Source organism: Exilibacterium tricleocarpae, assembly GCF_007004655.1.
Lineage (GTDB): Bacteria > Pseudomonadota > Gammaproteobacteria > Pseudomonadales > Cellvibrionaceae > Exilibacterium > Exilibacterium tricleocarpae.
Map to the genome: position 1 here is coordinate 1 of NZ_ML660088.1, position 115,343 is coordinate 115,343.

88 protein-coding genes and 1 pseudogene are annotated in these 115,343 nt (G+C 56.3%); 34 read left to right on the forward strand and 55 right to left on the reverse strand.

Going from position 1 to position 115,343, the window contains the following annotated elements:
- Positions 1 to 376 precede the first annotated feature (376 nt).
- Positions 377 to 1,039: an energy-coupling factor ABC transporter permease gene (locus FKG94_RS02625; RefSeq protein WP_142902652.1), complete on the forward strand. Its 663-nt coding sequence runs from the start codon at positions 377 to 379 to the stop codon at positions 1,037 to 1,039.
- Between the two features lie 151 nt (positions 1,040 to 1,190).
- Here the strand turns inward: FKG94_RS02625 and FKG94_RS02630 are convergent, their stop codons facing one another.
- From FKG94_RS02630 to FKG94_RS02655, 6 genes are all read right to left on the reverse strand, one after another.
- On the reverse strand, positions 1,191 to 4,193 hold the full coding sequence (locus tag FKG94_RS02630; RefSeq protein ID WP_246124890.1) for a TonB-dependent receptor plug domain-containing protein: 3,003 nt from the start codon (positions 4,191 to 4,193) through the stop codon (positions 1,191 to 1,193).
- 257 nt (positions 4,194 to 4,450) lie between these two features.
- Complete coding sequence (gene fusA / locus FKG94_RS02635) at positions 4,451 to 6,502, reverse strand: elongation factor G (RefSeq protein WP_142902653.1); 2,052 nt, start codon at positions 6,500 to 6,502, stop codon at positions 4,451 to 4,453.
- A 256-nt stretch (positions 6,503 to 6,758) separates the two neighbouring features.
- Positions 6,759 to 7,955 carry an AGE family epimerase/isomerase gene (locus FKG94_RS02640; protein ID WP_142902654.1) on the reverse strand — a complete coding sequence of 399 codons (1,197 nt, stop codon included), beginning with the start codon at positions 7,953 to 7,955 and terminating at the stop codon, positions 6,759 to 6,761.
- Positions 7,937 to 8,905, reverse strand: a complete 969-nt coding sequence (locus FKG94_RS02645) for a carbohydrate kinase family protein (protein WP_142902655.1) — start codon at positions 8,903 to 8,905, stop codon at positions 7,937 to 7,939. The genes FKG94_RS02640 and FKG94_RS02645 overlap by 19 nt, the downstream gene beginning before the upstream one ends.
- A 160-nt stretch (positions 8,906 to 9,065) precedes the next feature.
- The gene (locus tag FKG94_RS02650; protein WP_218943415.1) at positions 9,066 to 10,595 is read right to left on the reverse strand and encodes a UxaA family hydrolase; all 1,530 of its coding nucleotides are present in this window, start codon (positions 10,593 to 10,595) and stop codon (positions 9,066 to 9,068) included.
- A complete protein-coding gene (locus tag FKG94_RS02655) occupies positions 10,583 to 11,572 on the reverse strand; it encodes a sugar kinase (RefSeq protein WP_142902656.1) in 990 nt (329 codons plus the stop codon). Before FKG94_RS02655 ends, FKG94_RS02650 begins: the two co-directional genes overlap by 13 nt.
- 414 nt (positions 11,573 to 11,986) lie before the next feature.
- On the opposite strand from FKG94_RS02655, the gene FKG94_RS02660 reads away from it, so the two are divergent.
- Complete coding sequence (locus FKG94_RS02660; RefSeq protein WP_142902657.1) at positions 11,987 to 12,688, forward strand: FadR/GntR family transcriptional regulator; 702 nt, start codon at positions 11,987 to 11,989, stop codon at positions 12,686 to 12,688.
- On the opposite strand, the gene FKG94_RS02665 is transcribed toward FKG94_RS02660, so the two are convergent.
- Both FKG94_RS02665 and uxaC read right to left on the reverse strand, forming a co-directional pair.
- Positions 12,658 to 14,256, reverse strand: coding sequence for a mannitol dehydrogenase family protein (locus tag FKG94_RS02665; RefSeq protein WP_142902658.1), 1,599 nt, complete (start codon positions 14,254 to 14,256; stop codon positions 12,658 to 12,660). The genes FKG94_RS02660 and FKG94_RS02665 overlap by 31 nt on opposite strands.
- Positions 14,257 to 14,335: 79 nt before the next feature.
- Positions 14,336 to 15,754: a glucuronate isomerase gene (uxaC, locus tag FKG94_RS02670; protein ID WP_142902659.1), complete on the reverse strand. Its 1,419-nt coding sequence runs from the start codon at positions 15,752 to 15,754 to the stop codon at positions 14,336 to 14,338.
- Between the two features lie 450 nt (positions 15,755 to 16,204).
- Here uxaC and FKG94_RS02675 point away from each other — a divergent pair, with 450 nt between their 5' ends.
- Complete coding sequence (locus tag FKG94_RS02675; RefSeq protein ID WP_142902660.1) at positions 16,205 to 17,224, forward strand: LacI family DNA-binding transcriptional regulator; 1,020 nt, start codon at positions 16,205 to 16,207, stop codon at positions 17,222 to 17,224.
- Between the two features lie 247 nt (positions 17,225 to 17,471).
- Here FKG94_RS02675 and FKG94_RS02680 read toward each other — a convergent pair whose 3' ends face one another.
- Together FKG94_RS02680 and FKG94_RS02685 are read right to left on the reverse strand one after the other, a co-directional pair.
- Positions 17,472 to 19,094, reverse strand: a complete 1,623-nt coding sequence (locus tag FKG94_RS02680) for an ATP-binding protein (protein WP_142902661.1) — start codon at positions 19,092 to 19,094, stop codon at positions 17,472 to 17,474.
- A complete protein-coding gene (locus FKG94_RS02685) occupies positions 19,085 to 19,804 on the reverse strand; it encodes a winged helix-turn-helix domain-containing protein (RefSeq protein ID WP_142902662.1) in 720 nt (239 codons plus the stop codon). Before FKG94_RS02685 ends, FKG94_RS02680 begins: the two co-directional genes overlap by 10 nt.
- A gap of 180 nt (positions 19,805 to 19,984) precedes the next feature.
- Here FKG94_RS02685 and FKG94_RS29135 point away from each other — a divergent pair.
- Positions 19,985 to 20,423 (forward strand): annotated as a pseudogene (locus tag FKG94_RS29135) (DUF819 family protein); the annotation flags it as partial.
- Between the two features lie 36 nt (positions 20,424 to 20,459).
- Complete coding sequence (locus tag FKG94_RS29140) at positions 20,460 to 20,663, forward strand: DUF819 family protein (protein ID WP_246124928.1); 204 nt, start codon at positions 20,460 to 20,462, stop codon at positions 20,661 to 20,663.
- A gap of 12 nt (positions 20,664 to 20,675) precedes the next feature.
- On the opposite strand, the gene FKG94_RS02695 is transcribed toward FKG94_RS29140, so the two are convergent.
- From FKG94_RS02695 to FKG94_RS02740, 10 genes are all read right to left on the reverse strand, one after another.
- The gene (locus FKG94_RS02695) at positions 20,676 to 21,611 is read right to left on the reverse strand and encodes a universal stress protein (RefSeq protein WP_142902663.1); all 936 of its coding nucleotides are present in this window, start codon (positions 21,609 to 21,611) and stop codon (positions 20,676 to 20,678) included.
- A 127-nt stretch (positions 21,612 to 21,738) separates the two neighbouring features.
- Complete coding sequence (locus FKG94_RS02700) at positions 21,739 to 24,969, reverse strand: complex I subunit 5 family protein (RefSeq protein ID WP_142902664.1); 3,231 nt, start codon at positions 24,967 to 24,969, stop codon at positions 21,739 to 21,741.
- Positions 24,966 to 26,483 (reverse strand): complex I subunit 5 family protein, encoded by a 1,518-nt coding sequence (locus FKG94_RS02705; protein ID WP_142902665.1) that lies wholly within the window; start codon positions 26,481 to 26,483, stop codon positions 24,966 to 24,968. Before FKG94_RS02705 ends, FKG94_RS02700 begins: the two co-directional genes overlap by 4 nt.
- Positions 26,480 to 26,779, reverse strand: coding sequence for a sodium:proton antiporter (locus FKG94_RS02710; RefSeq protein WP_142902666.1), 300 nt, complete (start codon positions 26,777 to 26,779; stop codon positions 26,480 to 26,482). Before FKG94_RS02710 ends, FKG94_RS02705 begins: the two co-directional genes overlap by 4 nt.
- Entirely contained in the window at positions 26,776 to 27,498 is a 723-nt protein-coding gene (locus tag FKG94_RS02715) for a Na(+)/H(+) antiporter subunit B (protein WP_142902667.1), read from the reverse strand. Before FKG94_RS02715 ends, FKG94_RS02710 begins: the two co-directional genes overlap by 4 nt.
- Positions 27,488 to 27,772: a Na(+)/H(+) antiporter subunit B gene (locus tag FKG94_RS02720; protein ID WP_218943416.1), complete on the reverse strand. Its 285-nt coding sequence runs from the start codon at positions 27,770 to 27,772 to the stop codon at positions 27,488 to 27,490. The genes FKG94_RS02715 and FKG94_RS02720 overlap by 11 nt, the downstream gene beginning before the upstream one ends.
- On the reverse strand, positions 27,762 to 28,079 hold the full coding sequence (gene mnhG, locus FKG94_RS02725; protein ID WP_142902668.1) for a monovalent cation/H(+) antiporter subunit G: 318 nt from the start codon (positions 28,077 to 28,079) through the stop codon (positions 27,762 to 27,764). Before mnhG ends, FKG94_RS02720 begins: the two co-directional genes overlap by 11 nt.
- A complete protein-coding gene (locus tag FKG94_RS02730) occupies positions 28,076 to 28,495 on the reverse strand; it encodes an MrpF/PhaF family protein (protein WP_218943417.1) in 420 nt (139 codons plus the stop codon). The genes mnhG and FKG94_RS02730 overlap by 4 nt, the downstream gene beginning before the upstream one ends.
- Positions 28,492 to 29,049 carry a Na+/H+ antiporter subunit E gene (locus FKG94_RS02735; protein ID WP_179957462.1) on the reverse strand — a complete coding sequence of 186 codons (558 nt, stop codon included), beginning with the start codon at positions 29,047 to 29,049 and terminating at the stop codon, positions 28,492 to 28,494. The genes FKG94_RS02730 and FKG94_RS02735 overlap by 4 nt, the downstream gene beginning before the upstream one ends.
- Positions 29,046 to 31,829, reverse strand: a complete 2,784-nt coding sequence (locus FKG94_RS02740) for an HAD-IC family P-type ATPase (RefSeq protein WP_142902670.1) — start codon at positions 31,827 to 31,829, stop codon at positions 29,046 to 29,048. Before FKG94_RS02740 ends, FKG94_RS02735 begins: the two co-directional genes overlap by 4 nt.
- A gap of 493 nt (positions 31,830 to 32,322) precedes the next feature.
- Between FKG94_RS02740 and FKG94_RS02745 the strand changes: the two genes are divergently transcribed.
- Complete coding sequence (locus FKG94_RS02745) at positions 32,323 to 32,658, forward strand: HPF/RaiA family ribosome-associated protein (RefSeq protein ID WP_142902671.1); 336 nt, start codon at positions 32,323 to 32,325, stop codon at positions 32,656 to 32,658.
- 342 nt (positions 32,659 to 33,000) lie between these two features.
- Here FKG94_RS02745 and FKG94_RS02750 read toward each other — a convergent pair whose 3' ends face one another.
- The gene (locus FKG94_RS02750) at positions 33,001 to 35,253 is read right to left on the reverse strand and encodes a TonB-dependent receptor family protein (protein WP_142902672.1); all 2,253 of its coding nucleotides are present in this window, start codon (positions 35,251 to 35,253) and stop codon (positions 33,001 to 33,003) included.
- 340 nt (positions 35,254 to 35,593) lie between these two features.
- On the opposite strand from FKG94_RS02750, the gene FKG94_RS02755 reads away from it, so the two are divergent.
- A complete protein-coding gene (locus FKG94_RS02755) occupies positions 35,594 to 36,058 on the forward strand; it encodes a hypothetical protein (RefSeq protein ID WP_142902673.1) in 465 nt (154 codons plus the stop codon).
- A gap of 48 nt (positions 36,059 to 36,106) precedes the next feature.
- Here the strand turns inward: FKG94_RS02755 and FKG94_RS02760 are convergent, their stop codons facing one another.
- Positions 36,107 to 39,454: a S8 family serine peptidase gene (locus tag FKG94_RS02760; protein WP_142902674.1), complete on the reverse strand. Its 3,348-nt coding sequence runs from the start codon at positions 39,452 to 39,454 to the stop codon at positions 36,107 to 36,109.
- Between the two features lie 775 nt (positions 39,455 to 40,229).
- Between FKG94_RS02760 and FKG94_RS28645 the strand changes: the two genes are divergently transcribed.
- On the forward strand, positions 40,230 to 40,391 hold the full coding sequence (locus tag FKG94_RS28645; RefSeq protein ID WP_179957463.1) for a hypothetical protein: 162 nt from the start codon (positions 40,230 to 40,232) through the stop codon (positions 40,389 to 40,391).
- 715 nt (positions 40,392 to 41,106) lie between these two features.
- On the forward strand, positions 41,107 to 41,292 hold the full coding sequence (locus FKG94_RS02765) for a hypothetical protein (RefSeq protein WP_142902675.1): 186 nt from the start codon (positions 41,107 to 41,109) through the stop codon (positions 41,290 to 41,292).
- 115 nt (positions 41,293 to 41,407) lie between these two features.
- Here the strand turns inward: FKG94_RS02765 and FKG94_RS02770 are convergent, their stop codons facing one another.
- The 3 genes from FKG94_RS02770 to FKG94_RS02780 all read right to left on the reverse strand — a co-directional run bounded on the left by FKG94_RS02770 (position 41,408) and on the right by FKG94_RS02780 (position 45,742).
- Positions 41,408 to 44,197, reverse strand: a complete 2,790-nt coding sequence (locus FKG94_RS02770) for a TcfC E-set like domain-containing protein (protein ID WP_142902676.1) — start codon at positions 44,195 to 44,197, stop codon at positions 41,408 to 41,410.
- Positions 44,198 to 44,331: 134 nt separating this feature from the next.
- Entirely contained in the window at positions 44,332 to 44,862 is a 531-nt protein-coding gene (locus FKG94_RS02775) for a hypothetical protein (RefSeq protein WP_142902677.1), read from the reverse strand.
- A 439-nt stretch (positions 44,863 to 45,301) separates the two neighbouring features.
- Entirely contained in the window at positions 45,302 to 45,742 is a 441-nt protein-coding gene (locus FKG94_RS02780) for a hypothetical protein (protein ID WP_142902678.1), read from the reverse strand.
- A gap of 267 nt (positions 45,743 to 46,009) precedes the next feature.
- On the opposite strand from FKG94_RS02780, the gene FKG94_RS02785 reads away from it, so the two are divergent.
- Together FKG94_RS02785 and FKG94_RS02790 are read left to right on the forward strand one after the other, a co-directional pair.
- The gene (locus tag FKG94_RS02785; RefSeq protein ID WP_142902679.1) at positions 46,010 to 46,519 is read left to right on the forward strand and encodes a hypothetical protein; all 510 of its coding nucleotides are present in this window, start codon (positions 46,010 to 46,012) and stop codon (positions 46,517 to 46,519) included.
- 101 nt (positions 46,520 to 46,620) lie between these two features.
- Complete coding sequence (locus FKG94_RS02790; protein WP_179957464.1) at positions 46,621 to 47,340, forward strand: fimbrial biogenesis chaperone; 720 nt, start codon at positions 46,621 to 46,623, stop codon at positions 47,338 to 47,340.
- 245 nt (positions 47,341 to 47,585) lie between these two features.
- On the opposite strand, the gene FKG94_RS02795 is transcribed toward FKG94_RS02790, so the two are convergent.
- The 10 genes from FKG94_RS02795 to FKG94_RS02840 all read right to left on the reverse strand — a co-directional run bounded on the left by FKG94_RS02795 (position 47,586) and on the right by FKG94_RS02840 (position 57,287).
- Entirely contained in the window at positions 47,586 to 48,590 is a 1,005-nt protein-coding gene (locus FKG94_RS02795) for a hypothetical protein (protein WP_142902681.1), read from the reverse strand.
- A 249-nt stretch (positions 48,591 to 48,839) separates the two neighbouring features.
- Positions 48,840 to 49,289, reverse strand: coding sequence for a SufE family protein (locus FKG94_RS02800; RefSeq protein ID WP_246124891.1), 450 nt, complete (start codon positions 49,287 to 49,289; stop codon positions 48,840 to 48,842).
- A 7-nt stretch (positions 49,290 to 49,296) separates the two neighbouring features.
- Positions 49,297 to 49,833 (reverse strand): putative Fe-S cluster assembly protein SufT, encoded by a 537-nt coding sequence (sufT, locus tag FKG94_RS02805; RefSeq protein WP_142902682.1) that lies wholly within the window; start codon positions 49,831 to 49,833, stop codon positions 49,297 to 49,299.
- 263 nt (positions 49,834 to 50,096) lie between these two features.
- On the reverse strand, positions 50,097 to 50,453 hold the full coding sequence (locus FKG94_RS02810; protein WP_142902683.1) for a HesB/IscA family protein: 357 nt from the start codon (positions 50,451 to 50,453) through the stop codon (positions 50,097 to 50,099).
- A gap of 63 nt (positions 50,454 to 50,516) precedes the next feature.
- Entirely contained in the window at positions 50,517 to 51,764 is a 1,248-nt protein-coding gene (locus FKG94_RS02815) for an aminotransferase class V-fold PLP-dependent enzyme (RefSeq protein WP_142902684.1), read from the reverse strand.
- A complete protein-coding gene (gene sufD / locus FKG94_RS02820; protein WP_142902685.1) occupies positions 51,761 to 53,068 on the reverse strand; it encodes a Fe-S cluster assembly protein SufD in 1,308 nt (435 codons plus the stop codon). The genes FKG94_RS02815 and sufD overlap by 4 nt, the downstream gene beginning before the upstream one ends.
- Positions 53,068 to 53,817 carry a Fe-S cluster assembly ATPase SufC gene (sufC, locus tag FKG94_RS02825; protein ID WP_142903034.1) on the reverse strand — a complete coding sequence of 250 codons (750 nt, stop codon included), beginning with the start codon at positions 53,815 to 53,817 and terminating at the stop codon, positions 53,068 to 53,070. Before sufC ends, sufD begins: the two co-directional genes overlap by 1 nt.
- Before the next feature lie 27 nt (positions 53,818 to 53,844).
- Complete coding sequence (gene sufB / locus FKG94_RS02830) at positions 53,845 to 55,284, reverse strand: Fe-S cluster assembly protein SufB (RefSeq protein WP_142902686.1); 1,440 nt, start codon at positions 55,282 to 55,284, stop codon at positions 53,845 to 53,847.
- A 239-nt stretch (positions 55,285 to 55,523) separates the two neighbouring features.
- Entirely contained in the window at positions 55,524 to 56,708 is a 1,185-nt protein-coding gene (locus tag FKG94_RS02835) for a hypothetical protein (RefSeq protein ID WP_142902687.1), read from the reverse strand.
- A gap of 3 nt (positions 56,709 to 56,711) precedes the next feature.
- Positions 56,712 to 57,287 (reverse strand): hypothetical protein, encoded by a 576-nt coding sequence (locus FKG94_RS02840; protein WP_142902688.1) that lies wholly within the window; start codon positions 57,285 to 57,287, stop codon positions 56,712 to 56,714.
- An 889-nt stretch (positions 57,288 to 58,176) separates the two neighbouring features.
- On the opposite strand from FKG94_RS02840, the gene FKG94_RS02845 reads away from it, so the two are divergent.
- Positions 58,177 to 58,632, forward strand: a complete 456-nt coding sequence (locus tag FKG94_RS02845) for a YHS domain-containing (seleno)protein (protein WP_142902689.1) — start codon at positions 58,177 to 58,179, stop codon at positions 58,630 to 58,632.
- A 15-nt stretch (positions 58,633 to 58,647) separates the two neighbouring features.
- Entirely contained in the window at positions 58,648 to 59,223 is a 576-nt protein-coding gene (locus FKG94_RS02850) for a hypothetical protein (RefSeq protein WP_142902690.1), read from the forward strand.
- A gap of 283 nt (positions 59,224 to 59,506) precedes the next feature.
- On the opposite strand, the gene FKG94_RS02855 is transcribed toward FKG94_RS02850, so the two are convergent.
- The gene (locus FKG94_RS02855; protein WP_142902691.1) at positions 59,507 to 60,979 is read right to left on the reverse strand and encodes an amidohydrolase family protein; all 1,473 of its coding nucleotides are present in this window, start codon (positions 60,977 to 60,979) and stop codon (positions 59,507 to 59,509) included.
- Positions 60,980 to 62,535: 1,556 nt separating this feature from the next.
- Here FKG94_RS02855 and FKG94_RS02860 point away from each other — a divergent pair.
- On the forward strand, positions 62,536 to 70,875 hold the full coding sequence (locus tag FKG94_RS02860) for an FG-GAP-like repeat-containing protein (protein ID WP_179957465.1): 8,340 nt from the start codon (positions 62,536 to 62,538) through the stop codon (positions 70,873 to 70,875).
- A gap of 50 nt (positions 70,876 to 70,925) precedes the next feature.
- Here FKG94_RS02860 and FKG94_RS02865 read toward each other — a convergent pair whose 3' ends face one another.
- A complete protein-coding gene (locus tag FKG94_RS02865) occupies positions 70,926 to 72,266 on the reverse strand; it encodes a sigma-54 interaction domain-containing protein (RefSeq protein ID WP_142902693.1) in 1,341 nt (446 codons plus the stop codon).
- 280 nt (positions 72,267 to 72,546) lie between these two features.
- Here FKG94_RS02865 and FKG94_RS02870 point away from each other — a divergent pair, with 280 nt between their 5' ends.
- Genes FKG94_RS02870 through FKG94_RS02880 form a run of 3 tightly spaced genes read left to right on the forward strand, consistent with a single transcriptional unit; the run spans position 72,547 to position 76,906 of the window.
- Positions 72,547 to 73,446: an MBL fold metallo-hydrolase gene (locus FKG94_RS02870; RefSeq protein ID WP_142902694.1), complete on the forward strand. Its 900-nt coding sequence runs from the start codon at positions 72,547 to 72,549 to the stop codon at positions 73,444 to 73,446.
- Between the two features lie 59 nt (positions 73,447 to 73,505).
- The gene (locus tag FKG94_RS02875; RefSeq protein WP_142902695.1) at positions 73,506 to 75,173 is read left to right on the forward strand and encodes a bifunctional protein tyrosine phosphatase family protein/NAD(P)/FAD-dependent oxidoreductase; all 1,668 of its coding nucleotides are present in this window, start codon (positions 73,506 to 73,508) and stop codon (positions 75,171 to 75,173) included.
- Positions 75,173 to 76,906 carry a SulP family inorganic anion transporter gene (locus FKG94_RS02880; RefSeq protein ID WP_142902696.1) on the forward strand — a complete coding sequence of 578 codons (1,734 nt, stop codon included), beginning with the start codon at positions 75,173 to 75,175 and terminating at the stop codon, positions 76,904 to 76,906. The genes FKG94_RS02875 and FKG94_RS02880 overlap by 1 nt, the downstream gene beginning before the upstream one ends.
- Before the next feature lie 154 nt (positions 76,907 to 77,060).
- Here FKG94_RS02880 and FKG94_RS02885 read toward each other — a convergent pair whose 3' ends face one another.
- Complete coding sequence (locus tag FKG94_RS02885) at positions 77,061 to 77,999, reverse strand: LysR family transcriptional regulator (protein ID WP_218943418.1); 939 nt, start codon at positions 77,997 to 77,999, stop codon at positions 77,061 to 77,063.
- A gap of 102 nt (positions 78,000 to 78,101) precedes the next feature.
- Here FKG94_RS02885 and FKG94_RS02890 point away from each other — a divergent pair, with 102 nt between their 5' ends.
- Positions 78,102 to 78,746 (forward strand): class I SAM-dependent methyltransferase, encoded by a 645-nt coding sequence (locus FKG94_RS02890; RefSeq protein ID WP_142902697.1) that lies wholly within the window; start codon positions 78,102 to 78,104, stop codon positions 78,744 to 78,746.
- A gap of 157 nt (positions 78,747 to 78,903) precedes the next feature.
- Here the strand turns inward: FKG94_RS02890 and FKG94_RS02895 are convergent, their stop codons facing one another.
- A complete protein-coding gene (locus FKG94_RS02895; RefSeq protein ID WP_142902698.1) occupies positions 78,904 to 80,940 on the reverse strand; it encodes a methyl-accepting chemotaxis protein in 2,037 nt (678 codons plus the stop codon).
- A 309-nt stretch (positions 80,941 to 81,249) separates the two neighbouring features.
- Positions 81,250 to 83,526, reverse strand: coding sequence for a patatin-like phospholipase family protein (locus FKG94_RS02900; protein WP_179957466.1), 2,277 nt, complete (start codon positions 83,524 to 83,526; stop codon positions 81,250 to 81,252).
- Positions 83,527 to 83,893: 367 nt separating this feature from the next.
- On the opposite strand from FKG94_RS02900, the gene FKG94_RS02905 reads away from it, so the two are divergent.
- Both FKG94_RS02905 and FKG94_RS02910 read left to right on the forward strand, forming a co-directional pair.
- Positions 83,894 to 85,522 (forward strand): Na/Pi cotransporter family protein, encoded by a 1,629-nt coding sequence (locus FKG94_RS02905; RefSeq protein WP_142902700.1) that lies wholly within the window; start codon positions 83,894 to 83,896, stop codon positions 85,520 to 85,522.
- A gap of 14 nt (positions 85,523 to 85,536) precedes the next feature.
- Positions 85,537 to 86,757, forward strand: coding sequence for a sodium:calcium antiporter (locus FKG94_RS02910; RefSeq protein ID WP_142902701.1), 1,221 nt, complete (start codon positions 85,537 to 85,539; stop codon positions 86,755 to 86,757).
- Between the two features lie 278 nt (positions 86,758 to 87,035).
- Here FKG94_RS02910 and FKG94_RS02915 read toward each other — a convergent pair whose 3' ends face one another.
- From FKG94_RS02915 to FKG94_RS02935, 5 genes are all read right to left on the reverse strand, one after another.
- Entirely contained in the window at positions 87,036 to 87,491 is a 456-nt protein-coding gene (locus tag FKG94_RS02915) for an ATP-dependent zinc protease family protein (protein ID WP_142902702.1), read from the reverse strand.
- Between the two features lie 51 nt (positions 87,492 to 87,542).
- Entirely contained in the window at positions 87,543 to 87,860 is a 318-nt protein-coding gene (locus tag FKG94_RS02920; protein ID WP_142902703.1) for a chaperone modulator CbpM, read from the reverse strand.
- Positions 87,861 to 87,863: 3 nt separating this feature from the next.
- The gene (locus FKG94_RS02925; protein ID WP_142902704.1) at positions 87,864 to 88,814 is read right to left on the reverse strand and encodes a DnaJ C-terminal domain-containing protein; all 951 of its coding nucleotides are present in this window, start codon (positions 88,812 to 88,814) and stop codon (positions 87,864 to 87,866) included.
- A 110-nt stretch (positions 88,815 to 88,924) separates the two neighbouring features.
- A complete protein-coding gene (locus FKG94_RS02930; protein WP_142902705.1) occupies positions 88,925 to 89,941 on the reverse strand; it encodes a DUF21 domain-containing protein in 1,017 nt (338 codons plus the stop codon).
- Positions 89,942 to 90,206: 265 nt separating this feature from the next.
- The gene (locus FKG94_RS02935; RefSeq protein WP_142902706.1) at positions 90,207 to 90,455 is read right to left on the reverse strand and encodes a hypothetical protein; all 249 of its coding nucleotides are present in this window, start codon (positions 90,453 to 90,455) and stop codon (positions 90,207 to 90,209) included.
- A 423-nt stretch (positions 90,456 to 90,878) separates the two neighbouring features.
- On the opposite strand from FKG94_RS02935, the gene FKG94_RS02940 reads away from it, so the two are divergent.
- On the forward strand, positions 90,879 to 92,339 hold the full coding sequence (locus FKG94_RS02940) for an OmpA family protein (RefSeq protein ID WP_142902707.1): 1,461 nt from the start codon (positions 90,879 to 90,881) through the stop codon (positions 92,337 to 92,339).
- 89 nt (positions 92,340 to 92,428) lie between these two features.
- Here the strand turns inward: FKG94_RS02940 and FKG94_RS02945 are convergent, their stop codons facing one another.
- Positions 92,429 to 92,638 carry a lipopolysaccharide assembly protein LapA domain-containing protein gene (locus FKG94_RS02945; RefSeq protein ID WP_142902708.1) on the reverse strand — a complete coding sequence of 70 codons (210 nt, stop codon included), beginning with the start codon at positions 92,636 to 92,638 and terminating at the stop codon, positions 92,429 to 92,431.
- A gap of 156 nt (positions 92,639 to 92,794) precedes the next feature.
- Between FKG94_RS02945 and FKG94_RS02950 the strand changes: the two genes are divergently transcribed.
- Both FKG94_RS02950 and FKG94_RS02955 read left to right on the forward strand, forming a co-directional pair.
- On the forward strand, positions 92,795 to 93,610 hold the full coding sequence (locus FKG94_RS02950; protein ID WP_142902709.1) for a proteasome-type protease: 816 nt from the start codon (positions 92,795 to 92,797) through the stop codon (positions 93,608 to 93,610).
- Positions 93,611 to 93,622: 12 nt separating this feature from the next.
- On the forward strand, positions 93,623 to 94,492 hold the full coding sequence (locus FKG94_RS02955; protein WP_142902710.1) for a transglutaminase family protein: 870 nt from the start codon (positions 93,623 to 93,625) through the stop codon (positions 94,490 to 94,492).
- Positions 94,493 to 94,498: 6 nt separating this feature from the next.
- Here the strand turns inward: FKG94_RS02955 and FKG94_RS02960 are convergent, their stop codons facing one another.
- The 7 genes from FKG94_RS02960 to FKG94_RS02990 form a co-directional block, all read right to left on the reverse strand.
- Positions 94,499 to 95,434 (reverse strand): alpha-E domain-containing protein, encoded by a 936-nt coding sequence (locus FKG94_RS02960; protein WP_142902711.1) that lies wholly within the window; start codon positions 95,432 to 95,434, stop codon positions 94,499 to 94,501.
- Complete coding sequence (locus FKG94_RS02965; protein WP_142902712.1) at positions 95,434 to 96,924, reverse strand: circularly permuted type 2 ATP-grasp protein; 1,491 nt, start codon at positions 96,922 to 96,924, stop codon at positions 95,434 to 95,436. The genes FKG94_RS02960 and FKG94_RS02965 overlap by 1 nt, the downstream gene beginning before the upstream one ends.
- A gap of 59 nt (positions 96,925 to 96,983) precedes the next feature.
- Positions 96,984 to 97,586, reverse strand: a complete 603-nt coding sequence (locus tag FKG94_RS02970) for a DUF2062 domain-containing protein (protein ID WP_142902713.1) — start codon at positions 97,584 to 97,586, stop codon at positions 96,984 to 96,986.
- Between the two features lie 298 nt (positions 97,587 to 97,884).
- Entirely contained in the window at positions 97,885 to 99,312 is a 1,428-nt protein-coding gene (locus tag FKG94_RS02975; protein WP_142902714.1) for an ATP-binding response regulator, read from the reverse strand.
- A 60-nt stretch (positions 99,313 to 99,372) separates the two neighbouring features.
- Entirely contained in the window at positions 99,373 to 100,404 is a 1,032-nt protein-coding gene (locus FKG94_RS02980; protein ID WP_142902715.1) for a sensor histidine kinase, read from the reverse strand.
- Positions 100,397 to 101,059: a response regulator gene (locus tag FKG94_RS02985; RefSeq protein WP_142902716.1), complete on the reverse strand. Its 663-nt coding sequence runs from the start codon at positions 101,057 to 101,059 to the stop codon at positions 100,397 to 100,399. Before FKG94_RS02985 ends, FKG94_RS02980 begins: the two co-directional genes overlap by 8 nt.
- Before the next feature lie 53 nt (positions 101,060 to 101,112).
- Positions 101,113 to 101,979 (reverse strand): hypothetical protein, encoded by an 867-nt coding sequence (locus FKG94_RS02990; protein ID WP_142902717.1) that lies wholly within the window; start codon positions 101,977 to 101,979, stop codon positions 101,113 to 101,115.
- A gap of 199 nt (positions 101,980 to 102,178) precedes the next feature.
- On the opposite strand from FKG94_RS02990, the gene FKG94_RS02995 reads away from it, so the two are divergent.
- From FKG94_RS02995 to FKG94_RS03025, 8 genes are all read left to right on the forward strand, one after another.
- Positions 102,179 to 103,021 (forward strand): RNA polymerase factor sigma-32, encoded by an 843-nt coding sequence (locus FKG94_RS02995; RefSeq protein ID WP_179957467.1) that lies wholly within the window; start codon positions 102,179 to 102,181, stop codon positions 103,019 to 103,021.
- Between the two features lie 150 nt (positions 103,022 to 103,171).
- Positions 103,172 to 103,498, forward strand: coding sequence for a histidine kinase dimerization/phospho-acceptor domain-containing protein (locus tag FKG94_RS03000; protein WP_179957468.1), 327 nt, complete (start codon positions 103,172 to 103,174; stop codon positions 103,496 to 103,498).
- A gap of 7 nt (positions 103,499 to 103,505) precedes the next feature.
- Positions 103,506 to 104,870 carry a dicarboxylate/amino acid:cation symporter gene (locus FKG94_RS03005; RefSeq protein ID WP_142902720.1) on the forward strand — a complete coding sequence of 455 codons (1,365 nt, stop codon included), beginning with the start codon at positions 103,506 to 103,508 and terminating at the stop codon, positions 104,868 to 104,870.
- 507 nt (positions 104,871 to 105,377) lie between these two features.
- Positions 105,378 to 106,154: an IS110 family transposase gene (locus FKG94_RS03010; protein ID WP_218943419.1), complete on the forward strand. Its 777-nt coding sequence runs from the start codon at positions 105,378 to 105,380 to the stop codon at positions 106,152 to 106,154.
- A 7-nt stretch (positions 106,155 to 106,161) separates the two neighbouring features.
- Complete coding sequence (locus FKG94_RS29325; protein ID WP_218943420.1) at positions 106,162 to 106,425, forward strand: transposase; 264 nt, start codon at positions 106,162 to 106,164, stop codon at positions 106,423 to 106,425.
- 659 nt (positions 106,426 to 107,084) lie between these two features.
- Positions 107,085 to 108,509: a TolB family protein gene (locus FKG94_RS03015; RefSeq protein WP_142902721.1), complete on the forward strand. Its 1,425-nt coding sequence runs from the start codon at positions 107,085 to 107,087 to the stop codon at positions 108,507 to 108,509.
- Between the two features lie 892 nt (positions 108,510 to 109,401).
- Positions 109,402 to 109,647, forward strand: coding sequence for a hypothetical protein (locus tag FKG94_RS03020; protein WP_142902722.1), 246 nt, complete (start codon positions 109,402 to 109,404; stop codon positions 109,645 to 109,647).
- A gap of 497 nt (positions 109,648 to 110,144) precedes the next feature.
- Positions 110,145 to 110,852, forward strand: coding sequence for a hypothetical protein (locus tag FKG94_RS03025; protein WP_142902723.1), 708 nt, complete (start codon positions 110,145 to 110,147; stop codon positions 110,850 to 110,852).
- An 83-nt stretch (positions 110,853 to 110,935) separates the two neighbouring features.
- On the opposite strand, the gene FKG94_RS03030 is transcribed toward FKG94_RS03025, so the two are convergent.
- Entirely contained in the window at positions 110,936 to 111,547 is a 612-nt protein-coding gene (locus FKG94_RS03030; RefSeq protein WP_142902724.1) for a hypothetical protein, read from the reverse strand.
- Positions 111,548 to 111,908: 361 nt separating this feature from the next.
- Positions 111,909 to 112,343 (reverse strand): hypothetical protein, encoded by a 435-nt coding sequence (locus tag FKG94_RS03035; protein ID WP_142902725.1) that lies wholly within the window; start codon positions 112,341 to 112,343, stop codon positions 111,909 to 111,911.
- A gap of 299 nt (positions 112,344 to 112,642) precedes the next feature.
- Between FKG94_RS03035 and FKG94_RS03040 the strand changes: the two genes are divergently transcribed.
- The 3 genes from FKG94_RS03040 to FKG94_RS03050 are packed head-to-tail and all read left to right on the forward strand — an operon-like array spanning position 112,643 to position 114,776.
- Entirely contained in the window at positions 112,643 to 113,500 is an 858-nt protein-coding gene (locus tag FKG94_RS03040) for an endonuclease/exonuclease/phosphatase family protein (protein ID WP_142902726.1), read from the forward strand.
- A 27-nt stretch (positions 113,501 to 113,527) separates the two neighbouring features.
- On the forward strand, positions 113,528 to 114,121 hold the full coding sequence (locus FKG94_RS03045) for a hypothetical protein (RefSeq protein ID WP_142902727.1): 594 nt from the start codon (positions 113,528 to 113,530) through the stop codon (positions 114,119 to 114,121).
- A gap of 25 nt (positions 114,122 to 114,146) precedes the next feature.
- Positions 114,147 to 114,776: a hypothetical protein gene (locus tag FKG94_RS03050; protein ID WP_142902728.1), complete on the forward strand. Its 630-nt coding sequence runs from the start codon at positions 114,147 to 114,149 to the stop codon at positions 114,774 to 114,776.
- Positions 114,777 to 115,343 lie beyond the last annotated feature (567 nt).

The window sequence follows — 115,343 nt, forward strand, 5'->3', positions numbered from 1 at the left end:
CCCCGACCCCTTCGAGAGGAACCACGCCACCTCAAAAAGGCACCTCTCCCGGCGGCACGACAAAGCAAAGTACATCGTCACCCACTCAAAACCCCGCTGCATAGACAGTAAAGAAACCGCAGTACACCAAACAGGTGTTTTAAGGAAGGGGAGTGGCACCATTCTAGGGGGACGCAACTAAAGTTACGTCCCCGCACTGTGCCGCTCGAAGCGGCAGTTTTGATAAACCGTGTGGCACCATTCTAAGGGGACGCAACTGAAGTTACGTCCCCGCACCGTGCCGCTCGACGGGGCAGTTTTGATAAAATGTGTGGCACCATCCTAAGGGGACGCAACTGAAGTTACGTCCCCGCACCGTGCCGCCGCGAGAGTTACCATGAATATCCTTATCGCACCCGATACCACATTGTTCTGGACCGCGCTGGCCACCAACGGGCTGTTCCTGGCTGCGGCATTGCGTTATGCACCCTGGCATGCGGTATTGCGGGTCGCAGTCCGGCAACATGCGCTGCTCGGCGCCACCCTGGCCCTCGGCGTGTTCTGGCACCTGCAGGTGGCGGTCGGGGAAGTCATTGCCATCCACCCCCTGGCGATAACCACGCTGACCATCGTTTTCGGTTGGAGCCTGGCAGTCGTGGCCGGTACCCTGGCCTGCGGTATTTTCCAATTACTGGGGGACGGTCTCTGGTATGCCTGGCCGGTGGACAGCCTGCTATCGGTTATCCTGCCTGCCAGCGCCACCTGGCTGGTGCTGCTGATCATCGAGCGGATCACCTGGAAAAACCTGTTTACCTATATGCTCGGCGCCGGTTTCGCCGGGGCCATGCTGTCGGTGCTGGCCTGCGGTGCCGGTGCCCTGGCGCTGTTCTGGCTCACCGGTGCGCAGCCGCTGCTGGCGGTCACCCGCGAGCATTTTTATCTCTACGGGCTGTTGATGTTTCCGGAAGGCTTTATCAACGGCGCTATGGTCAGCGTGATTACGGTGTTCTGGCCGCAGATGGTCAAAACCTATGATGACGATACGTATCTGGGCCGGTAGTACTCAACCGAAAGGTTTTGCAGGGAATCACTGAGGCACCGGTATCGAACAGCGGTCAAGGCACTACACGCCCCAGCTATTATCCGATCCGGCCCAGATAAAAAAATCCCCGCCATAAGGCGGGGATTTATCAGTCGATAACAACAGTCGATTAGAAGCTCGCTTTAAACCCGAGATACCAGGCGCGACCGATAGCATCATACACACCTGCTGTAGTCTCGGTACCGGTATCACTGTCGGACAGACCGGCGGAAATGACAGGCGGGTCTTCATCAAACACGTTTTCGATACCGCCAAACAGCTCCAGGTTAGCACCTGCCAGCGAACCCGGCAGCCGGTAACGCAACTGGAAGTCCGAGTAGTAGATTTCATCGACGAAGCAGTTGCGTTGACGGCAGCCACTACTGGGAATGTCGCCATCCTCGATGCGGGATTCTCCGATAAAGCGGACTTGCCACTGCATGGAAAGATTATCCCAGTTATAGCGGATATTGCTGTTCCACTTGTGCGAGGCACTGCCGATTTCCCCGTCCTCGATATCCACCCGGGCACCGGGTGCGTTGACGATATTATAATCGTCCACATGCGTGTAAACCGTACCTATGGACAGTTCACCGGGAACGGGCAAGCCGAGCACGTCGAGATCAAAACTGAGCTGGAAATCGACATCGACACCCTTTGCCTCAATGGAGCTGAGATTCTCCTCGAAAGCGTTGACTTGATCCAGAGCACCCTCTTGAGTGTTGCCCAAAGGGAACCGAGTGATATTGTCACACTGGGGGTCAGGGTCGGTCTGGAAGTCAGGGTCATCGTAACACAGGCTCAACACGTTATTTCGGAGCACCAACTCAATGGCATCCTCGATCTCGATATCCCAGTAGTCGACAGCCAGCGTGGCACCCAGCCAATCCGGCAGGTTGGTCGGCGTATAGGCAAAGCCGAGGGTAAAGGTTTCCGCCGTTTCCTCAAACAGGAAGGGGTTGCCGCCCTGCAGACCGCCGGTGCCCTGCAATTCCGTTTGAGTCAGGGTAAACGCACCATCAGGATCGCTATCGATCCGCGACTGGATTGCCGGAATAGAGCGGCAGTTTGCAGCGCGAGTACCGGGAGTAGTGTTGGTAACACCTGCGCAGGGGTCCGTGACCTGCGCAAAAGTTTCGGTGCCCGGATCGAAAAGCTCCTCGATATTGGGCGCACGTATGGCGCGCGCCGCGGACGTGCGCAACAACCAATCGTCGTTGATTTTCAACTCGAAGCGCCCTTCAAACGTGGTGGTATCCCCTACCCCTGGGATGGAATAACTCGAATGCCTGGCCGCCGTGCCAAAACCAAAGTAGTCGACATACTGATTACTCAAAATCGGCACATTGAATTCAACATAGACTTCATCGACATCAAACTCGCCTTGGACGTTCGGGGTGATATTGCCCGAATTGAGGCCGCGCACAGTAAGGGTATCGTTGATCGCGCGGGACTCTTCCTCGCGGCGCTCCAGACCGAAGGCTATCTGCAGGGGGCCGGACGGCATTTCAAACAGGTCCCCGCTCATATTGAGCTGATAGACTTTCTGCTCAATGGTAGCGTTGCGGGATTTATCGGCGGTGATATAAGCGACGGCTTCTGGACTAATGCTGTTAAAGCCAAACACATTGACCGGTACACAACCACTCGCCCTGGCCTCCGCATCGACACAGCGAAACTGGCCGGGATTATCCGGATCGGCCTCCGACAGCAGCGCGTTGCGCATTGCCGTTGTATCGATATTCCCCTCGGAGATTTGCGACTGAGTGGTGCGACCGTAGGTAATACTCGCATCCCAGAGCCAGCCGCCGTCGGTGGAGCCTTCCAGACCGGTACTGAACCGAAACGTCTGGCGTTCATTGCTAGCGGTGCGCGGCCCGAATTCCGCAATACGGCGGCGGAACCTGACTCCTTCAATGCCATTGCCCTGTGCCACGGTCAGGATTTCGGCGGGCATAAACGGGTGTGAGATCATGTCGCCATTGCTGTTCTCGTAAGCCAGCGGGATACCGCCGTCGGCGTTCTCCTGGAAAACATCGTCCGAATCCAATGGAAACGGTTCCAGTACCGCGTTGGTATCGATACCGGAGTAGGTACTCTCAAAGAAGGCCCTGACATTATCATTGAGATCATAGTGAATATTGGTGGCCGCCAGAAAGCGTTCCGTGGGAATAGCAATGGTGCGGAAAGCACTGCGATTAAAGCCGTCGGCGGCACGATTATTACCGTTGGTATCAAAGCTATCAACCAAGGTCCCGTCGGACAGGAAAGTATAGTTGAAACCGGTGAGACGCCGACCTTGGTCATCCGCCACACCAGCATCAAAACGCCCCTGTAGCGGAAAGCTGGAAAAGAAAGGCTTGACCTGCCCAAAGAGCTCAAGTGTGGTGTCGCGTGGATTTAACGCTGCCGGCGACACTGCATCTATCCGGGAGATATCCCGGTCCCGGGAAAATATCGCACCTTGATCCGTAAAACCAATATAAGCCGTAGCATTACCGCGACCGCCATCAAAATTAGCGCCGATCAACAAGCTGATATCGTTTTCTTCCCCGTCGCTCTCATCGGTGATCTCATAGCGGCTGCTCAACTCAACCCCTTCGAAATCATCTTTAAGAATAAAGTTGATAACCCCGGCAATGGCATCGGAACCGTACACGGCCGACGCGCCCCCGGTGATCACCTCAACCCGTTCGACCATCGCGCTCGGGATGGCGTTCAAGTCAACGGCAGAACTGCCCGGTACGCCGGCCACAAAACGGCGTCCGTTGACAAGGGTCAGGGTGCGCTCGATACCCAGGTCGCGCAAATCGACATTGACCACCCCGGAGTTGTTGATATCGAAGTTGGAGTTGGTGCGGTTAAACAGCGGCTGACCCAGCGCCGGCAACTGATTCAGGTAGTCGCCGATATTGGTTTCCGCCCCCAGATTGATGTCCTCTGCGGTGAGTACTTGCAAAGGCGTGGCTGACTCCAGCGAGGCGCGGGCGATACGCGACCCCGTTACCACAACCTCTTCGATCGCCTCATCTGCTTCCTCTCCTTGTGCCAGCACTGCGGTGGGCAAAGCAAACGACGCCATACCCAGCACAGCCGTACTGATGGCACAGGCCAACGGCTTTTTCATCCTCATGATGTTTTCCTCTTCTAGCATGCATGTTTAATGATTATTTAATGGTTATTAGAGAGTGGGCGCAGGTCTGTAGCTTTATTGGCTTTTCTTAAGCGCACACTCGAGGCATGTCCTGAGACGAAATACTTTTTTCTTCCCTCAACAGAAACGAAATATTTGTTACGTAACAGGATTTAAGTCCAGGTCAGGACAGGAGGAAGGGCCATTTCATATAGCGATAAGTTGGCATTGATATGCCAACTTATCGCTATATGAAATTACTCATTTTCGGTGCCGGCGCGAAAGGCGAGTGTCAGCTCAGACTGTTGTTTGGCAGGCAAAGCATCATAGTGACTGAGCACCAGCGTGTAACTGCCCTCCCCCGCCGTCATCGACTTAAGCTTGGACTGGTAGTCGTTCAACTCAGCCAGCGGCACCTTGGCGGCGACCTCGACCCGCCCGCCAGGCAGTGCCGAGGTGCCGTTGATCAGGCCGCGCCTGGCGGCGAGATCGCCGGTGATATCGCCGACGGCAGCCGCCGGAACGGCGATGGTCAGCCCGACAATCGGCTCGAGCACAATGGGATCCGCTTTGCGCACGGCGTCGAGAAACGCTCGCTTCCCCGCCATCACAAAGGCAATTTCTTTGGAGTCCACCGCGTGATGCTTGCCGTCCTGTAAGATTACCCTGACATCCTGTAGAGGAAAGCCGGCGATAGCGCCAAGCTCCAACACCTGGCGCACACCTTTCTCCACCGCCGGGATAAAGGTGTGGGGAATGGCCCCGCCCACCACCTTGTCGACGAACTCGAACCCCCCGCCGCGCGCCAGTGGTTCTACCTTTAAAAACACTTCACCGAACTGTCCGGCGCCGCCGGTTTGTTTTTTGTGGCGGTGATGTCCGCTGGCGGCAGTGGTTACGGTCTCGCGATAGGCAATGCTCGGGGGCCGGGTCGCCACCGGTACCTGGTACTGGTCGCGCATTTTATCCAGCACGATGCGCAGATGCAGATCGCCGCAACCGTAGAGTACAGTTTCATTCTGTGCGGGGCGGTGCTCGATACGCAGGCTCGGGTCTTCCGCCGCCAGCTTGTGCAACGCATCGGCCAGCTTCTGTTCATCGCCGCGGCGGGTGGGCAGTATGGCGAGGCCGCACATGGGCGGCGGCAGCGTCAGCGAGCGCAGATGGTAGTGGTCTTCGTCGTGGGAGTCGTGCAGAACCGCGTCGAAATGAATATCGTCCACCCGGGCCACCGCGCAAATATCGCCCGGTACCGCCGCGTGGATTTCAGTGTGCTTTTTGCCCTGCAGTTTCAGCAGGTGCGCCACTTTGAACGGCTTGCGCCCGTCGCCGATAAACAACTGCGCATTGGTGGACACCTTACCCTGGTGAACCCGAAATACCCCCAGGCGGCCCAGGTAGGGATCGACCGCGACCTTAAAGACATGGGCCACCAGGTGCCGCTTTGGATCGGCAACCACATCCACCGGCACAGCAGCAGGCGCTTCGCCGCGCAAAAATACCGGCGGATTACCCTCCAGCGGATTGGGCATCAACTTGGCAAAAATATCCAATAATTGCGCAATCCCCGCACCGCTGCGGGCGGAAACAAAACAGATGGGTATCAAGTGACCTTCGCGCAGGGCCTGCTCGAAGGGCGCGTGTAGCTGCTCGGGATTCAGTTCCTCCCCCTGCTCCAGATAGAGTTGCATCAGCGTCTCGTCCAACTCCACGACCTGGTCGACGATAGCGGTGTGAGCCGCCGCCACCGACAGGCACGCCGTCGGCTGCTCGCCGTGCTCAAAAAAACAGTCCACTACGGTGTCGCCGCCAATACCGGGCAAATTAATCGGCAGGCACTCGGGCCCGAACGCCTGCTGCAAATCCGCGATCAATTGCGCAAAATCCACCTCGGCCGCATCGATCTTATTGATCACCAGCATACGGCAGAGATTGCGCTCGAGCGCGACCTCCATCATGCGCCGGGTGGCCTGCTCGATACCGCACTGGGCACTGACACACACCGCGACACTGTCCACCGCCGGCAGAATACTGATCGCGCGCCCGTAAAAATCCGGGTACCCGGGTGTATCCAACAGATTTACATGACCGCCGGCGTGATCAAAACTGCACAGGGTGGGATCGAGGGAGTGTTGCAGTTGTCGCTCCCGGGGATCGAAATCGCAGACCGTGGTACCCCGCTCGACGCTGCCGGTCGCCTGGATGGCACCGGCGGCCTGCAGCAGCGACTCAACCAGGGTGGTCTTACCGACACCGGCATGACCCAATACGGCGATATTGCGGATATTCTCGGTGGAAAATCTTGGCATGGCGCAGCCTCATCGCCAGTCCCAGCCAAAACGCACATCGAACGGGAAGTGAAAAAAACAGGGAGCCCGCCCCCTGACGTCCAAGAATAACCAACTTGACGGCAGGAAGCTATTTATCGGCGACACGCGGTTTTAAAGCGACAATACCGGGGGTCAACAATACCGGGGGTCAATATCCACTCGCCGGCCGGCCCGGAGACCACCCGGTAAAAAACGCCAGCCCACCGGCACGCTCAATAGCTTGTCGCCGTTACCGTCAGCATTTACCGAGGGTTCGCAGCACATCCCAACAGGCGCCGAGGGTATGGTAGTCACACTTGCCGCCCGCCGTGGATTTTGCATCGGACAGCTTTTCGTTGCGGCGATTCAAGACGCGATACCAGGCACCGTATCGATGATCGAGCAGATGTCGATAGGCGTAATCCCAGATGCGGTCATACCAGTCCCAGTAGCCATCCTCGCCGGTAACGGTCGCCAGCCGCGCGGCGGCGGCAAAGGTCTCGGCCTGCACCCAGAAATATTTATCATCGTCACAGATACTGCCGTCCGGCGCGAAGCCGTAGAGAATGCCTCCGTGGGACTGATCCCAGGCAATCGCCAGGGCCCGGTCAAACAACGCTTGCGCGCGCGTCAGGAGCCAGGGTTCCGGGCAATGCCCGTAGAGTATCAATAGCAGCTTGCACCACTCGGTCTGATGACCCGGTTGAAAGCCCCAGGGACGATACAGGTTTTTCGGATCGTCGCGATTGTATTCCCAATCCACCGACAGGTCGGCGGTGTAGTGTTCCCATATCAGACCGTCAGCTTTATCAGCCATTTCCAGGGCGAATTTTTTCGCCAGTTGATAGGCGCGCTCGAGGTAGACGTGGTCAGCCGTGGCTTCAAACGCCGCTAACATAGCTTCACAGCTATGCATATTGGCGTTTTGACCGCGATACGGTGAAAGTTGCGACCAATCACTGGTAGCCTCATCGGCATAGAGGCTATCGCCATCTAGCCAAAAGTGTTTTTCCATCAACACAAAGGCACGCTCGAGGTCTTCGGCGGCGTCTTCAAAACCTGCGTCAAGCGCCGCGGCGAAGGCCAGCACGACAAACGCCAAGCCGTAGCAGTGGTTGGTTTGATCGTCGGCCCGATGTTCGTTCAGCGTCCAGTGATAAGCGCCCCGCTCGCCGTCCCAGTGCCTTTCCCGCAGATAGGCCAAACCGTGGGCGGCACGGCGCCGATACGCCTCGTCGCCGAACAGGCGGTAGGCCTTGCAGTAATTGAAGATCATGCGGGTACTGCTGACCAGGTGCCGCTGGCCGGGGTTGAAAACAGTGCCGTCGTCGCGAAAGTTTTGAAAAAAACCGCCGGACTCATCGACGCTGGTGGGATGGTAAAAATCGAGAATGCTTTTAATATGATCGCGCAGGAAAGTCTCGTCGCGATAGTTTATGGCATATCGATCCAATGGCCCTCTACCTCATCGAAGGTGGGCAGCGCGGGAAAGGCACCCGGGCGGGTGACTGTCAGCGCGCTGCATTGTACGGCAAAATTCAACAGGCCATTCAGGTAGCGGGACTCGGCGGTAATCGCCGCCAGGCCGGTCGCGCAACTCAGACCGTACAGCAAAGCGCCGCTAAAGGCGTCCCCGGCCGCCGTAGTATCCACGGCGGTTACCGGCGGGGCATCGATATAGCCGTGGCTGTGGCCGGTGATATAACGCACCGGCTTGGGGCCGTCCGTCACCAGTATCAGTTGCGCGCCCCCGTGCAGGCAGGTTTTCAGATAGTCCTCGTCGTCACCAGCGGCCAGATAGGCGAGTTCTTCGCGCGCAAACTTAAGCAGATCGGCCTCGAATACACAGGCGTTAACCGTCTCGCGATCGACGCAATGGCCCGGCCATAAATTGTGTCGCAGGTTAACGTCAAAACTGACCGTGGCGCCGGCCGCCTTGGCCCTGGCCAGGGCCGCCCGCGTCACTCCGGCAATGGCATGCTCGGTCAGGGTATTACTGCAGATATGGAAAACCGGTTGGCCGTCAAACCAGCGCTCGTCGATCTGCTGTTCCTGAAACAACAGGTCGGCAGTTTCGTGACGGTGGAACGCAAAGCTGCGATCCCCGTGTGCATCCAGGATAACGAAAGCCAGGGGTGTTTTCGCCCACTCATGCCGGTGCAGATAATCCGTATTGACACCATACTCGCGCAGGGCAGTCGCTAAAAACTCACCAAACGGATCGCTGCCCACCTGACCGGCAAACCTCGCCTCGCCGCCAAGCTTGGCCACTGCCACCGCCGCATTAGCCGGCGCCCCTCCCGGGTATTGCCGGTATTCCGCCAGCGCCAGCGGACCCTCCCGGTGCTGCCCGACATTGAGAAAATCAATCAGTACCTCACCAAAACAAAGGACCGGTTTCATGGGGTTGTACTCCTTAATACCTTATTACCGCCAAGGCAACACCGGCCAACAGCAGGGACGGCGGTGGTACTGCCTGAAGGGAGTCGCACTATCGCCGACCACCCTCTCTAAACGGCACTTCTAAGCGAAGCCGTGCCAATTGACCGGTCTACCTGTGTGTTTACACCACCGCCCCCATGGCCCAGGGTACAAACTCATACTCGCCCAATCCAAGCTTTTCGCTGGCGGTCGGACGCCCGCCGGCGGTGGCGATAATGGCGTGAAAAATTTCCTCGCCGAGTTCATCGATACTGCGCGCACCGCCGGCGATGGGACCGCAGTTAATATCCATATCCTCCCGCATGCGGGCAAATAACTGCTGGTTACTGGCCAATTTCAACGTCGGCGCCCCGGCCGCGCCAAAAGTGGAGCCGCGACCGGTGGTAAAACAAACCAGATTGGCGCCGGCGGCTATCTCCCCGGTTACCGAGCAGGGATCGTAACCCGGCGAGTCCATAAACAACAGGCCGCTGTCCGGCGCGGCCCGACCGTAGTCAAGCACGCCATTGAGTGTGGACGATCCGCTTTTGGCCACCGCGCCCAGCGACTTCTCCAGGATGGTGGTAATACCGCCGGCGAGGTTTCCCGGTGAGGGATTATTGTTCATATCCTTGCCGTGCTGCGCAAGGTAATCCTGCCACCAGGCAATTTTTTCCCGCAGGCGGGCGGCTACTGCCGGGCTCGTCGCGCGGGCCAGTAACAGTTGTTCGGCCCCGTAGATTTCCGGCGTCTCGGCCAGTATGGCAGTGCCGCCGGCCGCCACCAGGCGATCGACGGCGGCGCCGAGTGCCGGATTTGCGGTAACACCGGACCAGCCATCGGAGCCGCCGCACTGCAAACCGACTTTCAGCTTTGTCAGGGGCAACACCTGGCGTCGGCTCTGCGCCGCCACCGACATCAACGCCTCCACCTGTTCGATACCCCGGGTCACCGCGGCGCTGGTTCCGCCCACCTCCTGAATGGTGACCTCGCGCACCGGTGCGGCCCTGCCCTGCCCGGCGGCACCGAGCAACTGCTCGGCCTGGTTGACCTCGCAGCCCAGACCGACCAGCACCCAGCCGCAAAAGTTGGGATTGTGCAGGTAACCGGACAAGACCCGCTGCAACAGCGACAACTCCACACCGCCGCTGGCCGGGATGCCGCAACCGGACTGGTGCACCACCGGTATTACCGCATCGACGCCCGCGTCCCGCAGGCGCGGGTGCTGGTAGAAATGCCGGGCAATGCGCGCCACCACCGTGGCCGAGCAATTGACCGTCGCCATGATGCCGATATAGTTGCGGGTCCCCGCCTGGCCATCGGCGCGCAGATAACCCTTGAACAGGTTTGCACCCGCATCGGGCTCTGCGCCGAAACCGCCCGCCACCGGTGGCGCGGCTGCACCCCTGTCCGGTTCGGCCACCGGTGCATAACCGAGGTTGTGTGTGTGCACGTGCTCGCCGGCGGCGATGGCCCGGGTGGCGACGCCGATCACCTGACCGTATTTGTATACCGGCGCCCCCGCTGCCGCAGGTCGCACCGCAACCTTATGGCCGGCGGCAACCGCCTCGCGGCACACCAGCGCTTCGCCCAGTTCCTGGCCCTCGACCAGCGGTTGCAGGGCAATCGCCACCGTATCGCACTCGTGCATCGATAAAATTAAGGCTGACATGACAACTCCCGCTCGCACAGCTCGGTGAATTCGCGCCAGGCTTTTTCCGGTAACAGCGCGCCCTGGACACCCACCACAGCGGCGGCTACCCGATGGGCAAACCGGATCGCCGCCGGCATCGCCGCGCCGCCGATCAAGCCCGCCATCAACGCGCCGCTGAACGCATCACCCGCCCCGGTAGTGTCGACAACGGCAGCAGACTGGGGCAACGCATAACGGGTTACCTGTTGCGGGGTTATCCAGAGCGCCTCACCCGGCAGTGTCATCACCGCCTCCGCTACCCCGGTGCGCTGCAGGGCCGCAGTTATCGCCACCTCGCTGTCGAGGCCGCGAATGGCGCATTCGTCGTCGAGGCTCGGCAGGTAGAGATCGGTGTGGGCAATGGCGCTGTCGTAGATGGCGGCCACCGAATCCTGACTGCGCCACAGCGCCGCGCGGTAGTTGCTGTCAAAGTAAACCCGTCCGCCGCCGGCCCGATAGGCCTCCAAAAAGCGGAACAGGCACTCGCGCACCGCCGGCGCCATCAATGCCAGGGTGATACCGCTCCAGTAAAAAAACGGCGCCGGACACATACACTCGAAAGTCTCCGCAAAGCGGTCGACATCGCCGAACCACTGCCGGGCGGCAGACTGATCGCGCCAATAGGTAAAACGGCGCTCCCCCGCGGCGTCGGTTTCGATGGCGTACAACCCGGGCACGGCGCCGGCGCTGGTGGCGATATGACTGTCGCCGATCCCCCGGGCTTCAATCGCTGTGCGAATCCGCCGGCTAAAGCCGTCGGTGCCGAGGGCGGTGACATACTCACTGGGCACCCCCAGTTGCGCCAGGGCCACGGCGGTGTTGAAAGTATCGCCGGCGACTCCGGGCCGAAAGCTGCCGTCCGCCTGCGGCGACAGCTCGATCATCACCTCCCCCAGCACCGTCACCGCCGGTCCCTGACCGGGTGCACCCGGGCGCGCGACTGTTTTCTGCGTCATAACGTGAGTAACCTGTTTTTACCGTTGCAGCAGCTACTTTGAAAGTAAATCTACTTTGAAAGCGACTCTAATCTGCAAGCGACCCTAACCTGAAAGCGACCCTAAACTGAAAGCGACTCTAAACTGAAAGCGACTCTAAACTGAAAGTAACTCTACTTTGAAAATAAACTGATTTTTAAGCCGAACCGACTTTTAACTCGCACCCACTGTAACTTGAACCCAGCGTCCAGCGCTGGAGCTATCGGGGAGTGGCAGCACCGACCTATAGCACCTGGGCCAGGAAAAAGCACTTGAACTCGAGGAACCCTTTCGTTTAAATTGGTCAAGCCAGTTATCGCAAAACCATAGCTGGTCATACCAATTAAATCAATAGTTAATTTGGTCAGACCGATAGTTTTACTGAATAGACGCCCTATGCTGATAGAAACCGACATATCCCGCCGGCGCTACCAACAAATTGCCGACCGCCTGGCGGACCATATCCGCACCGCCGACATGGCAGCCGGCGACCGGCTGCCCTCGGAGAGAGACCTGGCGAGCAGCTTCGATGTCAGCCGCCAGACTGTGCGCGAGGCGCTAATCGCCCTGGAGGTTGCGGGCGTTGTGGAAATCCGCCTGGGCTCCGGTATCTATGTCAAGGCGCCCGGAGCCACCGCTGCCACCATCGTCTATGAGGACGCCCCGGGACCACTGGAAATACTCGAGGCGCGCCGGACTATCGAGCGGGAGACGGCGGCGCTGGCGGCGCAGCGTATCAGCAACGAGGAATTACAACAGCTGCAAGTCCTGCTGCGGCTGATGGAGCAAAGTGCCGCACAACAACAAACCGAAGAGGCGGAAGCCCACGACGGCCGCTTTCATATCGCCGTCGCCAAAGCCAGCCGCAACAGCGCTCTGGCCAGCACCGTCAATTGGCTGTGGGCACTGCGGGTGAAGTCGGATATCAGCCGGTATTTCCACCAGAAGGTCCGGGCGCGGGGCTCGCAACCGGATATCGATGATCACCTGCGAGTCTTCGAGGCCCTGGCCCGGCACAATCGCGAGGCGGCCCGCGACGCCATGCACGACCATATCGAGCGGGTCTATCAGGAATTCTCAGAATTTTCCCTGGAGTGATCGCCGCCCGCTCCCGGGCGAGTCCGAAAAGTCTTCAAGGTGCCGGTCACCCCCTGCGCCAGCAACTCGCCGAGCCAGTGGGTCAGGCGGTTTTTAAAGCGGTCGTCGCCGCGCAGGTCCGTGCCAAACACTGCGCTGACCTCGAGATAAGCATCGACCAATCCTCCGGCATCCGGGCGGGCGCGTGCCTGTTGTTTAATCCCCTGTTGTTCAACCCCGGGAGCACCGATCTCCCGCAACAGTGCCGCCATAGGGTCCTGCACAGCGATGACCGCGCCGTGTTCGTCGACGCCCATCACATAGCGCAGCCACCCGGCGACGGCCAGCGCCAGGTGTTCGATATCCCCGCCCGCCGCCAATTGATCCCGCAGGGTGCCGAGCAGGCGCTGCGGCAACTTTTGCGAACCGTCCATGGCGATCTGGTAAGTCCGGTGCCTGAGGCTCGGATTGGCAAAGCGCTGTAACAGGCTGTCGGCATAGGTCGCCAGGTCAACGCCTTCGGGCGCCACCAGTCCCGGAATGACTTCAGTATTCATCAGGCCGCGCAAAAACGCCACAAAGTCCCCATCCTCCATCACCTGGTGGACAAACTCATAGCCGGCGAGAAAACCCAAATACGCCAGCGACGAGTGGGTGCCGTTCAGCAGCCGCAGTTTCGCCAATTCAAACGGCTCCACATCACTCACCAGTGTGGCACCCACCGCCTCCCAGGCAGGTCGGCCGGCGCTGAAGTTGTCCTCGATCACCCACTGGCTGAAACCCTCGGCTTTGACCATACCGAGATCCCGATAACCGCAAACCCGTTGCAGATCGGCAATGTCCTCCGCCTGGGTCGCCGGCACGATGCGATCGACCATGGTGTTGGGAAACGGGACCCGGCTGTCAATCCATGCCGCCAACTGCGCGTCACGTGCGCGGGCAAACTCCACCGCTATCCGTTTTAAGGTTGTGCCGTTACTGGGCAGATTGTCGCAACACAATATCGTCGGTATCGGCGCGTCCTGCCGGCGCCGCCGGTGCAGGGCTTCGACAATAAAGCCGATGGCTGTCTTCGGCGCCGCCGGGGTGTGCAGGTCGTGAAGGATATCGGGATGTTGTCGGTTCAGATGGCCGCTGGCGGGGTCGTGGCAATAGCCTTTTTCAGTGATCGTCAACGAAATAATTTTGCAGCTCGCCGCGGTCAGGGCCTGCAACACGGCCGCGGGGTCTTCCGGGGCCACCAAAACACCGCCGACCGCGCCGACAATACGATACCTCGCCGCCGGCGCCCCCATTTCCACCAGGGTATACAAACCGTCCTGGGGATTCAGTTGATCCCTGACGCCGGCGCTGCGCAGAGATACCCCGAGAATTTTCCAATCCCCCCCTTGTCGGGCCAGCACCTCATCGGTGTAAACCGCCTGGTGGGCACGTTGAAAGGCGCCGATACCGAGGTGCACGATGCCGGTACCGCAGGCTTGCCGGTCATAACCCGGCGCCGTTACCGGGGCTCCCTCGCGGGGCGTATAACCGGCGTGTAAACGGCTGCCGCTCTCCGTTGTCTCGTCATCAACAGTCTCGTTAGTCATGTTTCGTTATCCAGATTTACCGCTTTTTTACAGCGTTATTGACGCGGTGTCGTTGCAACTGAAGCCCTCGAGATCGGACCTAAAGTTTGTAGGCGGCCTTGGCGAAGCTGTAGCTCAGGTCGACGATAATCTCCGCGGCTTCATCCTCTTCGAGGCGATGGCTCGCCACCAGTTCCGCCAGGTGCACGCAGTCCATGCGCCGGGCCATATCGTGGCGGGCGGGTATGGACAGAAACGCGCGGGTGTCGTCATTGAACCCCACTACATTGGCAAAGCCGGCCACTTCGTGGGTGGCGCGGCGAAACCGCAACATGCCCTCGGGGCTGTCGTGGAACCACCAGGGCGGCCCCAGTTTCAGCATCGGGTAGTGCCCGGCCAGGGGTGCCAGCTCGCGGCTGTAGTTGGATTCATCAAGGGTAAAGAGAATGACGCTCAGCGCGGTCTCGTTGCCATAGCGGTCCAACAGCGGCTTCAAGTCGGCAACGTAATTGGTGCGCATGGGAATATCGGCACCCTTATCACGACCGTAACGGGCAAACACGCCGGCATTGTGATTGCGGCTGGCGCCGGGGTGAATCTGCAAAACCAGGCCGTCCTCCAGCGACATTGCCGCCATCTCGACCAGCATATGGGCGCGAAACAACTCTGCATCGGCCGCCGCACAGGGGCCGGGCGCCGTCACCCTGGCAAACAGTTTTTCAGCTTCGGCACGGGTCAGATCGGCGGTCTTGGCTGTCGGGTGGCCATGATCGGTGGAGGTGGCCCCCAGGGTTTTAAAAAAGGCACGCCGCTGGCGCAGCGCATCGAGGTATTGCGCGTAGTCGAAGCAATCGCTGCCGGTCATGTCGCCGAGTTGCGCCAGGTTGTCGCGGAAGCCTTCATAGTCGGGGTCCAGCACCGGATCGGGACGAAAGGCGGTAATCACCCGCCCGGACCAGCCGGAGGTGGCCAGGGCGCGATGGTGTTCCAGCGTGTCCAGCGGCGATTCCGTGGTCGCCAGCACCTCGATGTTATAGCGTTCAAACAGGGCCCGCGGCTTGCACGCCGGGGTCGCCAGGGCAGCGTCGATGGTGTCGTAATAAAGATCGGCGGTGGCGCTGTTCAAGCGCACCTCCAGACCAAACACCTGACTGAAAACATAGTTCAGCCAATAGGCCGAGGGCGTGCCTCTGAACAAGTGGTAGTGCTCGGCAAACAACCGCCACACCGCCCGCGGGTCCACAGCGGCGGCGCTGCCGTCGCTGCGGCGAATACCCAGGGTGTCGAGCCCGATACCCTGACTGTAGAGCATGCGATAAACGTAGTGATCGGGCTGAATCAACAACTCGGTGGGGTTGGCAAAGCGTTGGTTCTCGGCAAACCAGCGGGGATCGGTATGACCGTGGGGGCTGATAATCGGCAGCTGCTCCACCTCCCGGTGCAGCCTGAGTGCTATCGCCCGCTGGGTCGGATCGGAAGAAAACAACCGTTCGGGGCGCATCTCCAGGGCTTTTGACATGTTGACCCTCTCTCATTTGAGCCCCGCCGGCACCGGCGCAGACACGCGTTGGCGGAACAGGGTTTGGATATCCGGGTTCGGCGGCTTGAGTGGTCAAGCAGCTATGTTGGTGGTTTTATACTGCCAATTGACACCGGTGTCAATTGGCAGTATAAACCTTGACTGGTGGATATTGATGGCTTGCTCTTGTAGCTGTGCGTTGTCTTGGGCGTGAAAAAGCGGATAACTTGTGTAGTTTGGCGTTCTAAACCGTTTACGTGCCACACCACGGCCCGACGGGGGTTCTCTTTCCCGATCGGGCGCAAGCTTGCCTGTCGCCCCGGCGGCTGCCGGGTCTCTGCCGGGCCAGTGCTGTGGCACAATACCCAATCGATCGCCGAAAAGTACCGCTCAGCACCAGAATCAAACAGCGGTAGCAAGGTAAGAATAAAACAGGAAAGCACTAAAGATATGGGTAACACTACTATCGTCGATGTTGCCAAACACGCTGGAGTTTCCAAGAAAACGGTTTCCCGCGTATTGAACGCCGAGCCCAACGTGCGACCGGCCACCAGGGAAAAAGTCATGCAGGCCATAGCCGCGCTGGATTTCAAACGCAACCCCCTGGGCCTGGCCCTGGCCCGCAAACGCTCCTACTTACTGGCGCTGGTTTACGACAATCCCAGCCCCAACTTCCTGATGCACCTGCAGACCGGCATTATGGCAGCCTGCAAGGCACGCGGCATGGGTTTGTACCTGCACAATTGCAACTATCAGGCGCCGGACCTGGTCGAGGACATCGGCCAGATGGTGGCCGGCACCCTGGTGGACGGTTTGATTCTGTCATCACCGGTATGTGATCAACAGCCGTTGATCGATATGCTGGCGCAGCGCCGTATCCACTACGTCAGCATCAATCCCAAAGACACCGGCCACGGCCTTGCCGTGGCAGTCAACAACCGGCGCGCGGCGTTCGATCTCACCGACCACCTGATCGGCCTCGGCCACCGGCGCATCGCCTATGTCAAAGGCCATCCCGATCTCGCCTCCAGCGCCCAGCGCGAAGCGGGTTTTCGCGCCGCCATGAGCAAACGCCGACTCGCCGTCGACGAAGCACTGGTAATCCAGGGCCTGAACAATTTCGCCTCGGGCCGTGCCGCCGCCGCGACGCTGCTGGAACAATCCGAACCGCCGACGGCGATCTTCGCGGGCAATGACGATATGGCCGCCGGCCTGCTCTACGAAATGCACAGCCGCAATATCCAGGTGCCGCAGGAGATATCGCTGGTGGGTTTTGACAATACGCCCTTTTCACAACAGGTCTGGCCACGCCTGACCACCGCCAGCCAGCCTTTCGATGATATCGGCCGCACTGCGGCGTCACTGCTGATCGATCAGTTCAGCGGCGGGGACGAAACGGCCGGCGAGCCGACCAGACCGGTCACCATGGATTGCGAACTTCAGCTCCGCGAATCCAGCGCTGCCCTGTAAGTACCGGCGCCGGGGGTCTCGCTTCACCATGTTGCTAGTTTTAGGGTGGGAAAACAGTGTTTTTTTATGAACTCCGTGGCGCCCGACCTGGCTATGGCGGTATGAAACACGCCGTGAATACGTCCCTGTAGGCTCGAGGGCCGCATCCCTGCGGCCCACGGTTTCATACCGCCATAGCCAGGTCGCGCTTCTCATTGCAGCGCCAGGTTCATGTAAGGCCGGGATCAACTGTAAAAAAACTGTGCAATTACAGGTCTGCAGGCCACTCGAATACGAAGCGCGCGCCGCCCGCAGGCGCATCGACAACGTAGGTGCGGCCCTTATGCCATTTGGCAATTTGCCCGACAATCGCCAGGCCCAACCCGTGCCCTGCCCCCTCGGCATTGTCATCAAGCCGGGTGAAAGGTTTGAAAATTCGCTCGCGGTCGGCGGCCGCAACACCGCAACCGTCGTCATCAACCATTACCCGGCACCAGCCGTCGGTCACCGTAAAGCTCACCTCAATCCGGTGATCGGCATAGCGCAGCGCGTTTTCCAACAGGTTGGCGAGCGCCCGGGCCAGGGCGCCGCGATCAAACACACACTGCAAATCGGCGACCGGCCCCGGCGGGATCCACACCACCTCGATACCGCGTGGATTATCGACAAACAACGCGACCTCATCGGTTAAAAAGCTGTAGACAGCGTAGTTATTGAAGGTGCGGGCGGAGGGAGTCCGTTCAAATCTGGCATGCACCAGCAACTCATTGATCAGCTCCTCCAGCGAGGCGACACTGTGTTGAATATTGTGAATATAGCGGTCGCGGTCTTCAGTATCGTTTTCAGTTTCCAACATTTCCAACGCAAAGCGCAACCGCGACATCGGCGTACGCAGATCGTGGGATACGGCATTGATCAATTCCTTCTGGCCGTCAATCAGTTGCTGAATACTTGCAGCCATGCTGTTGAAAGACTGCCCCAGTCCCGCCACTACCGAACTGTTTTTCAGCGCAGCGCGGGCGTCGAAATAACCCTCGCCAAACTCGGCGGCGACTGTATCCATATGCTTTAAGTCACGCCAGAGAGGACGCAGCCAAATATAAATACCCAGAGCCAGGGCCCCGCACAGGGTCGAGAAGGCGATCACCAGCAGCAGCAAGTCTGAAGTACCGCCCGAACGGGTCTCAGCCCGGATAACATGCCGGCGATCGTCGAGCAATATATAGCTGACTTCAGCCAGTTGCTCCGGCCGATAGGTATAGATTCGATTGCGTCGCAATTGCGCCTTTTGATCGCGACTCAAACTTAAACGATCGCTGTCTATATCCAGCACGTCAATGGCGAAACCAAAGTGGGGCTGGTAAGCGGCAATGACAGCCGCCCATTGCTGCGGCGGATGCAGCTTCAGTTGTTGCTGCAACAGATACATGGTGCCCCGTCGCCGGCGCTCTTCTATCTCGTCCTGCGTCTCTCCCAAAAACATCTGCAACACAAAGCGAGACTGCGCCACGCGGCGAACCAACACAGCCGGCTCTCCGCCACGGAAGAGAAATTCGCCACTGCGTAAGCTGCTCTTTTCAAGAGCGCTGAAGCTATCGCTTTCGAGTTTTTCCAGTACCAGGCGATAACCGAAATGCGGCGCCAGATCGACAATATGCTGAGGCCACTGCTCGACAGGCCTGGTTTCGAGATCTTCCTGCACCAGGTGGAAAGTGCCCCGATATAACGCAATGTAGGTATCGCGCGCCATATCGTTGATGATCCCGTGCACCGGATTGAGGCCGTCAAACCACCAGAGAACACCGAGCGGTATGGTTACGACGACCCATAGGCGCAAAAAAATTCGCACCAGTGTGAACGGTCGGTGGTGTCTCGATACCGCTAGGGGCATAAGATATAACCTTTACCCCGTACTGTTTTAATGCGCTTGGGGTTGTCCGGATCGTCACCCAACTTTTTGCGCAAGCGGGAAATGCGCCTGTCGATCGAGCGGTCGAGACCGTCGTAGTCGAGACCGCGTATGCGCTGCAGGATAGTGTCCCTGTTCACTACCTTACCGGCCGCCTCCGCCAGCACCCACAACAACTCAAATTCGGCCGTGGTCAGTTTGATCGGGCTGCTCCCGACCGCCAGGGTGCGGGAAACCCGGTTGATGCAAAGGTCGCCAACCGCGAGCTGATCATCGGCGCTGACCTCAGTGGGCTGGGGCGTTCGATTCACCGGCGTTCTGCGCAACAAGGCGTGAATACGCGATAACAACAGGCGCGGCACCACCGGTTTGACCACGTAATCATCGGCGCCCAGTTCCAGCCCGAGCATCTGGTCCATATCGTCATCCAGGGCCGTCAACATCAGGATCAATCCGCTGAAGGCCGGCCGCACGCGGCGGCATATCTCCATACCGGTGATACCGGGCAGCATAACGTCCAGAATGACCACATCCGGCTTTTCCTCGAGAATACGCCGGGCCGCGGTTATGCCGTCGGACTCCGCCGCCACCGCAAACCCTTTCTTGGTGAAGTACTCCTGTACCAGCGCCGACAGCCCCGCATCGTCCTCGACCAAAAACAGGCGAATTGCCGCCGCATCAGAACTCTTCATGAAAATACCCGGTGTCCGCAATCAAAAAATGCTTTCCGTTTATTGTATATGATCACCTTTTATAGCGCCTTACGCCCAGGGGTCAAAGTGTGACAGAATGTGACACCACTGCCGCTCACTAAGGCGCAGGCTATAGTGACAACTCTTTCTGACAACGATGCCATCTTATTCGGCATTCTGGTGGCTATCCTGGGGGCCATTTTTTTCACTGCCCACTGCGGGCACAGATTCTGGCGAAAGTTCTACCGCATCGTGCCCATTGTGTTGATGTGTTATCTGCTGCCCTCCCTTCTCAACACCTTCAACATCGTCTCCTTCGAAAACGCCAATCTATGGCCGATGGCAAAAGACTACTTTCTGCCGGCGAGTTTGGCATTGATGACACTGAGCATCGATTTAAAGGCGGTGATGGGCCTCGGCAACCAGGCGCTGATTACGTTTTTCACCGCGACTGTCGGCATCGTGCTGGGTGGACCGGTAGCGGTGTAGGTGATGTCGCTGATACACCCGCAAACCGTGGGCGGCGAAGGCGCAGATGCGGTCTGGCGCGGCTTGTCGACGCTGGCCGGCAGCTGGATCGGCGGCGGCGCCAACCAGACCGCGATGCTGCAACTCTACGGTTTCAATCAGGAAAAATACGCGATGATGGTGGCGGTTGCCAAGTTTATCCGGGCACCGTTTTTTTCTCGCCGTCGGCAGCAAAGCCAATGTCGGCGGCGCCGCCCCGGCACCGGTGGTGGCCGCCGCCTTCCGCCCGGCACTCGCCCCGGTCGGTGTGCTGCTGGCGGTACTGGGTTATGTGCCCGGCACCTGCGGCGCTATCTTCTGTGCCCAGCTTATGCAACTGGTTGCGCCGTGACGGGATTTCAGGCTAACGCACCGGGCTTTCAAAACCCGCCGGCTTGACCGTGATCACAGAAGTGTCGATCGATTGCAAAACGGTTTCCGCCGTGTTGCCGATAAACAGGCCCGGAATACCGCTGCGGCCGACGGTGCCCATCACCACAGTACCAATCTCGTGATCGCGGACAAACGTCGGAATGCAGGTATCGGGGTTACCTTTGACAAGATGCTTTACGAACGGCACATCGTTATAGCGTGCACAAAGCTGCCGTTGGCACCGCTGCTGCGCCGCCTGCTCAGCATCCAACAACGCCTCGATTTCGGCATCCGGCACATTCAAAAACGCACTGTGTCGCAACGCACTCTCACTGTACAACGTCCAGCACGACAACATATGCAGTTCGCCACCTTCCCAGCGCGACAAGGTTGTGGCCAGGTCCATAATCAGGGTGTTTAGAGCCTGTCCCTCGGCATCGGCCTCCAGAGCCAGGTCCACCGCCGCCAGGATTTTTCCACTGCCGGCGCCGAGCGCGGATTTCAGCAACCAAACCGGGCGCGGACACTTGCGCATCAAATGCAGATCACCGCCGGCGAAGATACCGGTACTGCGTTCCGCTGTTTTGATAACGAGATCGTGCCCGCCCTGCAACACCTGGCGGATAATTTCGATAAAATCGCGACCACTGGCGACTTTGGTGATTACCTCAATGCCGTCTCGCAGCAGCGGCGCGGCAATATGGTCGAGCGCTTTTTTGCGCTCCGACTGGACCAAATCCGTCAGTTCGTCGATATCGATAATACCCTTGTACTGCTTGAGCGTAGCCGGTGGTGCGCTGACGACATCCATCAGTGTCAGGCGGGCATCATTGCGCCGGGCCAGGGCGGCACCGCGGGCGATGGCGACATTTTCGCCGGTATCGGTGTCGGCACCGGCGATAACCAGAATATTCTTGAAACGTCGCATAGTGGTTTCTCCCGTCTCGTCGATAACACCCGCCTATGGCGGCACTACCTGTTTGCATACAACCCATGGCCGCTGGTAGCCAAGCAATCTCCGCGCGCCAATAGTGGTCGCTTCTGGCAATAAACGCCTATGAAAAAGTCACCGCCAACAACGCAAACAATACGACGATGAACACCAGCCCGGGGTTGCTCCAATAAACCTGCAATGGCAGGGACGGTCCGTCGCTGCGATCGGCGCCGGCAGTCGCCAGGCGAGCAAACTGCTGCTGTAATTGCCGGTAACCCCCCAGGGCCGGCGCCGGTCGGGCCGGACGTCGCCACCAGCGGCGCCAGTACAACAGCGCCGCCTCCACCGGCACAATAATATCGCCGGCCGGCAAAGGCGCGGTTTTCTGCAGCAACGCGCGGCAAACCAGGTACACCGCCACACCGACCGCCGCCGGCCAAACCGCCGTCCACAGCGTCGACGGCACCGTCAACGCCGGTAGAAACACCTGTGCTTCGGGCAACAGAAACGCCGCGCCGGCCAACGGCAACAACAGCATCATAAAAGGTAACAGCAAAAAGCCACCCACTGCGCCCGGCGCTTTTTGCTCAGCCACGCCCTGGCGCAAAAGATCCATAAAACGAATCATTAACAATGCCGTCCCTATGGCGGTTACCGGCAACACCGCGGTCAATACGGCGAGGTCGGCCACTGCTGTTTTGAGCGCGACCTTGGCCAGGGCGCCGCTGGTAAACGGCAGCCCCGCCAGGGCCAGCGCCGGCAGTGCTACAGCCACCCACAGCCAGCGCCGCTGCGGTGCCGCCAGCTGCGCGGTGAGGCCGACACTGAAGAACAGCGCACCTTTGGCCAGGCCGTGGTGCAGGGCATAGACCAGCAGTGCCGGCACCAGCAGCGGCCACAGCTCCGGGCGCAGCAAACCGGCACCAAAGCCTGCGGCAATAATGCCCATTTGACTGATGGTGGAGTAGGCCAGCAGGGTTTTCGGGTTGCGCTGCACCACACCGGCCAGCACCGCCAGCACCGCGCCGCCCAACCCCAACCAAAGCAGCACTGTACCCCAATCGATCGCAGTCGCGGCAGCGGCATCGCCGTCGGACATAAAGCGCAGCCAGCCGAGCAGCCCGGCCTTGACCATCACACCGCTCAGCACGGCGCTGGCCGGTATCGGCGCCACCGGGTGCGCCCGCGGCAGCCATACATGCATGGACAAGAGCCCGGCCTTGATGCCAAACCCGGCGATCAACAGGCCGAAGATCCAATCGTTGTGGGGCGCGGCGGCAAGCGCGCGAATCTCCGAGCTGCCGGCGCTGTATGCCAGCCAGGTAAAGCCCGCGAACAACAGCACCTCACCGATAATGACCCACTGCATATAGGTCTTGCCGGCGCGCAGGGCCTCGCGAGTGCCGGTGTGCACCACCAGCCCATAAGCGGCCAGGCTCATCAGGGTAAAAAAAGTAATGAAACCGAACGCATCGAGCGACAGAATCAAACCGAAATTGCCGCCCATAGCAAGCAGAAAAAAGAGGAAGAAGCGTTCTTTCTGCGGATCGTCACGCAGGTATTCGCGCGCATAAAGCGCGGCGGTCAGCCACAGCACCGCAGCCAGCAACAGAAACACCCGGCCCACGGAATCCAGCTCGACAATACTGCCGAAAAACAACCAGGGCAGCAGATTCTGGCCCTCGCTGGACCAGACTGCAGCGGCCAGCGCCGGCAGCGCTGTCCAGGGGGCCCAGTACCAACACCGGCGGCGCAGGCGGGGGAACGCCAGGGCGGCAGCCAACAGCAGCGGCGCCAGTATCGCCGCCCACAACAACGGTACCTGCAACAGACCCGGCGTTACCGCCGGCAGCGCCCCGAGCCCGTACTCGCGCGCGGCGATCAATGTCGTCCAGGTCAGGGGGCTGGCGAATCCACCGGCAAACACGCCTACCCCCAGCGCCACCAGCATGGTAATCAACGGCGGTAATAGCAGCATCCAGTGGGTTTCCCAGGCGCCGAAGCGGCGCTCAGCGGGCCAGGTGCCACGCTGGGGTTTGAACCAGGCGCGAAACAGCAGCGGTAGAAAATAGGCGGCGTTCAGCAGACTGCTGGCCGCCAGCACCAGTATCACCCAGAACGCATCGGCCTCCATCGCGCCGACACCCAGATACCACTTGGACACAAATCCGGCCACCGGCGGCATGCCGATCATACCCAGTGCCGCCAGGGTAAACGCCACCATGGTCCAGGGCATGCGCCGCCCGACCCCGTCCATTTCGCTGACTTTGTGGATGCCGAGCGTCTCGGCCAGGTTACCGGCGCCGAAGAACAGGGTAATTTTCATCAACCCCTGGTGCACCAGGTGCACGATACCGCCGATGGTCGCCACCGGCCCGGCGATAGCCGTGCCGAGCGCGATATAGGACACCTGGCTCACCGTCGAATAAGCCAGCCGTTTTTTCAGGTCGTCCTGAAACAGCGCGCGCAGCGAACCGTAGACGATGGTGACCGCGGCGATCGCCGCCAGCACTGGTGTCACATTCAACTCGCGCGCAAAATCGATGCCGTACACATCGTAGACCACGCGCACAATGCCGAAGGCACCGGCTTTCACCACCGCCACCGCATGCAGCAGCGCACTGACCGGCGCCGGCGCCGCCATCGCCACCGGCAACCAACCGTGCAGCGGCACCAGCGCCGCCTTGACCCCCAGGCCCGCGATCAGCAGCGCGAAAATGATCTGCAACTGACCGCGCTCGAGGTGGGGCAGGTCCGCCAGCATACCGTTGGCGGTAAAATCCAGCGCCCCGGCCAGCGACTTCAACCACACGACGCCACCCAACAACAAGGCGCCGCCGATCATCGTATAAAGAAGGTAGATACGACCGGCGCGCAGCGACTTGGCGGTGCCGCGATGCACCACCAGCGGATAGGTGGTCAGGGTCAGGAGTTCATAAAAGATTAGAAACGTAATTAAATTACCGGCCAGTGCAATCCCGAGCGTGGCGCTGACACAAAAGCTGAAGAAGCCGAAAAAACGACTGCGGTTGGGAGAATCCTCGAGATAACCGATGGCGTAAACGGTGGTCACCAGCCACAGCAAACCGGACAGGCTGACAAACAGTAACGACAGTGCATCGGCGTGCAGAACGATATCCATATCCGGCAGCAGCGGCAGGCGGGTCTCGACCAGATCGCCCTGATACACACCCGACACCATGATACCGATCAACACCAGCGTCGTCAGTGCGCCACAGATATTCAATGTGGTACGCAGCGTGCGGCGACTCTCGTCGAGACAAAAAATTATCAGGCCGGGCACCAGCGCGCTCAGCACAATCAACAACGGCAGCAGACTGTTCCAGTTCATAGCGCCTCCCCGTCGGCGGCCAATTGCAGCGGCGGCACGCCGATATCCAGCACCTCCAGCACCCAGAGCGCGTTAAAGCCGAGCAGCACCGTGATGATCGCCAGCGCAAACGCGCCGAGCGGCAGCAGCCGCGGCAACACCGGCTGCGCCTCGGCGGCCGGCGGCTGCTCGGCACTGTCGGTGAAGGCGAGATTCAATACCCGGAAGACATAGACCGCCGCCAGCAACCCCCCGGCAATCACCGTGATCAGCCACCACCACTGGCCCGCATCGATGGCGGCATTCAGCAGCAGCCACTTGGCGACAAAACCGCCGCTTGGCGGCAAGCCGATCAGACTGGCCCCGGCGATGGCAAAGGCAAACAGGCTCAGCGGCTGGCGCCGCGCAATACCGTGCAAACGGCTGATATCGTCGTGGCCGGCGGCCCGCTGGATATTGCCGGCGGCCAGAAACATGGCGGCCTTGGCGCAGGCGTGAGCGATGATAAAGTAGGCCACCGCATCGACCACCGCGCCGCCGAGACCGGCAGTGTCAGACGGCCGCCCGAACAGTGGGAACAGCAAAAACAGATAGCCCAGTTGCGCCACCGTCGAGTAGGCGACAATCAGTTTTAGTCGCTGGGCGCGAATCGCCTGTATCGACCCCACCAGCACCGCCGCTGCGCCCAAGACGCCCAATACCTGTAATCCCTGGGCAGTGGTGGCGGCCGACAGCGTTTCCAGCCAGAAGCGGGCCAGCAGATAAAACGACGCCTTCACCACCAGCGCCGACAGCGCGGCGCTGACCGGCGCCGGCGCGTTGGCATGGGCCGGCGGTAACCAGAAATGCAAGGGCAGGAGCGCGGTTTTCAATAACAGGCCGACGGTGATCAACCCTAACGCCGCCCAGCTCAGGGGCGCAGCGTGCACCAATTGTCCCAACTGTGCCAGATCGAGGGTGCCGTAAGCCCGATAGAGCAGCGCCACTCCGAGCAGGTAACACAGCGAACCCAAGAGCCCCACCAGGAGATAGCGCAAGGCTGCCTGCAGCGCCGGCCGGCCGCCCTGCAGAGCGACCAGGGCCACGGCCGCGAGGCCGAGTATCTCTAGTGTCACATAAATATTAAACGCATCCGCCGCCAGAAAAACCGCATTCAGGGCTACCATCAGCAGCCACCACAACGGCCAAAAGCGCGCCGCCTGGTCCGGCTCGGTAAAGTAGCTGCAGCTATAGAGGCTGAGTACGAATCCCAGCGCGGCGGTGATGGCAATCATCAGCCCGGCAAAACCGTCTATATAGAGATCGATACCCAGGGGGGCGCCCCAACCGCCGAGCGTATAGCGCTGCCCCAGTCCGCTGTCGCCGGCCGCCAGCAGCCACAACACAAGGACCGCCAGCGCCAACTGCGCCGCCGCGCCCACCGCATTGAGCCAGCGACCGGCAACCCAGCGCTGCCCGGCGAAACTGGCCGCCGCCGCCAGCAGCGGCAGGCCGACCAGCCAGGGCAGCAGGGCTGGAAGAGACAGTCCGCTCATCGGCCGGCGTCCTGTTCGGTGTCGTCCGACAGGGCGTAGATGCGACACACCAGCGACAGTGCCAACGCGGTGCCGGCGACCGCCACCACAATCCCTGTGAGAACCATGGCGTGAGGCACCGGATCGATAGCCGGCGCGCGGCTTTGGGCGGTGGCGATCAGCACCATGAAAACACCGGTGCCCATCACATTGACGGCCAGAATTTTCTGCAGAATATGCGGCGGTATCAGCAGTCCGTAGAGACCGATACCAAACAGGGCGATACCGCAAATACTGTAAAACAGATCCTGAGTCACGATGCGGGCTCCTTGGTCCCGGCAAGCGGGCCGGACGGCACCGGCTCGGCCAGGTTGCCGTACAGCAACAACAGGGTGGCAGCGATGGACACGGTGGCCGCGGCTTCAATTACCAGTATCAGAACCCCGGCAGCGGCAACGGGATATTGCAGAAAGGCGCCAGTTATCGCTCCCACTGCCGCCGCCACTGCGGTAAACACCACCAGCCCCACCACCAGCAGCGGCCGGGCCGGCAGTGCCGCCAGTGAAAATCCGCCGGCCAGCGACAGCAGCACGCCGGCACCGGCGAGCAGAGCGCCGGCCTGAAACGCGCCACCCGGCGCATAGGCGCCCACCCACAATAAATAACCGCCGGTCAATACCACCAGCGGCACCAGTAATTTGACCAGTGCCGCCAGCACCGGCTCGACGGCAACGGCCTCGGTGCGCTGTGGTGCGACAGCACGACGTAGCGGCAGGGTGGCCACCGCCACCACAAACAAGACGGCAATTTCCAACAGCGTGTCATAGCTGCGAAAGTTCAGCAGCACCGCCGTCACCGGATTTTCGACGCCGCTGTGCGGCAGGGCCGCGGCGACGGCGGCTTGCAGGCCGGGAGCAGCGGGGCCCGAAACCACCACCGCCGCTATCAACGCGAGTGTCAGGCCAACGATGGCCAGCGCGCAAACGATGCGCAGTCCCGCAGGTGGTGCAGCGTTACTGTTCAGTTCACGAAACATGGTTGTCCCCCGCCTTGCGGCGCGTGTTGCCCGGCACCGTCCGCAGGCGCCGCCAGGCGGCCAGCAGCAAGGCACCGGTCAGTCCGGCGCCGATGGCCGCCTCGGCGATCGCGACATCCACGGCACCGAGTCGCGCCCAGGTAATCGTGACCAGCAAACCCAAACTGATAAACAGCACAATGGCTTTGAATAAATTGGTCGTCGACAGGCTGAGCCAGGCGAGCACCAGCACGCCCGCCCCCAGGGTAAAGTCGATAGTCATGTCAATCGGCACGCTCTTCTCTCCCGTTTTCAACACGGCGCTGTGCGTTATAGGCATGGCGCGCTACCAGATGACAGCAGGCAGCACCGGCCGCCATTACCAGCAGCCAGATCAGCAGCAACAGCACTATCTGGAAAGCATTGGCCATCTGCGGCGCCAACCCCAGCAAAAGCAGACCTAAGCCGAGATTGTCGGCCTTGGTCAGGGCATGCAGCCGGCTGTAGACATCCGGAAAGCGCAACAGGCCCACCGAGCCGGCCAGGTAGAAAAACAACCCGCCACCGGTAAGCAGCACAGTGGCAATATCGACGGGGCTCATGGGGCTTGCTCCGACGGAGAAGCTTGCCCGGAAAAAGGGGTCCGCTCAGCAGAAGGAGCCTGGTTCGACAGCGGCGCCGACTCCGACAACGCGGCTTTGTCCACCCCTGACGCCTGGTCCGGCGCCGCCTCCTTCTTCAATAATTTAGCTCGCTCCGGCAGGGGGACATCCTCCGACAGTCGAATAAACGCGATCAAGGCCAACGGCGCCAGCAGCGCCAACACCAGGGCGACATGCAGCAGCGCCGACTGGTCCTGCGCCACCGCCAACAACACCAGAATACCGACCCCGGTGGTACCGAAAAGTTGTGCAGCCAGCATACGATCGGCCGCCGAAGGACCGCGCAAAACCCGCACCAGCCCCGCCAGCAAAACCAGCAGCAGTGCGACGGCGACGGCTGTCAGATAGTAATTCACAGTGTCCCTCCCTGCGCCTGTGCGTCACCGCTCGCAACGTCTATACCGAACAGCAGCGCCACCCGTCGCTCGCATTCGCGCAACTCCTGCGTGTCCAGGTTTTCCTTGTTGAGCAGGTGCACCACCCCGCCGTCAGCGTCAAATTCGACACTCAGGGAACCGGGCAGCAGACTGATGATATTCATAAAAAACAGCCGCGCGCCGGTATCCGGCAACCACTGTAAGCGATACTCGATAAAGCCCGGCGACACCGGTAAATCGGGCCGCAGGGCGCGCCTGGCGACATCGAGGCCGCCGCGCAGCGACTGGTACAGAAAGTAAGGAATGAACCGCAGCAGCCCGATTGCGCTGATGCCCGCCGCCGATGTGGCGGTGGTCGCCGGTGCCAGGCGGGTGGCAAGCAGCAGGCTCAACCACGATGCCCCCAACACCGCAACCGCACCGACCGTCCAGGATGCCGCCACCCCTTCGGCGAGCAACCACCAGAGCGCGGCAAAAATCGCCAGCCGCGGCAGCCAGGCGCGCACCGAGAGGATGTTTATTCCCGCTTTCACGGCATCGCTTCCGCGCGTTGGGCACCGCCGAGATCGGCGGGGCCAGAGCGCTGGCGCCAGTGTTTTTCCAGTCCGATAATCAGTGAAATCATCAGGCCGCAGGCGAGGATGCGCAACCAGGCATCGATGCCGATAGGCGCGGTGTCAAACCACTGGTTCATAACCGGCAGGTAAGTGAACAACAGTTGCAGAATCGCCATCACGGCAATGCCAAACCAGATCCAGGGATTGGAAAAGAACCCGACCTTGAACACCGACTGCGTCAGGGAGCGACAGTTAAACAAATAGAAGGCCTCACCGACGACAAACATGGCCACCGCCACAGTGCGTGCCTCGGTCTCGGTGGCACCCCACAGGAGTTCCAGTTCAAACAGACCAAACGCCGACACGGACAACAACGAAGAGACCAGCAATATACGCCAAAGCAGGGTACTGTCAAGAATCGATGTGTTGGGTTGATGGGGCGGACGCTCCATGATGTTGGCCTCCGCCGGCTCGAACGCCAGCATCAGCCCCAGGCAAATGGCGGTGGTCATATTCACCCAGAGAATATGCACCGGCAGCAGCGGCAGCGAGATGCCGAGCAACACCGCCACCAGAATCACCAGCGCCTCGCCGCCGTTGGTGGGCAGGGTCCAGACAATGAACTTTTTCAAGTTGTCAAAGACGCTGCGCCCCTCCTCCACCGCTGCGCGGATAGTGGCAAAGTTATCGTCGGTGAGCATCATGTCGGCGGCCTCGCGGGCGACTTCGGTGCCGTTTAAGGCCATGGCCACACCGATATCGGCACGCCGCAGGGCCGGCGCGTCGTTGACCCCGTCGCCGGTCATGGCGACGACCTGGTCGCCGGCCTGCAGCGCTTTTACCAACTGCAGTTTATGGTCGGGGCTTACCCGGGCAAAAACCGGTACCTCCCCGGCCAGGTCCTCCAACTGACCGGCATCGACATCGGTCAGCTCCCGCCCGGTCACCACCGGCCGTTTCTCGTCCGCCGCCACAATCCCCAGTTGCCGCGCGATACTGACGGCGGTCAGTGCGTGGTCGCCGGTAATCATCTTCACTGCGATACCGGCCCGGTGGCAGGCCGCCACGGCGCGGGCGGCCTCCGGGCGCGGCGGGTCGATCATCGCCTGCAGTCCCAGAAACTCCAGCGCCCCGGCCACATCTTCGTGCTCGAGGGTATCGCTGCCGGCAGCGGCACGCTTGCGCGCAAACGCCAGCACCCGCAGCCCCCGGGCCGCCATTTCCTCGGCCCGCCGCTGCACATCAGCGGCATCGATAGGCCCCGGTCGGCCGCCACTGTCCAGCACACTGTCGCACTTGGGCAGCACGCTTTCCAGGGAGCCTTTGATATAGATAACGCAGGTGTCAACCTCGCGGTCGCGACACAGCGTTGCCATATATTGGTATTCGGATTGAAAGGGAATCGTATCGATTTTCTCGAACCGCGCCTGCGCGGTGGCTGTGGTCAAGCCAGCTTTATGCGCCGATACCAGCAGCGCACCCTCGGTGGGATCGCCGGTTATCTGCCACTGGGCCGCCGTCGAAGTCGCGCCGGCATCCGCATCGGCCGGCGGCAACAGACTCGCCTCATTGCAAAGCAGGCCGGCCGTCAGCGTCTCCCGCAACGCCGCATCGGCACCGGCATCGACAACATCACCTGGGTCCCGATCAGCACCGGGGTGGTAAAATTCACCGTGCGGATCATAACCGTCGCCGCTGACATCAACGAGCTGTGCGCCTGACCACAGCTCGCGCACTGTCATTTCATTTTTGGTCAGGGTGCCGGTTTTATCCGAGCAGATCACCGTGGTGCTGCCGAGCGTTTCCACCGCCGGCAGATTGCGGATAATCGCCCGCCGCCGGGCCATCCGCGACACGCCGATCGCCAGCATGATGGTCACCGCCGCCGGCAGTCCCTCGGGAATGGCACCCACCGCCAGGGCCACCGCCGCCATAAATGTCTCCAGCAGGGAGCCACCGTGCAACCAACCGACCAACAGCGTCACGCCCGCCAGCGCCAGAATCGCATAGAGCAGCAGGTGGCTGAACTGCTTTATCCGTTTAGTCAGCGGCGTATCCAACGTCTGGGTAGTGGCAATCAACGCCGAGATTTTGCCGATTTCGGTGTCGTCCCCGATGCCGGTTACCAAACCCAGGCCGGTGCCGTAAGTGACCAGGGTCGAGGAATAGCCCATGTTGCGCCGGTCACCCAGTTCGCTGTCGGCGGGAAGCTCTGCGGTAGTTTTTTCCGCAGGCACCGACTCCCCGGTCAACGCCGACTCGTCGATCTGCAAATCCCGCGACTTGATCAGCCGCATATCAGCCGGCACTTTATCGCCGGGTTGCAACACCACCAGATCGCCGGGCACCAGCTGGTCGGCGGCAATACTCTGGCGCTGCCCGTCGCGAATAACCGTCGCAACGCTGTGTAAGCGCTTGGAAAGCGCATTGATTGCGCGCAGCGCCTTGGCCTCCTGCACGAAACCGATAATCGCGTTTAACAACACCACCATGGCGATCACGGCGGCATCGACCCATTCCTGCAGGGCCAACGTGACAGCCACCGCCGACAGCAAGATGTAAACCAGGGGTTGGTGAAACTGCAACAGGAAGCGCTTCACCGGCCCCATGCCCTTGTGTTCAGTCAACCTGTTAAGACCGTAGCGCTGTTGTCGTTGCGCCGCTGCGGCCGCCGACAGACCCTCGGTACTGTCGGCACTCAAGTGTTCGGTTACCTCCTCGACAGGTGTCGCGTGCCACCTCTGTTCAGAACGCATAGGTCTCTCCCATACTCGGCAGTTTATTCACAAACGCGGCGTCGTTACCCCCTTGGCAAGCGCCGGCAGACAAACAGTAGCCCAAGCCAATAGTTCATAAAAGTCGAATATTCGTGTTTTTTGATTCGATTTTTCCGATATTCGGAGTTGGCTGAGAAACTGCGAAATGCAAAAATACACAATAAAAAAGGGAATAATCTGTAATACAGTCAATGGGCGTGTTCGGTTTTACCGATGATTTAAAAAAAAATAAACGAGTTTTTCTCGATACGAAAGCCCCGTACCATCACCTTCTTACAAGGTTGACAGTATCACTCCTTACAAGGTTGATTTTGTATGTTGTATCACGTGGTACACAAGCTCACTCCACAGCAGCGACACGTAGTTCTGGTATTGGGTCTATGACATTGGAAATCCTAAGATGTAGGAGCCCTGATACTAGCGTCTTAGCATCCACTACCCAGGTCTTGGTAACTATTCGAGGAGCACAACCATGAATATCAAAGCGCGGGCCCAGGGCTTTAAACTGTCCCTGGCGATGCACGACCATATCAACTCCCGGTTATATCTGGCGCTAGGGCGATACTATGGCAAAATTCAACAGGCGGAGGTGACCTTGGTCAAGATCGAGGACGCCGAGGACGGCAAAGACCAGCAGTGTGAGATCAAGTTACAACTCGACCATTTGAAAGATGTGGTCGTCACCGAGAGGGGGGACGATCTGCGCCAGACGATCAATACCTGCGTGCACTGGGCCAAGCGGGCAGTGGAGCGCCATCATAACTATATGCGGCGTATGAATCTTAAGCGATACTATGGTTACAACTGAGATTACAACTAGGGTTAAAACTAGGGCTACAACCAGGGTTACAACCGGAGCGGCAGAGAGTTGGCCGCTACCTGAGCAAGCTCATTTGTTCAATAGACGCAATGCAACAATATTTTTACGGCTTTTTATACAGCCATAACCTCGCATAAAAGACATTCTCCTGACTCATCGTCCCAACACCACCCGATTCCCATGGTTTACCGGAGCAGCACTCAAACAGGATTCAGGAAGTGTTGAGCCAATACGCCTCGACACAACTCAGGAGCCGGTTAAACGGCTAAATCGAGGGCGGTCATCGATTTAGCTGTTTAACCGGACTGAGACTGGCAAAACTTCCAGGCTTTAGAAACTGAAACGTACTCCAACCGAAGCGGTGCGGTCTTTATTGGGACGGGCACCATAAGGCTGGCGACCGAGAATATCCTCTTCACCGGTGAGATTCTCGACCCGGGCAAACAGGTTTAACTGCTCGGTGAGCTGATAATTGCCGGACAGATCGACAGTCAGGGAGTCATCGGTCTCCTCGAAGGCTTCGCAAGAAGCACGCACACAGACCTCATCGACATAGTTGGCATTGAGATAGGCGGCCCAGCGTACCTGCTCGATACCCACCGTCAACTGGAACTGATTTTCGGGGATATAGGGAATCGGGTCACCTTCATTGACATCGCCGAAGAAATCGGTATCGGCAATATCGGTATCGAACTCCCCGTCGATATAGGTATAGGTAAACGTCAGTGGCACGGCAAAGGTATCTCCAGACATCAGGTTGGCCGACGCCAGCACTTCGATACCCTTCACCGTGGCCGCATCACCATTGAAAGCTTCCCCGATTTCGCAATCCGAACCCGAGGAGGACGTGCACTCGCCGAGCAGATTGTCGTAGTCGCTCAGAAATGCCACTACTTCTGTGCTGAGGTTTGCGGACTGGTAACGCACACCCAACTCATAGTTGATGGCTTCCTCCTCCTCCACGCCCGGCGAGTTGCTCGGTGCGGTAAAACCTTTGTGCACTCCACCCAACAACACCACCTCGTCGTTGACGTTGTAGAGCACACCCAGACCGGGCAGCCAGACACTGGTGTCGTTCTCGCGACTGTCGCGGAATGTGCGGGCAGCGCCGTCGTTGTAGCGGGTACGTTTTTGCTCGATATCTTCGTAGCGCAATCCCGGCGTGAACACCCAATCACCGAACTCGATCCGGTCATAAATATGTACCGCCAGGGCTTCCGCTTCCTGCACGCGGTTGCCGGCGTTGCCGAGTTCACCCAGATCATCCAACACCAGGGCACCGCCGCGCTGACTGTAGGTACTGTTGCGCTGCAGGCGATCCTCTTCGTCTTCATGCACGCGCACACCGACCTCGAGACTATGGGTCGCACCGCCCAGTTGACCCTCCCAATTCAAACCCAGTTGAATGCCCCGCGAATAATATTCACGGGCATTGGAGCGCAGTTGAATACTGCCGGCTACGGTGTCCTGGGTGCCGTCGAGAATCCCCTGCAACTGGGCGGGGGAAAATCCGTCGACGCTGTCACCGCTGTTGATGGCATTGATAATACTTGCCCAACTGGTGCGATCAAAATCGCCGGCATTGGCGCTGCCGTCCAAGTCGACGCCCTCGGTTTTAAACCAGTCGCGTTCGTGTTCGTTATTGTAGGCGGTCGCCGAGAGACTCAGGGCATCGCTGATTTGAAACTGGTAGCGCAAAATAACCTGCTCGTGCTCGGTTTCAATATTGTCGAGCGCCGACAGACCGTAGCGACGAAAGGCATCGTCATTAAAATCGGCGTCGGTCAGGCCCAGGTAGCTTTGATTGGAATCCTGGTCGGCGTATTGAAGTTTCAGCTTAACACTGTGGGGAGAGCCTTCCGGCGCATAGCTGAGCTTGACGGTGTAATCTTTGATATCCAGGCCGGTATCGCTGCCGCTGCGGTCGATATCCTGGAACCCGTCGGACTGCCATTGGTGGGTCTCCAGCAAAAAACCAAAACCGTTGTTCAGTTCGCCGCCGTAGGTGGCGTGCATGCGGTAGGTGGTATCTTCACCAGCTTCGAATAACAGGTCGCCGCCCAGGTCCTGCGGGATCGGGGTCGACACCATATTCAGTGCACCGCCGATGGTGTAGGGCCCCTGGGTTATGGCGGCGGGTCCTTTCACCACTTCGAACGCGTGCATGCGACCGACGGTGGGAAAGTAGTAAGCCGATGGCGCCGAGTAAGGCGCCGGCGCGATCAGGACATTATCCTCCAGCAGGGTGATGCGGCCGCTGCGCTCGGTGGCGACGCCGCGAATACTGATATTAGGGCGCAGGCCGTAGCCGTCTTCGACCTGGATGGAAACGCCCGGTACCTGGCGGGCGATACGCTGGATATCGGAGTAGGCAAACTGCTGTAGTTCTTCGGCGCCGATAAAGTGCGCCGAACCGGTGGCGTTGCGCACCTCGTCCTGGCTTCCGACAATGGTAATTTCCTCGTGAAACCTGGACTCCACTACCTGCCCCGCCTCTGTCGCTTCCGCCCCTGTGGCAGAGAAACTTGCGACAGAGTTACTCACCACGGCAGCTACCGCCGCAGCCAGTCTGACCTTTCTCATAGAATTATCCCCAACAAAACACTCTGCTGTGCGGCAGGCTGGCTATGCCCATCCACCGCGCTCAATCTTGAAATCCTAGCCAACTATTAAAACAAATGCAAATCATTATCATTATTTTAACGATTAACAAGCGCTTTTCGGTTTAATTGTCAGATACCGACAATGAATACACACGCCTAGATGATTATGTATAGAAGCAAGATTATAAAAGCAGGCAGCGGGAGGCGACTCGCGAGATACCCTGCACGTTACCGAACAGGCTGGTCAGATTGAATTGAGGGATAAGGCCCGACCGTCGTCTGTCAAAGACAACACCGATACTGACAGAAGGCCCACGTCGATGAATACCAGCATCAGTTTCCTCGCGATCATTCTGCTTTGCGCCGGCTGTACGGTACCGCCGGCAGCCACCTCGCCAACCCGGGATGACCCCCAGGTCCGCGAGCAACAGCGGGAAGTCTATCGGCGCAAGGCGCCCCAGAAGCTACCGCCGGCAGCAGCGGCCAAGCCTGTTACCGGCGAGGTGCCCGAGCCACTGCTGGAGCGCGTGCGCCGGGCGCTGGTACAGCAGCTCGGGCACGACCGCTTGCGCCTGCACCGCGCCGAAGCGGTCACCTGGCCCAGCGGCGCTATGGGTTGTGCCCTGCCGGGACAGGTTTACACCCAGGCTTCGGTAAACGGTTATCACGTGGTGTTCGAAGCGGACGGTAAATACTGGGACTATCGCCTCAATCAACGCGGTGGTTTTCGACACTGTGAAAACCCAGGGCCGACAAAGCGAGTGCTCCAGTATCCGACCCAATAAAAACGGGGCCCGAAGGCCCCGTTGAGATTCAGAGAAGATTAACGACGGTCAATCATCGTCCCTATCGTCATCGTCATCGTCATCATCATCGTCATCATCGTCATCGTCGTCCTCATCATCGTCCTTGGCCTTGGGCAGAGGCGCAGGTGGGTCGACATCCGGTGCCAGGAACAGCAGCGCCTCGGTCGCTTCAGTAGCACCGCCATGAGCACCGGCACCACGATCGCCGTTGGTCAACAGCATCACGCCACTTTGCGGTGAACTGCCGGGAAAGTCACCGAAATCAGTCACGCTCAAAGTCCCGGAAGCGCGGGCCGCCAGGTCGCCGCTGGGTATGCCGAGAAAACGCTCACCAAACGGCGCAATGGTAATATCGCTGATGGCATCGCCCGGACCGCCGTAGTAGAAGTCCTGCGTCACAACATCGATATCGACATTGGTAACCAGGGCATCGGCAGCACTCAAACCGAGATGTTCACCGCAAGCCAGCAGTACCGTGTTACCGGTGTTGGTCGCGTGTTCGGCAAAGAAGAAGGCATTGGCATCACCGGTGCTGAGATCGACCACCCAGGTCAACTGGCGACCGTCGGTAACATTGTCGAAAGTGACATCCCGATTCAGCAGCAGGTAGTCATCAGTGCCGTCCCGATCGATATCAAACGCTATCTGATGACTCACCGGCACTAAATGGGTTTGTCGATCCCAGGTATTGATAGCGAATGCCCACAGGAATTCCGAGGTGCAGAAGCCGCTGTCCACCGGCAGGGTGGAGACGCCGACAGCGCGCAAGTCCGGCATCGGCGACATCAGACCTCGCCCGCCACGGGGCATTTCATCGCTAAGACCGACAATGGCATAGGCATCGTTTTGCGCAATACCGGCACCCTTGTTGACCAGGCCAATGGAATCGGTGCCACCGGTCACCAGGGTGCGGCGATCGGGCACGACCCGGGCAGCCTGGCGCGGCAGGATGTGCCAGGGCAGAGCCACTTCTTCGCCACCCCTTTCCTTGAGCAGCAGATAACCGTCGAACTCGGAAGCGGTCAGGGCGGCGGGGTTGTTGCCGTCGCTGCCGGAGTTCATGGCGTTGCCGCTGAGCTTGCGGGGATCGACCCAGAACAGCATGGTGAAGCGTCTCGAGCTATGTCCGGAGACACTGATGCGACGCTTTTTCGGGTAGACACGCACCGCGCGCGAAGCTTCATCGTCGGCAAACCGGAAGGTCGGCGTCACCGTGATTTTCTTGCGCTTATCGGACAGGTTCTGCACCTTCACCGTACGGCGGATGATCATCGGCTTGTCGACATCGGCAAAGCCAAGGCTCAACGACGGCTGATTGTCATCAGGGGAGAAAGCCAGGAAGGTGGCCGCTGCCGACGCATCAGCTCGCACTTCACCCCCGCCGATGCGGGTGATTTCAGTCAGTTCACCGGTGGTATCGCTGATGATATCGCGGAAACCGTTATTCATCAGCAACGCCTTCAGCTCCAGTGGCGAACAACCGCTTCTACTATCGTCGTCATCGTCGTCGTCATCATCGTCATCGTAACCCCGGGAGCGACATGCTTGTTGCAGCAGTGCCGCAGCGCCAGCCACCATGGGACTGGCACCGGAAGTACCACCGAACGGTGTGCGCACGGTACCGGTGGCGACCTCGGCAGAAATAGAGGCGCCGGGTGCACCGATCCCCGGCTTGATGGCATTAAACGACATATCCGGTCCGCGCGCGGTGCTGCTCACTGTGATTCCCACCAAAGGCGAACTGAACTCCGGCCCGAACTGCACCACGGCATCGCCGGCGCGCAGGATATCGCCATCGGCCTGGCTGATATTGAAACCGGGGATATTGATGGCCGGTCCGCCACCGAACCCACCGGGAAAGGGCGCTTCAGGCGTAATCAGCATCACAATACCCGCAACGCCGCCGGCAATTTCAATATTGCGAATCTTGTCACTGAAGTTACAGGCGCCGCGGTCCACCGCCACGATCAACCCGCTGAGATCACCTGCGAACGGGGCGCAGCCATTGAGGTTGCTGCCATCGAGATCACCGTATTGTACGGTGGAGGAAATCAGGCTGACCGGGTCCGGCGTCCAGGGATACTTCACCGCGTCGTAAAGCCCCGCAGCCGCTTCCGGTTCCACCACATTCATTGCAAACGCCTTGGCTGAGGGCACCTGAGTCTGGGCCACAGCCAGTGCGGTAGGTGCCGATGAAGGCGTACCTGTGCAGTAAGGCAGATCACCGCAGTTGCCGGCTGAAGACACCGTCAGCACACCGAGCGCCGAAGCATTGTCCACGGCCGTGGAAAGGTCGTCGTCAAACGGCTGGCCGTAGTTCGCACCCAGCGACATATTGATGATATCCACCCGGTCGTCGGTATCGCCATCGCCGTTGGGGTCCACCGAAAACTCCATTCCCAGGATCAGCGAGATGCCGTTACAGGCAGAGGCCAGCGATGCGCAGACCTTGACCGCATAGATATCGGCACCCGGCGCGACGCCATTGACACCGGCGATAATATCCGCCACATGGGTGCCGTGGCCGGCAAAAGCACCTGGCACCAGCGCCAGGTCATCGATGGGATCGGGATCGGGCTTGGGCGGATCGTCGTTGCCGTTGGGGCCCAGCGGCCACTCGTTGCCCAGGAAGTCGAAACCGCCAACGACCTTGGCCGTCGGAAACGTGCCCGGCTCGATAATGGTGCCGTCGTTATTGGCGTAGTCGGCGGGGTCGCCTGAGCCGCCCAGGTCGGCATGGGTGTAATCGACGCCGCTATCGAGCACCGCCACACTGATACCGCTGCCGTCGAGACCGGCTGCCTGCACGGCCGCCGCGCCAATATAGGGCACTGTCTCAGACAGGTCCATCTTATAGTCACCCACCGGTCCGACCCGTTCCACAAAGGGATCGGAGGCAATCTCTGCCAGGGCCGCAGCCGGCACGTCCAGAAACACGGCATTCAGAACATGCTGGACGCGCCCGAGTACGCGAATGGAGGGTTCGCTGGCCATACAACGACCGACGAAAGCATCCTGTTCGGCTTCAATGGCATACTTGTGATCGCGACGGGTCGCGGCGAAGCTTGCCGGCAGAGCCGAGGTCGCTGAACTTTTCAGCCGCACAATGACGCGCTGTCTGCCGGTGGCGCCAATCAACGCAGCGTCGAGTGCCGCCGGCACAGCATTGCGCGCCGGCAGCGCCTGGGCCGGTTGTACGCCCTGGCTGCTGAGCGGGGCGTCCAGTTTTAAGTTTCTGAGTTCGGGACGCGTGTCGTCGAGACCACTGCGCCCCGCCATCCGGTCTGCGCCGGGTGCGGCCGACGCCAACCCCAGCAATGCTACCACCCACAGCAGCCGAAACCGCTGTCTGTACAAGCCATTCATAACTTTCATAGGAATGAACTCCGTGCTTTATTTTATTGGACGGGCAGGCGCGACGAAGCGCAGGGTGTCTTGCAACGGTGCAAAAACAATTGGAGAGCGCTTGCGAGTGACAACAGGCGCCACCGGGCTCAAGCCCCGGCGCCACTCGCAGAGCAAATCACATTGCGTGAAACATTTGTTTTTATAGTCGATGCGGGAAGGCGCGTCATAGCCTCGCTTCCTGCTTATTATTAACTTGTCATTCATCATCCACTTGCTGCTTATAAATGGATAAAGCTGGTCTTGACAGCCGTTACGGCAACACACCAACAGGCAACTGAGCCACAGTATTTTTCGTCACACCCATTTTTTTATGCGCTAATGAAAACACGCATATGCTTGGTTCGAATAGATAGACGTATGGCAGGGGTAACACCTCAAGGCGCTGTTCGTTAAGATCGCGCACCGGCGGCATACACTTCATTCCTACCATAGCGAGGGCATCTATGAATCGCGCAAATCCAGCGCCTGACAGCCTTATACTGCTGATATCCAGTGGTAAAACCGAGGGTTGAAACGCATTTTTATTCTTAAACGACAAGAAACCACATGTCGCGCCACTATATATTCTTTATATTTTTCCACCATAAGAAATTTTTCTCTGATTCACATTTGTTGTAACGTGACAAAAGTGCCCGGCTGTTGTTTCCACCCTGCAACGCCTGCAAACCCGAGGGTTGCGCGTGTGTCGAAGCGTTGCCACATTACAACACAGGATTCAAGGAGCAGACACCAAGCCAGACGAATGAAAAGCTCACCAACGTCATCATCAACAACAGCACGTGCGCCGGGCCGGATACACGCACTCATGGCAAACGCCCTTTCCTTGCAGGTAAAAGTTCCACGTAAAAAAACAGATTTACAAACAAAAAAAATTAACAGCAAAACAGCACAAGAAAATTTTTAGAAAAAGTTAATCGAGACATTTTTGCTTTACTGCTGTGGCCGTTTTCTGTGGCTGGCGGGCGAACTGATCGGGCTTAGCGCAGCAATGTATTCGTGACACGTTATCATCCTTGACTAGCGACCAGCTCCCAGGAAGTCACCAAGAGCCGCGCCAGACAGTTTGCCCCACTTGGCAAACTCGCCGCCTGTCTCACGCCTTCGGGTACACACGGGTACGAGGAATGAGATATTTACTCCGCACATTCAGTGGTTAACACCACACAGCGTGTAAACAGTAGGAAACAGATTACGTTTTTTGTTAAGCAAAGGCGCGCTGGCCAGAAAGCAAGCACTACACCCCTGCCCGCTCTCAAATCAAACCGCTCCAGTTATAGGGTATGACAATGAATAAACAGGCAATCTAAAAACGAAACATTCACAACCACCGGTTTTATCCAATCTGTTTCAGCTACCAGCATAAGAGAGAGGAAACGCTTAGACACATTTCAATCAAGAAAATATATTTCAAATATATTTTGATTCCGTTGTGGACTCGAGACGCCCAATCTATGTAGCATCCTGGCAGAAAGTAAATACAGAGCCGTGTTTTAAACACTTTACACTCCAGCACGGGATGGTACTCACACTGGTAAGCTCGATTGCCCAACAGCATTTGCGAGACAGTAGCAGTTACAAAACGTCTGGTTTTATACAACCGGGTAAAGAGCGCTTAAAATATGCCGGATAACCAAACCAACTACGACTTTTTCAAAGACCTGAAAGACAAAGGCACCTCCGCAAAAGAAGCTGTGGATGCTGCGGCCGAAAGAGGCATGGAAGAAATTTCAATCGTACGGATGCTGAGAGAAGTCTACGGTTTGTCCTTTTTCACTGCTGCAGATCTCGCCAGACAACCGAACTAATACGCAAAAAAATTATATTAAGGCGTATATATTTACAGGTTGTCGACAAAAATTTGACCCGGTCTTTAAAGGTAAAACAGAGCAACAACGCGACCGGCAAACAAGTTCCAGCCCGCTATCGACACACCAGAGTCCCCAGTCGCCCGATCTGGCGCTGCGGTTGATAATCGGGCACCGCAACACGACATTGATCCGTTCGGGTTCTCACCTCAAGCTGTTTTACACCCTGCTTGAGCTCGGCCTGAAACAGCCCAAATTCATCCGTCACCGCCAGCCCCTCAACCCCTTCAATCAAGGCATTCGCCAGCGGCGCTCCGGAGTCAGTGACAATTCGCCCAAAGACCACATCGATCCTGGCAACAGTCCATTTGATTCGCTTGACATTGCCGGGATACAGAGTGATCTCCTCTTCTTTCTGTTCATAGGCCAGGAATTGCTCGCCGGTGTCTTTCACTTTTACCCGATAGGTTTCAAACGGCCTTAGATTGACCACGGAAATCCTGCCAGGCTTGGTATAACTGCGAACCGCGTCGTCCACCAGCACATCAAAATGCCCGTCGTATTTCTCCGAATCCATTTCAATAATGACAGCACTCTGATTTATCTCCCGCCCTCCCATGGCCAGCCCCTCGGTATCGCCGATCAGCGAGGTGGTCAACACGCCGCTGTAACCGGTCTCAGTGTCCCCGTCAAGGGTTCGCTGATTGAGCGAGGCCCTGATTTGCGCGCGGGACGACTCCCATCTCATATCCGCGTCTACAGACTGCGCGCCATTGTCATTCTGCGCAATCAGACCGACGTCGAGGTTACTGGTCAACAGCTCTCTGTCGTTCCAGTTCACGCTTACCTGCGATATGTCATCCGCATTGCCGTTTTTCTCCTCAAACCGGGATTGGGAAGCCCGGTACTGCCAATGGTCAGAGCTAAAATTGATCGAAACGCGGATCAACGCCTGCCAGTCACCTTCTTGCTCAGTGACGGAAAAATCGGTAAGCAGGTGAGCGGTATCGGAAAATCGCAGCGTCGGTAGATTGAGACTTAGCGTGTTGGAAGCAAGGCGGTCGCCATTGCGCTCGTTTAAACGGTGCTCAAAGTCTATGCGCCCCTTACCCAGCGGATAGGTCAGCCGCAGGTTGGCCTGGGCGCTGGCCTCTTCACCGAGCAACAGTTCATCATCTGGGGACAGCGGGCCGCGCGTCTCGACATCCAGCTCGCGAAAGTTACCGTTAATAAAGAGATCGCCGATCCTTGCATTTGTCGATACAAAATAACCCGAATCCCCCCGGGAGGTTTGCGCCGCAGACAGCGTTGCATTTAAATGTCTGCCCAGGAAAAACACCCCCGCTTCCACCAGAGCATCGGTATCGGTAACGGCCCCGCCACCCTGGACACCGAGGCTGTCGGCAACCCGGGTTGAGTAGCTGCCTCTGACCAGCCAGTTGTCCCTGCTATCCGGAAACGTGTTATCCGCCTCGTCAGCCATCAACCGCCCTGCTTCGAGGAAATACACGCTTTGGTCGGTCGGGGGAATCTGATTGGTTTTGCGATAAAAACGGATTTCTTCAAAGACCAGGGTCGCCCCCTCAAGCACCCTGATGGTGATATCGTAGGCACCGCTGGGCAACAGGCTGGTGTCCAACACCTGGTTGCCGGCGGGATAGACATCGGCGCTGATCAGCCTGCCGTCCCGCAACAGCTCAACCCGGCTGCGGTTAGTCAGGAAAATCGCCAGCGGTGTGCCCTCGGAAAAGTCCAGGTCATTGCGGGTATCGAGTGTGCTGGCAAGCCTGATACCCGCAATCTGCAGGGGTGGAAGAAATTCAGAGTCCTGGTTGTTGGTTTGCAGGAGCCCGATCTGGCGGGACTTTCCTTCAAAGTCGTTCTCCAGCGCCACGAGGTCAAACACCAGATCATCCCGCTTTGATAGATTGCTGAACATCCTCAGCCGCGATTCACCCAACGCAATCAAGGTGCTGCCGTTGATGCTGTAGTCCTCGTCCTGACTCCGGGTACCGGAGTAGGCCGCCGAAATTCCGTGGATAAAAGAGAGGCCGGCGTCTGACGCCGGTAGAAACTTCGGTACGGTCAACTGTTGCACGCTGAGTTCCTCGGGCGAGACAAACAGGTCGACCCGATAACCGGATTCGTCAAAGATCACACCGGTCACCAGGCTTGGCAGCTTCCCGCAGTCGGCAGTCCGGCTGGCCCGGCAAAGCAGACTTTCATTACTGGCAAGCCCCTGGGAAAGGACTTCCAGAGTACGGCTTCGACTGAGCAGGTTGGGAATCCTGGCCACCACCTCCTCGGGGTTACTGAAGGTGATTTCACCCGGCGTGTAGGTGGCCAGAGTGGAGACCAGAAACTGTCCGCCGTAGTAAACATCCACCAGGGTGGTCTGGGGCTCCAGCAAAAACTCAAACCCCGGCGGCACTGCCGGGGCTTTCGCCTTAGTCTGCAATTTCGGGGTTAGCGGTGCAGGAGCCTCAAGCTTTGAGGTTTTGGATTCAACCGCTATCGCTGTCAGCGCTGTCGGTTTAGGTGCTGTGGACCTAAGTGTCGTGGGCGTAATCGCTGTAGGTTCAAACGCCGTAGATTTTAATGTTGTCACTTCGAAAAGCCGCGACTCGGACACGCCCGAGCCGAATGATTTCGGCTCAGCACTGTTCAGCTCAGCGATACCCGCCGCCACGAGTTGGCGCGGACCACCAGCGGGCGTCGAGGTCGACGCCTGCGGCGTGTCTTTATGGGGGAAACCTGACCAGACACCAGGACCAACAGGAACTGCCTCTGTTGACTGAACAATACCGTCAACCGGGTCGAGAGCCGCCGGAAATAACCCGTCGCCCTGCCCCAACTGATATCCCAGTCCTTCCCACAACACTGTCAAAACAACGATTGCTAACACTAGCCGAACTTACCCGCGCTTTTATCATAGGTCTTAACGCTTGAGCAGATAAATGTCTATACCGGCCGGGCGCACTAAAAAAGCCGACATCCAATGCCGGCTTTCGTGGCCTACCGCCAGACAACTTATAAAACCTAATTGGGCGCGACCAGGAAAGTTAAGGTGTCGCTGTAGGTATTGGGAGCGGCGCTGTCGATCTCGCTTTGTGCCACTGAGATGATCACCTCGGTGGGCTCAGTGCCGCCGCAATCGATAGCCGTCGTATTTGCGGCAAAACCCCCGCCGTCATTGTTGTTGACACCTTCACTCAGGGTTACGCCGTCGTAGCTGACAGAGTAGGTCATGGTAGCGGTGCCGCTGTCGAGTAGAAATGCACCGGTATCGCCATTATTGGTGTCTGCAGTGGAGGTGGCGGTGACATTGTAGGTGCCTGCCGCGGCATTGGTATAAACGCAAAAGTTCTCCGTTACCGTCGCACCTGAACCCGGGGTATAGGAAAGGGTTTGATCATCCAAACTGGAGATGCGAATCAGGTCGGGAACGACTAAGTCGACAACGAAGTCACCGCTGGAAGAGGTTCCGAGCGTGCCGTCATTGGCAGCCAGGGCCGGTAAAGCGCCACATACCAAGGCTGTAGCATAGAGAGATTTTATCAGCTTGTTCATAACTCAAATTTCCGTGGTTGATCCGGGTGAGTGGAGAGTCACTCTCCCGTGTTTACGATTTCTATGGTTTTTTATTCACCGCTTATGGTTTTTGAAAAAGTTTCCTTACTGTTTCGCATTCAGCTTTTAAACCGCTATTTCTGAAAATCACCCTTTGGAAATCCTTTAAACCGACCTTTATAACTACTTAATCTAACAGTCTGCTGATTTTCTTAGAATAATTACAGCTGCCTGTAGATCGCGCTTATTACCAAATAAAACCAAGTATTGTCTTCTTATATCTCAATGGTTTTAAACGACAACCGCGTTAGACACACTATATATAACCGGGTATTGAATCTCAATAAAATAGTCAACTTTACGTCAGCTTTTTACGACCACTCATCCGCCTTTTTAAAAACGTCAAAGTCCTGACGTTCGCTCATGCAAACTGATCTCGCTACCATAACTTGTTGATGAGACGGTTTTTTTGAGTCGATAGAAGTGCAACGAGACTTACAATTACATGGCTTTTGGCGGTGATAACACGCGCACCTGGCTCGGTATTCTCGCCGGCTTGTGCTTTACCTTCACGAATGTTTTCAGTGATAAAAGTTATGGCGCCGGCAGTATTGATAACCGTTCTGTTAAAAACCAGGCGCAGGTCAGTGCACGCATCAATCTGCGACTGGTGATACCCCGCGTCGTCAAACTGCAATCTCCGAAACAATCCGCTCCCCAGCCCCATTTCACCTTCGACCATCACCGAAGTCTGAATGAAGCGGAGTTTTGTTTTCGCCAACGCGGTGTCCCGCACTACCAACTGCTGTTCTCCCACGATGCAAAGCAGCGGGTTGCCGCCGTCAAAACCCGTGCCGTCAACCAAGCCATCGGCTGCCACCAACCTTTCGGAAACTACACAGCGGCACAATTATCCCACCTCGGGAAGCAGCAAAATAATGCGCTTATCTTGACAGTCTCCCCTCTCTAACCCACATAATATAGGCCTTTGAGACTACCGTTACCGGCATATGGGTTGTGCTGAAATGCTGAATATGTTAGAGATACTGTCTTTATGTTAGAGATACCTTCTTTATGTTAGCCGTACCGTTTTTTAGGGGGCAGATCCTTGGATAAGAGACAGCAAAGGGGAAAGCTTGGAAAGGCCATGCTTGCGGGCCTGCTCCTGTGTTTTTTGGCGTCCACCGGCGGTGCGGCCATTCAGGGTGAAACCGGGTTGACCTCAGTCGGGCAAATCGTGATACGTCTCAACCTGGAGCCGTTTTACCAGATCTCACGGCTCGATGATATCGTCCTCCGGGTTACCGACTTTGAGAGCCCGATCAGGCATCGCGAGGGGCTGTGTATCCGCGGCCCCCGAAACAGCACCTACACCATTACTACCGACAGTGAGGCGGGCAGTAGTTTCACTGTCGGCGACGGGGCCGGTAACTCGATTCCTTATCAGGTTTTCTTCTACGAAGATATCCAGCAGACCAACGCCGACCAATTGCAGGTCGAGCAGCGCTCAAGACCCTATGCCATCAGAGACAGCGGCGTCGATTGTGACGGCCGGGATAATAGCGCCATCGAGATCTTTATCGATGCCGAGGACCTGCGCAATGCGGAGTACGGCATTTATAACGGCGTTTTGGTCCTCACCGTCGGGTCCGTATAAGCCATATTTCAATGGCACAACTATAAGATTTCAACAACAAAACTTCACACGCTTGGGAGTGCACTATGCAAATGTTGGTCGGTAAAAGATCGAGAGGAACTATGCGGTTGAGATCGACCGACCTCAGACGACTGTGGATATTCGTTGCGCTGCTGGGTTTGTCTCCGGCCGTTTCCCACGCCATGTATCTGGACAGATCGATTGTCGAATTTCTGCCGGGAGAAAGTCCGAGGCAGGATGTCAGGGTTATCAATGACACCGACGAGCAGCTCTATGTGCAGGTGGATGTACTGGACGTCAAAAACCCGGGCACCGATGCCGAAAGCCGCGACCGCGTCACCGACCCCGACAGTATCAGGCTGCTGGTCACCCCGACCAAGCTGATCGTGCCCCCGAAGTCATCGAAAATTGTCCGTATGGTCAATCTCGATGAGCAACTCAATGCAGAGAAAGTCTATCGCGTGAACTTCACCCCGATCCTGCCACCGCTGCAGGAGGATGCCGGCAGTAAAGTGAGGCTGGTGGTGGCTTATCAGGTGCTGGTATTGGCGGCCCCCAAGAACCCCAGGCACAATCTGGTGGCGCAGCGCCAGGGTAAGACGCTGACGCTGACCAATACCGGCAACTCTTACGTGATGGTTACCGAAGGAAAGCAGTGCGCAGCTTCTCCGACCGGTGGTGAGCAAAACGACGCGTGTCACAATTTAAACGCGCGCCGACTCTATCCCGGCAATACTTACCAGGCAGAGCTGCCTTACGACAGTCCTCTGGAGCTATCGCTACAGAGTGTTGCGGGCAATGAAAAACAAGTTGTGCCGTAACCAAAACAAAACACTGTAGGCACCGATTGTCGGTCACCGGCGTAAGGCGGCCGATAGCGGATGCCGGTCTGGGTAAGCGACTCCAAACTCACCTGAACCACCAACGTGGACGGAGGACCAGTCGGTTCAAGAACCGGCATTCTATGCTTATATACCAGCATATTTTCAAAACTAACCAGGGGTAAGTCTCACCCGTTTGGCTGATTTTAGCTTGCTCTCACAGATGCCAGTCAGTATTTGTTCGGCTAATCCGGTTCAACATAGATAGTGACGGTATCGTCGTAACTCCCCGGCGCACTGGTGCCAATATCCCCGGCGGAGACAGAAATCCTCACAGTTGTATTGGTGCCCCCCACATTTGTGCAATCTCTGACGCTTTCGCCGGCAAAGCCGGAAGCCGCTGCACTGATAGTGACACCAGGCTGGGCAGCGAAGAAACCACCGCCCTGGCTGTACTCGACCGTGTAGGGTATGGTACCCGGGCCACTCAGATTGAACTGCGTCGCCGTGTCGTTACCGCCATTGGTTCTAATCGCCACCCCGCCTTTACCATTGCGAAACACGCAGAACTCTTCCGAAACCTGCAAGTCGTCTTGACCATTCCAGGTTCCCAAATCCACATCGTTCAGGTTTGTCACCTGTACAAGTTCCGGCAGGTTGACCGAAAAGCTCACCTCGGCGGTGCACTCGAGTCCACCCTGCACGCGGCGACACAGGTCCAGTCGAAAAGTTTCAGCATAGACCCCGGCGCTGGCGCCAGCCAACTGATCGGCGGGCAGGGTAACGGCGATAGAGGTCTGTGAATTGGGATCCTGGGTGCAACTGTAGGCACCCGGCACCCGGGGAGTGGGCCTCCTGGTGACACTATAGTTGGTCAATCGTGTGGTGCCCGCAGTGGGGTGCGTCCAATCCAGATAGACCAACAGATTGTCTGCGCCGTTACTGATATAGAAGTTACCTGCACCGTCAGTTACGCCATTGGTGTAGGCGGCGGTGTCGTAATTGCGACGATGCCCCCGGCGCTCACAACCACGGGCGCAGGACCGCGAGCAGAAAGTATCGGAGCCCACCAGGTTCCCGGTGGCTCCGGCCCAAGCTGTAATGGCAATATCGTCCAGCCCCGACAACTCGACCTCGGCGGCACTGTGAGCACTGACCAATACACCGAGCAAGACTGCGCACAGCCGGAATCGCCGGCCCGGCGGATTGGCCTGGCAACTATACATACTGTTGTGCAGGGTGTTGGACATAGTAGAGTCTGTCGCGCCGAATTATATTTTTCCCCACTATACTACTTAAAACTGTACCTGAAAATTGCGGATTATCTGCTCACTCGTGGCCGACATTCAAAAACAGTATTACCGGCACGTATCGATATTGAAGTTATGACGGAAAACCACCTGTCCTGGGGTTTTAAGAACAAAACGGAAGTTAAAAAAAACGAATCAGTCAATCGATGAGTTCCGGCATCTGTCGCTGCCGGACATTAACCTGTGCCGTCATGCCTTGCACTCACGTGCAATACGTTTGATCCGCTCGACCATAGCGCGCAGACCATTGCCCCGGGTGGGACTGAGATGCGACAGGAGATTGAGTTCCGCGAAGTATCCTTCGATATCGAAGTCGCGCACGGCATCCGGCGATTTGTTATTGTAGGCAGCCATAACGACACCGAGAAGCCCTTTGACGATAAACGCATCGCTATCGACATTGAGTTGCAGGCGCCCGTCCTCACACACGTAGTCGATCCATACCTGGCTCTGGCAGCCCCGCACCAGGCGGTCTTCGGTTTTTTTGACATCGGGCAGGCCGGGCAATTCTTTGCCCAGGTCGATGATGTATTTATACCGCTCTTCCCAACTGCCGAAAAACTGCAGGCTGTCGACAATATCCTGTGACGTAATATCGGTGCCGAACGGCATAGCGGTGGTGCTGTTTTCTTTATGCATAGCGGAACTAGAATACCATGCCGGTTTCCAGTTGGGCCTCTTCCGACATCATATGCCGCTGCCAGGGCGGGTCGAACACCAGCTCCACCGCCACCCGCTTGACATTGGGCACCTGTGCAACCCGATACTCGACATCCCCCACCAGTACCGGCCCCATACCGCAGCCGGGGGCAGTGAGGGTCATAGTGATGGTCACGGCCTGGCTGGCCTGGTCAATAGTCATCGAATAAATCAGGCCCAGGTTAACCAGGTCCACCGGTATCTCGGGGTCGTAGACAGACTTTAATGCCTCCCACACCTGCGCCTCACTGATCTTGCCGTCACCGGGATCGACAAATGACAAGCGAGTGGGCTCCAAACCCAGGGCGTCGGCATCGGTTCCGTCGATGCGGACCATGTTGCCGTTGTGTACCACGGTGTAGTTGCCGCCCAGCGACTGGGTAATCGTGACAAAGGTATTGGCCGGCACTGTTACGGGGTCACCCACCGGCACCAGCCGGCCGGGACACTCCCGCGTTGTACTGACGAGTCGTCGTTCGGACATGGTACTACTCACTTTTGATACTGCTCACTTGTAACACTGTTCAAGTGTGACGTTTAACCTGTGTAGCTCTTCACCGGTGAACCCGTACCGGTAAACTTTCACCTGAGGCACTTCACCGGAGGCACTTCACCTTAGCATCTTCACCTGAGACTCTATTTGCCTGCTGCCCTATTAACCTGCGGACCTTCACTGCGCCTTTACCCGTCTACAACTCCAGTCATTCACGACTCTACTCCATTCACGACTCTACTCCATTCACGACTCTACTCGTTGATGGCAAAGCTCTCGCCGCAACCGCAGGCGCTGGTGGCATTGGGGTTGTCTATCTTAATGACTTTATTGATGCCTTCAAGTACATAATCAATATTGGAGCCGCCCAATACCGGTATCGCAGCGGGATCGACAGCAACCACCACACCGTTGTCCAGGGGGATCTCGATATCGGAACCGGCCGCCGCATCCACCTGGTCGAGCACGTACATAAAGCCGGTGCAGCCGCTTTGCTTGACACCTATACGCACAACGCGACCGCCGTCCTTATCGAGCTGCTGCCGGAAGTAAGCGGCGGCGGCGGGGGTCACGGTGACCAGGTCACGATTTTCAAATTTTTCCACAGTCATCGGCATCACCTTTATGACATTACCTTTATGACACTAACGCTATAACAACTGTTACAACAACTGTTAGAACAACAGGCGCCTGGCCTTTTCAAGCGCCGCAAACAGCCGATCGACATCGGCAAAGGTATTGTAAAAAGAAAACGAAGCGCGCACCGTGCCGGGTATGGCAAACCGCTCCATCAGCGGTTGCGCGCAGTGGTGTCCGGTACGTACTGCAACACCCTGTTGATCGAGCAACATGCCCACATCACCCGGGTGCGCGCCGTCGACCAGAAAGCTGTAAATACTCGCCGCCCGCTGCGGTGCTCCAACCCGCGTCAGGCCGCCACAATCAGCGGCGCGTTGCAGGGCGTAATCGAGCAGCGCCGCCTCGTGTTGCGCCGCCGCCGACCGATCGAGGCTCTCGATATAGTCGACCGCCGCACCGAGGCCAATGGCGCCGGCAATATTGGGTGTACCCGCCTCGAATTTGTAGGGCAGGCTGTTAAATGTGGTACCGCTGAAACTGACCCTTTCGATCATTTCACCGCCGCCCTGGTAAGGCGGCATCGCGTCGAGAAGGTCGCGGCGGCCCCAGAGCGCGCCAATGCCGGTGGGGCCAAACATCTTGTGACCGGAGAAGGCGTAAAAATCGCAGCCGAGCGCCTGTACATCAACCGGCCAATGGGCGGCACCCTGGGCACCATCGACCAGCACCTTGGCACCGACGCTGCGGGCTTTTGCAATCACCGCTTCGACCGGGTTTAACGTGCCCAACGCATTGGATGCGTGGGACAGGGCCACCAGCTTGACCCGCTCGTCGAGCAGAGTCTCCAGCGCATCGAGATCGAGTTCGCCGCGGTCGGTAACCGGCAGCACGACCAACTGTGCACCTTTTTCCTGTGCCAGCAATTGCCAGGGCACAATATTGGAGTGGTGTTCGAGCTCGGTAACGAGCACCTTGTCACCGGCGGCGATATTGGCCCGCCCCCAACTGCCGGCCACCAGGTTAATGGCCTCGGTGGTGCCGCGGGTCCAGATCAACTCTTCGGTGCCGGCGCTGTTGATAAAACGGGCCAGCTTGCTGCGCGCGGCTTCAAAAGCGGCGGTAGCCCGGCCACTCAGGGCATGGGCGGCGCGGTGCACATTGGCATTGTCGTTGCGATAGTAGTCACCGACGGCATCGATAACTGCGTCTGGCTTCTGCGTGGTCGCCGCATTGTCCAGATACACCAGGGCATTGTCATTGACGATCTGGTCCAGTGCCGGAAAATCCCGGCGCACCGCCTCGGCATCAAACCGGTTCAGTTGGGGTTGTTGCAAAGCGCTCATACGGGTGGCTCCGCCAGGTGGTTCCCGTCACCGAAAAAATCCGACAACAGGGGTCTTAAATGCGTCGCGACAGCGGGATCGGCGATGCGGTTAAGCAATTCGTTGATAAAGCCGAAACTGAGCATAACCCGCGCCTGCTCCGGCGCCAGGCCGCGCGTGCGCAGGTAGTGCAGCGAGGTTTCGTCCAGCTGCGCAACCGTAGCGCCGTGGGCGCACTGCACATCGTCGGCGTAGATTTCCAGCTCCGGCTTGGTATCGACTTCTGCCTGGGCGCTGGTCAGCAGGTTCTTGTTACTCAGCTGTGCCAGGGTCTTTTGCGCATTGGGATGAATATGAATACGCCCGTTAAATACGGCGCGCGCCGCACCGCCAACAATCCCGCGAAACACTTCATCCGTGGTGCAATGGGGCACCCGGTGCTCGATGCAGGTATGGTAATCAACGTGTTGTTTGTTGCGCAGCAGATAAACCCCCTGCAGCGTGCAGTGAGCCCCGGGACCGGCGTGATTGACAACGATGTCGATCCGTTTCAGAGCGCCGCCGGTGGCCAGGTGAAAGCTGTTGAGATCGGCATCGCGCCCGAGACTGGCGTGCACGCCGCCGATATGCAGCGCCTGTTCCTGCTCCGTGTGCAGGCGATAGTGTTGCAGGCGGGCGTTGTCACCCAGCACCAGTTCGGTGATGCCATTGGTGAAGCTGTTCTGCTGTGTCGTATCGGAGGTGAAGTATTCCAGCAACTCGGCCTCGCTGCCGGACTCCATCACCAGCAATAATCGCTGCGAAACGGTAAACGCCTCGCTCTGGGGCGTCGTCAGCCAGACCACTTGAATAGGGGTCTCCAACCGCACATTGGGCTTTACCCGAAGATAGACACCGTCTTGCAACCCGCTCTCGTTGAGCGCGGTAAATATCGATTGCTCGCGCTGGGCGACCTCGCCAAGCCGGGTCTGGATGGCCCGGGCCTGGGCCTCGTCCGCTTCGCTGAAGCGCACCAACTCGACACCCTCCGGCAAGGCGTTGCCCGACAGCGCCGGGCTGAAGTGTCCGTTGACAAAAACCAGTGTATAACTGTCGAAGCCGTCAATATGATAGTGGGTTTCGAGTGGCGCCTGCGCCGGGGTCGGCAGGCCGGCATAGTTATCCTGCTCGAGTGCGCGCAGACTGGTGTACTTCCAGCTCTCGGTTTTGGGCGTCGGCAGGGTGCGGGCCAGGCAACTGCGCCGTCCCTCCCGGTGCACGGCATCCAGCCAGGGCGGCGCATTTTGCGGGTGGCGCTGCAGGACCTGTGCGAGATAGTCCGGCATCAGGCCACCTCCTCTTCGAGCCAGCCATAGCCCTTGGCCTCGAGTTCCAGCGCCAGAGACTTGTCCCCGGATTTGACGATGCGCCCACCGGCCAACACATGTACGAAGTCCGGCTCGATATGATTCAACAGTCGCTGATAGTGCGTCACCAGCACTATGGCACGCTCGGGATCGCGCAGGTGATTGACGCCGTCGGCCACCACTTGCAGCGCATCGATATCCAGGCCGGAATCGGTTTCGTCGAGGATTGCCAGACGGGGTTCCAGCAACAGCATCTGCATCAGTTCGTTGCGCTTTTTTTCGCCGCCCGAAAACCCTTCGTTCACGCCTCGGCGCAAAAAACTCTGGTCGAGTGACACCTGCTCGCAGACGGCCCGCGCCTGTTTCAGGAACGCCACCGAGTCAACCGGCGGCTCGCCGCGCTGAGCCCGCACCGCATCCACGGCGGCCTTGAGAAATTCCATATTGCTGACACCGGGTATTTCCACCGGGTACTGAAAAGCCAAAAACAACCCCTCGCGGGCCCGCTCCTCGGTTTCCATGGCGAGCAAATCCACACCGTTGAAAGCAACCGAGCCGGCCGTAACCTCATAACCGGGGCGGCCTGCCAGAACATGGCCCAGGGTACTTTTACCGGAGCCGTTGGGCCCCATGATCGCATGTACCTCGCCGGCTTTGACCTGTAAGCTCAAGCCGTTGAGAATATCCTTGCCGGCAACGGTGGCCCGCAGGTTTTCAATTGACAACATCACAGTAGACTCCATACGCGATTGTTTTTATCCCACTGAACCTTCGAGGCTCACTTCCAGCAGTTTGCCGGCCTCTACCGCAAATTCCATCGGCAGTTCTTTGAACACCTCTTTGCAAAAGCCGTTGACGATCATCGATACGGCTTTTTCGGTATCGATACCGCGCTGCTGGCACAGGTACAGTTGATCATCGCTGACCTTGGAGGTCGTGGCTTCGTGCTCGACCACCGCCGAAGGGTTGCGGCTTTCGATATAGGGAAACGTATGCGCCGCGCAGCGATCGCCGATCAACAGCGAATCGCACTGGGTATAGTTGCGCGAGCCTGAGGACCGCGGACTCATCCGCACCAGGCCGCGATAGGCATTGGAACTGCGGCCGGCCGAGATACCTTTGGAGATAATGGTGGAGCGGGTATTGTTGCCGATATGAATCATCTTGGTGCCGGTATCGGCCTGCTGAAAATTATTGGTCAGGGCCACAGAGTAGAATTCGCCGATACTGTTGTCGCCGCGCAGGATAACACTCGGGTATTTCCAGGTGACGGCAGAACCGGTTTCCACCTGGGTCCAGGAAATATGGGCATTGGTGTGGGCGACACCGCGCTTGGTGACGAAGTTATAAATGCCGCCGCGCCCCTCGGCGTCACCCGGATACCAGTTCTGCACCGTCGAATACTTGATCTGCGCATTATCCAGCGCCACCAGTTCAACCACCGCCGCATGCAACTGGTTCTCGTCGCGCATGGGGGCGGTGCATCCCTCCAGATAGCTTACATAACTGCCTTCGTCGGCGATGATAAGGGTGCGCTCGAACTGACCGGTTTTGGCCTCATTGATACGGAAATAGGTGGAGAGCTCCATCGGGCAGCGCACCCCTTTAGGGATATAGACAAAGGAGCCATCGCTGAATACTGCGCTGTTGAGCGCGGCGTAGAAGTTATCGCGGGGTGGAACGACGCTGCCGAGATACTTGCGTACCAGTTCCGGGTGAGTCTGCACCGCCTCGGAGATGGGACAAAAAATAACGCCGGCCTCAGCCAGCTTGTGGCGAAACGTGGTAGCCACGGATACCGAGTCGAACACCGCATCCACCGCCACTCCGGCCAGGGCCTCCTGCTCGTGCAGTGGAATACCCAGCTTTTCGTAGGTGGCCAACAGCTCCGGGTCCACCTCATCCAGGCTCTGGGGTCGGTCCGCCATGGCCTTGGGAGAGGAGTAGTATGAAACGGCGTCGAAATCGATCTGCGGGTAACCCACCTGGGCCCATGCGGGCTCCGTCATTTGCCGCCAACCGCGGTAGGCCTCGAGCCGCCAGGCGCGCAGCCAGTCGGGCTCATTTTTCTTGCTGGAGATAAAGGCGACAACCTCTTCATCCAACCCCGGTGGCAGGGTGTCGGATTCAATATCGGTGGTAAACCCGGCGGCGTACTCGGTGCGTATCAGATGATCCAAAGATTCCTGTGCCATGCTGTTGCTGTGCCTCCGGACAGATTGCGAACCTGGTGGTTTCAGGCGCTGCACTTTCGAATCCAGCGCTTGAAACTTAACCCTAAAACTTAACCCTAAAAACAGTCATTCACATCGGGTTATCAAAAGCCGCGGCCTAGCCTACAGAACTGGCCGCCAACCGCTTCGAGCCCAGGCGACAATATGATATAACCAAGCAAAATAGTCAAGTATTTATCCGAGTGTTTCTGTCAGGTATTTTAAGGCGGCGGCGCGCCCCTTTCCAGTTCGAACAGCGACCGCAGGATAGATCGCCACTGACCGTACTGGGTCTCAAGGTCACCGCTGAGGTTGACTACCGAATCTTCCAGCTCCAGCACTGTGGGCACCACCTCGTTATTGAAGCCACCCGACAGCTCCTCCATCAGTTGCTCCTGCCGCCGAAACCACTCGTAATCCCCGTAGGTGGCATTCAGCCAGGCGAAGCTGCCGCGGCGCAATCCCCGCCGCTGACTGGGGTCGCGGCTGTCGTCGGCCCTGATATACAGCAGCAGCTCGCGACTGTAGCGGCGCCAGAGATTGTAGGTCTTTTGCATCTCACCGAACAGGCCGAGATACTGTTCATCCGCGGTATCTATAAATAGATGCTCGTAGCGGCGGATGCGCTCGATGCGCCCGAACATGGGATCGTCCTGCGCCGGCAGGCGGCGCAACTGGTAAATCCCCGCCTCGTCACGCTGCAAATAGGCCTCGAAGGTCTCCGGCGAGAGTTCCGCGCCGTAGCGCAAGCGGGCCAGTTGGGTGATCTGCCGATGCTGAGCGGGCGTCAACCCCGCAGCCGCGGCCAGTAAATCCCGGGCGATGACATCGAACAGCGCCTGAAACGGATCGACTCCGGAGCGCTGGTAATCCTGCTCAGTGGCGGTATGTTGGTAGGTTTTATCGAGCCACATGCGCCCGGCGCCGTCGCGGGCTTCGATAGCCAGCGTCAGCACCTCACCGTCTGAGTGTCGGATAACACCCTCAATCAACAAATCCGACGATTGATAGGCCTGCGGCATCACCCTGACCACGCCCCAGTGTCCGCTGTCTATTAGTGTCTGGCGCAAGAGAGCCGGCAGGTAGCGCCCCTCCGCCTTGCGAATCAGGGGAAACACCCCCAACTGGCGCTGGGCGGTGGGGTCCTCGGGAAGACCGGGATCGAAAACCACTATGCCGATATCCAGCGCCACTGCGGGCGGTTGCAAGCCCGGCCCCGGAACCTGCGCAGCAGATGCCTCGGGTGATGCAGAGGGTTCTACCGTTGTAAGCGCTTGAGCCGAAGTGGCCTTTGCAGTGTCAGTTACCGGCCCCGCCGCGGGCCCCGGCGCCACCACCGGTCCGGCACAGCCGCCCAGTACCAGAACGACCAGCCACCACACTGCGCAGCTTGAGAGGCGGACCATGGATTACCTTTGCGACTGCGTATCGGTGGCCAGGCTGCAAACCTTGCCGCGGGTCACGGTTTGTTCACAGTTGTAGTGGTTGGGCAAACCCTCGAAGCGCATATAGGCGCGATTGAGCGTAAACGGCTCGGGCGCCTGGTCCAACCGCAACGTGGTGGCGACGTTCATTTGCCGGCCATCGCGCGACAGCGTCAGTCGCTGCTGCAGGTCCATGCCACCGGGCAGGCTCAGGTAAAAGACCAACTGGTGCCCGTCCCAACCACACAGCTCTTTACCGAACGGATTGTCGTGGGTCTGCTGCTTGCTGTCATCGAACCGGCAATCGAGGGAAAAGGTCCCCTCCCGCTCGATACTGATACTGTCGTAAGTCTGCTCGATGTCCATGGTGGTGATCCGGGTGATCTGCTCGACAAACCGCGCCATATCGACCACGGTTGCGGCACTGCCGGCATAACCGCCAATTATCATGCCCCGGCGCTCGAGTCCACGCTGGGGGTCCTGGCGCTCAGCCGCCCTGCGCATACGGTAAAAGTAGTTGTCCAGCTTGGCCCGCACGTCGTCGTTAAGGCTGTAATCCATTTCCCAGGCGCCGGAAAAATCGGCTCTGACAGGCTCGCGGAACGTCTGTGGTTTAGTGCCTTTGCCACAAGCTGTGACCAAAAAAGCAGCCAAAGTCAAAAAAATTGCCCCAGTATACTTCATCTTAAGCATCTTCATCAGTTGCTGTGCCAGCCTGCCACACCGGCCCCGGTTGGTGCAATCCGGACCGACGTAATCCAGATCGCCCCGAGCGACGCCACTCGAGTCCGAGCCGATACAATTTCACCCGATACTCTTTAATCAACCCGAAACCCTTTAATTCCCCCGAACCCCTTCAGGCCGTCCCACCCAAGCCAGCACCACCTGACGCCCGCAAGGGCGGCCGAGACCAGTGGTAATCCGGACACAATTATGTTGCCGTCGTTGCACGAAGCGCCAGTGCGGCGCCAGCATTTTGCCGACTCATAAAACGATACATTGTTTCACATTGTCATAGGACCCGTCAGCTCAATTGTCGTTCAATATTGAACCCGTTATAGAGCAGGCAGCGAACAGCCGCCCCCAGGTTGTGAGCAGGAGTCAATATTTCCGTCTTAGGTAAGCCGGTATTTGGCTTTACCTGTCGCACTGCAGAATGCGCCAAAACCGCCGTGCTGACGGCTGCCGCTGCTAATCCTCCAGGATTGATCTAAACCAGTTAACTTAAACCTGTCCGAAAGCGGCGCACAAATGTCGAGTTGGGTACAAACATGAACACCGTCGAAACTTTATCAGCGGCGGACACTCTATAGGCTCGGTTCACATCAACTTCCTCCGCTCCGGAGACAAGTTGGCGAACCGCTAGCCAGTGTAGAGTTATGACTCCTTGATATAGCGTTATAACCCACTACTATTCAGTTATAACTTTATATCGAAAAAGGAAACATTTATGTTCAAGCAAAAAATCATAACGCTGATTGGCGCACTGCTGATGTCCGGCGCAGCGATGGCTGCCGACCCCGAAGTCTATTCGCACAAAAAACACGGCGCTATCAAAGGCACTGATCCCGTCGCCTATTTTTCTCTGCAGCCGGGCCAGGACGCCGTATCCGGTTCCGATCAGTTTACTTATGAATGGAATGGCGCGACCTGGAAGTTCGCATCGGCTGAAAACCGGGAAAAGTTTATCGCCAATCCCGAGCAGTATGCACCCCAATATGGCGGCTACTGCGCTTTTGCGGTATCGCACAATTTTACCAAACCGACTGATCCGGATGCCTGGCGCATTGTCGACAACAAGCTGTATCTGAATCTAAGCAAGCGTGTTCAGAAGAAGTGGGTCAAAGATATTCCGGGTAATATCGCCAAAGCCGATAGCAACTGGCCCGGTGTATTAAACAACTGAGACAGGAGATGAGTAATGCCCGGCACCAGTATTGGAGAATTTGAAAAAGTAGGACGCGAAGGGTTAGTGCAGAAATGCAAGTCTGTTCTCGCCGCCGGCGGCACGGTCTATCTTGGAGAAACCCACACGAGCGGTGATGCCAGAGAAATTTGCTGTGAAATTCTGGCGACCTGCTGCGTTCAGTACCTTTGTATAGAATACGACAGTTCACTACAGAAAAACTCCTCGTCTGAAGAAATCCTCAAGATGATTGATTATCAGGAATCCGGTCCTATGGGCCATGCCCCACCTGTCCCCATGCGGACGGTAATAGAGACGTGCAACAAAGCAGACACGAAAGTCGTGTTAGCCGATAATCAATTGACCACCTCAAAAAAGCGTCAGCGACACTTCGCCAAACAAGTGGTGAAATGCAGGCATAGAGTCGATCGTGCCGGGCGAGGTGTGCTCGTATTGATCGGGTCCGACCACCTCAAGGACGTCAATGGAAAAGTAAACGTGTGGCGAGCGCTACAGAGAATTGTCTATAAGGGATTGAGCTTTGTTCATGGTCAATGGGGCACCTGTAGGATGGTTTGGCAATTGTCTTGAGTTGCCTGGCGGTTTTGTCTTTCGCTAGGGCCTGTCTACACTAATTGAGTCAGCTCAGGCGATATGACAATGAACTGCCAGTTTTCCATCGAAGTGAGGAGGCAGGCCGGGCTTCGACCCGTATCGCGGCTCTATCGGCCGGCGTTGTATGGCTTTATTTTTATAGAAAGCATAGCGTCAGTAGCAATCGGTATTTAAAAGCCGACGCTGTTGGACAGCGCCAGTCAATTAGTCACCCGGGAAAACCTTACCGTTAACAGCGCCCCCCAACAACTATGAGTTATTAGCCCGGCCCCATACCCTGCTGGCGCCGCAATCGTAAAAACTCCGCCCGGGTCTTGGGCCCATAAGTCGTAAAACTCGGGTCAGGTTGCTCCAAATACACTTGTTTTTTCGTGGAAACCTTATCGGCTTTGGAACGGCGCAATACTTCCTCTGTGGAGACACCGTAAGGTTTAGTGGCATTCAGACCAAAAATCCTGGCCTTTAAATCCCGCGACAACATCGGGTAACCGAAGCGCTCCTGAAACTCAGATGATATCTGGAAGGCGCGCAATGCCTGTATTTGATCCTGTGGTGATCCGTACCAGATAGAGTCTGTGCCCCATAGTACATTGTGCTCGCCACAGTACTTAATCAATTTCCCCAGTAAGTGCGCAGCCTGCTCCGGGTCTCGCATAAGAAAGCGCCAGGTGGAACCGAGTTCGGCATAGACGTTGGTATTAGGCGGGACTTTGTGGTCGATCAATGACTGGCACAACACGTCGATACCGGCGGCCTTACCTTTGCCCGGCACAAATGCCTCTTCCTTTACATTCACATCGTAACCGGAATGATAGATGATAAAGTTCATATCGGGATGGCGCTTGGCAATCGGGCCGATGTCGCTGCAAAGGCTGTGTTCGTATGAGTTGGGGCCAAAAGACAGGCCTTTGTGGATGGCAATATTGCGCACGCCCAAAGCCTTGGCCTTGGCGATAAACGCCTCTCCTACGTCATCGGTCAGGAAAAAACCCTTGCCGTTCGGACCCCATTGGGTATAGGTTTTCCATGCGGCGATCGGAAATTCCGCCGCCAGGCGTTCCATGTCCTCCAGATCACCGGCCTGGTTGGGGTTAACCCTGCCGTGCAGCATCAACCGGTGCTCGCCTTCCATGGCATCGATAATACGGCGGGTCTGGTCGGCTTCCTCTATCGTCAGGGGTTCCGACTCTCGCGTGCTGGGAACAAATGACAGCACCATCATATCGGTGTCCGAATCCAGAAAAATGTCTTTGATAAATTCATCGGCACGCAAACACTTCAGATAGTCGAGCCCCTCTTTCGGCGCATCCAATATACAGGGATTGTTGAGTCGAAACGGCTGTCGGCCCGGCGGCAGCTTGCGCACCCACTCCCCTTCCGGGTTCACATAATGTCCTTGAATATCAAAGATAAATTCTTTACCGCTCAGGGTTTCTGCCGCAGCGGCTTCATCCAGGGCCGCCTCGCCGGCCAGCTCAAAGCGCCCGCCGGTTTTCCCCGCCGCCGCGTTCATATGGTTGAACGCCATCAGCGTCGACGCCGCACCGGCCAGCGACATCATAAATGCCCGCCGACTCATGCCCGTGCGGCGGGCGTTGTCACCGGCCCACCGCTGGGCAAGCTCATTGGCGGCGACACTGTGGGGGGCCAAAGCTTGTGGTGCATACTCACCATTGGAGGTGGCATCGATGCGAACAGGGAGTAACTGACCGTCGGGATCGCGCTGGCTCATGGCAAAGCTCCTCTTAAATACTGTGGGTGCAGACAGGGATTCCCTGTCAAGGGCGAGGTATTGAATCACTTGCCAAGAAAATGGTGGCACTTGACCACTCGGCAGGGAGTTCAACCATCGACGATGCCTTACAGGGGAATAAGCTTAAGCATCCCAGCATTAACGGCATCTGACAAGGGCGTAACAGACAGATTTAGTTGTCATGAGGATTTAAGTGACGAAAGCCTGTTCTGCGGCTGCCGGGGACGGCACCTCCGCCGAATGCGGAATCACAGATACCGGCAATGGTCTCGAAGCTGCTACTAAAGCCACTACCTGAAGGCAACCAATCCAAACTGTCACACGCTTTTTCAATAAGCCTGTAAGTCTCGCCGGCACGCTGTTTTACTATTTACAAGTGGAGTCAATAGCCTCGCTTAATCGAAAAAGCTGTGTGAAATACTTCAATATAAAATACTGGAAACTAGTGGTCCTTACCTAAAACCCTCGTATAACTGCATCCCGCAGTTGAATTGCCACTGTCTTCAACACATTTGCAATCCAGTAAATACTATTTGCTGGTAATCAAATAGGCAAACTGCGGTATCCAACTAGAATTTTCGCTATAAAAAAAATAAAAGTCACACTGAATATAGATATCTAATATTTTTTTACACCTATGTAGGACAGTAAAGGCCAATCAAATTTCATAGGATATAAATATAAAGCAAGGTGGGTATTCCAGCGCCAGCCCGACCGACTTGATAATTCCTATGTGTAGCCGCCACTAAAATCCTGCGTTCGCAGGAAAGCGAGCAAAATCAAAAAAAACAATAGCTTACCCATCGTCGCGTTCATTCTGGCGCCGACATCGACTTTTACTAAAAGGATATATTTCGACCTGCGTTAATAGAAAGCCGAAAAAAGTAACAGGTGTTACAAGCCAATTTCTTAACGTTTACAGCGGAAGAAAAATATATAAATAGCGGCATACTTGTCGCGTTAATTATCTCAACTCAGTTTGATTATCAAATTTTGAATAAATATTTCCTTAATAAATTTAATAAATTTTACTTTCATACGACTTGACAACAATCGAGGACATTGAGTTAGACTAGGCAGCAGCACTGCTTGAATACCAATCAAAAGCAACCAGTGAATTTTTCCTTTAGCCGATTTTCCACCAGTGAAAGAATGTGCTGTACTGATGCCTTACTGTGAAACGGCCCGCCCTTGCGAACAGCCAGAGTCGGCTCGTGCAGATTAAAAACATCAGCAAGGTTTTAGTAAAAACGTAAAAAAGAAAACGTATAAAAACTGAATAGACGTAGCAGCTCGAAAAAAGCAAGAAAAATAGCAACCGATTCCAGGTAAACCGCGCTGAAACAGGGAGAGGGCATTAAGAAATGAACAGCATCCGTCAGCAGTTTCCGGCACCACACACTTTTTCTTTCATCCACACAATAACCCAGTGTTGCAAGCGTATAGGCACAGCTCACACAGGTCGTTGTCACGTAAACACCTGCCACAGGAGAGCTTTTCGCCTGGGCACCTGGACACTATGGGTAATCACCGCTTTGTTTGCGCTACCGGCCAATGCCCAATGGCCGGCCGGAGCCAGTACCAGCGATGGCGGACACAGTACCGATGGCAGCTACAACGTCACCATCAACGCTGATTTCAACTATCCGGCCACTTGTCATGGCATCGTCTGTAACAAAAAGGAAATAAGTTACGATATCTATGAAAGTGTTAACGGCGGTGCCTGGACAATTATTGCGCAAACCGGCCGCATACCTGCGGCAAGCTATTCTTTGTCACTCAATCGCGGCAATGGTACCTACCGCTATAAGGCGTTCGTGCGTCGCCACTACACCTTGCTCACCGGGTGGCCAACACTGAAGGAAGTGGATCGGTTTGATTCGGAAGCCTGGTCCGGCGAGACCCGAACCACGGTAACCAGGCTGCCCGGAACCCCCGGAACCATCACTTACTCACCAACCAGCCTGACTTGCGGCAACGCCAGTGATTTTACCGTGCGCTGGGGCGCCGCAACCGGCGCCGGCCTTTACCAAGTCATCCAACGCCAGCGGGTGTCCGGCGGCAACTGGTCGGCGTGGTCCACCCTGTCCTCAACCCATACCTCCACGTCATACTCGCGTTCAAATCTGCCCGCCGGTTACGACTATGAATTTGCCGTCCGGGCCCGCTACCAATTGGGTGGGTATTACAGCGGGTGGGGGCCCTATCGCTACGGCGCAGGCATTCGCAAGCCCTACTGTCAGCCGGGCGCTATCAGCGGCTTCGCCCTGTCCGATGCCAATCCATTGACTACCGGCAACTACACCGTATCCTGGAACGCCGCCACCGGCACCGTCGGCAGCTATGAGTTGCAGGAACGGTTCAACAGCGGCAACTGGAGCACCGTACAAAACAACAGTCAGCGCAGCAAGACATTCAGCAGCCGCGCCCGCGGCACCTATTGCTATCGAGTAAGAGCACGCAATGCAGATGCCAGTAGCGCTTACACCGGGGCACAGTGCGCTACGGTTCGCTATCCCGCACCCGGGGTAAGTATCTCGACTGACGTGGGCTCGGTGGGTTCCAACACTTATGATGCCGGCTACTACGGTCGCTACAAAGTGCTGTGGTCAACCTCCGGTGTGGCAACCACCGTGGAACTGCTCAATGACCAGGGCAGTGTCGTGCCCAACAGCGACGGCATCGCCGGCCAGGAGTATTTTGACCAGCCGGATAACTATACCGCCACCGACGCCCGCTACACTTATCGCGTTCGGGCAGCCAACGCCGATGCCGTCACGGTCAGCGACCCGATTACGGTGCTGGTGCGCCCCTATCCGATTGCGGGGGCGCCGGGCGACTTCCGACTCGAGGGTGCGGTCAGCAGCGCGGGCAACTACAGCCTTAGCTGGGTGCTGCCGAACGAGTTTATCAACCCGGCGCCGGGAGTGAATAATTTCTTCCGCCTGAGTCGGGACGGTACGCTATTGCCGTCACTCTCACCGGATACCACCCGCTACAGCTTTACCGGTGGCGTTTACGGGCAGACCTACTACCACCGGATTCAATCCTGCGCCAACGACATTGACCACTGCAGCGGCTTCACGCCGGGCGGCACGGGTCTGGCAGTTTATATCCCCTACCCCGCACCCGGCGTGCCGGGCGGCATTCAGATAGCCACACTACCCGATGACAGCGGCAACCTTTCCCTTATTTGGGGGATAGCCGATGGCGTGCGCATCGATAACTATGTACTCGAACAACGTGGCCCCGGTGGTGGTAGCTGGGAAGAGATACAAACCAGCGACAGCCTGACGGCCGATATTCAGGTGAGTGCCGGCGGAGTCTATGAATATCGGGTAAAAGCCTGCAACCGGGACAACTGCAGTGGCTATACTGCGGTTATCCCCGTAGAGGTCACGATCGTGCTGCCGCCACAGGCGCCGCCCGCACCGGCAGCCAAGCCGGCGGCGCCGGACAGCGGTGCCTCGGACAGCGTTGGCGCAACGGCCGGGCAATTCCGGGTGGATGAATCCGGTGCAGCCGTCTACCGCATTCCGATTCCAACTCCGGAGGGCACCGCTGGTGTCGCACCGGAGATTTCCCTGGCCTACTCGAGTCAAAACCGCAATGGGATTGTAGGAAAGGGGTGGACGGTAACGGGTATGTCGGGTATCAACCGCTGCCGCCAAACACTCTCCCAGGATGCACTGGCCAAGCCGATTACGTTCAGTGAACACGATCGTTTCTGTCTGGACGGCCAACGCTTGATTGTCGACAACGGTTTTACCTACGGGGCTGTAGGCGCTGTTTACACTACGGAAATTGACAGCTACTCGCGCATCACATCCCACGGTGGAACTCGCGGGCACCCCGAGTACTTTACGGTAGTCCGCAAAGACGGATCTATCAGCTACTATGGCAACACCGCCGATACACGCCAGCAGGGTGGGCCAACAGCCACCGTGACCTGGGCCCTCAGCCGGTTCGAGGACAGCGCGGGTAACGGTATTGACTATAACTACATCAATAACAGTGACGGCCACCTTATCGATACGATTCAGTACGCATACGGCGGCGGCAACAGCCCCAACGCGGAAATCGTGTTTGACTATGAGCTGAATGATCGCTCGGACCCCATACAGGCTTATATTGCCGGTTATGTATTTGAAACCAAAAAACGCCTGGCCGGTATCGAGGTAAGAAACAACGGCACAACCATCAATCGCTACGACTTCACCTATCTGCCGGTCGGTGGCGCGGCCAATAAGATCAGCAAACTCGAAACAGTGCGGGAACGGGCCGGTGGCGTTTACTTAACCCCGACAGACTTGACCTGGTCAGTGCCGCAGCCGGGTTTCTCCGCCAACCATATCAGCAGCCTTAACCTGTCACCAAAAGACGACCGAGGGGTATTTGACTACAGGCCGGCAGATATTAACGGTGACGGTTTTATGGATTTGGTCTGGCTGGAGTGGGACCTCGACGGCAGCGACACCGACCACCAACTCAAATATGCGGTCTCCGACGGTACGCAACTGCAGGCGGCGGTTTTCAGCACCGGCGCAACAGAGGTGACATTTGGTGAAGATGTGGGCAGCGAAGCGGTCAATATGGAAGTCATCGACTACAACGCCGACGGTCGGCACGACGTCATTGTCTACAACAAGCGCAGTGGACGCTGGCGGGTATTCCTGTCCAAACCGCAAGCAGGTGGCGGTTGGAGGTTGTCAGCCTCTCCCTTGGCCACTCCGGTGACCACTGAGGACGCCAAGTTTGTCGATATCAACAGCGACGGTCTCCTTGACGTGCTGTATGTGACGTCTGCACAAGTGCGGGTGCGCTATATGCAGCCGGACCCGTCCCAGCCGCTGGGTTCCGATCACTACTACCACTTCGGCCCGGAGGTGACACTGACCATAGATTACCTCGTGGGGAAGAGCAATACCTACCTGTCGCTAAAAGATTCGCAATTTGCTGATTTCAACGGCGACGGCATGACGGACATCTACGGGCATTACAAAACTGTCGACAGCAGTTGTGGTCTCGGGGGTGGCTGCGTATTCTCCGCCTACAATATCAGCGTGCACAACGGCGACGAAACCTTCAGCACTTACACAAGCAACGTGCCTGCAGTTCCGAAACGGGCACGCATTATCGACTTAAATGCCGACGGCCTGGCAGACATTGTCTATGGCCAGACCGATACCGCCAGTGAGTGGCAGTACCGGATTAACAACGGCGACGGTTTCAATGCCCCGATCAGTCTGGGCACTCTGCCAAAGGACAACCAGGTCCAGTTCACCGACTACAACGGGGACGGTTTCCCGGATTTGATCTGGCACGACCCGGTTGCAAAAAAGATGTATGTGCGGACCTGGAACCACACCGGCTTCAACCTTGCCCTACCCTGGCGCAACACCTCCGGCAACGCCAAGGACGCCCATCAATTTGTTGATTTCACCGGCGATGGCCTGCCTGACTATATCTATGTAACGCGCAATTACCTGTTTAACTTTCCCGGTAACAACCCCGCTGACCAGCCGTTGAATGTCATCACCCGTATCGACAACGGTCTCGGTCAAAACACCAATATCACGTACAAGTCGTTGACCGACAGCAATCACTACAACAATATCGACGTCAGCACCCGGGAGCAGTGTAGCAATCGACCCGTCGTTTTCTTTAATGCCCAGCAGCCCAGGGAAATAGTCAACTACTGTTTTACCAGTTTCAGTCTCTTTTACGAGCATCTAAACGGCGGCTGGGAGCTGCCCGCCGGCAACCATAGTTTCGGTAAGACCAACCCCGTAACCGGCACCTACCAACCGACCCTCGAATGGCGAGCGCCGGTTTATGTGGTGACACGTGTTTCTTCCTCCGCTCCGGCAGCGGGCGACTTACCGGGTATCAACGCCAGTGCCGCCAACAACGTCAGTTATTATTATGGCGAGGCAAAAATTCAAGCCGGTGGACGGGGGTTTCTAGGCTTTCACAAGGTTAAATCCCGGGATGAACAAACCGGCGTGGAAACCACTACCACCTATCGACAGGACTTCCCCTTCATCGGCTACCCCCTGAGCACTGAGGTACGCACGGCCACCGGTGCAATTCTCAGCCGTACTGACAACATCTGGAAGTTGCAAGGCTGGAACGGCACCGGCGCACCACCGGCGGGGCCTTATCAGCCTTATGTTGCTGAAAGTAAGGAAATCACCTACCAGACCAGCACCAATGAGAGCAACAGCGATAACCTGGATGTCAGTGCGACGGCGCTGCAAACTGTCACCACCACCAGCAGTTACGACAGCCACGGCAATCCGGAAACCATCACTGCCGTAACCACAGGCAATGGAGAGACATTCACCAAAACCTCGGTCAATCAGTACGGGACCGGCCAGAGTCTGAACCTGCACGGCACCAGTTTCAGCTACGCCGAGTTGGGTCGGTTGACGCGTGCCGAAGTCACCGCCCGTCGAGATGGCCTTGCTGCCAAAACCCGCGTATCCGTTTTCAATTACTACTCCAGCGGTGCTCACAGCGGGTTGCTGGCGACGGAAATCGTCGAACCCGATCGGCCCACCCTGGCGCTGACCACGACTTACGAGCGTGATCAATTCGGCAATACGATCAAAACCAGTCAGGGCGGGCAGGGAGTCACAACGCGCGTCAGTGAGTCGGTATACGACAGCATCGGTCGCTATATCGATGTGACCAAGAATGGGTACGGTCAGGTCACCCGGCAGGTATTGGCCAGAAACGCACGGGGCCAGGCGACACTGACACGCGATGTGAACGGCGTTACCGCCAGTGTGGACTACGGTGCATTTGGTCGCACAGTCCAGGAATACACCAGCACCGGCGGCTGGAGTCGTACGTTATGGAGTTACTGCGACGGCTCCTGCCCCGCCAGTGGCCATTACAAGATAACCACCACCCGGGCCGGCGGCGGCACCAGCTATGTTATCAACGACCAGCTCGGGCGCGAGATTCGCACCGCTGTGCGCACTTTCGACGGTAGTTGGTCATACCAGGATACCGAGTACGATCACCTGGGCAGAGTGAAGCGAACATCCGAACCTCACAGCGGTGTTGCCCGGTACTGGACCGAAATGAAGTACGACATCCTGGGCCGGGTGATTCGCACCGACCTGCCCGGCGTCAACGGCGATGTCACGGTGGCATACAGCGGTTATATCACGACCACCACCAATCCCCTCGGCCATGTGAACACGCAAACTCACAACGCCCTTGGGGAACCAATCCAGGTGGCAGACCACGACAATGGCCGCGTTACCCATACCTACGACGTTGAAGGAAACCTGGAAACAAGCACCAGCCACGGCACACCTGCCGACCCCCGCACGGTTGTGATCACCATGAGCTACGACCACTTGGGGCGCAAAATCGCTATGAGCGATCCGGATAAAGGCGACTGGCACTACACCTACAATGTCTTCGGCGAACTGCTGACCGAAACAGACGCTAAAAGTCAGATCAGCACAATGGACTACGATATTCTGGGACGCATGGTCAGCCGCGTGGACCGGCGCGCAGACGGCAGTGTCGAGAGCAACGCCACCTGGCAGTACAACAACGCGCTGAGCGGCTTTGGGCTGGCCGCATTGGAACTGGTTCAGGACAGTACCAGCGGCTACATCAAGCAGTTGTACTACGACAATTTCGGTCGCATCGATGAAACCGCCACTAACCTCGGCGGTGACGGCGACGACAATCATTATGAAAAGGCGACCTACGACCAGTACGGCCGCGACTTCCAGCTCTACGACGCAGGCGGCAACGGCGACTGGCGGAACAGTGCCATCGAGAACCGCTACAACGCCCGCGGTTACCTCCACCAGGTGGTCGACGCCAACAGCATCAACGGCCAACAAACGCCTTACTACACCGTGGTCAGCATGGACCTGCGCGGCAATGTGACCGAGTCACTGGGCGGCAACGGCGTGACCAGCCGCAACAGCTATGACGCCGCTACCGGCCGCCTGCTGGCGTTATCAAGTGAGCTGGCGCCGGGGCTTGGCGATATACAGGATCACACCTATAGCTGGGACGACATCAATAATCTGGTGGACCGTTACGATTACAGCGGTGGCAAAAACCTGCACGAGCACTTCGACTACGACAATCTCAATCGACTGGTATCCGCGCAGGTCACCGGCCGTGCCGCGCAGACGTTACAGTACGATGGCCTCGGCAATATTACGTTCAAGTCTGACGTCGGTGACTACCGCTACGGCAGCCAATGCAGCAACGGCTTCGGCCCGCGCGCCGTCTGTGAAACCTCTGATGGCGTCACTTACCAATACGACGCTAACGGCAATATGACCAGCGACGGCAACGGTCGCACGCTTGCTTATACCACCTTCGACAAACCCTACCGAATCGACAAAGGCTCTCACTCCACGACTTTCAAGTACGGCCCGCAGCGCACCCGCTATCTGCGCACCGATACCGGTGCCGGCGGCACCACCACCACACGCTATATCGGTGACGTGGAGAAAACGACAAAACCCGACGGCACCCGGGAAATCAGGCGTTACCTGCCGGGCAACGTCTTGATTACGGTCTCCCGCGATGCCCTGGGTGCCGAGACCGGCGAAAACACGCACTACCTGTATAAAGATCATCTGGGCTCTATCGACACCATTACGGATCGGGCGGGAACGGTTCTCCAGACAATGAGTTTCGATGCCTGGGGGCAGCGTCGGGCAGCCCAGGACTGGCATGCACTCACGGCTGCCGAACTGGTGAGCTTTGACCACAGCATTACCACTCACGGTTTCACCGGGCACGAAATGCTGGACGAGGTAGGGCTTGTGCATATGAACGGGCGAGTCTACGATCCTCGCCTCGGACGTTTCCTGCAGGCCGATCCGCTGATTCAGGACCCGGCCAGTACTCAAAGTTACAACCGCTATGCTTATGCCATGAATAACCCGCTGAAGTACACTGATCCAAGTGGGTACTTTTTCAAAAAACTTTTCAAAAACAAGGTTTTTCAATTTGTAGCCGTAGCCGTCATCAGCGTAGCGACCTATGGCGCGGCTTCCAGCTGGGCCGCCAGCGCTCTGGTCGGTACCAATGTCGGTAGCTCCATAGCTGCCTCTACCCTGATAACCGGTGCCGCGGGAGGTGCGGCGGCTGGCTTTGCCGCCGGAGTATCAATGGCTGCGTTTAACGGAGCCAGTCTCGGGGATAGCATACAGGCCGGCTTTAAAGGGGCTCTGACTGGCGCGGTTGCCGGCGGGCTGGGCAATTATGCGGCGACTGTCTCACCCAGTTTGGGCGCAAGGTTGGCTTCAGGTGCTATTAATGGGCGGTTAATGGGTGGTGACGGTAAAGGTGCATTGAGAGGTGCGCTGGCCGCATTTATTCCTGTGGACTTAGGAATGACCAAGCTCTTCAAGACGAATCAGTTTGCCAACTTCTTTATCAACCATTTTTCTGATTACCTGAAAGGCTACGTGATTGATGGGACTCGTGGAGGCAAAAACAATCTCTACGGCGGCATACTTAACCGCACCGTCGGGCACTCGGTTGGGCTCTATTCTTCGCGCGGGGCTTCTCCCGAATTCAGGGAGGGGGTCTATGTGTATGAGGACAGACGCAATAATTTTCTCAATGGGGAAGCGATTACATTAGGCAATGTTGTGACCGGCCACCCGCAATCGCTGGCCGATCCGCGAACATTCAGCCACGAGTTGGGCCACTTTTACAATCAAAGTAATTTAGGCGCTAACTACCTGCCGGTTCACGGGTTGAGCATGGGATTGGGCCTCATAACCAGAAGCCGATATGGCGTGGCCAACAACCCCTTCTTCTTTATGGAGCAGTATCCTTTTAAAGACATTCCATACAGTGAGCTATTACATTGATAAGGACAGCTTTACTCTTCACCGCGACGGCATTCCGAGTTTGCCAGCGGTCACCCCTGCTCCTGCGGGGGCAGGATCTCCTGCAACTTGCGATAGAGCGAACGCACGCTGATACCGGCGATCTGTGCCACCTTCTCCTTATCGCCCCCATACGCCTGCAGCAGTCCGCGCAAATAGTTTTGCTCCAGGGTCTTGAGGTCGATCTGAACATTCAGGTCGACCTGAGTCCCGGGTCCGTCGCCCGCGGCCCCGCGATCGTCGAGGCACTCGGCAATCACCTGCCGATCGATCACGGTGGTGTTGGCAAGCACCGTGGCGCGCGTCAGAATATTCCTCAGCTCGCGGATATTGCCGCGGTAGTTGTGCCCCCGCAACAGGGCCATCGCCGATTCCGTCAAACGGTAGTGGGTTTGGTCACCGAGCTGCTTGAGCAGGGCATTGGCAATCAGCGGGACGTCCTCACTGCGCTCGGCGAGCGACGGAATATGGATCGGGAACACATTGATACGGTAGTAGAGGTCCTGGCGAAAACTGCCCGCCTCCACCATTTGCCAGAGGTTTTTATGGGTGGCGCAGATCAGGCGAAAATCGGCTCTCTTGGTCTGCGAACTCCCCACCGGCCGGTAGGTCCCGGTTTCGATCAAGCGCAGCAATTTAACCTGTAGCGCGTAGGGGATATCGCCGATTTCATCGAGAAACAGGGTGCCGCCGTCCGCCGCCTCCACCAGCCCCTGCTTGGCATAGTTGGCACCGGTGAACGCACCCTTCAGGTGGCCGAACAATTCGCTTTCGAACAATGTCTCGGTAAGGCCGGCACACTCCAGTGCCACAAAAGGCTTGCCGGCGCGATGACTGGTCTCGTGCAATGCGTGAGCCACCAGTTCTTTGCCGCTGCCGGATTCACCCAGCAACAATACCGCGGCATTGCTCGGCCCCACCCGGGAAACCAATCCCAACATCTTATTGAAAGCACGGCTGGCGCCAATCAGCGCTTGCCTGCTGGCTCCGACGCTGGCCACCGCAACCGTCTTCAACAGTTCGACAAAATATTTTAAGGTGCCGCGCTCGTCAAAAATCGGCAGCATCTCCACATCAATATGCTCTTTGCCACGCGGGGACTGGTGCACATGCAATACGCGCTCCTTCTGTCCGGAAGCCTTGGCCGCCGCCAGTGGACATTCCTCGCCGGCCTGGTCGCAGGGGCTGTCGTAACCATGGGAGACCCGGTAACAATAAGCCGGCGCATCGGTGGCAATACTGCCGAAGCTCTGTCGATAGCGCTCATTGGTGGCCAGGATACGGTAGTCGGCAGTCACCAGGATGGCCGGGTGATCATAGCCGTCGAGCATGCGGGCAACACCGCGATCGGTGTCTTTGGCGATTACTTCCATCGCTGATCACCTTTGCCATATTTGTCAGAGAGCCTGCCATATTTGGCAGACTTGCTATTGAATCAGTATTCAAAGCCGCCTGCAAGGGTTGCGGGGCATAAAGAAAAATCCAATATTTTCAATAAGTTAAATTTTTCCATCCCGTTTCCCGGGCGATGGCATAAATCTGGCTGTAGCTCTCCCTACAGAGCTCTGCAGGGGGTGCCGGTATCGATATAGCCGGAAAAGCACCATTGAACTCTCCTGACAACGACTGATATCTCAGCCCGGAGGACACGCGATGCACGCACAACTACCTTTTCAACCGGATATAGACACCCGGCCGGTTGTGACGCCTTTTTTTGACGAGGCGACCAATACTTTTTCCTATATCGTCAAAGACCCGACCAGTAACGCCTGTGCGGTGATCGATTCGGTGATGAATTTCGAGCAGGCCTCGGGCACCATCAGCTTCACGGGCGCCGACCAGATTATCGCCTACATAGTCAAACACGAACTGTCGTTACAGTGGATTCTTGAGACTCACGTGCACGCCGATCACCTCTCGGCGGCCCCCTATATTCAAGAACACGCCGGCGGTAGACTCGCTATCGGTGCCCATATCACCACAGTGCAAAAGACCTTTGGCAAGGTATTCAACGAGGGCACGGCGTTTTGTCGCGACGGCTCCCAGTTTGATGTCTTGCTTAACGATGGTGATACTTTTGAACTGGGTGGTATGCTCGGCCACGCCCTGTCCACCCCGGGGCACACACCGGCCTGTATGACTTACGTAATCGGTGATGCGGCCTTTGTCGGCGACACCCTGTTTATGCCCGACAGCGGCACCGCCCGCGCGGATTTCCCCGGCGGCGACGCCCGCCAGTTATACCACTCGATTCAACGCGTCCTGAGCCTGCCGGACTCAACCCGGCTGTTTATGTGTCACGACTACTGCGGCAACGGCCGCGAGGTGGAGTACGAAACAACGGTCGCCGCCGAGCGCGACAGCAATATCCATGTCAACCGCACCATCAGCGAAGCGGAGTTTGTCAAGATGCGCGAGGCGCGTGACGCCACCCTGGATATGCCCAAACTTATTCTGCCCTCGCTGCAGGTCAATATGCGCGCCGGGCACCTGCCGTGCGCAGAAGACAACGGCGAGGTATACCTGAAAATACCCATAAATGCTTTTTCTTAGCGCTTACGGTCACACCAACACGGCGGCCCTGAAAAAATAAAATACAGAGTGAAACAGCGATGAACAAACAGCAAGTCAATAAAGAGTTTTCCGTTTCCGGACAGCTACTGCCCGCGGAGGTGGCCACACTGGCGGCGGCCGGCGTCAAGTCAATTATCTGCAACCGCCCCGACGGCGAGGGCGCCGACCAACCGAATATGGTCGAGATACAACAGGCCGCACAGCAGGCACAACTCGAGTTTGTCTACCTGCCAGTGTTATCGGGCAAGGTGACGGACGAGAACGCCGCCGAATTCCAACGCGCCTACACACGCCTGGCAAAACCCGTACACGCCTACTGCCGCAGCGGCACGCGCAGTATGACACTGTGGTCGCTGGCGCAGGCGCGCCAGGGCATGACGGCGGCGCAAATCCTCGCCGCCGCCAAGGCCGCGGGCTACGATATGAGCAGCGTCGCCCGGCGCATTGCCGGTTATCGCCAGGGCAACGGCACGCAACGACACTACGATGTGTTGATTGTCGGCGCCGGTGCCGCCGGTATCGCTGCGGCGTCGAGCCTGCTGGCAAGAGACCGGCAGGTTTCAGTCGCCGTAATCGATCCGGCTGAAGTGCACTATTACCAGCCCGGCTGGACCCTGGTCGGAGCGGGAGTCTTCGAGCCGGGGAAAACCGTGAAAACCCTGGCGTCACTCATCCCCACAGAGGTGGAGTGGATAAAAGCGGCGGTGGCAGCTTTCGATCCACAAAACAATTGTGTAACACTGGAAAACTGCCAGCCGATTTACTACGGCCGTCTGATCGTTGCACCGGGTATCAAACTGGATTGGCAGGCTATCGAGGGACTGCCCGAGACCCTGGGACACAACGGTGTCACCTCCAACTACCGCTTCGATCTGGCGCAGTACACCTGGCAACTGGTGAAAAACCTGAAGGCCGGGCGGGCACTGTTTACCCAGCCGCCGATGCCGATCAAATGCGCCGGCGCGCCGCAGAAAGCCCTGTATCTGTCGGCAGATCACTGGTACCGGCAGCAACTGCTCGACAATATTGAGATCGGCTTTTACAACGCCGGAGCCGTTTTATTCGGGGTCAAGGACTATGTGCCGGCACTGATGGCCTATGTGGAAAAATACCGCGCCCAACTCAGTTTTTCCCACAACCTGGTGAAGATCGACGGTGAGGCAAAAACCGCCTGGTTCGAACGGCAGGACGATCGGGGTAATCGCGAACTTGTGGCCAGGGAGTTCGACATGATTCATGTTTGTCCGCCGCAGTGTGCCCCGGATTTTATCAAAGCCAGCCCGCTGGCGGATGCCGCCGGCTGGGTGGATGTGGACCAGACCACACTGCGTCACAAACAGTTTGACAATATCTGGTCGCTCGGCGACGTCATCAATGCGCCCAACGCCAAGACCGCGGCGGCGGCGCGCATGCAGGCGCCGGTGGTGGCCAACAATGTGCTCGAAGACATGGGCGTGGTCAAGGGAGTGGCTCACTACAACGGTTATGGCTCCTGTCCGTTGACGGTGGAGCGGGGCAAAATCGTATTGGCCGAGTTCGGCTACGGCGGCAAGTTGCTGCCGAGTTTCCCGCGCTGGGTGATCGACGGCACCAAGCCCAGCCGTACCGCCTGGTGGTTAAAAGAAGCGATATTGCCACCGATTTACTGGAGGGCCATGCTCAAAGGCAGGGAGTGGTTGGCCAAGCCGGTTAAAGCCGGCGCCTGATGCGGACTCCCGCATGGCAGCGCTATCTGCCCGCACTCGACTGGGCCAAAGGCTATAACCGGCAACTGCTGAGCAGTGACCTGATCGCCGCGCTGATCGTCACTGTTATGCTGATCCCCCAGTCGCTGGCCTACGCCATGCTCGCCGGTCTGCCCGCGCAGATGGGCTTGTATGCGAGCATTCTGCCGCTGGTGGTCTATGCGCTGTTTGGCAGCAGCCGCACCCTGTCGGTAGGCCCGGTGGCGGTGGCTTCGCTGATGACCGCCGCCGCGATTGCCGGGGTTGTCGATGCCGGCCACGCCGACGCCATCGGCGCCGCCATCGCCCTGGCCCTGCTGTCGGGTCTGATGTTGATCGCCATGGGGCTGCTGCGTTTCGGCTTTTTTGCCAACTTTCTTTCCCATCCGGTGGTGGCCGGTTTTATTACTGCCTCCGGCCTGATTATCGCCCTCAGCCAGCTAAAGCATATACTGGGTGTTGAGGCCCGCGGCGAGAATCTGCTGGAGCTGGGGATATCGCTGTGGCGCAATCTGCATCAGGTCAATCTCCCTACTGTGGCCATAGGCGCCGGCGCCCTGGTGTTTTTGTTCTGGGCCCGCAAAGGTCTTAAAGGCGCGTTGACGGGGGTCGGCTTCACCCCCGCCAACGCGGCGGTGCTTGCCAAGACGGCACCCGTTATCGTGGTGATCGTCACCACTGTCACCGCTTACCTGCTGAATATGCAGGTACAGGGCGTGGCATTGGTAGGCGCAATTCCGCGTGGATTGCCCAGTCTCCAACTGCCGGTCTTCTCCGCTGAGCTGTGGTCGTCGCTGGCCGGCTCCGCACTATTGATCTCCATTATCGGCTACGTGGAGTCGGTATCAGTCGGCAAAACCCTGGCGGCCAAACGCCGCCAACGCATCGATCCCGACCAGGAGCTGATCGGCCTCGGCGGTGCCAATGTGGCCTCGGCGGTCAGCGCCGGCTTCCCCGTTACCGGGGGTTTTTCCCGTTCAATTGTCAATTTCGACGCCGGCGCCGCGACTCAGGCAGCCAGTATTTTTACAGCGCTGGGCATTGCTTTCGCCGCGCTGTTTTTAACGCCGTTGTTGTACTATTTGCCCAAAGCCACGCTGGCGGCGACGATTATCGTCGCCGTTTTATCACTGGTGGATTTTTCTCTGCTGCGCCAGACCTGGCGCTATTCGAAATCGGATTTTATCGGCCTTGTCATCACTATTGCCGTAACCCTGCTGCTCGGCGTCGAGCACGGTGTGCTCAGCGGTGTACTGGCATCGATTGCGCTGCACCTCTACAAAACCTCACACCCCCATATTGCCATAGTCGGTGAAGTGCCGGGCACTGAACATTTTCGCAATATCCTGCGCCACAACGTCACTACCCACCCGCAAATTATCTCACTGCGAGTCGACGAGAGTCTGTATTTTGCCAATGCCGCTTACCTGGAGGATAAAGTCTATGCGTTGCTGGCGGAAAACCATCAGGTAAAGCACGTAGTATTAATGTGTTCGGCAATCAACGAGATCGATATGAGTGCTCTGGAGACGCTGGAGGCGATCAACGAGCGCCTGACCGAATTGGACCTCAGCTTTCATCTAAGCGAAGTCAAAGGACCGGTGATGGATTGCCTTAAAAAGACCAAGTTCCTTCAACGTTTAAGCGGTCAGGTATTCCTTACCCAGCACCAGGCTATTGAGCAGCTTACATGCGCCAGTGGCAATAACCAGTGACAGAAAATAGGAGAACTGTGTATCTACCCGACCCTCTGCTATATTTGTTTACATCTATCGCCTGACGAACCTTTTATAAATTCTTCAAAAAAATCCAGGAAAAACGTTATAGCGTGTCTAAAAAAACAGCCCCGGCCCAGTCCGGACTGGTTATTCAAGAAAGCTCAGCGGTCAAGAAGTCGTAAACTACGCGAACGCGTCGGCTAGTCTTGAGTTCGCGGTGAGCGACCAGCCACACCTCGGCATTAAACGCCGGGAGGTCCGGCAAGACTCTCTCAACCGAGGGTTCTGCGTCGCCGACATCCGTTTGGATAACACCGATACCAGCCCCCTTTTTTACCAGCTCCCAATGCACAATATGGTTTTCGGTCATCACTGGAAAATTATCGAGCGTTACATCGACGCCATGTTCACGCAGCGCTGCGATATAGCGATTGGTTGAGTCAAAACCGATAAAATCCGCCTCATTGAGTGCTGCCAGCGAAGCGGGGCGACCCAGTTGCTCGAGATAAGCCGCGGACGCATACAAGCGCATGTCGATATCGCGCAGTTTTTTTGCGATAAGGTCGGGCTGTGTGGGCCTGAACGAGCGGATGGCAATATCGGCTTCTCTGCGCTTTAAATCACTAACACTATTGGAAGCGATAATTTCTACGTAAATACCCGGTTGCTGCCGTCGCAGCTTTTGCACAATGGCTGGCAATACGAACACAGCCATTACCTCGGTGGCAGAGAGGCAAATATGCCCTGCAACCGAATCGGCCTGTCCCGAGGCGGTCAACGAGAAGGCGTTTGCCGCGGCCCCCATCGCTCGCACATGTTCGACCAGGTCCAAACCACTCGGCGTCAGCTCCAGCCCCTTACCGCAACGCTCGAACAGCGCCACGCCCAATTCCTGTTCGAGCGCCGCTACCTGGCGGCCCAGGGTGGGCTGGGTCATATTCAAGGCGCGCGCCGCAGCCGACAACGACCCCTCCTCCGCAGTAACGAGAAAAGCCCGCGCGCGGTTCCAGTCAAATTTAATCGATCGCCAGTCCATACAAATACGTATACATAAAATGCGCAGCTTAGCATTTTCATTCGCTTTTTGCATTGCTATCATCTCTGACCGATTCGCAGCGGATTTACCCACAGGTCAGCCGCACCCCTTGGCACCGTATTCTTCCAATACCCGCATATTGGCACTGGAGTAAAAATGACAGATTATTCAATCAAATTTTGGGACCGAATTGCCGAACGCTATGCCAAAACACCGGTCAGTGACGAGGAGACATACCAAAAAAAGCTACGGGTAACACAGCAGTATTTTCGCCCGCATATGCAGGTGCTGGAGTTCGGGTGTGGCACGGGTTCAACCGCCCTGATCCACGCTCCGCATGTGCAGCACTACCATGCGATCGATGCCTCCCCCAAGATGATCGAGATTGCTGAACGTAAACTGGCGCAGGAGAGTATCGACAACCTGAGCTTCGACGCCGTGGCAATGGAGGACCTGGCGGTAGAGGATCAATCACTGGACGCGGTATTGGGGTTAAATATTCTGCATTTAATGGATGACTGGGAAAAGGTGGTTCAGCATGTCTATCAGATATTGAGACCCGGCGGCGTTTTTGTCAGCAGCACCGTTTGCCTGGGAAACACCATGCACCATTTTCGCTTTATCGCTCCCATAGGTAAGCTTTTTGGGTTGGCGCCGGCGGTCAAGATAGTAACCCGGCAGGCGCTGGAGGATACAATAAAGGAAACCGGATTTGCTATCGAGTATAAACTGAATCAGGAGGCCAAGCGACTGATGAGTATTTTCCTGATCGCTAAAAAGCCGGCAACCAAAAAAAATTAGCTTCGTAAAGTAGCGCTTGCATTGAGTGACAACACCACTATCGGTGCAGCTTCTTCGGGTAACGTCAGCGTGCACCAAGTGAGAAGTGTCGAGAATATCATCACCTGTAGTCTCCTAAGGACAAGGTATTTTTCAAACGCAGCTACCCCGGGTCAGGCTAAAGCACTTTTTCCTTGATAGTGAATCGCTCACTGGCAGCATGTAACTCGGCGACATAACCAAGCAACTGGCTACCGTATTGCGCGGCCTCAGTTGCCTGACCGTGGATCGATTGTGCGGCGGCGTCGAGATAATTGGTATTTTGCGAGATGTCTTCCGCCGCCTGGGACTGCTGGTCTGTAGCCGTTGCAATCTGAGAGTTCAGGCCAAGCAGGCGATCCACATCCACCCGGATTTGCTGCAGCACATCGCCGGCCTTGGTGATTTCCTCTACCGCCAGCGTGGCCTGGCTTTTGCCGGCCTTTGCCGCACTCACCGCCTTACTGGTGCCCACTTGCAGCTTCTCTATCATCGTTTGAATTTCTGAAGTGGATTGCTGTGTGCGACTGGCCAGACCGCGCACCTCATCGGCCACAACCGCAAACCCTCGCCCTTGTTCACCGGCGCGGGCGGCTTCGATAGCGGCGTTTAAGGCCAGCAAGTTGGTTTGCTCAGCGATGGTTTTAATAACATCGATAACACTGCCAATATCGCTCACCTCGGATTCCAAATTCACAATGCTGGTCGAGACATTGTCCACATCAGCGGCTAATTCATTAATGGCCACCACGGCATTTTTGACAATACTCTCCCCGTTTTCCGCCGTCGCCTGGGCATTCTGTGTCGCTTCACTGGCAACGCTGCAGTGTTCCGCCACTTCTTTTACCGTTGCAGCCATCTCTGTGGCCGCGGTGGCGACCAGATTGGTCTGTTCACGTTGACTGCCGGCCTGCTCTTGGCTGGTTGCAGCGACATGCTGTAGCTTTTCCGTGGTGCTGGTAACAGAGCGGGACGAGTGTTGAATACCTTCGACCAGGTTTGCCACTGACAGGATCATATCGTTGAGGCTGTTGGCGATATCTGTGAACGCATCTTTCGTTACCAGAGTAAAACGTGTGGCGAAATTCCCGTTGGATAACCGCCGGGTATTTTCCTGAATCCCCTCTACAGACAAGCGAATTGAGGTGGTAATTCCAACGGCCATATAGCCGCATACAACCAACGTTGCCAGCGCGACCAAGGTTAATATATTACGGTGCTGTTGCTGGGCAGCAATATCAGCATCAGCGAACTTTTTTAGAAGTTCGATACCGCCGGCGTTCAACGCAGCCAGTTTCCCGATACTGCTGGAGCCGGCACTGAAGAACTGATCGCTGGAGACACTCGCGGCGTCGGTGATCACCGCTCCGGCATCGACCAATGCCAAAAAACTGGTCATTTCTTTTTCAAAATTTTCCACTGCTCCGGCCAGTTCACTATCGGACAATCCACTCTGTTTCATGACATCCAGATTTCCCTCCAACTTGCCCCGATCATTTTTCACTATTATCGAAAGAGAGAGCATCTCAATTTGCTCCTCTGCGGTTACTTTGCCATCGGCAAGCGCGCCGGCGCCTTTACCTCTCAGTTGACCCAGTGTTTCCTGCAGGGCTGGGATCGAAAAAGTAATTGCACCCATCAAATGAAACACCCGCAGATCTGACTGCAATATTAACCCGGACTTATGGGCAACCCGTTCAAGCAGTCGCAAAACATCGGCGATCACATCGGTATGAGCCCGAAAATTCACATCGGGTTCCCGCGGGGCCTGCGCTAACTGCAGTGGTTTCCAAGCTTGCCGTATTGGATCAATAGTGAGCCTCTCGGTGGAGAAGCTCGTTATCTTCTCACGCTCCGCCTCATAGTCGGAAAACAGTTTTTGTAACTGCGCCTCCAACTCTCGAATAACAGCCGCCTTGCCTGACAGACCATTTAAATATTGACTGCTGTTGCCCCGATGCTTCGCCATGGTGGTCGCAATCGGCTTGAGCGCCAGAATAAGCTCTTCGGCGGCTTTTCCCTGCTCGGCCTTGTTGATGGCTACTGTCGCATCCCAATAGACTTTGCCGAAGGTTATCGCCAGGGGAACCAAAAACAGCATAAATATCGTCAGGAATTTCTGCGAAAATGGCAGTTGATTAGCGATAAATATCGCCGGATTCAGTAGCTTGCGCATGGAGCCGCCTCAAATGCAGGGCCTGGGGTCGGAAGCTGTTCCGCAACTACAGGGTACCGCGGCGGCACGTCATTGTGCTGGCATGAACAATTTTTCACTCACCCCGCCATGGCCGGTAATTCAGAGGCAACTTCAAGTCATCTAGAAGTGTAGTCAGTGTTTACGTCCAAGACCAAATACGCCCGGGACAATTGCGGTCACAAGATATCTTATTGGACGCGGTGTTGACCGTGACCTATATTACAAAGGTTGTAACAGCGTCTCTGGTGGCCGGGAACGCCTCCCCCACAGCACCCGCGCAATCTATCGTCAATCACGGAAAAAGTCCCCGGCACGCCGGCCAAAAACGCGGCCAAACGTCAGGTAAAAGGCCTCTCTGCCATTTTCGGCACGGCCATAACCCAGGTAAAAAGGACCGAGAGCGGTTTCTGTACCGACAAAGAGACTGCCGGCGAAGATAGTATTGTCAAAGCCGATATCACTCTCCCGCTCCCACACATTGCCCAACTCCATGGTCAAGCCGGCATACACCGGCAGGAAGCTGACATTTCCTAGCCGCCGGTAGTAGGCCAGCGCGGCCAGACCGGCATGCTGGCCGGAAAGCTGATTGCGCTGCAGCCCGGATAAGTTGAACAGCCCCCCCAGGGCAAAGCGGCTCTGGATAGGCGCATCGTCGTCTTTGGTCCCGAACCAACTGAAACTGCCCACGATTGAATGACGCCCCCAGGTCCGCGCGCCCAGGGCGCCCAGGGCATACTGCTCAAACTGACTATCCGCACCGAGGGTTTCCCGTGAGACCAGATACTCGGCAATGACCTGCCTGCCATGACGCGGGAAATCAACGTTATCGAGCCGGTCCGTAGACATTCTCAGGAAGGCCTCGCCAGTGTCAAAACGGATGTCCGGAACTCGCGCGCCAGCCCTGACTTCGGCATCTCCCGCAATACCGCGCAGCCCCAGGCGCAACTCACCCCACTGGCCGAATTCATAACCGGCGGCGAGGACGCCACCGTATTCGGTCACCTGAAATTCGGAGACGATATCACCGGCTCGGTTGAATAAATTGACGTTGCGCTGGCCGTAACCGACCAGCGACTCGACAAAAAAAGACGTTTGCGCATCCAAAGGTTGATACCACTCGCCAAATACCCCCGGCGCCTGGCCGATGGTCGCGAAGGTACGCATTTCCCCACCCAGGGAGTTCACCCCGGTGCGCAGATAGCCGGCGGTCAGGTCAAAGAAATTATCGCCCTCAAAGTTATCCGACAGGGTTAACCCGAACTGCAGATAGTTGGGTCCCCAACTGCGCGCCTCGGCGTCTATCACCAGACCCGTGCGCCCGTCATCTTCAACAATGTCATAGCGCACATTTTGAAATATCTCCAAACCAAAAATCTTGTCGATATCGCGCTCCAGCTCCGACAGGTCGAGCGGGCGGCCGGGCTCGAGTGTGGCGAGGCGGTCTTTGAGTACTGCATCGGCAAGCGGCGAGTCATTGTTCACGGTAATGAAATCGAGCATTGGGGCCTGTCTCGCCGGCCGCGTGAGCGCCGACAGGTAATGATTGTAGGCGCGCTCAGAGAGCGCAAGGTCAGCCAGAGCGTCGCGTTGTTTGCGCACCGCCTGGCTGCCCAGTTCAATAGCCTGCTCAGAGCGCGCGAAATCAGCACCGCCAATATCGATCAACAGTGGTTTTATATAGATGTCTTTATCGGATAAGGTCGCAATTTGTTGTACGGTATTCCTGTGAGTGAGCAACGCCGTCAGTTGCTCGGTCACGGTCAACACCGAGGTTATCTCCTCCTTGTTCCTCAGAGGCTTGCTCAAATCGACGGCGATCACAATATCCGCTCCCATGTCCCGGGCCACGTCGACGGGAAGATTGTTAGCCAGGCCGCCATCGACCAGCAGGCGGCCGTGTATATCGACCGGGGAAAAAATTGCCGGTATCGACATGCTCGCGCGAATCGCCCGCGCCAGATTGCCGGAGGCCAGCACCACGCTATCACCGGTCACCAGGTCCGCCGCCACCGCCCGATAAGGGATGGTAAGCTTATCGAAGTCCCTGACTCGTGCGGCAGGCAAGGTCGCTCGCGACAGCAGCAACTCGATCTTCTGCCCGTAGGTCAACCCCGTCGGCAATTGCAACTCGCCGCCGTTGAACCCCGGTTTAGATTTGACCAGAAAGCGCTCATCATCGAGCTTGCGCCGAAACGAGCGGTTCTGACGGGCAATGGCGTCGTCGAAAATATCGTCCCAGTCGATGCCGGTAATAATATCCTCGATTTCCCCGACCTCCAGCCCCGACGCGTAAAAGCCACCGATAATGGCACCGACGCTGGTGCCGACAATGCAGTCGACGGGAACCCGCAACCGCTCCAACTCATGCAGTACCCCTACGTGAGCACCGCCCCGGGCGCCGCCACCGCCAAGCACCAGTCCGATACGCGGCCGACTACCGTCGCCGCAGGGAGAGACCTGGCTGTGCCGCCCCTGTCGTGTCTCTGCATCAACCGGTATGCCCCCCGCCATATCGGCCCGTGCAACCGCAGCAGTAATCACGACGAATAAGAGTAGCGTTAACAAAGCAGGAGCCAAGCAGTGTATGCAGTTTGCAAACCGGCGACAGCTTACCCGTGGTCTCTCAATCTGGATCATATGGTCACCCATCCCTAACTGCCAGCGGGCAGGCAAGGGCGAACTTGAAAAAAAAAACACCGGTAGATTACCCCGTCTGCCTATCCTAGTGTCAGCAACACATAATGTCACATCGGCGCGACCTGACAACGTGCGACAGCCGGCACTGGTGGTTTTTTAAACTGCATGAACCGTCTTTAAGCCAGGTTTAAGTTTACCCGCCTAGACTCTGGCAGTGATTGACTGGCCCTGAAACTGATCTCCTGACGCACGTTCAGTTCCCTGTGGCCCGGGTTTAGTTTTTTTTGGAGCGGCAATGATTTTCAATCTGGTGGGTTCACTCGGCCTGTTCCTGCTCGGCATGTGGCTAATGACCGAGGGCCTCAAGCTGGCCGGCGGCCATGCGCTGGAACGGCTGCTGGGCCAGTGGACCTCGAGTCGCGGGCGCGGACTCCTGTCCGGGATATTGATTACCGGCCTGGTGCAGTCATCCAGCGCCGTAACTGTCGCCACTATCGGTTTTGTCAACGCGGGCATTCTGACTTTCCAACGGGCGCTGTGGGTCGTCTTCGGCAGTAACGTCGGCACCACCCTGACCGCCTGGATCGTGACCTTTTTCGGCTTCAATGTGAAAATCGATGCACTTACCTTTCCCCTGGTGGGCGTGGGGGCCGCTTTGCGTATCTTCGCCCCGTATGAGCGGGGCAAGGCGCTCGGCATGGCGCTGGCCGGTTTTGGCCTGCTGTTTATGGGTATCGACGCCCTGAAGGTGAACTTTTCCGGTTATGCAAGCCAGATTGATATCCAGAGCCTGGTTGCGGATGGCGGCCACGAAATACTGTGGGGCTTGGCCATCGGCATTATGTTGACGGTACTCACCCAGTCCTCGAGCGCGGCCATCGCCATCATCCTGACAGCCGTGGCCAGTGGTGTGGCGGGTATTTATATGGCCGCCGCTGCGGTCATTGGCGCCAATATCGGCACCACCTCGACAGCGCTGGTCGCGAGCATCGGCGCCACGCCACACGTCAAACGCCTGGCCTGGGCCCATGTGGTCTTCAACCTGCTCACCGGCGCGGTGGCGCTGTGCATACTGCCGCTGTTCTGGTCACTGGTTACAGCTATTGCCACGGCCTCGCAGGTCGGCGACAACCTGACCGTGTTGCTGGCGGTGTTTCATACCTGTTTCAATGTGCTGGGCGTGGTGTTGATGTGGCCGCTAGCACCGCGACTATCGGCATTCCTGCTGGCGCGTTTTCAGACATCAACGACGGCGGAGACGGAGGAGTCTCACCTCGATGCCAATATCGCCACCGTGCCCGACCTGGCGATTCGCGCCCTGGGCCTGGAGTTGAATTCACTGCTGGGGGCATCCGGGCAGCTCGCCTTTCATTCCACGGCACCACAAGAGGCACAAACAGCGGCCCAGACAGCGTTTAAGAAGCGCATCGAACACGTTAACCACTTTATCGGACTGTGCTTGAAGTCCAGCTTGACCCACGCCCAGGGCGAGCAGTTGAGTACCGGCCTATCGGCGTGTCACCACCTGTACAATGCCTATAGAACCCATAGAGAGGCACTCGTCCAGTACCAGTCCATCAAAACCTCGACATTACCTGTCCTGCAGCAGCTCAAGCAATGGCTGGAGGCCGTCGACTCGGTGAACCATACCTTGGTTCATAGCGATACAACCCTGCAGCAAGAACAATTGTCTGAACTGCAGGAAACCTATCACCGGCTGAAAACCAAACTGTTCACCGCCGCGGTGGATGAAAAAGCGGATATTACTATCGTCGACACTGCACTGCAGGTGGCCAGCCTGAGTCGGCGTTTTATCGAGCAGATATCGCAAGCCAATACCGCCAATCAGCATTTTACCGGAACGACCACGGCCGTGGAGCCCCCGCTGGAGGCCGGGCCCGACCAGGTCCCGAATCACTTATAAAAGGATGACACTGCATGGACTTTCTGGTCGCCGCGATGGCGCTCGCTGCTCTGACCCTGGGGGCGGAACTGTTGGTAAAGGGTGCGGTTAGTATCGCTGAGTTGGCCCGCCTGTCTCCCTGGTTTATCGGTATCGCCTTGGTAGGCTTCGGCACCAGCACCCCAGAGTTGACGGTCAGCGTGATTTCGGGCCTGGAAGGCAAGAGCGGTACCGCTGTCGGCAACGCCGTCGGCAGCAATCTGTTTAATACACTTTTTATTCTGGGCATCGTAGCGCTGTTGTCGCCATTGCTGGTCAACCGGCTGCTGCTGCGACTCGAACTAGCGGCCTTAATCGGCTCGGCGCTGCTGTTGTGGGGTTTTTCCCTCGATCAACGCATCAGCCATACAGAAGGCCTGATCTTCCTATCCCTGATGCTGGTCTACCTGTTATGCGCATTCTTTGCCAGCCGGCGATCGATCGACGGCCCTGAGCCAAACGACAGCCCTGAGCTAAACAACAGCCCTGAGCTAAACAACAGCCCTGAGCTAAACGACAGCCCTGAGCCAAACGACAGCCTTGAGCCGGTCGACAGCCCAGCGACTGCTTTGAACTCGACCGGACTTGCAGGTGTTGAGGCTGATAGAGCGCAAAAAAACTACCTGAGGATAGCAACGCAAATCGCTTTTATCCTGGTCGGCCTGGTTTTGCTGATTATGGGATCAAAAGTATTTGTGCAAAGCGCCGTAACCATTGCCAGAAGTTTTGGTGTGAGCGAACTGGTAATCGGGCTAACCCTGGTAGCCGCCGGCACTTCACTGCCGGAGCTGGTCAGTTCCGCACTGGCGAGTCTGCGGGGCCACAGCGATATTGCCGTGGGCAGTGTTATTGGCAGTAACATTTTCAACGTCCTGACCGTGCTCGGCGTTGCCACCTTTACCCAGGCAGAGGGTTTAGTCTTGCACCCGAGCCTGCTACAGATTGATATTCCGCTGCTGGTGTTTATTAGTGCTGTCGCCACCGTGGTGTTGTTGCGCGGGCGAGCGTCTTATCTCGTCGGACTCGCCTGTCTGGGCACCTACGCCTGCTACACAACCTATCTTGTGCTTTTATCAACCGGCTCTGAACTGACCGGGTTGTATTTTTTAATTCAGTCAATCCTCTCCCCCGCAACCTTGCTGCTCAGCGGATTGGCACTGCTTTACTGGGCCTGGGTCTTTGTACCGTCACTGAAACAGAGACTACAGAGAGGTTAGCCGGCCTCAATCCCAAAAGACCGGCTCTCCTGTGATGTCCCTAACTGTCTGCCCAGCTAATCTAATCGCTGTCTTTAGCGGCAGCACGCCAGCGACTAGACAGCCAAGCATGATCTGCATTTTCATATTTACTTTCCTATCCATAACAATTTGGCCATCGGAAGCAATACCGCCGGCCGGATCGAACAGAAACCCTTGCTCTCGTGCATTTGCCCTCACCAGCCAAACGACCTCCTGGCCGCGGTGTGCCTGCCGGCCCGGATGTCACCCAAGGCGGGCTAGACCGCGTAGATCTCCGCCGGGTCGCTGCCCAGGCAGTAGGACTGCTCGGAATCGACCACAAAGCGACCGTTAAGCGCATTGCGCCCCAGCAACATCCGAAAGCGCATGTTTTCCCGGTCTGTCAGCGTTACCTGGCTTTTGAACCTATGCTGGCCCACAGCCAAGTCAGTCTCGATCACAAACCGATTTTCGATATGCCCGCCGGAATCCGTGACATTACGCCGCTCAACCAACTTGGCATGGCATTCCACTGATAAATCCGCTCGGTCCTGGTATGGGTGTATATCGAAACGCAACCAGTCTTGATTATCTTTTTGGTAAACCTCGATAAAATAGGCGTGTAAAGCGCAGGTCTTGGCGCCTGTGTCAATTTTGGCCTTGATTGCATCGATATGCAGCGCCGGCAGGCACACCCATTCCCGCCAGCCCAGCAGAGTTTTTTCTTCAGGCATTTTTATCTCTCTGGTGCAAAACAGTTTCCTCAGGTAACAGCGGATGCCGACTTAACGACCGCGCGTTTCATACCACATCAGCCGCACCTGCAGCTCGGTCAGTTCATCCAGCAGTTCCAGCGCCAGCGCAGCCCCGGCCAGATTGACGCCGAGATCTCGCTGAAAGCGGCGCACGGATTGCGCGCGGCGCAGGCACACGCCGCTAAAACGCCAGTGTGCCAGGTCGCCACCTTCAGGTTCAAGAATACCCTCATCCACCAGCGCAATCACCCAGTCGGCTGATGTTCTGCAAGCCTGGCTAAGTTCCGCCAGGCTGAGCCTGGCCTCCTCATCGAGCAGTATCCCCTGCAGCACGCGGGTCTCGTTCATCGCTTATACCCCCAGCTTCGCTCTTGGGTTGTAGTCGAGTTTCTCCTGCATCTCGCGGTACAGCGCCTGCGCCGTAGCGCTGTCGGCCCGAGGTACGGTAACCTGAATCACAGCGTATAAATCGCCGGGGGGACTACCCGGAATACCCCTGCCCTTGAGCCGCAATTTACCACCCGACCCGGAACCGGAAGGAATCTTGAGGTCCACTGTACCACCGGGGGTGGGGACTTTGATACTCGCACCGAGGGCCGCCTCCCACGGGGCTACCGGCAAGTCCAGGTACACATCTCTGCCCTCGGCCCGATAAAGGCTATGGGGCCTATATTGGACTTCAAGATATAGATCGCCGGCGGCACCCTGGCCCAGACCTGCACCGCCCTGGCCCGCCAGCCGGATCTGCTGCCCCTGGCGAATACCCTTGGGAATAGTGACGTTCAGGGTGCGGTCCCTGAGCAGCGGCCGGCCATCGGGGCCAAGTTCGGAATGGCGCAGGGTGATGGTGCGGGTACAGCCGCGATAGGCGTCCTCGAGATCGATGGACACCCGGGAATAGGTATCCTCGCCGCGCCGGCTGAACTGCCCGCCGCCGGAGTGCCGCGGGCCGGCACCAAAACCGCCGCCGAACAGCGACTCGAAAAAATCGCTGAAACCGGCGGTGTCGGCGCCGGTGAAACCGCCGCCGTGGAATTCGAAACCCTCGGCCCAATCCGGCGGCGGCCGGAAATCCTGGCCGCTGTCCCAGTTGGCGCCAAGCTGGTCATAGGCGCCGCGCTTTTCCGGGTCGCGCAGTACCTCGTAGGCTTCGCCCAGCTCTTTGAAGCGCTCGTCGGCATCGGCCTCTTTGCTGACATCGGGGTGGTATTTGCGCGCCAGTTTGCGATAAGACCTCTTGATATCCGCCTGGCTGGCGCTGCGGTCCAGACCCAACACTTTGTAGTAGTCTTTGTATTCCACGATGCATGTCCCGGCTGAAATTTACGACATGGGGTTAGCGGTTAAGGTTCATGAACGCAATATACGTCCGTTGCTGCCTTTTTCAAGGCTCTTACATGGACCTTTTTTATTTAGCTGGTTATGCCCTTTAAAAGGCGCCCGAGCAAGTCGGCACCGGTAATGATCCGGCGCTGCTCTCCCCACAGCAGAATCACATCATCCTCGATAACTCCATCGTGGTTGCGGTCATCGCGCTCGTTGATTTTCAGTTGGTAAATCAAATCGCCCAGCGGTACCTTGGGATCGGTGACCACAATGGGGCGGTGGCAATAGTCGTAGGGGTCGAAAGGCTGCTCGCGGTTGAACACGGCGTCGCGCAGGCAACCGTCGGCATCGACGACCAGTAACGGCTCCCCGGCGTCATTGGTGAGTATCACCCAGCTTTGTCCGGAGGCGTCCAGGCGCTGCAGAAACGGGTCGTCCGGTGATCGTTCGATCTCCGGTATCAACGGAAAGTCGACTTTTGCGGGCAGTGGGATAACACTTTGCTCATTCACCACTTCGCCCTCATCACTGACGGATAAATCATCTATCGCGAGAAAGTTTATCGCACCGATACCTTCGACTGGCTGTACTTCAGCGTCCTCCGCTTCGATATGCGCACGAATCACGGCTTTTAGGTCGTTTTCACGCAAGTAGTCGATACCTTCCCGACCCAGCCAGGCATCCAGAACTTTCGCTGAGGGTTTGGCCACCGGATACAGCAAAAACTGGTAAAACCGCAGCACCGGCGCCAATAGTGAGGCCATGCGCAGGGCATTGCGGGAGAAATAGGCCTGCGGCGTAATTTCACCGAAAAAGGTGATCACAACGGTGGAGAACAAAAATGCCGTGGCGCCGGCCATCACCGAGTTCGACAGCAATGTCAGCAGTACGTTGATGGCGACATTGCCCCATAAAATGGTCGTGAGCAGGAAGTTGGAGTCCTTACGCAGCGCCAGTACCCGGTCGGCGGCGCGCATGCCCCGGTCGGAATCAACCTGTAACTGCATCCGGCTCAAGCTGAAAAAAGCCAGGTTCAGACCCGAAAATAACGCCGATTGCGATACGCAAAAAGCGATGCCTATCCACGTCAATTCCTGTAGCATCGACGGCAACTCCCCAATTTTTTGTTGTGTCCACGCTTGCTGTGTAGCGCCTGCTGGTGCTTCGACAAGTAAAGGTTTTCACTTCGGTTGCACTGAGGTCTCGAGCCGGGGGCAGCCCTTCGGGACCTTCGCCAGCAGGGATGCTGGCGTAGAGCCTACAGGGATGTATGTACGGCGTGTCCCGAAGGGCTGTCCCCGGCTCGAGACCGTGTCAGCTAAGGACACCGAAACCCGTTTTGGGTGAAAATCTTTATTTGTCGAAGCACTAGGACCGACAAGGAATCTTCGCAACCAGTCTGGCAATGGCGGGTTCGAGAACCTCCCGATTAATCAGCTTCACCTGCCGTTTGTTCTGCATTACCTGAATCGCACCGCGCCAGCTAAAGTGATCTTCGCCCCGGCGCACCATACCCACTATCAGGGTGCCTTCGTCGTGACGTTTGCGCCCGGACGACAGCATGGTTCTCAGGCCAAACAGGTTGGCGATGTCTTCATCGTCAATCGCACTGTCCACCTCCATGGCACCGCAATCAGGTAAGCGCTCTCATCACTCCAAGCAATGGGGACGCTACCTCGCCCTGCGACGCCAGCAATTAAAGTCAGGGCTCAGTGCAGAGCGCGAGAACAGAAACGGCGAACCCGACCAGAGCCATATGGGTTTGCACCGGTGCCTTTCAAGGGGGTCAGTATATATTTCGCCACGGGCGGGAGTCACGCCTGTTAACGCTTCACAGATTAATCTTTTTTTCTGGACTTTTTAACGATCAGTCTTATATGCAGAGATAGCAGTTGCTGGGAAGCAGAGGCGTTCCTTAGCTTCGAGAGAAGTATAGAAACAATGTGACTTTTTGCGTCACAGGTTCGTCTAAACCCGTGCCTACCTAGCCAACGAGGACTTCACCCGTTCACTGTAAGTTGATTTTGAGGACATTGAGGTATGAATAAAGTTAACTTCCCACTCATAGCAATGATCGCCGTCACCCTGGGTTTAGGCATTTCCGGGTGTGCCAGCAATAAAGGACTGTCGGACCAACAACTATCCCAACAATACCCGGAGGTTGCGAGGCTTCAACGCCAGCTCGAAGCGGGGCGCAGTAACGAACTGGCCATACTGTCCCCGCAGCGGTACCAAAACGCCAACAGCGCCTACGACGAGGCGGTAAAGCTGGCACGCGACGGCAATACAAAAGCCAATCAGCAGGTTAAAGCGGGCCTGGCGGCCCTGGCGCGAGCTGACGAAAATGCCGCCACTGCGCGGGACCTGCTCGAGGAGGTGCTCGAGGCCCGCCAAAAAGCCAGAGACGCCAACGCGGAACAAACCAGTCCGGAGGCGTTCGCACGGGCGGAAAGAAACCTGTTGGCGTTAACCCGCTCAATCGAGGAGGGTCGCATCGACAGAGCCAAGGCCGGTCGCGCCGAGGCGATACGTGCCTATTCAAACATTGAGCTGACCGCCTTGAAGACCAACGCCGTCGATCAGGCAAAAGCCTCGCTGGCCCGGGCGAAAAACCGCGACGTCGGCGATGTCGCCCCAAAAACCATGCGCCTGGCTGAGGAGGAATACCAACTGGCGCTGAATACGCTTGACGCCGATCGGCGCGATACCGCCAAAGCCGGCGTTCACGCACAGCGGGCGCTGTGGCATATCCAACGGGCGATGCAGATAGCCGATATCATTACCCATTTCAGGACGTCGGACTTTGAAGAAGAAGACAAGGTACTCTGGTATCAGGAGCAGTTGGCCGAGGTGGTGGCCCCAGTAGAAAAGAATGTGTCCTTCAACCAGCCCAACAAGCGCGTGGTGAAGGACTTACGCACACAATTGAGCAAGGTGCTGGACGAAAAAGAGTCGGTGCAAATGGCACTGGAGCAGACCAGAACCAGCGGGCTGAAAACCGTTCGGGAAAAAGAGCTGGCATTACAGGCAGCGCAGGAGCAATCGGAAATTGAAAAACGCCGCAACCAGGCGATTGCGGCAAAGTTTGACTATGTCCAGTCACTGTTCAGCGCCAGCGAGGCGGAGGTGTATCGGCAAACCAACAACATCCTCATCCGCGCGCACGGGTTCGCCTTCAAATCCGGCGACAGTGAAATCGACTCTGTCAATTTCGGTCTATTGAACAAAATTGTCAAAGCCGTCGAGCAATTCCCGGACTCCCGGCTGGTTGTGTCCGGCCATACCGACAATCGCGGCAGCGACGATATCAATCTCAACTTGTCGATGCAACGGGCAGAAAATGTCGCAACCTTCCTGAACCAGGTCGGTCGTATCGAGCTGCAGCGTATTGATGCAACCGGATACGGTAAGCAGCGACCGGTAGTGAGTAACGACACCGACGCCGGGCGGGCCGCCAATCGCCGGGTGGAAGTCTTGATTGTCAACAAAGACGGTGTCTAGCGTCTGTGCTGTTTGCCGCGCCGCTGATCGGCGGCGGTGGCAAATGGCCGATAAACTCAGGTCCCTCAGGGGACCGGCTGACCCGCATTTTATTTTCCAGCCGGGCGACTGGATCCTGACCGGGGCAGCGCCAGGCCTATCAATACACCGATCGCCAACACGAGCAACAGCAGCACCGCCCGGGGCAAAACCAATTGCCAGAGCAACAGGTTAACGGTCACCGTTTCGGTATTCTGCACCAGGAACAGCGCGAGGATTACAAGTGCCGACAGCACCAGGTAGCGCTTGGGTTTTGCCATCTTGCTTTGCCTTTTCGAGTGGATCGAAAGCTCATATAGGGTAGCCGGACAGACTTCAACAAGAGTCACATAACTGGATAGCGGATGCACATCCAGGCGCGACACCGCTATAGAACTGGGCTAGAATCACGCCATTACCTGGTGAGATATTAACCTATGACTTATTGTGTCGCCATTTCGACCCGCGAGGGGCTGGTCTTCTGCTCCGATTCACGTACCAATGCCGGTCCGGATATGCTGTCGTCCTACAGCAAGATGCACATTTTCCACCCCAGTCCCGACCAAGTCTTCATCCTGATGACGGCCGGCAACCTGGCCACGACCCAGGCTATCGTCAGCCGCCTGGAGCAGGACCTGGAAGCCCCGGATAGTGTCAACCTGGGTAGCTGCGGCAAAATGCATGAAGCGGCCCGCTATGTCAGCAATATCAGCCGCGAGGTGCAGACCGATGCTCAAAATTCGGTCAATACCAGCGGTATCGACACCTCCGCCTCCCTGATCCTGGGCGGGCAGATCAAGGGGGGAGAGCCGGCCCTCTACCTGGTCTACGCGGCCAGCAACTTTATCACCGACTCCGACGAAACACCGTTTTTACAGATCGGCGAAAGCAAGTACGGCAGGCCGATTCTGGACCGGATACTGACCCGGACCACCAGCCTCGAGGATGCCGCCCGATGCGCGATCGTCTCCATGGACTCCACCATCAAGTCCAATGCCACGGTGGGCCCGCCGATCGAGGTCCTGATCTATGAAAAGAATACCTTTGAGTCCAATCACCACATCAAACTGGACGAAGAGGACCAGTATCTGCGCGACATCAAAAAAAGCTGGAATGACGCGTTGAAAACCAGCTTTTCCGCCCTGCCCCGTTTCGACTGGGAACACCGCAGTTCGATTACCCCGTTACAGGCGGTGGGCACGCCTTTCCCGAACTCGCAAAATGATAACCCGGGCTCAGGGGACGCCGGATAGCGGGCCGATGCCATGTCCATCCGGATAGCCATTCACCACGAGACGGTCTACAGCTACGACAGGGAGGTGATGCTGTCGCCGCACCTGATACGACTGCACCCGGCGGCACACTGTTTCACCACCGTTCACAGTTACCGTCTCGATGTGCGGCCCGAAACCCGTTTTCTCAACTGGCAGCAGGACCCGCTCGGCAACCTGGTGGCCCGCTGTGTGTTCCCGGAACTCGTGCGGGAACTGATTATCGATATGGAGATGGTGGTCGATATCATTGTGGCCAACCCCTTCAACTTTTTTGTGGAAGACTATGCCCAACATTGGCCTTTCACCTATGAGGCCTCTACGGCCCGGGATCTGTCGCCCTATTTCGGACTGTCTGAAGACGGCCCGTTGTTGCAACGCTATCTCGATGGTATCAGCCGGGACCGGCACGACACGGTCACGTTTCTGGTGCAGTTGAACCAGCAACTGCAACAACACATTGCCTATATCCAGCGACTGGAGCCCGGCGTGCAGAGCTGCGAGCAAACACTGGCCAGCGCCGCCGGCTCGTGCCGCGACAGCGCCTGGTTACTGGTGCAGGTGCTGCGCCACCTGGGCCTGGCAGCCCGGTTTGTATCCGGTTACCTGGTAGAGCTTGAGACACCCGACGCAAAGTCACAACAGGATACCACCGCCCTGCATGCCTGGACCGAGGTGTTTATACCCGGCGCCGGCTGGATGGGTCTCGATCCCACTTCCGGCCTGTTTGCCAGTGAAGGGCATATTCCCCTGTGCTGCACCTCCGAACCCACCTCCGCAGCACCGGTGACCGGATTTACGGAGGCCTGCAAAACCCGATTTCACTTTGCCAGCACGGTTACCCGGCTGGGGGAGAGCGACTAAGCCTCGTTATCCGCTCACTTCAGGCTCAAACCAAGTGGCGTTGACAACCTCGTGAATACTATCGAGACGCACCTGGAGCGTGTCGATAAACTCGTGCAGCGCCATCCCGGCGAGGTCGCGCATATCGGTCTCTGCCAGGTATGTCTTCACCTCGGTCACCACCTTCAGCGCCTGCTTATTATGCGGCAACTGATCGATGCAGGCGGCAATGACGCTGAGATTGTGGGCGGTGGCGCGCGGAAACACCTCACTTTTCAATAAAAAATTCAGCACCGAACTCGACTTGACATTGCGCCGGATATTGAGCCGATACATTTGGTAGGCACTTAACGATTGCAGAACACTGATCCACAACACGTTGCGGTAGGGTTGCACGTCCTCTTCCTCTCCGGCCAGCTCTGCCGAGCCCGCATCCACGATCCGGGTACTCATATCGGCGCGCTCCAGGTTGCGGCCGAGTCGCAGTAACTGATAGGCCTCGTCATGGTTCATGGTGCCCGCCAGCAACCCCACTACCTGCTGGCAGGACTGGATAATGCCGTTGAGCACCTTGTGTCTGACGCCGCGCGGCAGTTCCCGGTTGCTGCGCTGAGCCACGCTCAGGTACAGACTGTTGACCCGCTCCCAGGTTTCGCTGGTGATGACTTCACGAGTGGTGCGGATGTTTTCCCTGGCATTGGCAATGGAGGAGATAATGGAACCGGGGTTGTCGCGGTCGCCAAAGACATAAGCAATCACATTTTTTTCTGTAGGCTTGCGCTGGGTTTTTTCGAAGTTTTCACTCGCCCCAAGCACATTCACCAATAACTCCCACTCGGGTTGAATGGCCGCCGGCAGGTCGAGAATCAACTGGTGTCGCACCAGCATCAGCCGGGCGGTGTTTTCGGTGCGCTCCATGTAGCGGGCGAACCAATACAGCCGCTGGGCTACCCGGGACAACATCAGCGCCGGCCCTCCGTATCCACCACCCAGGTGTCTTTACTGCCGCCGCCCTGGGAGGAATTTACCACCAGCGAGCCCCGGCGCATGGCGACCCGCGTCAGCCCGCCGGCAGTTACATAGTGACCGCTACCCTGCAATATAAACGGCCGCAAATCCAGGTGTCGCGGCTCCATCTTGCCGCCGCACAGTGTCGGCGCCGTGGACAGGCTCAAGGCCGGCTGCGCCATGTAGTTGCGCGGGTGTTTTTTTATCAGTTGGGTAAATTTGCGCCGCTCCGCCTGGGTGGAGGCCGGTCCTACCAACATACCGTAGCCGCCGGATTCGTTGGCGGGCTTGACCACCATGTTTTCAAGGTTGGCCAGCACATGATCGCGCTCAGTGTCACGGACGCAGAGATAGGAGGGCACGTTGGGAATAATCGGGTCCTGATCCAGGTAGAACCGAATAATATCGGGCACATAGGTATAGACCACCTTGTCGTCCGCCACGCCCGCCCCCGGCGCGTTGGCCAGCCCCACGTTGCCGGCGCGCCAGGCGCGAAACAGGCCCGGCGTGCCCAGTTGCGAATTGGCGCGAAAGGCTTCCGGGTCGAGAAAGTCGTCGTTAACGCGGCGGTAGATAACATCGACCCGCTCGAGCCCCTGGATGGTTTTCATGTAAACGCAATCGTCATCGCCCACCACCAGGTCCGATCCTTCGACCAATTCGGCACCCATGCGCTGGGCCAGGTAGGCGTGCTCGAAATACGCTGAATTGTAGATGCCGGGTGTCATCACCACGATTTCGGGATCATCGGACGGACGCGGGGAGAGAGAGGCGAGCATATCGAACAACTGCGACGGATAGTCGTCCACCGGCAGCACATAGTGCTGGCGAAACAACTGCGGCAGGATACGCTTGGTCACGGCGCGATTTTCCAGCAGGTAGGACACGCCGGAGGGTACCCGCAGATTGTCTTCCAGCACATAGACCGTGCCGTCTTTGTCCCTGACCAGATCGGAACCGCAGATATGCGCCCAGACCCGATGTCGGGGTTTGATACCTACGCATTGCTTGAGAAAGTCCTTGGAGCTGTGAATAATCTCCGCTGGAAATACCTTGTCCTTGATAATTCGCTGCTCGTTGTAAACGTCGTCGATAAACAGATTCAACGCGGTCAGGCGCTGCACCAGCCCCTGCTCCAGCCGTTGCCATTCTTTCCGCGGTATCACCCGCGGGATGATATCCACCGGCCAGGCGCGATCGATATTGGTGCCTTCGCTGTAGACCGTAAAGCTGATGCCCATCTCCTGAATCGCCAGGTCGGCGGCTTTTTGCCGGGCCATCAGTTTTTTTTCGGAATAGCGCCGCAGGTAAGAGATCACGCCTCGCGCCGCCACCCGGGGATGATCGGGCGAGCTGATCAACTCGTCGTAAAAAATGCCCGGATCATAGTCCGCCCAGTTGATCCTGGTTCGCACGGTTGCAGCTCTTTTGGCACTAGCGCCCATGGTTTTTCTCCCAGCTACCCCAGAGCAGCTTACACCCAGCCGGGCCGTTTGTCATAACTTCACTCCCCCGCATCGCTATCGCGCCCAACGGGTTCCCGCAGCGGCTTGAGCATTCGCCGGCTTGCCGATCGCGCACGCAAACGGTGCACAAACCGCAAAGTCCAGTGGTAACCGATCCAGGCCCCAAGGATCGCCCAGGGTAGACTTCCCACAAACAGCGGCAGTCCGACACTGGAAATGAGGTTAAGGGTGTAGACCCACAGTGTTTCCAACAACCCGGCATTTTCCGGTAGCGTGGCGGACAACCTCTCCTGGAAGCGCTGAAACGGCCGCAGGCGATCATAATCACCGAGTAACAACCGCCCGGTCAGTAAAAACACGTAGTACAAAAACGGCAGGGTCACCACGTTGCTCACCAGTGTCCAGGCCGATGCCAGCGCCAGGCTAAAATCCCAGCGCGGCAAAAACCGGCGCACCAGTCCCCAGATCAACACCAGCATGGGAATCTGTATACCCACAGTGGGGGTCAGGGCGAGAAACAAGCCGATCAGGGAAGCGCGGGCAAAATAGACCGGTTCACGGTTGTGGCGCCTGAACAGCCTTAAGACATTGCGCCCGATCCAGCGCTTGAAATACCGGGCCACCATTACCCTCAGATACACCACTTGCGCTCTATCGTCCTCTGGCTAATTGCAGTCAGCAATGATTACCGGGTATCGGCTGCGCCGGGCTCAGGACATATAAATCGGAGCGGCTGATTTTCAAGTGCCCCGCTATGGGGTTAAAGGGGCAGAGAGCAACGACGCAAAACTTTTTGGTGCCTAGTGCTTCGACCAGAAACCATTTTCACTTCGATGGCACTGAGGTCTGGACCGGGCCAGCCAAGAACGCCAAAACCCCTTTTCAGGTGAAAATCTTCATTGGTCGAAGCACTAGTTTTCTGTGCACCGAGCGCATGACCTATAGCTGCACCCCTCGCAGCACCAGACCAATATGATCGATCAAGGCGTCGGCATCCACGGGTTTGCGCAGTACGTACTGAACCACCTGACTGGCCTCCTCCAGTTCGTTGTCCAGGGTTTGTCCGGTCAACATGATGGCGGGAATGTCCCGGCCTAACGGCGCCCGTATCTCACGCACCAGTGTGTGGCCGTAAACAGGACCGGGGAGCCACCAATCCACCAGGATAATATCGGGTATAGCACCTTGGTTTGCGACTAATGCGACGGCCTCATCATGCCCCGCCGCGCTCATGACTTTAAAGCCTTCCATTTCCAGCAGCACTTCGACGGCATCAACCAGACCGGGGTCATCCTCAATATAAAGCACCGTGGCGCCCTCACCGTCGCCCCCGGTGGCAACAGCCTCGACAACCGGGGCGGCCTCCTGCGTTGCAAGGGGTATATCGATCGAAAAAACCGACCCCTGCCCCAGGTGTGACTCGACCGCGACGGGATGTTGCAGGAGGTCCGCAAGCTGTCTCACCACGGCCAACCCCAGTCCCAGACTCTTTTGCTGCTGTTGCCGGTCCGGGTTGAGTTGTACATACTCGTGAAAGATCATCTCCAATCGGCCTTCTGGCATACCGCAACCGGTGTCCCGCACGGAAACACGACAGTGGTCACCGACCCTCTCCCACTGGATTTCAACCGCTCCCGCCTCGGTGTATTTGACGGCGTTGGAAATCAGGTTGCGCAGAATCTCACCGAGCAGATAGGGGTCGGAGTTCACCAGGGTGTCGGCTTCCATGCCGCTACCCCGGCATGCGGTCAAGGCCAGTCCCTTATCGTCGGCGAGATAGGAAAAGTCGGTTTGTAAAGTCTTTATCAACGTGCCGATCTGGAAGCTCTCCCGGGTCGGCGTAACCGCGCCCGCCTCGAGCTTGCTGAAGTCCAGCAAATTGTTGAGCATGGTCTCCATCACGGCAATAGCATCGCCCATAGCGGCAATATGACTCTGTGCATCGGCGTTATCCACCAGCCGGGCGAGCACGCCGCGAATGGCACTGATGGTCTGCAGCGGCTGGCGCAGATCGTGGCTGGCCATGGCCAGAAAGCGGGCTTTGGTCTCCCGGGACTGCGACGCCAAGGTCATGGCGTGCTCCAAAGTCTGGGTTTTTTCTTGCACCCGCTCCTCAACACCCTGCCTAAGGGCGAGGTGCTCCAGCGCCACCGCCGCACTCGCCGCCAGAGCCTCGAGTAAATTCGCCTGCTGTATGGGGATATCCGCACTGCCTTCAAACCGGCAAGTAACTTCGCCACCGTCGACACTAAAATTGATTTCACCGATGCCCGTGATATTGCGGGCCGCTGCCGCGGCTATGCCCGCGATCTCTTCGGCGCAAGCGGCCTGGGACATCTGTTTGATGGCACTCACAAATCCGTCCATTGGGCTAAATACACCTGACTCAGCTTGGGTGAAGCGTATTATGCCATCGGCTGTCGTGATTTAGCAGGCCCGCTTGTCTCCGCTGCCGACCGGGAAGGTCACAGCAACGGTAAGCCCGCGGCCGCCGGTACCCTCCCCCAGAACCAGATCGCCGCTGTGCAGTTCCACAACGCGCTTGGCGATGGCCAGACCCAGCCCCGTACCGGTTTTGGTGCCCGCGGCCGACTTCTGGAAGCGGCGCAGCACCCGCGCCCGGTCCGCCTCCGGTACGCCGGGCCCCTCATCAGTTACAGATATAGTGACACCACCCAAGTCCCGCGCCAGGCTTATGTGGACACAGCCCCCTTCGGGACTGAACTGGATGGCATTTAACAGCAGATTATCCAGCAGCGTCAGTATGCTGCTTTTCTCGGCCATCAGGGTGAACACCGCCTGGTCGTTGTCAATCTCAATCGTTATCCTCTTGGCATCGGCAGCCCCCGCCAGGGCCTCCACGGCAATTTCACAACAGCGGCGCAGATCAACCTGTTCCGGGTTCAGCACTTTTTTATCAGCGGTCAGTCTCGATAAAGTGAGCAGTTGTTCAACCAGGCGAGTGCCCCGGTCTATCGCCACCAGGATATTCTTGTGGGCCCTGGCCTGCTTGGCCGCGTCGTCCGTGCGCATGGCGATCTGGGTTTGTAGGCGCACACCGGCCAGTGGGGTGCGCAGTTCATGGGACGCGTCGGCGATAAAATCACGCTCCTGCCGGTGACGGTCCTCGTGATAGTCCAACAACAGGTTGTACGCCTGGGTAATGGGCAATATTTCCTCAGGAACACCCTTTTCCTCGATTGCTTTTGCCTCGCCGCCAATGCCGGGCACAATTTCACTCGCCAGCGCGTTAATTCGACGAATCTCCTGTACCGGCAACAGGTGGCGCTGTAGCCCGACAACAGCCACCGCCAAGACGACCGAAAGTAGAAACAGCAGGTAAACGGTAGACGACGCGCCGTGCTCATATAGAAAATAAACAGTGGCAACCCAGACAAACCCAAGTGTAGCCAACAGTAGATTTAGCAGGCGGCGTTTCGCGGCCGACCGGTTAAGCATCCGTCGCTACCCGGTAACCGACATGGCGTACAGTTTCGATAAAGGTCTTGCCGAGCTTCTTGCGCAGCCCGTGGATATGCACCTCAATGGTGTTGCTTTCCACCTCCATATCCCAACCGTATAAGCTGTCCTCTATCTGTCGCTTTGACACCACTTTACCCGCTCTTTCCATCAACACGTGCAAAATGGCAAACTCCTTCGGCCCCACCTTCACCAACTCGCCGGCGAGGGTTACCTGATGGGTTGAGGGAATGAGAATCACCGGTCCCAACTGCAACTGGGGCGTCCTACGACCGCTGGCGCGGCGGCGCAGGGCGCGAACCCGGGCCAATAATTCCTCCAGGTCAAACGGCTTGATCAGATAGTCATCGGCACCCAGATCGAGGCCCTTCACTTTGTCGGAGGTTTCATCGTAAGCGGTCAGAATGAGCACCGGCATATTCCCGTCCGTACGCCGCAGGCTGTCGAGCACATCGAACCCCGAGCCGTCCGGCAAGCCGATATCCAAGATCATCAGATCGTAGGTAGTGAGGTCGAGGGCGCCCCTGGCGTGTTTGACGGTGGTCACCCAGTCCACGGCATAGCTCTCCAACTGCAACCCCTGGGACACACCATCGCCAATAATCTTGTCGTCTTCAACCAGGAGGATACGCATAACGGGCCTGTTCAATTCATCTTTTGGCGCAAACTATCTAATGCGGTGTCGGGTCATTCCGCCGTGACTTTATCGCGAACAACTCTAACCCATTGTTTGAGGGTTTGAAACGCCCGTTCACCAAAAGATGGATCGACTTCGGCCAGTTCCGCCCTCAGCGTTTCTATCTCTGCCGCCAGAGCGGCCTGTTCATCCTCCGAAAGTGCATCGCCGGCGTTTTCGAGGCTGGTTGCCGCATAGCGCAGGGCACGCCGGGTAGCTGCATAGTTATCAGTCTCAGAATACTGCTCGGCCAGCAGTAAAAAGTGATAGAGCTGTGAGACGGGATCGAGCACCGGCTCCTCCCGGGTTACGGCAGTGTCGGCCAGGGTATCCAGCACATTCACCGCCTCTTCGATATCGCCGGCGGCAATCGCCGCTCGCGCCGCTGCCAGGGATCGCCTGACCTGCAATAAATCAAGACTGACCGTCAGACGCATCAATACCGGCTTTCCCGCCGGCCAGTCCTCAGCATGGCCCTGGCGGGCGATATCGGCGACATCATCGAAGGCAAAAAACACGTCGTTGATGACCGGAATATAGTAACGATTCTCCTGGTCAGGCGGGCCGATAGTAAACCTGCCGTAGGTCTGCCCGCTCAGCGACAGTGTGTTGTCGTCGAGCTGCTGAATCAACGACTCGTTGACACTGGCGGCCTGCTGCAGGTGTTGGTCGGCCTCCTGCTGCAGGTCCAGATACAGCGAGGAGCCGGCAAGGTAGATATAGCCCAGCAACTGGTTGGCATCCCGGAGTGCCTGTTCGGTGATATCGGTAAAATACTCGCCCGGCATTTCGATCTCGGCAGATCGATCCTGACAGCCAGACAGCAGGGAGAGGCTGGCTATCAGCAGCATAACCAGTTGCTTAAGTGGAGTTTTCACGGCTGGCTTACCCATCGCAATTGTCGGTTAATCGGCTGATGAGGAGTATCGCCTGCCTGACCTTAAAGCCCGCTTAAGCTTGACGCTTTTTTCCCCCATTCGACTTAAGGATGGCTTAAGTCATGGATGATTTACTGCCATTCGGTCGCAAATACCGGCGTCCATGCAAAGCCAGTTTCTATTTAAGGAGTACCGGAACATGACTGTACCTATCAGCCTTACCAACACCTTGCCTGCGATCACCGCCGGCACTTTTAACCAGTACCTTGAGGTAATCCGGGTGATGCCGTTGCTGTCACCCGACGAAGAGCGGCACCTGTTTATCCGCTATCAGGAGCAGGGTGATCTTGAAGCTGCCAAAAAACTGGTGCTTTCCCACCTGGGTTTAGTCATTAAAGTGGCCAAGCGCTATTTCAGACTGGGTTTACCGAGGGAAGATCTTGTGCAACAGGGCAATATCGGCCTGATGACCGCCGTTAAAAAATTTGACCTGAATTTTTCTGTGCGCCTGTCGACCTACGCCTTGCATTGGATCCGGGCGGAGATAGCCGACTACATCATCAAAAACTGGAAGATTGTCAAAGTCGCCACTACCAAAGTGCAACGGCAGTTATTTTTCAATCTGCATAAATTAAAGAAGCTGCCTGGACCCCTGGCTCAGGATGACGCGCAATCCATTGCCGCGCAAACCGGAACCAGCTGCCGGGAAGTCATCGATATGAATCAGCGTATTTGCGGCCATGATGAGTCCTTCGAAACGCTGGGTGAGACCATGGCGGACGAGGCAATCGCTTTTCGGTGTCCTTTGGCGCTATTACTGGAACAGGAGCGGACGTCGCGATACGACGATATTGTCGAGGCGATAAAATCACTGGATGAGCGTAGTCGGGATATTCTTGAAAACCGCTGGCTCGGCGAGCGCAAGCAAACACTGGCGTCGCTGGCGAGCAAATACCGGCTATCAAAAGAAAGGGTTCGGCAAATCGAAACCGCGGCGCTGGCTACGCTGAAAAAACAGTTGGCTGATGAGTCTCAGCATTGATCGCGCCACACAGAGCATCGCCAGCATTTACTCTCAATGGCTGTGCCGCTCTCGGGCGGCTTGCAGCAGTCCAATGGAGAACCAAAGATGAACAACCCTCGGATTCAAGTCCATGGCTCGTCCCCAGCGCAGCCGCGAGAGGAACGGGGTTTGGGGGATGACGATGATCTCTACAAAGAAACGGTGATGTCCAGGGATCAACAGCTTGCGGCTGTCAGCCATGCGCTTCGCCAGCCGCTGCAATCGCTTGGGCTCTACCTGTCGGTGCTCCAACACCACCTCGACAGCGAGGACACACAGCTAATAAGTAACAGGATGCGAGCCTCATTGAGGCGTGCGAGTGAAATCCTCGATAGGCTAGCCGACCACGCCAATGAGGCGGTGACGCCGCCACTCAGTGCACAGAGGGTTGAAATTAAAGAACCGGAAAAAGTCCGCGTTTCCACTGATACCATCAAACAAACGACCGCTAATTGATAAAGCCATGCAAAAATCAACTTTGAGTAATCCGTTAATCGAACTCACCGATCAACTGCAGCGGTTGATTCGGGGCAAGCTGTGGCTGCAGGTTCTGATAGGCCTGGCGGCCGGAATAATCACAGGAGTAGTGTTGGGGCCGGATATCGGCTGGATTCCGCCGGATACGGCCGCGGTTATCGGCAGTTGGCTGGCGCTGCCCGGCAGCCTGTTTCTCACTCTGGTGCAGATGATTATCGTACCGCTGGTATTTGCCTCCATTATTCTCGGATTAGCCTCCAGCAGCTCCATGGGTCAACTCAAAGTGCTGGGTACAGCGGGCAGCTTGTACTTTTTGATCACCACCGTACTCGCAACCACACTCGGTTTGCTGTTGGCGTTGGCCATCAAGCCCGGCGATTACATAAACCCGGAGCTGGTCAGGGCAACCGTGGGAGCCGTGAGTGCAGCGCCGACCGGGCAACTTCCCAAGGTACCGGGCATACTGGATCTACCCGGCGCCGTAAGCGCTCTGTTGCCGACCAACCCGCTTGCCGCCATGGTTAAGGGCGAGATGCTTCAAGTCATTCTGTTCGCAGTCGTGTTTGGTATTGCCCTGCTTAACGTGGCGGCGAAAAAGTCGGCACCCTTGTTCGATCTTCTGGGCGCATTGCAGGAGGTCTGCATCAAGATTGTCTCCGGAGCCATGCGGCTGGCGCCAATAGCTGTATTTGGCCTGATGGCCCGTTTAACCTCGACCGTGGGCGGCCAGGTTATTTTCGGTTTATCGATGTATGTGTTGGTGGTACTTGTCGGCCTCGGCCTCCTGCTGGCCATGCACGGAATCATCGCCATGCTGGTGGCGCAATGCGGGTTGCGGGATTATGTCACCAAAATCCGGGACGTGGCGCTGTTGGCTTTCTCGACTTCCAGTTCCGCTGCCGTTATGCCGCTGACGTTGCAAATCGTCCAGGAAAGGTTCGCCGTGCGGCCCGCAGTGGCGCAGTTAATCGTCCCGTTGGGAGCTACGATCAATGTGAATGGCACTGCACTTTATCAAGGTATAGCCGCGGTGTTTCTCGCCCAGGTTTTCGATGTTCAACTCGGCACCGCAGGTCTGGTATTTATCGTTTCGATGGCCGTGGCAGCATCTATTGGATCACCGGCAACACCCGGCGCCGGTATTGTCATCCTGGCCATGGTACTGGAAGGCGTGGGTATACCGGCCGCCGGAATTGGGTTGCTGATCGGCGTCGACCGCATTCTGGATATGAGCCGTACATCGGCCAACGTGGTGGGGGATGTTACCGCCTGCCTTGTGGTTGATCGATTGACCCCGGCTGTTGAGAAAAGCGCGCAGCCGATGGGGGATGCAGGAGCAAATACAAGCTAAGACGCTGGTGGTTTGACCACTGGCGTTATTTGCTTCGCGCCGGCCAGATATGCTCAGCGCTCAGAAGGTACGCGACAGCAGCCCGACACCGTTTTACCCCTGTGAAGCTTGCCTGTCGGCTCGGTTCCCATTGCTGCCCAATGATGGGTCGAACCTGCGACTGTCCGGCTCACGAAGAAAGATATAAAGGCCCTTTAAAACCATATAGTCAGGCAGGCCACCGTCACTCTCAAAACCTAATAATGCCGAGGCACCTGAATGCTTTGGCTTCGGAAAAGGGTAGCTGATCCATTGATTTTACCCGGGTTTGGTAGCTTTATTGTGTGATTGTATTTTTCAGGACTTATTCAGAGGTTCCTTAAATTTACAACGATGCTTTTGTCAACTTAGATAGGGTTTAATATGGCTAGCGTTTAAGTATTAACCATTAGTCAAGATTTGATAAACATAAGGCAACCTCCGCCTCACCATCGCACAAATATGCATGTTGAGGCCGTGAGGCGTACAATGATTGTCGACCAAAACAAATCACCGGATGTTGCCATGACACTTTACTGTGGAATCGACTTACACTCAACCAACAGTGTTATTTGCGTCATCAATGACAACGATAAACGTCTCTATGAGGCGCGACTGGACAACTCTGCCGATTTGGTCATTCGTGCGCTTGCCAAATATAAAAAGCGACTAAAAGGAATAGCCATCGAATCGACATTCAACGGGTATTGGCTCGTCGATGCCCTAATGGCTGCGGGCTTTCATGTTGATTTGGTTAATACAGCCAAAGTGGTTCAATACCGTGGACTAAAACGCACAAATGACCGTTACGATGCCTTTCACCTTGCCCATCTCATGCGTCTTGACATATTGCCCACAGGGTATATTTATCCGAAGCCAGAGCGCACTCTACGCGATCTCCTGCGCAAACGCATGTTGTTGGCACAAGATCGAAGCGCCCATATTATTCGATTTAAATCTCAATGCCAAATACACACAGGAGAAAGCTTACGCGCCGATAAAATAAAGGCCAAGAAGTTTGATATGCCTGTCGTTGGCGACCAGAATGTCCAGCTATCTTTTCAATGTCATCTCAATTTGATACGGTCGCTATCATTACAAATAAGCGCACTGGAACATGCCATTGCCGATCAAGTAGAACCGATACGTCGTTTCAATCAACTCAAGAGTGTGCCGAGGGTGGGCGATATACTCGCACAGACTATCATGCTGGAAACCGGCGATATTCATCGATTCAAAGGGCCTGGTAATTTCGCATCTTATTAGTCGCTGTGTGGACAGTCGTCGGGAAAGCAATGGCAAAAAGAAAGGCGAAAGCAATCGTAAGAATGGTAACCGTTACTTGGCATGGGCATTTATTGAAGCGGCTAATTTTTGTGTGCGGTATAGCACCAAAGCGAAGCAGTTTTACCTGAAAAAATCTCGTGCGACCAACCCAATCGTAGCGAGAAAGGCACTGGCTCATAAATTGTCGAGAGCCTGTTATTGGATTATGAAGCGAGGTGTGCTGTTTGACGAAGATTTGTTATTTAAGTAAATCAGACGTGTTTTGAAAAGGTGGAACAACCAGAATAGGGGTTGGCTCACAACCACCAGATTTGATTGGCCCCGCCTTTTCACCCAACGCACGCTCTATAGTGTGCCCATACGCTGAGCCCGCTTAGGTTGGTCGTGACAGGCCCAAGATCTGTTATTCGATTGGACAGCGTATGGTCCCGACGTTTTTCTGGGGCAAACGCCAGGGCGGCGATGCAAGTTTTTAGCCGCTTGATCCCGATGGGTGACTGGTGCACATATTTTGTGACACTCACCGAATGAAAATGCGGATGCATACTGCCAAAGCGCGCGGGCTTCCGTGCCTCCTGGCCAACCGGGATAATCTTTTTGTGGTTTTTCTTGACAAAAAGCCTAATGGGTGACCCCTCCACCCTGACCCCTCCACGCTAAAAAAATAGGTGATACGCATGGCAGTCAACAAATTAACATGACTATTTTTTGAATATAGCATTGCGATACAGTCTTGCAGATTTTCTATGAAATGAGAAATATTTCAAAGAATGTAAAACCGTTCCATTTCGTGACGTCTAAACAAAGTAGCTGACATGAATCACCTCACATAGCTTATTACCCCATGTTACCATCCGCAGCACGGATCAAAATTAATCGCGTGCTGTTTAATATGGGAGTATTGTTAGCATGTCAAGTCGTTCAACTGTTATTCGGTGCTTTATCTTTTTCGTTAGCTTTAACATTATGGGCGTTCACGCTCAAACAGGGGCAGGTCCAAACATAAGCGGTCCTGCATCTGTGCCCAGTGGTAGCAGGTTTACCTTAACCCTTGAAAACCCCGATCCCGCCAGCCCATTTACCAGTAAAGAACTACAAATACGGGCTCCCGTCGATATGGACTTCTCCACCATCACCACATTAGATGCCAGTGTCTCAACATATGAACTTTCAATTGATACTTCGGGCGAGCATGAATTTCGTCTTCGCTTTCTGGGCAAAGTCTTCGACTTCGATATTACTACTAACTGGGGGAACGTTCACGTTGTTGATGTCAAGGGCGAAGAGCTGTTGAGCGTCAACAGTTTAGGAGAACAGGGCGACGACCTAAGTTTTTTTCCCGCCATAAGTCCTGATGGACTGACCGCCGCGTTTGTTACAGGTGCGCTAAACCTCGACCCAAGTGCCACGCCTCCTCCTGCCGCAGACAACCTAGCTTTGAATATTGGTGTTCGGGACAGGGTAAATAACCGTACGTTTTACGCAAACCAGAATAGCGATGGTTCATTCCAAAAGATAGAGTCCGTGCAACCGGCGTTTTCACCCGATGGAAGATTCGTCGTATACAAGAGCCTAGACGGCATCACGGTGCGTGATCTTATTACGAAAGATTTCAGCATTATAGCCAGAGGACTTAACGTTAAGGAGTTTGAATATAGCGACGACGGCCGATACATCGCGATGTTGACCGAGGGCATCTCTTTCTATGAGTTTCAAACAGGTAGAGTTTTTGACATTCTTCCACCCGGGTTTGATGGTAACAGAATCCAGCGCAATGGCGTAATTGATAATATATCTGTTAGTAGTAACGGTCGTTTCGTTGTCTTTGAGACTAATGCAAGTAACGTGGTACCGGGAGATACCGTTGAGCGCACCATGGATGTGTTTCTTTTGGATCGTGCAACCAATCGCTATACGTTAATCAGTCGGTCCTTTACTTCACTAACCCCAGCGGGCGGGCGATTCCCTCAGATATCTGCAGACGGCTCAAAAATCGCTTTTGCCTCAGCAAGCTCAAACATCGTTTTGGGCGACAACAACGGATTGTCCGATGTGTTTCTGTTCGATCGTATCACGCAGGAAATGACGCGAATCACAAACGACGGCGGAACCGAGCCCACGATGGATGCTGAAGGGCGGCGCATTTCGTATATGAGAAATAGTGAACACTTTGTTTATGATCGCGCAACGCAAAACCGAAGCTTTGTTGTCAACGGGCTTTCTGCCATCACAGGGCTCGCGAGACCGGCGATGAGCCGAGACGGTAGATTTCTTTTGACTCAAACGAGCCGTTTTCTTAACGATCAAATCGTCCTAGGTGCGATTCCGCAGTAATTGAAACTTGAGCGAAACCCGGCACAAGGCCGGGTCTTTTTATATGGCGCGCTCGGGAGGATTAACTCAAAACAGGCTCAGGCCTGTTTTGACCCCTGCGGGGCTCGCCTGCCGGCTCGGTTCCCATTGCTGCGCAATGGGTCGAACCTGCGGAGCTTCTTCACCGCCCAAACACCCCATATAAAAAAACCCGGCACAAGGCCGGGTCTTTTTATATGGCGCGCTCGGGAGGATTCGAACCTCCGACCGCCTGGTTCGTAGGCTGATCTGATCTGTATAATTATCAATAGCTTAGTAAGAACCCTTTTGGGGGTACAGTCACCACAAAGCGCCAGCTTATCTAGCTAGATTTGCCCATTTTGGGGGTTGATTTCAGAGGTCAAGTGCCAGGAGATTTGAGTCGGGAAGCGAGACTCGAACTAATATTTTATCGTTTTAAGCAAGCCCACTCCAAATAACTACTTGATTTTATTAGACTATCTGGTTCTGCGTAGCATTGCCTATACACATCTGCGACCAAAAATGCGACCAATCGCACGTATGATGCAAAGGCGCTGCCACCGGCTCTACAACAGCCAATCCCTGGGCAAATAGCCGGTGTGTGGTGGCAGCAGATTAAGGCTACCAAACGCTAAAGTAGATGTCTGTAGGACATCGTCAGCTTAAGTTGTAAGAGATTTCGTACTACACTGCGCGGCTCAAAAGCACTAAAATTTACATTCGAAGCCCTTATAGCCGATCTAGCAGCAGGACAAGACACCCAGTGGGCGGGGCGACACGCCCCGACGGCCTCTGCGAGAGGTTTTGAGGGAAATGGATGTATTTGCATAGAAAGATAAGGAATAATTCGTAACTATGGACGAAACCATTGAGTATATCGAAAAGGGTTATCATGGAATTGACTCAAACCTTAAATCTAATTGGTCTGCTGCTAATCACTTACGGCAGCATTTCAGCAGCCTACGCCTCGCCTGCTCCAAGATATCAGTCTGATGGGTCTGTTTACTTAAGTGGGGAGCCAGACCAAAAGAAACGCATAGCAATTCATAAGAGGCAAAAAAGATTTCCAAATTTCTTGATGGCAATAGGGTTTGGGGCTGCACTTCAGGCCATCGCGTTGATAGTGGGTGCTCTGTAGAAGCACCAACACCTATAAAAGAGTAACACTATTAATGCTGGAATTTATGTCTAGTCTATCTTGGCAAAACGTAGGTGTGCCAGTGATTAGAGCACTGATAGCCGGCCGTGGATTTAAAGTTGAGCAGTTTATCCGTGAGGGTATGGCATTGCAGGAACCACTCCCGCGTCTTTCGTACATGTATGAAGGTGAATATTTGGTACTGCAGGTGGGTAACCAACACAGCACAACTCAACCTCATAGTAAATAAATAGCTAGGCGCCGACAGAGACAACGGCTACGCGCTGAGCGACAAACAGCACGAAATATTAAAGCGGATACAGAGCAAGCTGGATTAGCAATGGCAGTCCTTCCCTCTTACGAATTCACCACCGGACGCCTCGCGATACAAGATTGGGCTCCCAGAGGCCATCGAATAGAAGCGACTTTTGAGCAATACTACGCGAAACTGTATAGTCGCAATCAATCCGTTAAATCAATATGGGAACAGTCCAACCATGAAGAAAAATAATCTATTGATTTCGTGCATCACTGGAGGTTGGATATTATTTTGGGTTTTTATAATTTCCTGCAATTGGGGTTCTTCCAAAGCTTTGACTCTTAATGAGTGGGGAGATTTTTTCGCCGGCACATTTGCTCCTTTAGCTTTCCTTTGGTTGATAGCCGGATACATCCAGCAAGGCATTGAACTTCGCCAAAACACTAGAACATTACAACAACAAGAAGAAGCTTTAACACTTCAAGTCCAAGAATTGAAGGCGTCGGTTGAGCAGCAAAAAGAGCTTGTTAGTATTACAAAGACGGATCTAGTTTATCGCAAGAGATTGGCTAAAATTGAAGCTCAGCCAAATCTGGAAGCGACAAATATAAGAGTGCTCAAAATGAGAAAAGACAACGAGAGGTTTAAAAGCATAACTATAGAGCTAACTAATCGTGGCCACCCTTGCACAAACGTTTCGGCCTGCCTTGTTAACCATCTTGATATGATTATAGAAGACTTCAATATGGAGGCGTGGAATACGAATGAACCCGCACTAATAAAAGTCCGAAGTTACAATTCAGACGCAACAACTGACTTTTATTTTGACATCGTTTTTAAGTTTGAAGATAAAAATCAAGAACTATCAAAGCAGAGGCTTCCAGTAAGGAAGTCCGGCGGAGATTTTGAATTAGTATCCAGAAAAGCAATTTTTTTAGATGTATGACATAGAAAACATAACCGCATACAAGCCCGTTGCTGTCCTGATATGTGGTAATTTCGCAGAACAATCACAACACGTCGTCTTCGCTAGTCCTTTCGGCAATACGTCAACACATAGTAGGGGGGCATGTTGTTATGCGCGATTCCACCACCAGCCCGTGATGTCAATGCAGCTGCAGCAGGGGCATAGGCACCTCCATGTACGGTATCCTTGTTTCCACCCGAGCCAAAAATGTGCTGATGGGGCAGAGTTCCTAGGCGTGTCTCGTGTTGATGTGCAGGAAGATGCTGATACTGTAATAGGACTTGCGCCTCACCACCCCGATCCCCAAAATCCTCACGCGTTTCAGCGCCAAGAATAAATTTACCTCGTGCGGGCTCAAATACAGACCACCCTTCAGGGCAGCTTCTGAGATCGAACGCTGCAACTTCTCCTCTAGGAATCTCTGAAAGCAGACGATTTTGAGCTGCCTCGATTCTAGCAAAATCTCTCTCAATAGAATCGAGACTGTCCGCCTTCAATTGATTTAGAAACTTAATGTACAACTCTTTTTCATACTCGGCTTGCCGGCCTTGGCCAGCCGTATCCATAACACTTGCAACGTAGTCCGTACTCGTGACCACAAGCGTTGTTACAAGCGACGTCACAAGCGCGACAATAACCCCCACAAATATGTTTCTTTTTAAATCTCTCTCCACAACCTTGCCCTCCCTTCTAGCCATACCTATTTACATGACTAGTTCGATTTTTATTAGTCCACTTAAGCAGTATACTAATCTCACATGTAGTGTTAGATAAGCTCGAGCTAATCTTGGCATCTTTTGAAACAAGCGGCGACACGCAAGCTTTTGATTTACAAGTGCGGCAACGTATTTTTATGAGTGTTATCAAAAGTACAGCCAGTTATAATTTACCAAGATGCTGTCACCAGCTCTACTACAAGCACAGTCCCTGGAACTTTAGCCGGTTGTTGGCAGCAATCAAGCACATTGCTGTAAGACTGTAGTTATTGTCTGTAGGGCTTCGACAGGACAGCTTGTGAGATATAGCCTACATTACTTATCTTGGGCTTTCGTCAAAGACAGATGATTCGATAAAATCTTTCACCACCGCTAACCAAATGTGATCCGCTAAATACGAATTATCACTTTTAACAATACTTTTCCGCTCCTGAAGAGATTTGGTGATGTCTCTACCTTCCACTAGGTAGAATCTAGATATTTCAACCGCTTCGCCGGACAAGTCAACAAAAAACCTATACTCTACTGAAAGACCACGGTCTGAGTCTTTCACAACCTTCGAAGTTGCCACTAAATCGTGTCCACCATATTCGACTACTACTCGGGCACCATCCACAAATATCCCCGCGGGGACACGATCGTCTTTAGCTCGCGGATTTTGAAGCTCAGCTAGGAATTTTTTGTTTAAACCCTCAGCGTTTTTTAGTTGAGCTGAAAAGGCCTCTATTAGCCCCACTTGTTTCTCTAATTTCATATCTTACCCTCCAAACTAGCTAATCAACTGCCACACCAAGCCTATAAGTCATTCTCTTTCTATTTTTCTCAACTGCAGTTGAGCCAGTAAAGCAAATCGGGCAGGTCGGAGATATGGTAAGATCGTACATAAAGCCCGATACACAGCGAAGTGATATTTTGCTATAACGAGAATAGTCCATGAAAACGCATGCTAATAAGCCTCTGGTGGCTTAACGGTTGCAAAATTGATCTGTTATACTGGCCTAACATAAAAACAAACAGCGTTACGGATGTATCGATCACTTAAGGAGAAGCACAATGAGGCAGCTATTGGTCCCTCTGGTGGTATTTTTCAGTCTACAAGCCCAAGCGGTAAAAATCATATCAATGAATGTCGAATTCTTTTGGGATACTGAGGAGCCCCATGAAGGTCAGATTGTCGGTTATGGTGAAGGCAAAATTCAGCCCCCTTCATCTAAGGAATTCGTCCTAAAGGCCTACGGTATCGCCAAAACCATAGAGGCTGAAGATGCTGACATTGTTGGTCTAATTGAGATTGAGAACGAAAATGTAGTCAATAGTATCCGGCAGTATCTTGACTCTGAATGGAAGGTCATCTTTGTCAAAGGACGTGATACTTACACGGGCCAAGATGTCGGACTTCTGACTCGCTTTGATGTAATACCCAACACAGCAACTAACTTCCCTGGTTATATAGGAGAAGCCCCGGATGGCACTGATAAGCGGCCATCAAAAGTACTTGGAATACAACTGACAGATCATACCGATAAGTATTGCGTATACGTTGCCCACCTCCTATCAAAGCGGGGCAGCAATGACTCTGCGCGCTTAGCACAGGCAGATGCGATTCGGAACGCCGTGGTTGACCAGTATGGTCAATGCGATCACTACATCGTAATGGGCGATATGAACGATCTTCCCGGCAGTGCTGTTTTAGAGCGGCTCAAAGGGCAAGGGGACCCACAAAGAGATCTGAGGCAGACCGCAAATACTGCTGGTAACAATGCCGACTATTCCTACGTCTTCAGGGGAAGCAAACAGCTAATAGACCATATACTGGTAGATCGTGATCTCGCTAACGGTGCCGAATTCTACACACTACAACTTCCAGAAGCTATCACAGATCACAGAGCTGTGATCCTGGACACGAGATAATTTAGGAATTCGAGCAACTGTCCACACATGATTTTGATTCAAAAACAGCCCACAATCGACGGCCTGAAGCATATCGAATCGCTAAAGGGTTTAAGTTTTATGACCTATTCTTCATGGGTATCCGCTTTTCAGTGGGTTGGTCTTATCGGAGCAATTTGCGCTCTGATTTCATTTGTGGGAATTTGGTACTGTGGTAATAAAGCCTCTGCTGAACAACAGCGGAAAATACTCGTACTTGAAAGATCTACCGATATACTCGCTCAGTTCGGAGAGATTGCAATGTTAGGCATGCACGGAAGTGAATATGCCATACCAAGTGTCATAAAAGTCTCTACACCACTGACTCAGTCATTGGAAGGCACATATGACGTCCTAGATGGGCGATTGCAGTATCGCAATACTGATGAAAGCTTGGAAATACTTCTCAACTCAGCTCGTCAGTTTCCAGACTTTCCCTTTTCACACTATGCCATCGCATATATTCTCTACCAAAGAGATGATGCTTCTTGGCGTGAACACGCAGAAAAATCTTTAGAAATACTTGAAAAAACAACAACAATCCCCAATCACAACCCCGATCATGACAAAATTCTTGCTGAGCTAAAGAGTGAGTTAAAGTAACTTTGTTTAAGCTGAGAAGAAAACGATGCGAGCATCAGATGAAATCGAACAAAGACACCTCGACCGACTCCAGTCGGCCCGACAACACTCCTATGACCTTACGCAGCGCCTAACGTTTTACGTCATAAGTGCTGAATTGGTTATTTGTGGATACCTACTATTAAATGCCGAAAAATTTGCTTTGGTAGACTATTCCAAGTTTCTATTTTTATTAAGCGGGATTGCCGCGTTCTTTGGGTTGGTGTGGAGAGCGGCTTACAATGAAAAGTATCATATGTCCACCCACTACATTGAAAACTGGAAAATCAAACGGCTTGAAAATATTCAGTTAATATTGTATTGGCTATACGTTACGTCGTCAGCGATCTTTTTCGTTTCGATGATAGTTATAGGGTATATGTATTTATTAAAAGTAAGCACGATCCCCATGAGCAGCACAGAAACATCAATACCTCAAATAAGCCAACAGAGATTCAAAACGATGCGTTCGCACAACGATAGGCTATCGGATCAGATTAAAAAGCTAACTGGCGTAATGAAAATCGAGCTAACAGATATGAAGACCGACAGCAATAAAATCTCTTCAGAACTTTCAGAATTAAGATTGCGGGTGGACAGCCTGTCCAAAAGGGTAGTAGAAGAATCGCAGGGCTAAACTGTTTGGACATAGGCATTTTGATTAAGTATGCACTGAAGCCACTTTCCATTAGGACTCGATAGACTGTCCTTTCACTGCTTAAAAGTGACGCTATATACTAGGCGTTTTCACTATCCCGACCAGCAGCGGTCGCCATGCGTGATTCAGAGCAAGCATTCGCACCCCAAGGTTACGAAAACCTGAAACCGCGAGGATTCCTGACGATGAGCGCAAAAAAGTGAGCCGCCCGCCAACACTACGAATAGAATTACGGACGGCCTCAACCTCTATTGCCTTACATCCAGTAGACTTACAACCAAAGCGCCAGTCACCTAAGGAGGTGCAATCTCTACATAGCCCAGAGACAACGGACCACTTGAGGAGACACTCATAGTAATCTATGACTGATTATGGCTGACGTCGCCCACCACATAAAGTGAATAGATTCAACCGAACTGACATAGCAAAGACGGTTATACGTATGCATTTAGACTGATTTGGTAAAATTTTATCACTTTCACCCTCACCTGGAGGCAACTTTCTGTTTCCGCCGTTTAGACTTTTCAGTACCTTTCCTTTTTTTTC

Bases quoted from the DNA above. Each gene is read 5' to 3' on its own strand.
- FKG94_RS03020 (WP_142902722.1), top strand. From the start codon at position 109,402: ATGGAATTGACTCAAACCTTAAATCTAATTGGTCTGCTGCTAATCACT.
- FKG94_RS02845 (WP_142902689.1), top strand. From the start codon at position 58,177: ATGTTCAAGCAAAAAATCATAACGCTGATTGGCGCACTGCTGATGTCC.
- mnhG (WP_142902668.1), bottom strand. From the start codon at position 28,079: ATGAGCCCCGTCGATATTGCCACTGTGCTGCTTACCGGTGGCGGGTTG.
- FKG94_RS03035 (WP_142902725.1), bottom strand. From the start codon at position 112,343: ATGAAATTAGAGAAACAAGTGGGGCTAATAGAGGCCTTTTCAGCTCAA.
- FKG94_RS02945 (WP_142902708.1), bottom strand. From the start codon at position 92,638: ATGGCAAAACCCAAGCGCTACCTGGTGCTGTCGGCACTTGTAATCCTC.
- FKG94_RS02840 (WP_142902688.1), bottom strand. From the start codon at position 57,287: ATGGATTACAGCCTTAACGACGACGTGCGGGCCAAGCTGGACAACTAC.
- FKG94_RS02700 (WP_142902664.1), bottom strand. From the start codon at position 24,969: ATGAACTGGAACAGTCTGCTGCCGTTGTTGATTGTGCTGAGCGCGCTG.
- FKG94_RS02790 (WP_179957464.1), top strand. From the start codon at position 46,621: ATGCGGTTGAGATCGACCGACCTCAGACGACTGTGGATATTCGTTGCG.
- FKG94_RS28645 (WP_179957463.1), top strand. From the start codon at position 40,230: ATGAAAAGCTCACCAACGTCATCATCAACAACAGCACGTGCGCCGGGC.
- FKG94_RS02950 (WP_142902709.1), top strand. From the start codon at position 92,795: ATGACTTATTGTGTCGCCATTTCGACCCGCGAGGGGCTGGTCTTCTGC.
- FKG94_RS02885 (WP_218943418.1), bottom strand. From the start codon at position 77,999: ATGCAAAAAGCGAATGAAAATGCTAAGCTGCGCATTTTATGTATACGT.
- FKG94_RS02895 (WP_142902698.1), bottom strand. From the start codon at position 80,940: ATGCGCAAGCTACTGAATCCGGCGATATTTATCGCTAATCAACTGCCA.
- FKG94_RS02795 (WP_142902681.1), bottom strand. From the start codon at position 48,590: ATGTCCAACACCCTGCACAACAGTATGTATAGTTGCCAGGCCAATCCG.
- FKG94_RS02975 (WP_142902714.1), bottom strand. From the start codon at position 99,312: ATGGACGGATTTGTGAGTGCCATCAAACAGATGTCCCAGGCCGCTTGC.
- FKG94_RS03050 (WP_142902728.1), top strand. From the start codon at position 114,147: ATGCGAGCATCAGATGAAATCGAACAAAGACACCTCGACCGACTCCAG.
- FKG94_RS02960 (WP_142902711.1), bottom strand. From the start codon at position 95,434: ATGTTGTCCCGGGTAGCCCAGCGGCTGTATTGGTTCGCCCGCTACATG.
- FKG94_RS02685 (WP_142902662.1), bottom strand. From the start codon at position 19,804: ATGAAGAGTTCTGATGCGGCGGCAATTCGCCTGTTTTTGGTCGAGGAC.
- FKG94_RS02655 (WP_142902656.1), bottom strand. From the start codon at position 11,572: ATGACGCAGAAAACAGTCGCGCGCCCGGGTGCACCCGGTCAGGGACCG.
- FKG94_RS02660 (WP_142902657.1), top strand. From the start codon at position 11,987: ATGCTGATAGAAACCGACATATCCCGCCGGCGCTACCAACAAATTGCC.
- FKG94_RS02705 (WP_142902665.1), bottom strand. From the start codon at position 26,483: ATGAGCGGACTGTCTCTTCCAGCCCTGCTGCCCTGGCTGGTCGGCCTG.
- FKG94_RS03005 (WP_142902720.1), top strand. From the start codon at position 103,506: ATGCAAAAATCAACTTTGAGTAATCCGTTAATCGAACTCACCGATCAA.
- FKG94_RS02755 (WP_142902673.1), top strand. From the start codon at position 35,594: ATGAATACCAGCATCAGTTTCCTCGCGATCATTCTGCTTTGCGCCGGC.
- sufD (WP_142902685.1), bottom strand. From the start codon at position 53,068: ATGCCGGACTATCTCGCACAGGTCCTGCAGCGCCACCCGCAAAATGCG.
- FKG94_RS02675 (WP_142902660.1), top strand. From the start codon at position 16,205: ATGGGTAACACTACTATCGTCGATGTTGCCAAACACGCTGGAGTTTCC.
- FKG94_RS02985 (WP_142902716.1), bottom strand. From the start codon at position 101,059: ATGCGTATCCTCCTGGTTGAAGACGACAAGATTATTGGCGATGGTGTG.
- sufT (WP_142902682.1), bottom strand. From the start codon at position 49,833: ATGTCCGAACGACGACTCGTCAGTACAACGCGGGAGTGTCCCGGCCGG.
- FKG94_RS02645 (WP_142902655.1), bottom strand. From the start codon at position 8,905: ATGAAACCGGTCCTTTGTTTTGGTGAGGTACTGATTGATTTTCTCAAT.
- FKG94_RS02695 (WP_142902663.1), bottom strand. From the start codon at position 21,611: ATGCGACGTTTCAAGAATATTCTGGTTATCGCCGGTGCCGACACCGAT.
- FKG94_RS02785 (WP_142902679.1), top strand. From the start codon at position 46,010: ATGCTTGCGGGCCTGCTCCTGTGTTTTTTGGCGTCCACCGGCGGTGCG.
- FKG94_RS02835 (WP_142902687.1), bottom strand. From the start codon at position 56,708: ATGGTCCGCCTCTCAAGCTGCGCAGTGTGGTGGCTGGTCGTTCTGGTA.
- FKG94_RS02630 (WP_246124890.1), bottom strand. From the start codon at position 4,193: ATGAGGATGAAAAAGCCGTTGGCCTGTGCCATCAGTACGGCTGTGCTG.
- fusA (WP_142902653.1), bottom strand. From the start codon at position 6,502: ATGCCAAGATTTTCCACCGAGAATATCCGCAATATCGCCGTATTGGGT.
- FKG94_RS02775 (WP_142902677.1), bottom strand. From the start codon at position 44,862: ATGAACAAGCTGATAAAATCTCTCTATGCTACAGCCTTGGTATGTGGC.
- FKG94_RS02880 (WP_142902696.1), top strand. From the start codon at position 75,173: ATGCGGACTCCCGCATGGCAGCGCTATCTGCCCGCACTCGACTGGGCC.
- FKG94_RS02850 (WP_142902690.1), top strand. From the start codon at position 58,648: ATGCCCGGCACCAGTATTGGAGAATTTGAAAAAGTAGGACGCGAAGGG.
- FKG94_RS02810 (WP_142902683.1), bottom strand. From the start codon at position 50,453: ATGACTGTGGAAAAATTTGAAAATCGTGACCTGGTCACCGTGACCCCC.
- FKG94_RS03045 (WP_142902727.1), top strand. From the start codon at position 113,528: ATGATTTTGATTCAAAAACAGCCCACAATCGACGGCCTGAAGCATATC.
- FKG94_RS03040 (WP_142902726.1), top strand. From the start codon at position 112,643: ATGAGGCAGCTATTGGTCCCTCTGGTGGTATTTTTCAGTCTACAAGCC.
- FKG94_RS02650 (WP_218943415.1), bottom strand. From the start codon at position 10,595: ATGTCAGCCTTAATTTTATCGATGCACGAGTGCGATACGGTGGCGATT.
- FKG94_RS02890 (WP_142902697.1), top strand. From the start codon at position 78,102: ATGACAGATTATTCAATCAAATTTTGGGACCGAATTGCCGAACGCTAT.
- uxaC (WP_142902659.1), bottom strand. From the start codon at position 15,754: ATGTCAAAAGCCCTGGAGATGCGCCCCGAACGGTTGTTTTCTTCCGAT.
- FKG94_RS02800 (WP_246124891.1), bottom strand. From the start codon at position 49,289: ATGCATAAAGAAAACAGCACCACCGCTATGCCGTTCGGCACCGATATT.
- FKG94_RS02865 (WP_142902693.1), bottom strand. From the start codon at position 72,266: ATGGAAGTAATCGCCAAAGACACCGATCGCGGTGTTGCCCGCATGCTC.
- FKG94_RS03010 (WP_218943419.1), top strand. From the start codon at position 105,378: ATGATTGTCGACCAAAACAAATCACCGGATGTTGCCATGACACTTTAC.
- FKG94_RS02680 (WP_142902661.1), bottom strand. From the start codon at position 19,094: ATGCCCCTAGCGGTATCGAGACACCACCGACCGTTCACACTGGTGCGA.
- FKG94_RS02625 (WP_142902652.1), top strand. From the start codon at position 377: ATGAATATCCTTATCGCACCCGATACCACATTGTTCTGGACCGCGCTG.
- FKG94_RS02910 (WP_142902701.1), top strand. From the start codon at position 85,537: ATGGACTTTCTGGTCGCCGCGATGGCGCTCGCTGCTCTGACCCTGGGG.
- FKG94_RS02870 (WP_142902694.1), top strand. From the start codon at position 72,547: ATGCACGCACAACTACCTTTTCAACCGGATATAGACACCCGGCCGGTT.
- FKG94_RS02995 (WP_179957467.1), top strand. From the start codon at position 102,179: ATGACTGTACCTATCAGCCTTACCAACACCTTGCCTGCGATCACCGCC.
- FKG94_RS02750 (WP_142902672.1), bottom strand. From the start codon at position 35,253: ATGAGAAAGGTCAGACTGGCTGCGGCGGTAGCTGCCGTGGTGAGTAAC.
- FKG94_RS03015 (WP_142902721.1), top strand. From the start codon at position 107,085: ATGTCAAGTCGTTCAACTGTTATTCGGTGCTTTATCTTTTTCGTTAGC.
- FKG94_RS02980 (WP_142902715.1), bottom strand. From the start codon at position 100,404: ATGCTTAACCGGTCGGCCGCGAAACGCCGCCTGCTAAATCTACTGTTG.
- FKG94_RS02855 (WP_142902691.1), bottom strand. From the start codon at position 60,979: ATGAGCCAGCGCGATCCCGACGGTCAGTTACTCCCTGTTCGCATCGAT.
- FKG94_RS03025 (WP_142902723.1), top strand. From the start codon at position 110,145: ATGAAGAAAAATAATCTATTGATTTCGTGCATCACTGGAGGTTGGATA.
- FKG94_RS02915 (WP_142902702.1), bottom strand. From the start codon at position 87,491: ATGCCTGAAGAAAAAACTCTGCTGGGCTGGCGGGAATGGGTGTGCCTG.
- FKG94_RS02815 (WP_142902684.1), bottom strand. From the start codon at position 51,764: ATGAGCGCTTTGCAACAACCCCAACTGAACCGGTTTGATGCCGAGGCG.
- FKG94_RS02930 (WP_142902705.1), bottom strand. From the start codon at position 89,941: ATGCTACAGGAATTGACGTGGATAGGCATCGCTTTTTGCGTATCGCAA.
- FKG94_RS02745 (WP_142902671.1), top strand. From the start codon at position 32,323: ATGAATATCAAAGCGCGGGCCCAGGGCTTTAAACTGTCCCTGGCGATG.
- FKG94_RS02875 (WP_142902695.1), top strand. From the start codon at position 73,506: ATGAACAAACAGCAAGTCAATAAAGAGTTTTCCGTTTCCGGACAGCTA.
- FKG94_RS02905 (WP_142902700.1), top strand. From the start codon at position 83,894: ATGATTTTCAATCTGGTGGGTTCACTCGGCCTGTTCCTGCTCGGCATG.
- FKG94_RS02940 (WP_142902707.1), top strand. From the start codon at position 90,879: ATGAATAAAGTTAACTTCCCACTCATAGCAATGATCGCCGTCACCCTG.
- FKG94_RS02965 (WP_142902712.1), bottom strand. From the start codon at position 96,924: ATGGGCGCTAGTGCCAAAAGAGCTGCAACCGTGCGAACCAGGATCAAC.
- sufC (WP_142903034.1), bottom strand. From the start codon at position 53,817: ATGTTGTCAATTGAAAACCTGCGGGCCACCGTTGCCGGCAAGGATATT.
- FKG94_RS02715 (WP_142902667.1), bottom strand. From the start codon at position 27,498: ATGTTTCGTGAACTGAACAGTAACGCTGCACCACCTGCGGGACTGCGC.
- FKG94_RS02765 (WP_142902675.1), top strand. From the start codon at position 41,107: ATGCCGGATAACCAAACCAACTACGACTTTTTCAAAGACCTGAAAGAC.
- sufB (WP_142902686.1), bottom strand. From the start codon at position 55,284: ATGGCACAGGAATCTTTGGATCATCTGATACGCACCGAGTACGCCGCC.
- FKG94_RS02760 (WP_142902674.1), bottom strand. From the start codon at position 39,454: ATGAAAGTTATGAATGGCTTGTACAGACAGCGGTTTCGGCTGCTGTGG.
- FKG94_RS02740 (WP_142902670.1), bottom strand. From the start codon at position 31,829: ATGCGTTCTGAACAGAGGTGGCACGCGACACCTGTCGAGGAGGTAACC.
- FKG94_RS02955 (WP_142902710.1), top strand. From the start codon at position 93,623: ATGTCCATCCGGATAGCCATTCACCACGAGACGGTCTACAGCTACGAC.
- FKG94_RS02920 (WP_142902703.1), bottom strand. From the start codon at position 87,860: ATGAACGAGACCCGCGTGCTGCAGGGGATACTGCTCGATGAGGAGGCC.
- FKG94_RS02665 (WP_142902658.1), bottom strand. From the start codon at position 14,256: ATGACTAACGAGACTGTTGATGACGAGACAACGGAGAGCGGCAGCCGT.